Here is a 115,343-nt window from a genome sequence, read left to right on the forward strand (position 1 = left end):
TTATAGATTATTTAACGAAAAAGGATTATGAACATGGGAATGACTATCGGATTCAAGAGACGATTAGTGATTGGATAGCCTATGAGTTGGACAACGGTAATCCGCAGGTCTTGGAGGCGCTAAAAGGTATTGTTTATGGCGATAACCAGACTGCGCTTCTTACGCGTGCCATGATTAAAGGAATGCTCTTGAGCCATCAAGAGGAGAATTACCATATGATCGGCGAGCTTTTGGCAGCTGCCAAGCTTCAGGAGGGATTGCGACAAAGCATCGTGGAGCAAATGGATGAAGGAACCCCGGAGGCTCTTGTATATCTGTTGAAGGTGATTATTGACCAGGGATTCATTCGTTACAGCTCGGTGGTACGGGCGCTTGCGGTATGGACAGGCATGGGCTTGGAGTCTGCTAATCAGCGGGTGGTTCGCCAACTGATTGAGCAGGCGTATGAAGCATTGACGAATAGCGAGCTGCGTCAGGAATGGCTGACTAGCGCGAATGCCAATGAGGTATATATGAGCTTGTGGGCTACCGCAGTACATGAGGAACGTGAACTGTATGGACAAGTTCGGCAAGTCATGGAACAGGGAGCACCTTATCAGAAGATTGTAGCGCTTTATGTACTCTCTAACAGTGAAAACAAGGATGTGCGTCTGGGGATTGCCAGAGAATATCTGAATGAGACGGACCCGGAGCTTCAATACTGGGTACTGACGAACTATACAAATAATTATTTTTACGAATGGGTAGAAGGCGGGACGGTCGCGGATCGGATCGTTAAAGTGGTTCGTACTCCATTACTGGAAAATAAAGAAGAGCGACGCAAGGATTTTGAGCGACTTCATGCTCTGTTTGCACAGATGAAAAAAGGCGAGTCTACCGAGCCCTCCAAGGTGCTGGATTTTGTAAACGTTCATCACCGTTCGGATGCGCCAATTCAAAAAATGCTGTATCTTATCGGTTACGATATGGACGCGACCTGGATTGGAGAAATCATAGCCTTAAAGGATCAGATTAGCTCTAATCTACGCGGTGAGCTGCTGAATCAATTTGTGCGGAATCCGGATGATACGGTGCAACGTGAATTTATTTTCTCAAGCTTGTCCGACAAAAGTATGAGCATTCGCGAGTTCGCTGTTGCCAAGGCGCACAAGCTGACGCTGGCGGAAGAGGAAATGCAGCAAATGGAGGGGCTATTGAAGCTCAAGACGGGTTCCCTGCGGCAAAGTGTCATTGGTGTACTGCTGGCACAACCGGAGAAGTCTTTGAATAGTTCATTGGAGCGGTTGCTTCGGGCAAAGGCGGAGCTGCAACGATTGGGCGGACTTGAAATATTGACGAAGATTTATGCAGACCCCGAGCGTGCCGAGCAGTATGAAACTATCCAGCCTTTAGCAGATATCATTCAGCAGCCGACGGCTAAGGAGGAACAACTGCTGTCCAAGCTGGGGCAGGAGGATGCTTATACGGGGACAAACGGCTTTGGCTTGTACGAGCCTGCTGCCAAGGAGGCTTGGCTGGAAAAGCAGCCGGATCTGGGTGATTTCCGGTTGGGTGATGTTTTTGTGGGTTCACTGGAGAAGATGAAGCAATTCCTGAGCGGACTGAATGAGCTTGTCCACCAGCATCGTGATGTAGAATATACTGCTGAGTATTATTCGGGCTACAAAGAAACGCTGCTAATCGGCGCTAATTTTCGTACCGTACGCTTGGCTCAGCCTAATGAGGAAGCAGTCTCCATGCTGTCTTTATATCCTCTTCACGAGGAATGGAGTCGTTATTTGCAGGAGAGCGACATGGAAGCAAGTGAACTGCTAGAGCTTGTTTTATATGACCGATTGGATTCTATGGATCAAACACTTGATCGCTACTACCGTTATTTCTCCAATCATAACATGGACTATTCAGAACTGAGAAAGCACAAGCTGCTGGAAGGATGGCGTAAAGATTTCGCTGAACAAATGTATCCTTTAGATCGAATGAAGGAAGTTCAGCAATGGATAGCAGAGCTGACGTATAACGATCAGGTAAGAACGCTGATTAATGCTTATTTTCTGGACACTCCTGGCGAGGAAACCTTTGATACCATTGATCTCTCGTTGAATACATTGATGCAAGCTATGCCCAAGGACAGACCTGCTGAGGACATGGGAATGCTGCACCTGCTGTCTAGCCCGTGGATCGGGCTGGAGAAAGGGCGTGTACATGATGATGAGTCCTTTAAGCGCTTTTTCCATACTTTTGTAAACTATAATGAGCTGGCAGACGTATTAAATCACTTTTATTCACCGCTGGAGCTGGAGGATTATTTCAAGGCATATGAAAAAGGGCTGATCGGTGTAGGAGAAGTGTATCGGGAACTGTTGGCTGGCAGTGATAGCAGAAGACATATGAGTTCCTTAACGAATGCCCGCAATACATGGATTGCCAGCAATCCGGAATTTTTGGAAATACGGCGTACGGTTATTGAACGACTGCTGGAGGTTGAATTGGTTCGAGGCGATTTGCCTACCGAGGCCACCCCAAAAGTGATGGGCTTGAGCCGGATTGAAGGGATGGATTATTTCATTCGTATTCTGGAGGGACTCGACAAGGAAACGTTCGTGCGTGGTTATGTGTATGGCTACGGTGATCGTATCACCAAAAAAGAATCGTTCAGCCACTTGCTCAAGGCATGTTATCCGCATGATGGCGAGGATGCTGCTTTGCTGAAGGAAAAGCTGAGTAACGCTAAAATTACGGATAAACGTCTGCTGGAGGCGGCAATGTATGCTCCACAGTGGATTGAAATTGTAGCAGGTTATCTTGGATGGGAAGGTCTTCGCAGTGCTGCATGGTACTTCCATGCGCATATCAATGAAGGTTTTTCCGCCGAGAAGGAAACGATTGTAGCTCATTATTCGCCGATTGCTCCGCAGGATTTTAATGATGGAGCCTTCGATATTCACTGGTTTCATGAGGCCTATGAGACGTTGGGCGAGGAACGATTTGATCTGCTGTACGACTGTGCCAAATATATTTCGGCCGGAGCCAATCATCGCAGGTCTCAGTTATTTGCGGATGCGACGCTGGGTAAGCTGAAACTGAGTGAAATGAAAAAGTCGGTGGAAGACAAACGAAACAAGGAACATTTGCTGACCTACAGTCTGATTCCTCTTGTCAAACCTCCTGAACCAGCTGTACGGGAACGTTATGACTTCATCCAGAAGTTTCTGGAACAGAGCAAAAAATTTGGGGCACAGCGTAAGGCCAGTGAAGCTCTGGTTTCACGAATTGCGCTTGGGAATTTGGCACGTAACGCAGGCTATGATGATGTAACCCGGCTTGTGTGGGACATGGAAGCCCGTAAGCTGGAGGATCTCCGGTCTTATTTTGAGCCACATGCTTTGGAAGAGGCTACAACGATACAGCTTGTCATTGATGAGGAAGGAACGGCAGATATTGAGATTGTCAGCAAAGGGAAGACGCTGAAATCTATTCCGGCTCGCTTCAAGAAGGATGAGTATGTTGCTGCGTTGAAGGAGCTTAAAGGTGATCTGGTAGATCAGTATCGTAGAGCCCGCAAGGAATTGGAACGCTCTATGGAGTCCGGCACGGCCTTTATGATGAAGGAATTAACGGGATTATTAGGCAACCCTGTGCTTGCTCCGTTGGTGCGAACGCTAGTTTTCAAGGCTGGAGATCGCTTGGGATATTTCAATGAAGATACATCAGGGTTGGCTGATCCTTCGGGTCAACAGTATCCCGTAGGTGAAGAGGACAAGCTGATCATCGCTCATCCGCTCCATTTGTACGAAAGTGGTCGCTGGAGCGACTTCCAGAAGGATTTATTTGACCGCCAGATTCGGCAGCCGTTTAAACAGGTGTTCCGTGAGCTGTATTTGCCGAATGCAGATGAACGTGCAAGTGCCACCGTTTCCCGTCGATATGCAGGACATCAGGTACAGCCGAATAAAACGGTAGCCCTGCTGAAAGGTCGCCAATGGACGGTCAGCTATGAGGAAGGACTACAGAAGGTGTATTATGCCGAAAACCTGATTGCTAACCTGTACGCGATGGCAGATTGGTTCTCACCAGCCGATACCGAGGCTCCTACACTGGAGACGGTGCAATTCTTTGATCGGACAACGTATAAGAGTGTGCCGTTGGAGGAAGTTCCTCCAGTGCTGTTCTCGGAAGTCATGCGGGATGTAGATTTGGTCGTCAGTGTCGCCCATGTGGGCGGTGTTGATCCGGAAGCCAGTCTTACGACCATTGAAATGCGCAACGTTATTGTGCAGGAATCGCTGCGTTTGTTGAAAATCAGTAATGTACGTTTGGATGGGAATTATGCGCGTGTAGACGGCAGTCTTGGTGAATATGCGGTGCATTTGGGAAGCGGCGGTGTCTACAAGCAGGCGAAGGGAGCGCTGCATATCATTCCGGTGCATTCGCAGCATCGTGGGCGCATCTTCCTGCCGTTCCTGGATGAAGATCCAAGAACAGCCGAGATTTTATCCAAAATTGTACTGCTGGCTGAGGATCAGAAAATCAAGGACCCGCAAATTCTTACGCAGCTTCAGGCGTAGGATAGAAGCTGTAATATAGAGATTCATTTTGAAGTAGCGTGAAGCCCTGTCCATGCAGATCCGTGTGGCGGGGCTTCATTATTTGCGTCAGATAATTCTTTTGTTCCTGGCAGGGGTTTGCTAGAATAAAGGGGATTGTGTAAGTCAACGTTGACCATATTGCAGGGAGGGACACAAGTATGAGCAAGAAGATCAAATGGGGAATTGTCGGCACGGGATGGATTGCAGATCAATTCGCCGCGGATTTGGCGCATGTTACGAACGGGGAAGGGTACGCTGTTGGATCACGTACCATTGAAAGCGCTACCGAATTTGCAGCCAAGCATCAAATTGCACGCGCTTATGGATCCTACGAGGAACTGGCTCAAGATCCCGAGGTAGATGCTATATACATAGGCACTCCTCATCCTTTTCATAAAGAAAATGTTCTGACGGCTCTTCGGGCCGGAAAAGCCGTCCTGTGTGAGAAACCTTTCACCGTGAATAGTGGGGAACTGGAGGAACTGATCGGCTTAGCATGTGAGCATAAGCTATTCCTGATGGAAGCGATGTGGACACGCTTTTTGCCTCCGATTCGCCAAGTGCGGGAGTGGATAGACGCGGGACGAATTGGTGAGGTGAAGCTGGTTAAGGCAGAATTTGGTTTTCGTGTAGAATGGAACCCGGAAGGACGCTTATTGAACCCCGATCTGGGCGGAGGTGCTTTATTAGATACGGGAATTTATCCGGTTTCTTTTGCTTCGATGGTGTTCGGTCCTGAACCCAAGCATGTATGGAGTACCGCTCATATCGGGGAAACGGGTGTTGACGAGACGTTTTCCATCCTGCTGGATTACGGAAATGGACGTACGGCTGTGCTCAATGGGGCGGTTCGTCTCGGGTTGACGAATGAGGCATATATCCATGGCACAAAGGGATATATCCACATTCCATCTTTCCTGAATAGCACGTCGGCTACTTTACATGTGGACGGCGAAGAGGTACAAACCTTTCAGGATGACCGAGCTTCCACAGGGTATGCCTTTGAAGCAGAAGAAGTGGGGCGCTGCCTGAATGAAGGCTTATTCGAAAGTTCCACGATATCTTTGGATGAATCACTGGGCATTATGAAGCTGATGGATCAGATTCGTGCACAGTGGGGGCTTCGGTATCCTTTTGAGTAATCTTTTGAGTAATTGAATTATTGAATTGAATAAAGAAACCACTTAAAGTCCAGAGAGCTTTTGAAGCTCTTTGGACTTTTTTGTGTACACCGTTTGGAATTAATGCAATCCTCATAAATCGGCTCAATTCCAACTTTGGTCGCAGATTAAAGATGTTCATATGAGCATTGGAATGAGTGGGCCATATGAATCATTTTTTGTGATTTGAATTAGTTAAAAAATAGTCATATAAAAGTGACAAAAATGTAATGACATCATCAGTTAACTGAATTGGTAACGCTCTCTTTCTTTGAAAATAAATGATGGTCCTAGGAAGTGGTTTCCAGAATTTTTCAATGAAATTTTCAGAAATATACGGTAGGGTGTTGTACATGTCACTTGAGCCAGTGCGGCTTTTGCTGACTTGCTTGCTTATCCCGTGGCTTTTGATTCTTGTCGGAGCTCGCAGGATCAAGAGCCTTTGCAAGCCTGTGAGAGTTGAACTGGCATTCATCTCATGACCTAACATCAAGGAGGAATTACAAACGTGAAAATGAAATCAACATGGTTGTTTCGTATGATGATGATGACTGTCATTGCGGCTGTTGTGATCGGACCGATGAATATTGCAGGAGCGGCAGGAAGCCGGACAGACCGGCCCTGGATGAATACGTCCCTTTCGGCTGAAGAACGAACGACGCTGTTGTTGAAGGAAATGACGCTGGAAGAAAAAATAGATTTGGTGACTGGTAAGGTCAACAATTATTATGGATTCTACAATGATCCGATTGAGCGTCTGGGCATCCCGGCGTTGACGATGGCAGACGGCCCTGCGGGTGTACGTATCGCCAATCCGGACGTTCAGAACAAGCAATCTACTGCGCTGCCAGCTCCAATTGCGTTAGCTGCAACATGGGATACCCAAGCTGCCAAACAGTATGGTGATCTGATCGGAGACGAGGCTTTTAATACGACCCATAATGTCGTGCTCGGACCGGGGATGGATATTGCCCGCATTCCATGGGGATCGCGGAACTTTGAATCTATGGGTGAGGACCCGTTGCTGCAATCGCAAATGGCGACCGCTTATGTCAAAGGTGTACAAAGCCATCCTGTGTTGGCCACAGCCAAGCATTATCTTATGAATAATCAGGAGACGGAGCGCTTCACGACGAATGTCAAAGTCAGTGACCGTGCGCTGCATGAAATTTACATACGTCCGTTTCAGGAGGTTATTGCCAAGGCTGATTTGGGAGGGGCGATGTGCTCTTTTAACAAGGTTAACGGCGAGCCTGCTTGTGAGAACAAGACCCTCTTGACGGACCTCTTGAAGAAGGAGCTTCAATTCAAAGGTTTCATAATGAGCGATTACGGTGCGAACCTGAGTACGGTAGAGTCCGCTAATGCGGGCTTGGACCTGGAAACACCGGGTACACCTTTTGGTAAATGGGGAGATCAACTGCTGACTGCTGTCAAGAACGGCAAGGTAAGTGAGAAAACAGTTGATGAGAAGGCTGGGCGTATTTTGGTGCAAATGTTCAGCAAAGGGTTGTTTGATCACCCGGTTCAAAATAATCAGATTGATGCCCGTGACCATGGCAAGACGGCCCGCCAATTGGCTGAGGAGAGCATGGTGCTGCTGCAAAATAAAAATAATACTTTGCCACTTTCCAAGGATAAGCTCAAATCCATTGCTGTTATCGGTCCCGATGCAGATAGCGGCACTGTAGCAGGCGGAGGCAGCTCGTTGGTGAACCCGACGTATACTGTAAGTCCGTTAGAGGGAATCCGCAATCGTGTCGGCAAAGGGGTAACCGTCCAATATGCACCAGGTACAGACCCGATTTCTGCGGGAGACATTATGCCGGGTCCATCGGCTGTGCCATCCTCATTGCTGACCACATCCGACAAAAAAGAGGATATCAGCGTTGGATACGCTACTTATGGAGATGACGAACAGGGACTGCGGGGCGAATACTGGAAGAACAACAAAATGGAGGGCAGTCCGGAGCTTGTACGTAATGATGGTCAGGTCAACATGAATCTTGGATTTTATAATTATCAGGGCTTTAATGCGAAGTCCCCTAAAGTTCCCAATACGCCAACGACACTGAACGGCTTGATATCGGCGCGCTGGACGGGAGCAATTGCAGCACCTAAGGATGGCGATTATGCATTATCTTTAACCAGTTTGGGATCAAGCAAGCTATATCTCGATGACAAGCTATTTGTGGATAATCAGGGCACGAAGCTGGGTACCACGAAGAAAAACATCTCGCTCAAAGCAGGTGAAAAGCACAAGGTGCGGATCGAATATCGTGCCGATTATCCGACAAATGGCCGTGATTCCGGCGGAATGGTTCGTTTCGGCTGGGAACCTCCGGCAGATACGTCAGACAAGCTGATTGACAATGCGGTGAAGCTGGCGAAAAAGTCGGATGTAGCGATTGTCGTCACACGTACTTATGAGAGCGAAGGCTATGTTGAGCGTTCCGATATGGAACTGCCAAACAATCAGGATCGGCTGATCCGTGCGGTTGCCGCGGCGAACCCGAAAACCATTGTTGTGCAAATGAGCGGCAGAGCTGTACAGATGGACACTTGGCAGAATAAAGTTCCCGCCATCGTACAAGCATGGTTTGCTGGTCAAGAGCAGGGGAATGCCATAGCACGCGTTCTGTTCGGGGATGTGAATCCTTCTGGCAAGCTGCCCGTAACCTTCCCGGTTAACGAGCAGTCCACGCCGGTATCCTCACCGGAGAAATTCCCGGGTGTGAACGGAATAGGCGACTATTCGGACGGTATTTTTGTAGGCTACCGGGGATATGAGAAATCGGGAATTCAACCCGCATTCTCCTTCGGATACGGCTTATCCTATACGACCTTTGGCTATAGCGATCTGAAAATAAAACAGCACGCGAGCGGAAATAAATCCAATCGTACGAGCACCGTCGAGGTTTCGCTAAAATTGAAAAACACCGGGAAAACTGCCGGAGCAGAGGTTGTGCAGGTGTACAGTGGGAAGCTTCCGACAAACGTGGAAACTCCATCCCGTCAACTGGCAGGCTGGTCTAAGATCGAGCTGAAGCCGGGCCAGGAGAAGAAGGTCCGCATTGAACTGGACCCGAAGGCTTTATCATACTGGGATGAAAAGTCCAAAGCATGGGTTATGCCGTCCGGTGAAGTGCCGATTTATGTAGGCAGTTCCTCTCAGGATACACGACTGACAGTAAGTGTTACGATTCCGGCAGCTTCTACAGGAAAGGCATCGAAGTAATCCTGTTACAATTGTTTTAAAGTGGTTTATTCAAGAGAGCGCGGGCACAAGCACCGGCTCTCTTTTTGCGGTAGGTATGCAAGGGGGAATTCAAGTGAAAGCTGAAACAGAAGGAAGGCTGAGGACGATGAAGAAACCCCAAAAGCAACGACGTTCCAACATTTGGCTGCTCGTAGCTGCAACTGCGATTTTGGTCTGTGCTATTCTGGTCAGTATCGCTATACGGAATAGCCCTGAGCCGAAAGCAGAAAGTAGCGTCAGCATGTGGCTGACGTCACCGGACCCGGCGAATCGCCTGACCGAGCAAGCTCCGATACATTGGAGTAACGATAATGCTAAAGGCGGCGCAGCCAACTCGAACGTACTGACGGTTGAGGTGAAGCCGGATATTCGTTACCAGACGATGGAGGGGTTCGGCGCAGCGGTATCCGGTTCATCCGCTTATCTCATGAATCACGGCATGTCTCCGGATCAGCGTGACCAGTTACTCAACGATTTGTTTACCGCGAGCGGTATTCAATTGAGCTATATTCGCCACACCATCGGGGCATCCGATTATTCGGTGGATGAACAAGGGCAGCCCAGCAGCTATACCTATGACGATGTGGCATCAGGCAAGGACTATGATCTGAACCACTTTTCCATTACCAAGGATCAGGACGTGACGGATGTGCTAAAGCAAATCGTACGCAGAAATTCTGACCTTCGGATTATGGGAACTCCGTGGACTGCGCCGCCCTGGATGAAATATGGGGAGCAGACGTACAATGGCTGGTATTTGGACTATAACGATCCGCGCGTCTATTCCGCATATGCTGACTATTTTGTACGTTATATTCAGGCTTATGCGAACGAAGGCATTCCGATTCAGGCGATTTCCATTCAAAATGAGCCAGAGTTCACCACGTCCAAGTATCCCAGCATGAGTATGGGGGCAGCCGAGCAGGCAAACTTTATTAAGCAATATTTGGGTCCTGCCTTAAGTCGGAACAAATTGTCCACCCAGATTATTGCTTTTGACCATAACTGGGATACCGGGAGTGATTATGCCCATACAGTGTTGGGAGATGAGCAATCTCAAAGCTATACGCACGGCACGGCCTTTCACTGCTACAAAGGAGAGCCCACAGCGATGACAGACGTGCATAATGCCTTTCCGAACAAGGCTGTGTACATGACAGAATGCAGTGGGGGGCAGTGGAGTCCGGATTTTGGGGATAATTTGAGCTGGGATATGTCCAAGCTGATCATCGGCGCACCACGGAACTGGTCGCAAAATGTTTTGTTCTGGAACGTGGCGCTTGATCCATCCGGTGGCCCGACAAATGGTGGCTGTACCAACTGTCGCGGTGTGGTTACCATTGATCCATTGAGCGGTTCCGTTACTAAAAATGTGGAGTACTATGCGATTGGACATGCCAGCAAATTTGTCCGCCCGGGTGCGGTCCGTATTGATTCCACGCATTACAGCGGAAGTATTGAAACGGTCGCCTACCGTAACCCCGACGGTACCCTTGTCCTGATTGCCGCTAATACGGAAGCGGACGAGCGGACTTTCAAGGTTCGGCAGGGAAGCAAAGTCTTTACCTGCAAGCTTCCTGCCAAATCGGCAGCTACCTTTCAATGGAACTCTTCGGCTTCATAAAAACGCCATTCCTATGAATGCTTAACAGTAGATTTAGAGCGCTCAGCCTATCCGGCTGAGTGCTCTTTTTGTGTGTGCTCCAAAGTTCAAACCACGAAAAGATAAAATTTTAGCATTGTTCAGAATTGGTTCGGGGCCGACCATCACTCAATCGTTCAAAAAGTGAGTGCAGTCACCACAAGTATATTGAACTTATCTGAAATTTTTTTATAATACATAATAGTAACGATTCAGATAGGCGGTGTTCCGCATTGCAAAAGCATGGTTAGACCTTTACGCACAGTTTACGGATTTGTCTGAGGAAGACAAAAAGCGACTAAGTTATATGAAGGCATTCGTGAAGCTCGTTTTCGGAACGGATTAGCATGTGTCCATTGCGGAAGTCTTCGTGTGAAGCGAAATGGAACGTATCGCGAACGTCAACGTTACTTATGTAAGGATTGTAGGAAGAGCTTCAACGATATAAGTGGTACTCCCATTTCTGGCACACACCATCCAGAGAAATGGATGCAAGATAGATGGATGATGGTTCAAGATAATGGGAAGTCTCTAACGATTTGATGGTGTAGCGACTCGCTACTTGGATAATTACCTATTTTGGCATCGTGTCAAAAACCAAATTTCACCACAATACGGTTATTTAAAACTGGCTAATGGATGTTTAGAAAAGTTGTTTCAATTGATGTGGGCTTACAATATACCAAAAAAGTGGGTGAAATATTAGATGGAAATTGATGAAATTATAAGTGTGGTTCCTTACGATGAAAAGTGGAATACTTTATTTCAAAGCGAAAAGGCAAATCTTTTGAAGGCTTTCGGAGAAGACGTTATTGATATACAGCATTTCGGAAGCACATCTGTACAAGGAATGATTGCAAAACCGATTATTGATGTCCTGATTGGTGTAAAAACGATTGAATTGAACAGCTCTGTCACTAAAAATTTAATAGAACTGGGTTATGAAGGATTCGGAGAAATTGGGGTGGGGAGATTATATTTTCGGAAGCGGCAAGAATATTCCTTTAATCTTGCTGTCGTTATTTGGAACGGAGAGCAATGGGTAAATAATCTTCTCATAAGAAATTATTTAAGAGATAATCCAGATGTAGCCAAACATTACTCTGAAAAAAAGCTCAAATCCATAGAGAAAGGATATACTACATTACTTTCTTATTCGGATGAAAAAGCCGATTTCGTATACAATTTACTCGAACAAGCAAAGAAAAACTTTGAATAGGACTAACAGAAACGCTTATACTTCGGCGGTTCTGTCTCGGCATATATAGCAACAATATTTAAGTTAAAATACAAAAATTAACTACAATGTATACATATACATTGTTTAAATTTAGCCCTTTTGGAATCGGCAGTTCCAAGCATTCGTGTATAAAGGAGAAGAATATCCTCATGGATATACAATTACAGTTGGACCCATTGACAGTTGAACGATTAGCAAGCGCGCTTTCAGCACGACCGGGAGTATTTAAGTTGTTTTATGACACAGAGGGCTGTGGATGTAACGGCGTAATTGTCATCTTGGTGGTCACTGCACCCGATGCTACCGATATAGTCATTCAGTCCGAGCCCTATTCTTTTTTTGTAGATCGGCAGCAGGAGCAGCAATTCGACAGCAGAATGAGGCTTGAGGCAGACCCTAATTATCCGTCGTTTAAATTGAGCAGCGATGCGGGCCTATTCAGCAGCAACATTAGAATGAAAGATGTGCGTGTCAAATCGTCTACTTGAAGAGTGCTGGGTGGCTAGGGGAAGTATGTAATGTAAACGGTGACGACTATTGCGAGTATGAAATCCCTTTTTAATAAGTTGGGAATAATACCCAAATAGAGAGCGGTTTTTAATGGAAAAGAATAATCTTGCCCAATTTCAAGAATATCAGGAGAACAAATTTACCAAACGCATTATTCATAAAGAAGCACGAACACGAAACCAGTAGCGAATCCAAAAAGACGAACCTCATCCAGCAAACATGGAGCGAAGTTCGTCTTTTTGGACATATTCACTCAGCTCTCCAAAGAATTAAGTTATGTAGTGGCCTCCTTGCAAGTGGTACAATAACCATTATGACCATTCGAGAAGGACGTTGAGATGATGAAAAACTTGCTCGTTTCGGGCTACCGCGCCCATGAATTGAATATTTTCAACCAAAAGCACGAAGGCATTCCATATATCAAAAAGGCGATCACAGGCAGGCTCATTCCCCTGATTGAAGAAGGACTGGAGTGGATTATTACCCCGGGTCAGTACGGGGTGGATCTGTGGGCCTGTGAAGTGGCAATTTCACTGAAGCAGCAATATCCTCACTTAAAATGCTCCATTATGGTGGCTTATCAAAATATGGAGGAAAAGTGGAAAGAGGACAAAAAGGAGTATTTTCAGCAGATCTGTAAGGGAGTTGACTATGTGGGAGTCGTCAGCCGCCAGCCTTATCAGGGAATATGGCAACTCAAGGCACGGGATGAACTGCTTTTCCGCAAAACCGATGGTTTATTGCTCGTTTATGACGAGGATGCCGGGGAGGGCAGCCCACGTTTTATGAAAGAAATGGCATTAAAAAAACAACAGGCAGAAGGCTATCAATATATCAGCATTAGCTCAGAGGATATCCAAAGCATAGCGGATGAAGAACGATTATTCATGGACCTCTGATTTTTAAAGCATTAGCTCGGATTTTTGAACAAAAAGGACGAATGCGTCCCTTTACTTTTATGTAAGCGCTATCATAAAATTTAAATAACAATAATTTATCAGTCAGATAAAATAAATTTATTGAAAAAATAAACCATGAAAGGAGTTAAGGATTCAGATGAAAAAAAGATTTCGGTATACCGCGTTGCTCTGTCTCGGTGTCATTTTGTGTGGAACAGTCACCCCGATGGATAGCCAGGTCTTTGCTGCTTCTGCGAGGCAAATGGAAAAGCTGAACCGTGGAGCCGTTGCGGTCAAGGTGCCGGAGGGCGTGCTGGTGAGCTGGCGTTTGCTGGGCACGGAAGCGGATTTGGTCAGCTTCAATCTGTATAGAGGGACAAGCAAGGTCAATGATGCGCCGATTACGTCGAAAACCAACTTTTTGGACAAGGCAGGTACGGCTTCCTCTTCGTACACGGTTCGTGCCGTAGTGAATGGAGCAGAACAGGCTGCTTCTCAGGCAGTGAAGGTTTGGAGCAACAACTATCTGGATGTTCCCATCCAGCAGCCTGCGGGCGGTACAACCCCGGATAATGTGAGCTACACGTACAATGCCAATGACGCCAGTGTAGGTGATCTGGATGGGGATGGCGAGTATGAGATTGTGTTAAAATGGGACCCTTCCAATGCCAAGGACAATTCGCAATCCGGCTACACGGGAAATGTATTTTTGGACGGCTACAAGCTGGATGGAACACGCAAATGGCGAATCGACTTGGGCCGGAACATTCGGGCTGGAGCGCACTACACGCAATTTCTCGTTTATGATTTTGACGGAGACGGCAAAGCAGAAATCGTATGCAAAACAGCAGACAGCACTAAAGATGGCACAGGGGTGACCATCGGCAACGCCTCGGCGGATTATCGCAATGCCAGTGGTTATATTTTGGATGGGCCTGAATTTCTGACCGTGTTCTCGGGCGATACGGGCAAAGCACTTAGCACGATTGACTATGTGCCGCCACGGGGAACGGTATCTAGCTGGGGAGATAATTATGGCAACCGGGTGGACCGTTTTCTCGCCGGGGTTGCTTATCTGGATGGCGTGCGGCCCAGCATTGTGATGGCACGGGGTTATTACACCCGGACGGTTCTGGTCGCGTACGATTGGCGTAATGGTAGCTTGAATCGACGTTGGACCTTTGATAGCAACGGTTCGACCAATGCTGGAACCGCTGGACAGGGCAACCATAGCTTGAGTGTGGCGGATGTGGATGGAGACGATAAGGATGAAATTGTGTACGGTTCGCTGGTGGTGGACGATAACGGAGCGAAGCTGGCTAACACGGGCATGGGACACGGGGATGCACTTCATGTTGGAGATTTGGACCCGGACCGTTCAGGCTATGAAGTGTTTAAGGTAAACGAGGACAAAAATGCGATTTATGGCGCTGCTATGTATGATCCGCGTAATGGAAACATTTTATGGGGCGTAAATACAGGCAAGGATACCGGAAGAGGCATGTCGGCAGACATTGATCCGCGTACAAAAGGAAACGAGCAATGGGCGCCGGGGATCGGTGTGCGTTCGGCTAAAGGAGAGCTTATTACGAATACGCTACCGTCCTCCATTAACTTTGGAATTTGGTGGGATGGCGACCTGCTGCGTGAACTGCTGGATCATACCTCGTCAAGCGCTGGTAAAATCGACAAGTGGAACTATACCAACTCGACCACTTCCAATTTGCTTACGGCTACAGGCACCAGCTCCAATAACGGAACGAAAGGAACACCGTCCTTGCAGGCCGATCTGTTCGGCGACTGGCGCGAGGAGGTGATTTGGCGCAAAAGCGACAATTCGGCGTTGCGTATCTACACAACACCGTATGAGTCAGAGTATCGTTTTTATACACTTATGCATAATCCGTTGTATCGTCTGAGTATAGCGTGGCAGAACGTGGCCTATAATCAGCCGCCACACACTGGGTTTTATCTGGGAGAAGGGATGTCCAAGCCCGCGCAGCCAAATATATACACCCCTTGATTTACAGGGCGGTTTGGAGGTCGAAATGAAACAGTGAATGAACCAAAAAACGAAAGGGCCCCGGGTTGAGCGGAGCTCTTTTTGTCATGGCATTATTTAGTAGATCGGATAAGGTGTGTTATTCATATTCCCGCAGGAATCTACCGATAAAATACAAAGTAACACACATTTTCTATGAATGACAACAATAGAAGGAGCGCATGACGAATGGGGAAAAAAGTGTTGATTGGTTTTGCTATATTTATGGGCGTCATTATTTTATTTTGCGTGATTACGGTAGGTTCGATCTGGAGTCACCGGAATACGGCTGTGAAGCTGGAAGGAAGAATTGAGGCTCAATATCTATCGAACCAGTCCAACTACGATAATATGTGGAAGAAATTTAAGGAAATGACGCAGGTCACGGATTTACAGGCTGGACAGGTCAAAGAGGTATATACCGGGATGATTACCGGACGATATAATGATACGAATTTGCTGTATCAGGCGGTGCATGAACAAAATCCCCGTTTGGCTACATCTGTTTATACGGATCTACAGCGTGAAATTGCTGCTAGTCGCCAACAGTTTGATAACAACCAGAAGCAAATGATGGATATCGTTCGGGAATATAACACGTATATCAAGGTACATTTTATTATGGCTTCCCTGACTAATATGAAAACATATGATATGTCCCAATATATCGTAACTTCAGACCAAACCGAAGATGCTTTTACCAAGAAGAAAGCGGATGAAATCCGTCTGAAATAGGGGGATCATTTTATGTATTGGTTTATCCCTCTGATCATATTCGTGGGGTTGATTCCAGTGAAGCTACTGACCGGGACCCGCTGGAAAACGATCATTTGGACTGCTATTTTCAGTGCTGTATTGACGGCTGTGACCATCTATATTGATTTCCGAATAGAGACATGGGATACCGAGGTGTGGTCCGGCAAAGTCACGGATTGGCACCATAAGGAGGAATGGGATGAGTGGCATCCACCTAGGAAAAGCTGTAGTAAAGACAGTAATGGTAAAGAGAAGTGTACGAGACATAGCGGCTACTGGGAGCATCATAAAGCGGAAAACTCCATTTATACCACAGATGACGGATGGATTCGCGTGTATCGTGCGCCTGATGGCAGCACGTTTGGGGATAGCTGGCCCAACAATACCGCAACACTGAAATGGTTCTGGCCCTATGGCACACCGAGTGCTTCGACGCATCATTATATGAACAAAGTACAGGCTTCCTATTCCATTTTCAGACATAAAGATATAGATGTGGAGCAATACTCCGACCTGCCGGAATACCCCAAGGTTGTGCTTAATTATATCGATGTTAACCGTATTATCGGTCAAGTTCCTAACAAAGCAAAGGCATTACGTATGTTGGCGAGCATGAACACTGAACTGAACAAGCCTGTACCCAACTCGGAAAAACCGGGAAAAACGAAGTCATGGAAGCAGGTCAATTTGATTTTTGTTAATGTGGGCTTGAATAAAACTCAGGACTATGGCTTCGCGCTTCAGGACAAATGGGAAGGCGGGAACAAAAACGATTTTGTCGTAGCCTTCTCTACCAACGAAAACAATGAACTGCTATGGGTCTACCCGTTTTCGTGGAGTGAAGTGGAACTGCTAAAAATAGAGGTCCGTGATTACATGATGAGTGTACACCAGATCACCGATTTTGTACCCATTGTCAAGAAGGTAGGAAACTTGGTGGCAGCCCGCTTTGTGCGCAAGTCTTTTTCCGATTTTGATTATTTGCAGATTGATATTAGCTTGGGAGGATGGGTTTCCATATGCGCTCTTAATCTGATGCTGGTGGGCTTATACTGCCAGAATGTTATGGAGCAAAAAAGAGAACGACAGCTTCGGGAGCAGGGAGTTACAGGCTAGATGTGGCATCACCTTTGCAGCCTTCTTTTTCAGAAGAGAGCAACGTATGATTTTCATAGAAAAGGGAACATTAGTTCTTATTAGTGAAATATACGTATGAAAAAGGAGGCGGGATATGTGACTTCTCTAACGACCGAAGGTATGATTGCGCTCGTAACCAATGTCGGATTCCCTGCTGCATTAAGTCTGATTCTGTTAAAATACATTCTTGTCACCCTCAGCCGCAGATTGGAGCAGCTTGACCGATCTGTTAAGCAACTGTCACGATCCCTGAAAGAGGTGGAGGCAAAGCAGGTGAAGCAGCCAAATGAACCGTGCCCGACAAATACGGACAAACTTCGTGCAGAATGAACAATAAAGGCAAATAGAAACAATTTAGCAACCCAATTGTGGCAGGGGATTCTTATAATAGAAACGTGTGCAGTTTATGCAGGTATATGATTATGGAGGTGCATAGAATGATGAAAACAGGTATGAAAATAAATACGAAGCTATCCGCGCTGTGCATCGCAGCCGCACTTATGAGCGTCGCGCAGGCCGCCGCCGCCGCGCCCGTCGTGACCGCTCCAGCGGAAGCGACGCAGCCGGGCGTTGCCAGTCCGGCCGCCGCCGCCCCAGGCCAGGTGCCAGCACCAGCAGCATCTGCGTCGGTTACGACGCCGGCCCCGGCAGAAGCGCCGTCGGTTCCAGCTACATCGGCTCCGGCCACAGCCGCCGATTCCGCCAAAGCCGCTACACCAGCAGCTCCGTCTGCGCCAGCACCGCGCCCTGCTTCAGTAACGCCAGCGGCTGCTCCGTCCGTACCGTCGACTGCCAAGCCGTCGAAGCCGCAGCAGCCGTCCACTTCGGCGCCAGCAGCAGCCGCGGCTGCCAGCGTGAAGCCAACGCAGCTGGATAAGCTGAATCATGAGAGCGCCATTCCGCTCGTGCTGGAGGCGCAGTCACGTTATCTGTACGCGATCAGCGGTGGCAGCTCGGTGGGCGAATCGTTCCAGTGGAACGGCAAAAGCTACCGCTACCTGTCCGAGGATATCGGCACAAAGACCAAGCTGACCAGCTATCTGACGCAGGCCTACACCAAGCAGGCCAGTGAGCAATTTGTTGGAAAATTTTTCGTTGAAATTAACGGAAAACTAGCTCAGCTGGACGCAGATGGTGGTAACCTGCTGGAGTTCAACCGGGCTACAGCGAAAATGGTGACGATGACCCCGGTTAAGCGCAGCTATCTGCTGACCGTGCCTTATCCGGCAGGAACCAAGCAGGCGAACGAGAAAATCACCGTGAATTTTGAAAAGGTCGGCAGCTACTGGAAAATCAGCTCCGCGCCGCATATCATTTTCTAAATTAAGATTTTGCAACGTTATTCTCAAATGGGGTAAAGTGAGGTTGAGGCTTGTTTCGTAAGTCCCAATTCAAGGCAGGGGAGTGCTGTGCAATGATGACACCCATCAAGGTAAAAGACGTTAAGGATATTGAAAAAATCAATCAAATCGTTTCGAATTATACCTATGATATTTGGATTCATGGCAAAAGCGGCATGGCAGATGCCAAATCCATTTTGGGCATGTATGTGCTAAAGCTGGATGAACCGCTGACTCTGGTGGTGCCCGACACCGTCAATCCCAAAAAGCTGTTTAAGGAGCTGGAGGAATTTATTCATTTTCCTGCTCAAGAAAGATAACAGACAAGTGAACACCTGTAGACGCTGCATGCTCTAACTAAAAATAATGCAAAGAAGCCGTGGAATGCTTAGATTCCACGGCTTCTTTTTTAATGCTCCTCCTCGTCCAAAAACGGGAGATTCACCGAATAGTACATCACACCCATCAGCAGCACACCGCCAACCAGATTCCCGAGCGTAACCGGAACAAGGTTATGGATCACACCAGCAACAGAGACCGTACCCGGATGGTCCAGCACGAGCGCAATGGCGAAAGTACACATATTAGCCACACTATGCTCATATCCCGAAATGAAAAAGCAGAACACGAACAGCATCATCGCAAACATCTTCGCGCCATTTTCCTTCATAAACATCGGAACAAAAAAGGCAAGGCAGACCAGCCAGTTACACAAAATAGCTCGGAAGAACAGCTGCATTGCGGGCGCTTCCATCTTATGCTCCACCACGTTCAGCAAAAAACTGTTCACATTGGAGGACTCAAACAGCCCAGTTAAGAAAATAAGGAGTGCGAACACCCCGGCACCCAGCAAATTACCGCCATAGCTGGCAGCCCACAGCCGAAGCACCTGTCCCCAGCGGAGCTTTTTACGGAGCGCAGCATAGGTGTAATAAAAGGTGTTGCCTGTAAACAAATCCCCGCCGCCGTAAGCGATCAGAATGATGGCCGCCCCGAACGTGAGCGCTGCCATAGGATAAGTGAATGGAGAATGCTCCATGTAAAAAAAGTTGCCCGTCTTGAAGGCCACAATAACGCCGAACCCGATGAACATACTCGCCAGCATGGAACGAGCCAAATACCGGAGCAGGCTTTGCTTGTAAATTTTGTACTTCTTCATGGCTAGCTGTTCGACATTGCGTAAGCCTTCCGTCTCCATATCCAACGACAACCTCCTATTTTCTCGGATGTAAGTCTTTAAACAGACCTTATTTTTCCCTAAACATTGCCCAGTCAGTCAGCAATCCTGTTAGCTTATAACAAACCAAGCTTTTGCAGCCCGTACAAAATGCCGTCTTCATCTGCGCGTTTCGTGACCATTTTAGCTGCGGCTTTGGCTTCATCACAACCGTTACCCATTGCGACACTATTATGTACAGCCGTCAGCATTTCCACATCGTTCAAACCGTCGCCAAAAGCGTATTGATTTTCATCGGCAATGCCCAGTCTGGACGTAATTTCGCGGATGCCTATTGCTTTGGAGCCAGCGTGAGGAACAACGTCCACAGAACTCGGATGCCAGCGTACAAAGTCAAAAGCTTTGAATACCGCTTCATAGAAGGGTTCTTCTTCTACCGTACACATCAACAGCGTCTGATAAATATCTCTTCCCTGGAAATAAAGCGGATCGTATCCAACCGAAAGCTTGGCCTTGAACGTTTGAAGCGATTTTTCTACAAGCTCATCGTTAGGAATATTAGCCTTCATATTGGCATGATCCATATATACGATCGCATGATTATGTGTGAGGGCCAGATCAGTCATCGCTTGCAAAGCTTCTCTGTTCAACGGATTGGTAGCAACCACTTCTCCCCGAAGCACGACATATTGCCCATTAAAGCTGACGTAAGAATCAATTTCCAGCTGCTCACGGATTTCCTTGAACATAAAAGGCGCGCGTCCTGTGGCAATGGCTACCTCATGCCCTTGCTCTTTCAAAGCAAAGACAGCCTTTTCAGCCGTTAGTGGCATTTTTTTGTCATCGTCCAGTAATGTACCGTCGATATCGAAAAAGATAATTTTTTTGTCTGACATGTTCTTACACCTGACTTTCAATAATGTATTGTCGAAATTAACTCATATGGATTCATTATATCAAAGGAACTGCTTCTGAATACACAAATACGTATAAATCCTCATGAATGTCTGACTTCTATAGCTTACAATATGAAATAAGGATTACTGTAAAATATAATGCCTATCTCCTATTTTCATAGACGGGATGTGATCATCATGACGAAAATCCAAGTCACACCGGAGCAGTTGGATAGCGTGGCCTCCCAATTTGCCAATGCCCACGGAACACTGAATAACCAGTTAAACGGCCTGGATAACACTATGAACAACCTTCACAGCCAGTGGGACGGTATGGAGAGAAATCGTTTTTATAACGACTATCGGACGGCTAAATATACGCTTTCTTCCGTGTTAAACAAGGTTCAATCCATTGAAATTGAGCTGAAAAGCATCGCTTCGAAGTTTAGAAATGCGGATGACAATCCGCGTGGCTTCTGGACCGCGCTGGCGGCGGCTATGAGCGCTAGTGCAGCGCTGGAGAGCGGTGGAGTAGCTGGAAACCATGCTGGGGATGCCTCCAAGTCGCCCAAAAACATAGATGATTGGGATCAGGCTGACGCCGATAAATACCAGCAATATGAGAAACTCCTGAAAGATGCCGAGGCGATTGGAGACAAGCAGGTCATGCAGAAAATCCACGACCAGATGAACGTCCTGCGGCTGCAATATGAGGATTCGGTTACCCGCACAGATTACAATACAGGAGAAACGTCCAAGATCACATCCGATTCTCTCGTCGCCGTCACCGAGCTGACAGGTAAGGATGGCACGAAAACGGATATTTCTATAGATAAAAAAGGAAATATTGTAAGCTACGAGCAAAATAACGACAAATACGATTACTGGGTCCAAGAGCATACCCAATCGGCCGGAGAGCACGCTCTGGGTAAAACGGCCCAGACCGTCACCGGGTATGGAATAGGCCTTATTTTGTCGCGTGGGACTGGCGTTGGTGGCGCAGGTTCGAGCATTAGTTCCGGCGCAGCCTCCGGCTGGGGAGAGCACGTCGTCGGCATCGGTGGCGGCATGATCAGTGACAAGGTGCTATTCTCTGTACCGGAAGAAGGCGAAACCCGCACCATGATCTACCGAACCGACAAGGAAACCGGACATATCGAAAACATGATCATCGTCACCAAAGGTGAGAATGAAATGGAATACCGCTATTGGGAGGACTATAACTAGAAGTGGTCCAGGGTTTGAAACGACATTAGCAACGCGAATAGGAGTATCTATACAATCTACAGTCTTTTTTTCTGGAACGGTGAGCGGCAGTTGGAAACTGTAAAACTCGCTAGCTGGAGAAGTCTGTAGATTTTTTGTTTCTTATATAGAAAAAAGCGCAGTGACTTCCGCTGAATTGGAAGCTGCGCCTTATTGCTACTTAATATTTACTGAGCTTCCCCGTTCAAATAACGATAAAAGGGAGCATCCACCCAGAAGTGGTAGCTTTCCACCTCTACACCTGGCTTGATCTTACGTAAGCCATCGGCAATGGAGGAGGCCTTGTCCGTGAGCGAAAAAGACTGGGCGTAATAGCGTCCCGCGCTGACCCGGTTGTTCGCAATCTCCGTGTAGGCTGAACCGGGGGAGGACAGGGAGTAATAGAGCGGCTGCCACCAGGACTGAGCGATCAGGCCGGCTTGGTCTTTGCTGTTCTTTTTGGCGTATTGGTTGATGATGGTGTCAAAACGATTCTTCTGCCCGATCGTCGCAAATTCGAGAGCCAAGTCATACTCCTTGGAGTAGGCGATGTAGTTACCGTTGTTGATTTGTACGACTTTATAGTCTTCGGTCTGGGCAGGCTGTCCCCATTCTTTCAAGTATACAAAAGCCGAAGTTTTTGGCTCTAGCTGTACATTGGCTTGAATACCCTCGCTGCGAAGCAGCCCGATCAGCTGGATCGCGTGCTTGAGATTGCTGTGTCCATAGGTGAGGGACAGCTTCGGATCAAAATGGGCATCATAGCGGCTGTCCTTGATATTGTAGCCTGTGAACAGATTCTGCTGAAGTCCTGCGTCGAACAGGGCTTGCAGCTCCGGGGATTGGACGAGTATCTGTGTAAAATAGGCCTGATGGATTTTAGCAAAAATATCGTCATCCTGTACTTGACCGATGGTATTTTTGTATTCGCCGTGGAATGCTAGCACACGGCTCAGCACCTCGGTGGTGAATGACGCATCGGCTTGCTCGTCCGGCTGGAAGGAGGACAGCACGCTTTGCGGCAGCAGTCCTGTATCTACAGCGACTGCCAGATCCTTCGAGGCCGCCAGACGGGTCTCAGCAGTTCCAGCCAATGTACGAATCCCCGATTTAGTCAGCACAGCCTGCGCTTTATCCTCAGAATATGTAGCAGCCAATTCAGTCAATCCGGCGGCTTTTACAGCTATACGGATCGCGTCATTTTGTGACAGGGGGACGGACGGTTTTACGTCAGTGTTATCCAGTATACCTTCTGCATACAGTGCTGCCGCTTGGGTATACAACGGGTCATTTGAATTTAAGCCTGTAAAGGCGGTTTTTTTGTCCGCAGAAGCTGTACTTGAGCTGTTCAGGTTCAGCACGGTGGCAAGAGCAGCGATATATTCCCCCTTTGTCGGGGTTGAGGATAGTTGGATGTTAAAACGGTCCTTTAGATAGGTGAGCTGGTTGTCCGGATCAGTAATATTGCTTGAATCGGAGATGCTTACTTGCTGGACGACCGGGGCTGCCGCGGGCGCGGCATAGGAATCAATAGGACTGGAAAAGGCAGCAATGAGTAGGGCGGCGGATAGTGGGATCATTCTCCAAGAGGATAGTCTTAGGTTGGCAAAAGGTGCGGTCATGTGAAATTTCCTCCTAAATAGGCTATACTATTTTATATTATTCCTAGCGAAATACTTGTAATTTGATAGAATAATAGCTTGTTCCTCTCAAACTGTCAATCTATCTTAAATGTATTTAGCCACAATCCATATAATCATACCCGCGAGGTATCTATGGACTTGCAATTAGGGTACCAAATGATAGATGATGGAAGAGGGCCTTTTAGCAGAAAATAGGGCTAAAGATAGAGAGGATACCGACAAAAAATAGACCGGATTTACCGTATTTTTGTATATTATTGTAGAAAAAGATCGTAATTCAGGTTATAGTAAAGGGAGAAATTAACTAGGATGCGTTTCACCCAAATACGATTTTGTGGAGGGAAACATGAGTACATTTAAAAATTGGCTAAACACGACTAAAAAGGATCTTGGAGACCAAGTTAAGAAGTTTAAAAATAAAGATTTCATGGAAGCTGTTGTTGCGGGTTGTGCGCTGGTAGCCTTTGCTGATGGTACCATTAGTCCGGAAGAGAAATCAAAGATGGCCGGATACATAAATCTCAGTGAAGAATTGAAAGTGTTTGATATGGGAGAGGTCATTAGCCGTTTCAATCACTATGTAGCGAACTTTGAATTTTCGCCTGAAATCGGCAAACAGGAAGCACTCAAAGCGATTGGCAAATTGAAAGGCAAGCCTGAAGTGGGCCGACTCGTCGTTGGCGTATGTAGTGCCATTGGTGCTGCTGACGGTGACTTTGATGCAGATGAACAACGAATTGTCGCTGAAATTTGCGGTGCGCTGGGTTTGAATCCGTCTGAATTTAGTCTGTAAATTTTACGGAAGGGAGGTGTGTTAATCAGTGGCTGTAATTAATCTGGTTAAGGGCCAGAAAATTGATTTGACCAAAGGAAACGCAGGTCTAACCAAAGTTATTGCCGGATTGGGATGGGACCCGGTGCAGTCCAAAGGATTTTTTGGCATCAAGAAGCAACCAAATATTGATTGTGACGCTTCTGCCATTTTACTGGACGCAAACGGAAAACTGACTCAATCGGATAACGTAGTATGCTTCCACAATAAAAAAAGCCCATGCGGCTCTATCGTACATTCCGGTGATAATTTGACTGGACAAGGTGACGGTGATGATGAACAAATTGTGATTGACTTGGCACGTATTCCTGCCAGTGTCCACAAAGTGCTTGTTGTTGTAAATATATATGATTGCGTAAACCGGAAACAGGATTTTGGCATGATCGAGAAAGCGTATATCCGCATTCTGGACGGTGCTAATTCCAAGGAACTGGTGACGTTTAATTTATCTGATAATTATGAAGGGCTGACTGCATTGGTTTGTGGAGAACTCTATCGTCATAACGACGAATGGAAGTTTGCTGCCATCGGTGAAGGTACGAATGCCGTACATATTGATGTGCTGGCTCAGCGCTACATGTAATTTTATTTTACGAATACAAAACTTAATTATGGAAAAGGGGTTCTTATCATGGCAATTAACTTATCCAAAGGTCAAAAGATTGATTTGACGAAAACAAATCCGGGCTTGTCCAAAATCACGGTTGGTTTGGGTTGGGACACGAACAAATACGACGGCGGCAAGGATTTTGACTTGGACGTATCCGTATTTTTGGCTAATGCAGAAGGTAAAGTAGAATCGGATAAGAACTTCGTCTTTTTCAATAACCCACAAAATGAGAACGGTTCTGTCGTTCATACTGGGGATAACCGTACGGGTGATGGTGACGGAGATGACGAGCAAATTAAAATTGATTTGGGTAGCGTGCCAGCTAACGTAGAAAAGATCGCTTTTACGATTACAATCTATGAAGCACAAGAACGCAGCCAAAACTTTGGACAAGTGTCCCGTGCTTATGCTCGTATTGTAAATGAAGCGAACAATGAGGAATTGATCCGCTTTGATCTGGGAGAAGATTTCTCGATCGAAACGGGCGTTGTTGTAGGCGAATTGTATCGTCATAGTGGTGAGTGGAAGTTTAATGCCATTGGTAGTGGCTACCAGGATGGTCTTGCAGGGTTGACTCGCGATTATGGTTTGGCGTAACTAAAATCTGTACAAAGAAAGCAGGTATGCGGTATGACCATTAGTCTTTCCAAAGGACAACGCATTGATCTGACCAAAACCAATCCTGGCTTGACCCGTGTTGTCGTAGGTCTTGGATGGGATACGAATAAATACAGCGGTGGCGCTGACTTTGACCTGGATGCTTCGGCTTTCCTGCTTTATGAAGACGGCAAAGCAAAAGCTGCTGATGATTTTGTATTTTACAACAATCCAACTGGCGGAGCAGGATCAGTGACCCATACAGGCGATAACCGCACAGGTGAAGGGGATGGGGATGACGAGCAAATCATCGTTGATTTTTCGAAGATTCCTGCGAACATCCACCGTATCGGGATCACGGTTACCATTTATGATTACGAGGCACGTGCGCAAAACTTTGGTCAAGTGTCCAATGCTTTCGTACGTGTGGTAGACGCAGCGACGGATCGTGAAGTGCTGCGCTACGATTTGGGAGAGGATTTCTCAACCGAAACGGCCGTGGTATTCTGTGAATTTTACCGTCAGAATGCGGACTGGAAATTCCAGGCGATCGGCAGTGGCTTTGCTGGTGGATTGGGTGCGCTTGCTAAAAACTATGGCTTGGACGCTCAATAATATCCACTTGGGGTGGTGTCCATAGGGCGCTACCCTTTTTTTAAGCCATTGAATTGGCGTGCGCTGACACATGACAAACGGACAGAAAGGTGACACAATCATGGCTGTTATCGTAGTAAAGGGACAGAAGGCGGATTTGACGAAAACGAATCCGGGTCTGACCCAGGTCAACGTAGGGATCGGCTGGGAGTCCCCAGCGGCTCTGGAACTGGATACTTCGGCATTTTTGTTAGGCTCTGGAGGAAAAGTGTCAAGCGATGAGGATTTAATTTTTTATAACAATCCGACCACGCCCTTTATCACATATTCAGACGGACAACAGTCCGGTGACAAAAAGCAATTTGCCCTTGATCTGACGCGAATTCCTGCAAACATCGAGAAGATTGCGTTCACGCTGACGATTTATGATGCGGATCAGAAACGGCAAAATTTTGGACAGGTTCAAGGCGGGTTCATTCGTTTTGCTCATCCGGTTAGCGGAGAGGTTTTGCGGTTTAATTTGGACAGCGGATTTACAGTGGAAACGGCCATTGTCATTGGTGAACTGTATCGTCATAACGGGGAATGGAAATTCAACGCGATTGGCGCAGGTTTTTCCGGTGGATTGGATGCGTTGTGCGTTAATTTTGGGATTGAAGTGGAAAATAATCCGGCTCCGCCGCCAGTGCCTACACCACCTCCAACTCCTCAGCCAGTACCAACACCGCCGCCAGCACCTCCTGCTCCGAAGCCAGAGCCATCTGCAACACCGGTGAATCTGAATCTGCGCAAAATTGAGCTGAAGAAGAAGGGCGACACCATCAACCTGAAAAAAGGCTCAGGTGGATTGGGAGAAATCCTGATCAATCTGAACTGGAATCAGGTGCAGCAGAGCAAGGGCTTTTTCAGTCGTGGCTCCAAGGGTGTCGATCTGGATCTGGGCTGCTTGTATGAGATGAAGGACGGGGACAAAGGTGTTGTTCAGGCGCTGGGTGAAGCTTTCGGCTCGCTGAATCGCTTTCCATACATTGCTTTGGACGGCGACGACCGTACTGGTTCTGTGAAAACAGGGGAAAATCTCCGCATCAACGGTGCTAAAATTTCTGAAATCAAGCGAATTTTGGTGTTTACCTTCATCTATGAAGGGGTCACGAACTGGTCACAGGCGGACGGGGTAGTCACGTTGTACCAGAAGGACGGACCGGACATTGTCGTTCACCTGAATGAACATGACAACCGCAAGGGGATGTGTGCGATTGCCATGCTCCAAAACGTGAACGATGAGACGTTCAGCATTGAAAGACTCGTGCAGTTCTATGGCGGTCATCGTGAGTTGGATCGTGCACATAACTGGGGCATGCGCTGGTCGCAGGGTAGCAAATAAACTGAATTATCGGAGGCACTCTTTTCATGTTGAATGATTTATTTAAAAATATCAGCGAGAACTACGGCCATTTCTTTTCATGGAGTGATGTTGTAGCTACGCTTTCTGACCCGGTGAGTTGGGGGATTATTGGAACTCTCATTTTGCTGGAAGGTCTTTTGTCGGCGGATAACGCCTTGGTTCTCGCAGTTATGGTTAAGCATTTACCGAAGGAGCAACAGAAGAGAGCCTTATTTTACGGGATTTTGGGTGCGTATATATTCAGGTTCCTCGCGATCGGCTTGGGTACATTCCTGATTAAGTTCACGCTGATTAAGGTGCTGGGTGCGGCTTATCTGCTCTATATCGCTTATAAGGGCTTATTCAAGTCCGAAAGTGACGGAGAAGTGAAAAACAAACCTACTTCTTTCTGGAAAACCGTATTAATGGTCGAGCTGATGGATATTGCCTTCAGTATTGACAGTGTCATTGCCGCTTTTGGTGTAAGCGAACAGGTATGGGTTCTGTTCCTGGGTGGTATTATCGGCGTTCTGATGATGCGCGGTGTTGCACAAGTGTTCCTCAAGCTCATTGATAAATTTCCGGAACTGGAACAGACAGCCTTTATTTTGATCGCCATTATCGGGGGTAAAATGCTGGCTGCTGCTTTTGGCTTTCATATGTCGCAGGTTTTATTCTTTGGCATTTTGATTGCCGTCTTTGTAGGCACCATGTTTATTAGCTCGGCGAAAAGAAAGAAAAAGGCCGACGAAGAGGCTTAATGTACAAAGTATAGCGAAATCCCTCCTGAACTTAAGGGGGGATTTCTTTTATACCCGAGGCACAGGGCTTCAGTCAGGCAAGAAAGAGCAAGAGGAGGAGAAGGCCCTGAAATATTTTAATGATTTGACCTCTGAGGAAGTAGAAGCGATCTTTTGTACGCCGCCGTCAGAATTTAATAACCGATCCCCCAAAAGTATATTGGCTTACGCGATAGGGGCGGCTTTGTACATGCCTGCGACCCGTTCGGAAGTAGCGGAAGAGATCAAGAATGGAAAACATGAAGGATTGACGACGGTCATGCTGGATTTGGAGGATGCCATTGGGGATCAGCAGGTCGGGCAGGCGGAACAGTCGCTGGCACAGCAGTTACTTCAACTATTTTCGTATGTACGGACAGGCGTGATGAGTGAACAGAGTTTACCGCTGCTGTTTGTACGTGTGCGATCTGTGGAACAGCTCGAACGGCTACTGAACGGGTTGGGAGAATCTCTGTCGCTACTGACGGGCTTTGTTTTGCCCAAGTTTTCTTCTGACAATGGACGAGCATATTTTGAACTCATTGCCGGATATAACCGGGGTAAGGCTGAACAGAGCATCCCCGTGTTGTACGGATTACCGATCCTCGAAAGCTCCAACATCATTTACCGGGAAACCCGCTGGAATGAGCTGCTGTCGATCAAAGATATTTTGGACGAGTATCAGGAATATGTGCTGAATGTACGAATTGGGGCAACTGATTTTTCCAGCCTGTTTGGCTTGAGACGTAGCCCGGATATTACAATCTATGAAATTGCCGTCATTCGGGATTGCATCGCTGATATTATTAACTTGTTTGGACGCGTAGATTCGGATTATGTCATTTCCGGTCCTGTGTGGGAATATTTCTCTCATCGGGAACGTGTATTTAAGCCTCAATTAAGAGTGTCGCCCTTTGAGGATGCATTTGGTAAGCAGGGACGCAATCTGCGGATGGACTTCATTTCAGATGCGGTGGACGGACTAATACGAGAGGTCATGATGGACAAGGAAAATGGCATCATCGGCAAAACGATCATCCATCCTTCCCATATTAAGCCGGTACAGGCCATGTACGCAGTGACACATGAAGAGTACATGGATGCCCTCGCGATTGTGGAGCGTAATGACGGTAGTCTGGGTGTATTCAAAAGCACCTATGCCAACAAAATGAATGAAATTAAGCCGCATTTAAATTGGGCTCATCGTATTATAAACAGATCAAAAGTATACGGGGTGTTACATGAACAACAACATTTTGTCAGTCTCTTACCCAACCACGAAAACACATCTGCTGCCTATCCTGGAGCAGTTCAGCGTTAAAATTATGGAAACACATAATCCATTCCGCCTTCCTGTAGACAAGCTGTTTGCGATGGCGGCGCGGGTGAACAAGAAGCGTTCGTTTTTGTTTGTCAGCAAGGTGCTGGGCAAGCATATTCCGGTGAGCCCTTACACCTCTCTGCTGAGTGGTGCGGCGCTGGCTATACTGCTGTACAAGGAGCTTGTCCCACAGGCGGGACAACAGATGGATGAGCTGATTGGAGAGGCTGTGAAGGGACTTCTGGATTCGGACTATGCCCAAGAAGCCTATCGTAAGCTGATGGACGAACGTTTGGCTTTTGCGGAGCCGATCAAGTTTGTTGGCTTTGCCGAGACGGCTACGGCGCTGGGACACGCCATGTATCAGGTGTTTGCGGACGGTGCTTCGTATATTCATACGACGCGCGAGGATATTCCGGGTCTTCAGCCGATCATTCGATTTGAAGAAGAACATTCGCATGCTGTTGATCATCGCTGCTATGCGCTGGATGAGCATGCATTTGCGGGAGACGGCCCCATTGTGCTGGTAGATGATGAAATTACGACGGGCAAAACGACCCTTAATATTATTCGGGATATTCAGGCACATTTTCCAAGAAAGCAATATGTGATTGCTTCGTTATTGGATTGGCGGACAGACAGCGATGAGCAGGCTTTCACCGATCTGGAGGCAGAGCTGGGCATTACGATTACGCCTTTAAGCTTGCTCAAAGGAAAGATTGAGGTACAGGGAGTGCCGATGCTGGATCACGCAGAATACGCTGGGCGAGCCGGGCATGCAGAACATGCTGCTACTAGCATAGCAGAGGATACGACAGACGCTTCTGGAATAATTGACCACTGTTTTGCAGAGGATGCGTCTGGTTTTGAACGGGTAGTACACAGCTCGATTTCAACGGACGGATATGCCAATCAGGCTCCTTATTTGAAATATACAGGTCGTTTCGGCCTGCAATCCGTCGATAATGTTGCGTTGGATGCGGAAATTACGTGTACTGCGGAACGATTGAAGAAGCTTCGCTCAGGGCAGCGCACGCTGGTGATGGGTACGGGGGAATTTATGTACATTCCGATGCGGATTGCTGCGGAGCTAGGCCCGAATGTGCATTATCAGTCGACAACGCGCAGCCCGGTTTACCCCCATCGTGAGGAAGGGTATGGCGTAGTTTGTGGTGTACCTTATCCCTCACCTGATGATGGGACGGTGCGCAATTTTATTTATAATGTAGATCCTGGTCAGTATGACGAGATCTTTGTATTGATCGAAAGGGAGTCGGACGCGCAGCGAATGCAGCCCATGCTGGATGCTTTGACCCGTCTTGGCTGCGACCAAGTGCATGTCGTTTATTTTAACCGATTAACTGGGCCGGAGAGTAAAGGAGAGCGGATATGAAGCAGACACTCATTAAGCAAATACAACAGAAGAACATTCATCCGCCCGAACCGTTGGGGAGCTATCCTGCATCGGATGTGACATTTTTATTGAAGGATTTGAGCCGTGTTACGTTGGAAAAAGGGACCGAGGATCGTGAAGAGGCGATTCAGTCGGGAGTCCATTATTCAGAAATGCTTCCGGTGGAATATGAGCCTACAGCGGAGTATATTGCACTGTTTCACGAAACGCTTGACCAATCGGCCGAAAAAGTCGCGTTAGCCGCAGCTTCTGTGGCTGAAATGATTGTGAGAAAAAGGGGCCTGAACACGGCGATTGTTTCGCTTGCCAGAGCAGGAACTCCCATCGGTATCTTGATCAAGCGGTATATTGACTGGAAGTATGGCGTTTCCCTGCCGCATTACAGCATTTCCATTATTCGCGGCAAAGGCATTGACCGGAATGCTATTTTGTATATTTTACAGCAGCATGGGCTGGATATTGAGCTCCAGTTTGTCGATGGCTGGACGGGAAAAGGTGCGATTCGGCAGGTGCTGATTGAGGCTTGCCGTGAGATGAACGCAGATTACGGATTGCGCCTGAATGATGATCTGGCGGTGCTGGCCGATCCGGGTAGCTGCTCGGATACCTTCGGTACACGGGAAGATTATTTGATCCCGAGCGCTTGTCTGAATTCGACCGTATCGGGTTTGATGAGCCGGACGGTATTGCGCGACGATCTGATAGGACCGGACGATTTCCATGGGGCCAAATTTTATGAATCCTGGCGGTCGGTCGACCAGTCCAATACGTTTGTGGATACGGTTTCCGGTTACTTTCAAGACGTGGCTGAAACTGCCGTTGCGTATGCTGAACAGATGACATTGAATCCACCTGTGGTGACGTGGCAGGGCTTACGGGATATCGAGGCGATTCAAGAGGCTTTTGGTATTCGGGATATCAATCTGGTCAAGCCCGGTGTGGGGGAGACGACCCGTGTGCTGCTGCGCAGGGTGCCATGGAAAATCCTGATTGACCGTGAAGATAATCCGAATCTTCGGCATATTATACTGCTGGCAAAGGACCGGGGAGTGCCTGTCGAGGTGTTTGAAGGTCTGACCTATTCCTGCTGCGGGATCATCAAGCCGCTCAAGGGAGGACAAGAATGATCTACGCAAGCGATCTGGATCAGACGCTAATTTACTCCAAACGCTCGCTTGGCGTGCCGTTGGAGTCGCCTGGGCTGCTGCCTGCGGAACACATTGAAGGGGAAACAGCGGCGTTTATTTCAGCACAGGCCCTCCAACTGCTGAAGACGCTGCCGCCAGACGTGATGTTTATACCTGTGACGACTCGCACGATGGCACAGTATGGACGGATCATGGTGTTTCAAACGGAGCTGGTTCCGGCGTATGCCGTGACCAGTAATGGCGGTAACATCATCGTCGGAGGCGAGGTGGATCGGGAGTGGAATCGTCGCATTCACGAGCAGGTACGTCGAGATGGTGCTAATGCGGAAGAAGCACGTCATGTATTCGGACAGGTGCTGCATGAGGATTGGGTTAGGAGTGAGCGTTTCTGCGACGAGTTATTTTACGCATTCGTTATAGAACGAGATCGGATGCCGCTGGAACAGGTGCTGGAGAAGGCGCGAACCATGCGTGAAATGGGCTGGGAGGTATCCATTCAAGGGCGTAAGGTGTATCTGGTGCCTGCGGCCGTGAATAAACAGGCAGCCGTGGAGCATATCCGTAACCTCACGGATGGGGGGCCTATCATTGCGTCCGGCGATTCTTTGCTGGACCGTTGTCTGCTGGACTATGCCGACTATGCAATTGCTCCACGTCATGGCGAACTGTACCGGGAACAGCTGCGGGATGAGCTGGAGGTCAATTACCGTTTTACGGATGTGTCGGGTGTATATGCTGCGGACGAGATTATGGCCTATGTCCATGAAATACAGTTCATTTCAAGACAGAAAGGGGGCAAGGCTCTGTGAAGAAGCTCAAGGTGTATTTTAACCGCTGGTTTTCGGTGGCGTATCATTATATGAATGCGATTCGTAACAATGAGGACGGTATTCCGTTCGAAATCTATGCGACGCACTCGGACCCGCAGCATATGGCATTACAGGCCAGTGATGTGGCTGAGGTGGAGCCGCGCACAAGTGGCGTGGAGTATGCACGTTATTGTGCGGATTTTTGCCAGCGTCACGGAATTGATGTATTTATTCCACGGTGGAATATGCTCGATATTAGCAAGAATCTTCATCTGTTCGACGAAATTGGAACGAAGGTCATCGTATGCCGGGATACCGAACTGCTGGAACAGTTGATGGAAAAGGATTTATTTTACGAATCCATTCGCCAAAAGGATATTGTCACGATTCCCGATTATGCCATTGCCAGCAATGCAGAGCAGTTTAAACAGGCTTATGAGACGTTAACGGCACGCGAGCATAAGGTATGCTTCAAGCCATGTAATGCAGAGGGCGGAATGGGTTTTCGCATCATTGACAACGAGCGTAATCCACTGGAGGAGCTGTTCGGACATGCGCTGAACCATATCTCGTTCGAAGAGGCATATCGTGTATTGTCATCGACAGAGTCGTTCCCCAACCTGATGGTGATGGAGCTGCTGGAGGGCTATGAATACAGTATTGATTGCCTGGCTGACCGAAACGGAAAGCTGCTGGCAGCAGTTCCGCGCAGGAAGGCGGGAGGGCGATTACGGTTGCTGGAGCACCATACCGAGCTGCTGGATGTGGCGCATAAGGTCGCTGATGCATATCACATTCCGTACAATTATAACATTCAGGTAAAATATAACGGCGAGCGTCCCAAACTGCTGGAAATCAATCCGCGGATGTCTGGTGGACTACATGTGTCATGCTTGTCCGGCATCAATTTTCCTTATCTGGCGGTGAAATCGGCTTTGGGTAACGAGGTCGGTCCGCTTCATCCGCAATACGACATTTTAGCCAGTCACATCGAGCAGCCGATCACCATACGTAAATCCTTACATTGACATATGTAGAGTGTGTTTTCTACAATATGGTAAGGGTTTACGTCAGGAGGTACAAGCTATGACGTCAAAAATGTGGGGAACCACGATTGCCGTGGCCAGCTATCTGATTGCGCTTTTGCTAAGTTTTTGGTTACCGTTGTTTGTGTGTTTGGCGATTCCGGTCATTTGCTTAGGGGGATACAACGCCATTATGGCTATCCGCCATCCCCGTCCCAATCTGACGGGTTCCGTTATTCCGGTAGTACAGGAACAAGCTGTTGAGACACAGCAAATTGAAAGGGAAGCCTCGGAACCAACGGAGCCAGTGACTGAGAAACCACGCTTATCAGAACAGGTGAGCAGCGAATTTGCTCAGGTCATGGAGTATCTGGAGGTATTGGAGGATATGGTAATCTCCGAGGGGCAAAAGGATGCGCTCGATAACGAGATCGTCGAGAAGGCATTGGCTCTGTTCGCACGTTTACAGCGGGTGATTCCGCTTTTGCATGAATTAAATAACAGCGAAGTAAACCACACCGTTCGGAGGCTGATTTTGAAGGACCTGAATGGACTGATTAATCCGTTTCTCCGGCTCAGCGGTGATGCCAAGCGAACCAACCGGAGAACGTTATTAAACGGCTTGCGGGATGTGGATAGCAAAATATCGGTGATTGTATCCACGGTGGAGCACAAGGATCTGCTTGAATTACAAACCAAAGCCGAGCTGATTCACCAGCGTTATAGCAGTTTCGAATTGTAGGCTATTTAAGAAACAGCAGCATAGCTGCTCTGAACAATAACTATTAGCCGTTGGTTAACAGTTATTGTGTAGAATAGGAGGTAGCGTTATGGCGACCCCATGGGCTGAATTGAAAAAGAAGACGAACAAAAGGTGACCGAGGAGGCTTCACTGCTCATTCAGAAGGTGTCACAGAGCGATGTCATGAGTCTGGATACCTTAATGGACGACATCGGGAAGCTGGGGGGTTAAAACGCAGGAGCGTGCGGGACAGACTCTTAAAATGCTGGATCGCCCGGTGAACGACCTCATGTCCGGCGACCGGGCCGAAGTATCGAACATGATCTTAAAGCTGCGGGATGAATGCGAAACGCTCCAGCAGAGCAAAAATGTGAGCTTTTTCGGCAAGCTTCTACGGAAAAGCCCGCTGAAGAACTACATTTACAAATATCAGTCCGTCAAAACAAACATCGAGCAAATCATTACAGCCTTGAGAGACGGTAAGGACAATCTGGAAGAAAATATCGTCAGCATGAGGCAGTTGAAAAAGGCTTCCATTGAGGAAATCTACAATTTGCAGACGAAGATCGCCTTTGGCAATCGGTTGAAGGAGCTGTTCGAGACTGAGATTGCCAAGCCGGAGAATGAAACGCGGAAGCCTCATCTGGAACGGGGATTGCGCAAGGTGGTTACTCGCACGCAGTCGATGACCGAAATGATTTTGCTCTACAATCAAGCGATTGCGGCAACGGATATTATTAATGATAATAATGATAAACTGATTGATTCTGTGAATAATGCCATTGATAAAACGTCGAATTTGATCACTGTATCGGCTATGATTGCGATGGCGCTGGCGGATCAGGACAAAATCATTTCAGCCGTGGATGCCACGAATCGTACGATTGAGAATCAATTCAAGGAAAATGCCAAGCTTCTCAAAACGACGACCGAGAGAACGACCGATCTGCTTAGCAAGCCTTCGATGTCACTGGAGTCTGTGAATCAGGCGATTGGGGATTTGGTATCTGCTTTGGATCTGTCCGAAAAATCCAACCGTCAAATTATTGAAAGCTGCCATGATTATACGAGCAAAATGACGGCAATCAACGCCAACCTCAGCCAACGTCTAGGTATAGAAGGGAAGGAACAGCCCAAGAGTTTGAAGGATAAAGATTCTTCCGAAGGACTAAGCTCGTTTCTGAACTGATTTTACAAATGTAAAATAATAGACCTAACCTATTGAAAAGACGCCAGGGCGATCCTGAAAGGCGTCTTTTTTGGTTTGGGGGCAGCTAATAAAGGACATGATAATCATACATAGCAATCTCGTGCATAAACTCTTAAAAAGTGAAATGACAAAGGAGAGAACGAGCGTATGATGTCCTTTATTTTGGGGTGTGTGATTGTCTATCTGCTTGTAGCTGCCAGTAGTGAAAAAGCTGATTCTATCGTGGAATTAAATGATGCTGTGAAATAAATTTTTTTATTGAAAATCATGCATTTTCTGATAGGATAGAGTTAAATATTGGAATCCCAAAGGAGAATGCATGCTGGAATTTTCATTTGAAATCATCGACGAATCGAAAATCAACATTGTGTATCAGTATGGGAGCAGCAGCTTTAATTTCAATTTGTTTTTTAATTACGGTGTATGGACGCTGCATCCTTTTGACGGAATTCTGTTGCAAAACAAGGAAATGTGCCGTCTGATCGTGGCGGACCTGTTTAAGAACAAGGATTTTCATGTCATGCTGGTACGGGAAAATATTTTGTTGTCAGCCTTGCGTACCTCTATTGACCTCAATCTAGAAACCCGGGGAGAGCGATACCAAGAGCAGGAGCCAGATGAGCTGTCTGAATTCGCCGAGGCACACAGCTTTGAAGAGGTGCTGCATATGGAGCAGGATTCCATCCACAAGCGTATCGAATTTTTCCAGAACATCATTCAAAAAATGTATATGGAAGGATTCGGCCCGGAAGACAGCGATTTTAACAAGGTACAAGCTATGATCCGAATTTACAAAGATGCGCATGACCAGCTTGGAGATTTGAGCGACTTTCCCCTGAGAGGCGACGAACGCCGCAGATGGTAGATTAGACGGACTAAGGCAAACATCATAGAGGAGCGTGGGGAATATGAGCGGTATTTCTTTGCTTAAAAAGAATGCGCAACTGGTACTGACTAAAAAGAATCTAACGAATGTGACTGCGAGAGTTGGATTGGTGCTCGATATTTCAGGATCTATGAGAAGTTTGTACAAAAATGGAACCGTTCAAAAGGTGTTGGAGCGAATTGTCGCGGTAGCGAGTTCTTTGGATGATGATGGTGTGCTGGACGTATGGGTGTATGATCACCGTTTTTCGCGTTTGCCGTCCGTTACCGAAAATGACGTTGATAACTATGTTGAAAGACACATTTTGTCCAATGATTATTTGCCCAAGTTCGGTCGTAATGATGAGCCGCCTGTAATGCGGGATGTCATCGCCAAATACACCAAGGAAGAGCCTTTTGCTGATCCGGCTTTTGTTATTTTTATTAATGATGGCGGTGTGAAACGTGGAAAAGGAGACAACATCGACAACGCGGTAATTGATTCGTCAGGAGAACCGATTTTCTGGCAATTTATCGGTGTGGGTGAGTCCGATTTTGGCGTATTAAAAAAGCTCGACAACATAGAAGGTCGTGTGGTAGATAACGCTAACTTCTTTCAAATCCAAGATGTCGAATCCATGGAAGACAATGAATTGTACGAACTACTACTAAACGAGTTCCCGTTATGGCTGGAAGAAGCGAAAGACAAGCATATTTATTAAGCTTAGTAGGCCTTGTAATGTGAGATTTCTACAAAGCTTGAGTTGAAAAATAGATATTAAAAAAAGAGAGTCCCACGATTAAAATGAACTGTGACCCGAAAGATGGACACTTTGAAAAAAAGTGACCTCTCTCGGGTCTCTTTGCGTTTATAATCGGTATACACGAAAGGTTGGGGATACAAAATGGGGAACCGTTGGTCTACCGGTGAGCAAAGGTTTAGTGAAAGTCAGATCCGCCAGATGGAGGATAATACTAACGTATTGCATATTACAGAGCGTTCTATTGCTTACCAACCCACATTCAAGTTGGCAGCTCTAAAGGCCTATCAGGAGGGGAAAACTCCTGCGGAAATCTTCAGGGAGGCAGGATTCAACTTAGATATGATCGGACGGGAGAATCCGAATAGATGCTTAAAACGTTGGAGAAGAACCTTTGCTTCTCAAGGTGAAGCAGGTCTTCTGGAAGAGCAACGAGGAAAAGGCAGCACGGGAAGGCCCGCAGCAGAACAGTCGATGGAGAAGAAGCTTGCACAAGCTGAGGCACGGATAAAGCTCCTGGAAGCGGAGAACGACTTCCTAAAAAAGCTCGAGGCGCTCGAGAGACAAGCCCAGCAGAACCAACGCTGACACCCTCTGAGCGCTTCGAACTCATCCATCGTACCATCCGTAAGCATCAACTTGAGAAGATGACTCATCATCTTTGTAAAATGGCGAATGTCAGTAAAAGCGGGTACTACCGGTGGTTAGCCGCTGAACAAGCACGACAGCTGAGAGAAGAAGCAGACGAACAGGATCTGTTACTCATCAGGGAACATTTTGAAAAACGTAATGGGAAAGTGGGAGCACTTGTTTTAAAAATGTGCTTGGAGCATAAGAGTGGCGTCATCATGAACCATAAGAAAATTCGCCGTATCATGCGTAAATACGGGTTGGTGGCCAAGATACGCCAGGCCAATCCGTACCGTAAGCTTGTAAAGGCCACACAAGAGCACCAGACACTCCCTAATCACCTTAAGCGTCAGTTTGACCAGGGCGAGCCGGAGAAAGTCTTTCTCACAGACATCACATACCTGCACTATGGTCAGGGGCAATGTGCGTATTTGTCCTGTGTAAAGGACGGTGCAAGCAAACAGATTCTTGCTCATTATGTATCCTCGTCCTTAGAAATGACGATCGTAGATCGAACCTTGGACAGGTTGATTCAACGACTGGATGGCAACATTCACCCCGAAGCCACCATCCATTCTGACCAAGGTTTTCACTACACGAATCCGAGGTTCCAAGCTCGAGTTAAAGAGATAGGCTTCCAGCAGTCCATGTCGCGAAAGAGTAACTGCTGGGACAATGCCTCCATGGAGTCTTTCTTCGGTCATATGAAGGATGAACTCGAGTATAGGGACAGCGTTACTCTCCAGGAATTACGGGCACGCATTAATGAATACATGGATTACTACAACACCGATCGGTATCAATGGACATTAAAAAAGATGACTCCTGATGAATACAGGAACCATCTATTAACAGCATAATCTAACTCTTTTCTTTTATGTGTCCACAAATAGGGTCACAGTTCAAAACTCCGCGGAACTCTCTTTTTTTGTATTGTCTAGGGGCAGGCCAAGTTTAACCACTTGGCTTACCCCTCTTTCCACCCCTACACCCTTCTAAAACGTATAGAAGCTCTACGGCGGTTGCCAGCGGAGCGGGCAGAATTGTTCTGAAGAAGCGAAGCGTTCGTCTTTATTCCCGGATTTCACCCTTTACAGGCTCTTATTCAAAAGAAATCCGGGAATAACAGCGATCGGAAGAACAATCTGCACGCGCAGCGCCTACCAACCGTAAGAAAGCTTCTCACACGCTTTAACCTATTCCCATTAAAACCAGCGAGCAAAGCACAAGCCCCGTACCGCATCCCGAGGTGTACACCTTGAGATGTCGGAACACAGACGTTTTCCAGGCAGTTAGAGACTCATCCGAACGCAAGCGTTCGTTTTCCTCCTGTAGTGCCTTGGATTGTCGGATGAACAGATGTCTGATGTCGGCGAATCCCCGCAGGAAGAGGGTGAGAAACCCGCTTTGCAGGACGTGGAAGATTGCGCCGATCACCAAGCCCAGCAAGCCCAACAGGAATAGCAGATTCGCGGTAGCCATATTTTCACGGCCATCCAGAAGATGGGGTGAGGCGTACAGATAGCCAAAGGTACCGATGATCAGGGCCGTTATCCCGAAACGAAAAAACATTATTTTTCGACCCGTTTGGCAAAACGAAGGTCCGGGTTCGAACGAGCGTCAAATACGATGCCTTGAACTTTAGGACTGATCAATGCCGTGTCCGCAGAGAACTGGATCGGGATAATTGGCAGATCCTCCATCAATACGTCCTCAGCCTGATGAAGCTGCTCGAAGCGTTTTGCCGGATCAAGCTCGAAGGTAGAAGATTCGATCAGCTTGTCATACTCCGGATTGCTCCAGTTGGTAAAGTTGTTCGAGTTTTTGGAAGTGTAGTGTCCCAATACGCCGAGCGGATCAAGGAAGTTTCCTTCCCAGCCCATGCGGGCGATCTGGAAGTTCTTTTGTTTAAAGGTATCAATGTACGTTTTCCATTCCTGATTTTCCAGCGTCACTTCAACACCCAGGTTCGTTTTCAGCATTTCCTGAATCGCTTCAGCTACTTTTTTATGCTTGTCCGAAGTGTTGTACTTGAAGGTGATCGGTGGCAGTTGGGCCAAACCTTCTTCTTTCAGACCTTCGGCCAGCAATTGTTTTGCTTTTGCAGCATCAAACTCATAGTATTTCTTCGGCGCTTCATCACGGAAGTCCTTACCGGATGGAGTTGTTGTTCCGTATGGTACGTATCCGTAAGCCGGAGTTTCGCCACCTTTGGTTACGTTGGTCGCCAGGATTTCACGGTCAATCGCGTAAGCAATGGCCTGTCTGATTTTTTTATTGTCAAAAGGCTTTTGTTTTACGTTAAAAGAATACGTGTACACACTGAAAGATGGATGCGACAAAAATTCCTTGTTGCTCTTCTCCTGATCCAGCGTGTCAACGGGAAGACCCAAAATCAGGTCCAGATCGCCTGTTTTGTACATTTGATAATAGGTTGTGGAGTCTTGAACCATTTTAAAGTTAATCGTTGCCATCGTAATGGCATCTTTGTTCCAGTATTGATCGTTTTTCGCCAATGTAATTTGCTCATTATGCTTCCATTCCTTGGCTACATACGCGCCGTTGCCGACAATGGTGTTGGCTTCTGCCGCCCATTTGTCGCTTTTCTCAACCACGGATTGGTTTACGGGCAGATACGCATGACCCACTGCGATCGTTGGGAAGAAGCTTAGCGGTGATTTCAGCTCGACCACAAGGGTTTTGTCGTCCTTGGCTGTAACGCCCACATCTTCGACTTTACCTTTGCCTGTGTTGTAGGCTTCGGCTCCCTTGATGTAGTACAGAGCGGAAGGATCGTAGGCAGCCGTTTTCGGATTCAGGACCCGTTTCCAGGAGTATTCAAAATCCTTTGCAGTAAGCGGATCGCCATTCGACCATTTCGCGCCGTCGCGGATGGTGAAGGTGTATGTTTTGCCGTCAGGAGTTACGTCTACTTTGCTGGCAGCGCCCTCTACGATTTTACCGGCTTTGTCATATGTATACAGACCTTCGTACAGGTTATCAATAACAAAGTAGGACGTTGTATCCGATGCAAAAGCAGGGTCCAGTGTATAAGGCTCGCCACCTGCCAGGTTGGCTGTAATTTCCTGTGGAACATCTGCTTGCGGCGCAGCGGCTGGATCATTGCTTGCTGCTTTGTCTGTATTGCCAGAGCATCCGGCCAAAGCCGTTACTGCCAACAGTAAAATGACAGTCATCCAATGCATTTTTTTCATCGTATAATTCCTCCAATAATTTTGTTAGTTATGCAAAATGTAATTTCAAAAGATAAGGTGCACTGTACCGGGATTTATTCATCCTCCTTTCCGACAGGTATGCCGCGTGTGCGCAGTTCCATAAAGGTACTGCCGTTGGTTCTGCTGTTGGGCGAGAAATTGCGGATCATGGTAGACATCCCTCCTTGTTCCATTTGTACACCTCTGTTATTAATGCTGTGAACGCGGGTCAAGCGCATCCTGGAGCCCGTCTCCGAGCGTGTTGAACGCCAGCATGGTGAGCGAGATCATCAGTCCGGGGAAGAACAGGCGCCACCATTGTCCGCTTAAAATGACCCCGAGTGAATCGTTAGCCATTGTCCCCCAACTGGCGGAAGGAGATTGAATCCCCAGACCGAGAAAGCTCAGGAACGATTCAGCAAAAATAGCCGAGGGGATGGTGAACGTCAGATTCACGATAATGATAGCCGCTGCATTCGGCAGCAAATGCCTGAAAATAATGCGCGAATGGGAGGTCCCCAGGCTGCGGGCGGCTAATACATATTCCTGCTGCTTGAGCTGTAAAATTTGCCCCCGAACGACACGAGCCATACCCACCCATCCAGTGATGGATAGGGCAATAATCATCGTGAGCAGTCCCGGTTTCATAATGACAAGCAACAAAATGATGACCAGCAAATAAGGAATGCTGTACAAAATCTCAATAATACGCATCAGGCTGCTGTCAATCCGGTCGCCCGTTTTGCCACGTCCCGCACAATATCCGGCTATACAGCCGACGAGAATGCCAAGCACCAAATCAATGGCGGCAGCGGCAAAGCCGATCATCAGCGAGATTCTCGCCCCGGCCCAGGTCCGTGCCCATACGTCTCTTCCCAGATCATCCGTACCAAACCAATGCTCTCCCGAAGGAGGAAGGTTCGTCTTTAATAGGGATTGGTCACTGGGTGCATAAGGAACCATGGAAGGCCCGGCAATTGCCAGCGCGATAATAATGATAAGTAAGGAAAGCCCCAGTAGAGAGAGCTTGTTGTTAAAAAGTCTGCGAAGCCGATCCCGCCATAGTGATTCTTTGGGTCTGGACAATATGGGGGCGGGTAGCTGGCTGCGGTCAACGGGACTGAACAGGCTGTCCCTTTCGACAGTGGGTGCTGCTTTCATGTTAATCTCCTTTGCTGACTAATTTGATTCGCGGATCGACAAGACGATAGGAAATATCAATTAAAAATAAGGTGACGACCAGAATGGCACTGTAAAAAATGGTTGTGCCCATAATGACCGGATAGTCCCGGTTAAATATACTGTCTACAAAGTATTTACCGATGCCGGGAATGGCGAATATTTTTTCCACAACAAAGGTACCTGTAATGACGGAAGCGAACAGGGGTCCGATGAAGGACAGCACGGGAATTAACGCGTTGCGTAATCCGTGACGGATGACTACGGCCCAAGAGGACAGCCCTTTCGCCTTGGCGGTGCGTATGTATTCCTGATGCATCACTTCAAGCATGCTTGTCCGCATGAAGCGGGCGATGACGGCGAGAGGTGAAACGGCCAGAGCCAGCGATGGAAGCACCGTGTGCTGCCAGGTTCCCCATGAGGCGACCGGGAGCAGATGCCATTTGACGGCGACATATTTGATTAAAAGCGGTGCCCAAATGAAGCTGGGCACGGAAATACCGACAATGGCAATAAACATCGAAATATAATCCAATGGTCGATTATGATGTAAAGCAGCCAGCGTTCCAAGCGCAATACCCGCAATAATCGCAACTACGATGGATTGAATGCCGAGCAATGCGGAAGGTGGGAAACCTCTGGCAATGAGCATGTTTACGTCCGTCGTTTTCGATTGAATAGATGGGCCCATATCCAGCACCAGCAAATTTTTCAGATACAACACATACTGTACGGCAAGCGGCTTGTCCAGATTGTATCTGGCACGCATGTTTTGCAGCACTGCTTCCGGAATCGTTTTAGAATCGTTCGAGAATGGGTCCCCCGGAATGATGTGCATGATGATAAACGTTAAAGTGACGATAATCCACAATGTAACGAGCATCGTAAAAAGACGTTTTAAAATGTACATGGGGCTTTATTTCTCCTGTCTATCAAGCTGATTTACATACTATTGCTGCTAAATTTATGAAATAAATAAAAGTATATAAGAATACTAGGAAATGATAAAACGGTTTTGGCAACGTGTCAAGGTAAGGTTTTACATTATAGAACATTGGTCAAATTTTCGTCACAGGTTTTCCATTTTTATAAGGCCAAGATTCCGCTCCTTCCTCTCGACGAGTATCCTGTGGTATGTTATGATGATACTCTGATAACGTGTTAACGAACTAAAGCGTTTGCCGCCTGTCCTTTGGATAGGGAGGTTACCATTGCTGGAGGGAATAAAATGAAAAAAACAGCCATGTTCACAATGATGATTGGATTGATTATGATCGTTTTGGCCGGATGTTCCGGTGGTAAGGATAACAGCAAGCTGATTATCGGAATTGATGATAAATTTGCACCGATGGGTTTTAGAGATGAAAATAACGAGCTAACCGGCTTTGATATTGATTATGCCAAAGCGGCTGCGGAGCAAATGGGCAAGCAAGTGGAATTCCAGCCCATTGACTGGTCTGCCAAAGAATCCGAGCTGAACAGCGGCCGTATTGATCTGATTTGGAATGGTTATACGATTACGGATGAGCGTAAGGAAAAGGTGCTGTTTACGAAGCCGTATCTGAAAAATAGTCAGGTGATCGCGCTCCCGGCCAAATCCAACCTCTCGAAGCTGGACGATCTGGCGGGCAAAAACGTAGGTCTTCAAACGTTGTCCTCGGCAGCCGATGCACTGGATGCGAACCCGATCAAGAGTAAGCTGAAACAGGTGTCTGAGTATCCCGATAATGTGCTTGCGTTGACCGATCTGAAAACCGGACGTCTGGATGCGGTTGTCATTGACGAAGTGGTAGCCAAATACTATATGTCCAAAGAGCCAGGAACGTATAAACTGCTTGGCGAATCGCTTGCCCCTGAGGAATACGGCATCGGCGTGAAAAAAGGAAACGACGAGTTGCTGACGCAGTTACAATCCGCTCTGGATGAGCTGCACAAGAACGGCAAAGCCGCTGAAATTTCGAAAAAGTGGTTTGGTGAAGATAAGGTACTGAATTAATACGTAGCGTATTGAACTAAGGGTTTAGGAGTCGAAGGTTATGAGTATGGATTATATTTTACGAATTATGAAGCCTATGCTCGAAGGGGCGCAGATGACCGTTATTTTATTTTTCATCACGCTCATCTTGTCCATTCCGCTGGGATTTATCGTTACGTTGCTGGCGAAAAGCCGGATTAAGCCGATTGCCTGGCTGATGCATACGTACATTTATGTCATACGGGGCACACCGCTTCTGCTGCAATTGCTGTTCTTCTGCTTTGGTCTGCCGATGCTGCCTGTGATCGGGGAGTATCTGGTGCTGGACCGGACAACGGCTGCGTTGCTGGCATTTGTGCTGAATTATGCGGCTTATTTTGCTGAAATTTTTAGAGGCGGGATGTTGTCGATTGATAAAGGGCAATTTGAAGCTTCACAAGTGCTGGGCCTGAGCAAGTCGCAGACGCTGATTAGAGTCATTGTGCCGCAAATGGTACGGATTGCTTTGCCTGCGGTCACGAATGAGGCGACAACACTGGTGAAAGATACGGCGCTGCTATATGCGGTAGCTGTACCGGAACTGCTGCATTTTGCGAATACGGCTGTGAACCGTGATTTTACGATTGTGCCTTATTTTGTAGCGGCTATGATCTATTTGTTGTTGGCTTTGGTGCTGACGCTATTCTTTAGGGCGCTGGAAAAACGTTTTAAATTCGAGTAAAAGGAATGTCGGGATATGAACACTAACGCAATAGAAGTAACCGATTTGAAAAAATCCTTCGGTAAGCTCGACGTTCTGAAAAGAGTGAGCTTTAACGTCAAGGCGGGTGAGGTCGTTGCGGTCATCGGTCCTTCTGGCTCGGGGAAAAGCACCATGCTTCGCAGTCTGGTTCATCTGGAAGATGTGACGGGCGGGACGATCCGCATTCATGATAAAGCATTGGTGGAAAATGGTCAGTACGCCCCGGCAGGCGACATTAAGGGCATTACCACCGGGATGGGCATGGTGTTCCAGCATTTTAATCTGTTCCCTCACTTGACGGTACAGGATAATCTGGAGCTGGCACCAAAGCTGGTGAAAAAAACGAGCAAGGCCGAGCTGCGCCGTCAAAGCGCTGAATTGCTGGCTAAAGTCGGCTTGGCGGATAAAGCGGATGCGTATCCGTCCCGACTGTCGGGCGGACAGAAGCAGCGTGTGGCGATTGCCCGGGCAATGATGATGAACCCCGATATTTTACTGTTCGACGAGCCGACTTCGGCCCTAGATCCCGAGCTGACGGGCGAGGTGCTGCGAGTCATTAAAAAGCTGGCTGAGGAGCATATGACGATGGTCATCGTGACCCATGAGATGAACTTTGCGAGAGATGTGGCGGATCGTGTCATTTTTATGGATAATGGCGAAATTGCGGAATCCGGTACACCAGAGCAGATTTTTGGTAATCCGCAGCTAGAGCGGACCAAGGTGTTTTTGAATCGGGTGGGGGATTAAAAATATAGTTGTTCTCAGGAGAGGCGCTGCGCTGACCGACCACCTGTGCAGGCAACCTATTTTTAAGCAGGTGGTATAGGCACGTATCAGGTCGTTAAGTCGACCCCGCCATGGTCAAGGAACGACTGGCCCAATATCGAGCGGCAGAAGCGAAGTAAAGGGATTTGCATACAAAGCAAAGCACTTCAAGGCAAAAGATTACTTTTGCCGTTTGAAGTGCTTTTTTCTGAACTCATATACCGGGAGCAATTAGAAAACTGGATTTAATTATTTTGGTTTTTTACTCCCCACTCACATAACCCTTCCAAAGTAGGTAATAGTGTTTCCGCTTTATCTGTGAGACGGTACTCGACTTTAGGGGGAACTTGGGGATACTCTTTCCGATTCACCATACCATCCGCTTCCAATTCTTTAAGCTGTGAACTCAATGTTTTATAAGTAATAGCTCCTATCTGTCTTTTCAGATCATTAAAGCGAACCGGTTGGTTTTCTGCTAGGAGGTAAATAATAACCATCTTCCATTTCCCACCAATAACTGACAATGTATAACCAAAAGGGGTATCTTTAATATTTTTAACTTTACCTTTATATTCAGCCATACTCATATTTACACTATCCTTTCCGGTAGTATCTATCCAAATAGTGCGTACTACTTTTTTATTTGCGTTCATTTTATACTAACATTACTTTGAAATAAAGGAGAGAAAAAAATGACTAATGCCATAACCTACAATCACGGTGTTGCATGGGAAGAAGCTTTTGGCGTCACCCAAGGCTACAGCGTCAACGGCACCATCTACATTTCGGGACAATTTTCCCACGATATGCAGGGCGCGTTCGTTGGCGAGGGCGATATCAAGGCACAGACCCGGCAGACACTAGAGAATCTCGATCACGTGCTGGCGGGATTTGGTGTCACGAGATCGAACATCGCTGAGGTCGAGGTCTATCTGACAAACCCGCAAGAGCATTTCGAGCAGTGCGTCGTTCTGTTGAAGGAGTATGTGGGAGACCATCGACCAGCCGCCACCCTCATCGGTGTGTCGGGTTTGGCGTTCCCTCACCAACTGGTTGAAATCCGCGCCGTCGCACACACTGACTAATTCGGCCACCGCGGTCGGCGCAGCACCGGGCGGTGGGCTTCGAGAAGGCGCGACCGCTATTGGTTAGAAGCGGAAGGGTCGTCGGATACTGAAATCCAGCACCATACGCTGGCGCAAAACTGCACTGCTCGCGGGGGAGTTTTACGCCAGAAAAACATTTAATTTAAAGAATCTGTCTGGAGAGATATCTATTTTAAATAAATAAACTCATAAACAGAATTACAATGGAATAAAGATCGGCTTAATCACAAAAATACACTCACGCACTTTATGTTTGCGAGGGTGTATTTTTATGTGGCAGCAAGTGCAACTATTCTGTTATACGCTTCCTCGTTGTACGTTTTCCTCTTTATGTGTTTTTAATGAAACCATCCATTAAATGCTACGTTTATAACTGAGGACATTGTCAATCTTCATGGTTTATTACCATCAACAAATTACTTCTCCTCGCTAAATACTTCAATCATCGTTAAGGCTCCCGTTCGATACCCGTGGATGAATGCTGCTGCGGAGTGCAGGGAGGTTGACTCGTTTAATAAATCAAATATGACTTCCATTTGCTCAAAATCGACTTCTGATAATTTATTTTTCAGCATCTCCATATGTTCACTAATTTTTTGATTCACTTTTTGAGACTCAGGATTGGTAGACTTTATTTGTTCACTGGGATGCCAATTCCCATCTTAACTGTGTTGTGGTACTTACCGTCGACAGAATTTTGTTCTTTTTTTAATATGCCTTCGATCTCAAACCCCAGTTACCAATGGCAACTTCTTTAGTTTTACGATTAAATGAATATCTAAGAAATCCGACATAAAGATAGATTCGCATATTGCTCGAATTAATTAAAAGCAGCGAAGACCTTCTTCCAACGTTACGAACCCGATTACTCTTCAACGGGTTCTATAAAATTCAAAGAAAGCTAAACATAATAGAGTTAAAGCTTTAATTTGCTAGGTTTTTATGTAAGCGCTATCATTCTATAATTTACTCAGAAAGGAGGTAAAAGTAAAAAAAACGGGATATGGCACGGATAAGTGATGTGCTGCAAAGAGAATCAACCAACAAGCAGGTGTATGGGACAAACACAAAAATTTTAGGAGGTAAAGTATGTTTAAGTTTAGTAAGAAAATGATGACAGTAGTTCTTGCAGCTTCTATGAGTTTTGGATTTTTTGCAGCAACCTCAAATGCAGCGACAGATTATTGGCAAAATTGGACCGATGGCGGCGGGACGGTCAATGCTGTTAATGGATCAGGCGGTAATTACAGCGTGACATGGCAAAATACCGGGAATTTTGTTGTCGGCAAAGGCTGGACTACCGGATCACCAAACAGGACGATTAACTACAATGCTGGCGTCTGGGCGCCGTCTGGCAATGGGTATTTGACTCTCTACGGGTGGACGAGAAACGCACTCATCGAATATTACGTCGTTGATAGCTGGGGGACTTATCGACCTACCGGAACGTATAAAGGTACGGTGACCAGTGATGGGGGCACATATGACATCTACACAACAATGCGATACAACGCACCTTCCATTGACGGCACACAAACGTTTGCTCAGTACTGGAGTGTTCGACAGTCGAAGAGAGCGACCGGGGGCAACTCCGCGATCACTTTCAGTAACCACGTGAACGCATGGGCGAGCAAAGGAATGAATCTGGGAAGTAGCTGGTCTTACCAGGTGTTGGCGACAGAGGGGTATCAGAGTAGCGGGAGCTCTAACGTAACGGTGTGGTAACCAATCAACTGCAAGCTGTTCAACGAACAGGCGCGGTTGGGACTGTCTCACGGGATAAGCGGGTTTTGAGAGCTGTCTGATAGATAGGGTTTAAATGAATCGATCATGGAGGACTCCCCGAGCCCTAAGCATTGTAGACAGGCCGATGGCCGTTCCCCTCCAGTCTATCCGTCAGTTCGGATGCGTTGTGGGCTGTTTTCCTGCCAGGCGAACGGCCTTCGACGCTGCTGGAGGCGAGTTGCAGGCCGTTATGGCCTATCATTTTTCCAATCAGCTTAAAGGAGATATATCAATGAGAAAGCTATTAATGTTCCTTTTAATAGCAACAATGGTTGTGATCAGCGCTTGTTCACCAGATAAGCCTGAAAAAAAGGATAACCTTGTGTACGTGGAAGGTGGGGCTTTTCAGAACAACAAGTCCAACCACTCTGGAAAAAACGTGACTCTATCGAACTTTTATATCGGTAAATACGAGGTAACTCAAAAAGAGTGGGTTGAAGTCATGGGAAGTAATCCCTCACAATTCATAGGCGACAAGATGCCAGTAGAAATGGTGAGTTGGTATGACGTTGCGGAGTACTGTAATCAAAGAAGTATACGAGAGGGTTTAAAACCGTATTACAACATAGACAAGGATAAAAAAGACCCGAATAATAAGAATGATAACGATAATATAAAATGGACAGTAACGATTAATGAGGGAGCTAACGGTTACCGATTGCCTACAGAAGTGGAGTGGGAATATGCTGCAGCCGGAGGTCAGGCGAGCAAGGGCTACACATACAGTGGAAGCAATAATGCCGACGAGGTCGCATGGTATTGGAAAAACGCCGGAGACAAATACTTATCTGGAGACTGGAACTGGCCTATCATAGAGAGCAACCATAATAAAACAAAATCGATCGGTACCCGGAAACCCAACGAGTTAGGAATTTACGATATGTCTGGCAACGTAAGGGAATGGTGCTGGGACTGGTACGGAGATTTGGATAGTCAAAGCGGTTCCTTCCGGGTAGTGAAGGGCGGCGGTTGGATTGGCAACGTCAGCAACAACGAGATATCCTTCCGAGGCAAGTTCGATGCGAATGGCTTTGGTCCCGATCAAGGGTTTCGTGTAGCTCGTAAAGAATAATTGGAACAAGTCACACCAAAATATTGTTAAACGAATTTAAAACAATAGCTTAATTAACATGAAGAGACGGCAATCGTTAAAGTGGCTGCCGTTTTCTCAACTAACGGGTAGTTTACCGTAATAACCCCCCCAGTAAAATTAGCTGACTCTGAGGGGCTCTTCATCTTTTTTCGATTGGTTATTTGAAGAAGCCTTTTTATTGAATGCCATTAACAAAATCAGTCCGATGATACATATTACACCAATCCATTGGAAAAATCCAAAAGGCTCTTTTAACCAAAATGCAGTTGTTAAAACAGCAGCTACTGGTTCCAAACTACCTAGAAGGCTCGTTTCTTTTGGTGAAAGACTTTGTAAACTTTCTATATAGAACCAAAATGCTATCATTGTGCCGAATATGATAACGAATACTAAATATAAAGAGGTTTCTAGTGTCAAGTTTTTAAAGTCTATATGCCAAGGTGGATGGATAAAACTTAATCCGAAACCGCCGATGATCATAGCCCAACCAACAATGACGAGGGAATCGTATTGCTTCAAAAGAGGAATTGCGTACAAGGTATAAAAAGCCATCGCTATTCCCGATAAAAGCCCCCAAATTATTGCGATTTTCGGCACGGATAGTTGTGAAATGGAGCCGTTTGTTAATAAGAAAAAAACAACCAGCTAAAGCAAGGATAATAGCTGACAAATCCTTTCGTGTTAAGACCATGTGTTTCCGCAGAATTAAATAGATGATAATCATTATGGGGGCTAAATACTGTAATAGCGTTGCAACAGCAGCATTTCCAGTTTTGATCGATGCCATATACGTATATTGAACCGAAAGCATACCGACCAAACCGAAGACAATGAGTTGAAAAGCTCTCCTTCTATTTTTCCATACACCCCATATTTGCGAATGGTCTTTTACAAAAAAATGAACGGTCAAAAGTAAAACACCAGCTATGAGCAAACGTGTTGTTACAAGCCAATTTATATCGATTGTGAATTGTTGAAAGAGTTTTTTTGAAACGGTGCCACTAATCCCCCAAAATATAGCTCCTGTTATAACAAGAAATAATCCTGTTCTTCTAGCTGAATTACCCATGAATATTCTCCACCTTGAAATATAATAATAGTGTTATGATAGGTGAAAAATCTTTTTAATTATACCTATATTTGCTGTTAAAATATAAATATATTGAGGTTGTGATGATTTGCAAATAAAAAATTTCATGATTGACCAAAACTTAAAAGAACTAACTGAGCATCGAACGGTCGTACTACCGATTGCGTGTTACGAAACAACGATTAACCAAAATATACATAAATATATACCACTTCATTGGCATGATGAAATTCAATTTGTTCTGATTGTAAAAGGGGAAGCAATTTTTCAAATAAATGAAGATAAACTAATAGTACGACAAGGTGATGGGATATTTATAAATAGTGGCTGCCTACACATGGCGGAAGAAAAGAATGAATCGGGTTGCGTCTATATCTGTTTAAATGTTTCTCCTCATTTCGTTTTATCACAAGAGCTTTACACAACCTATGTAACCCCTTATATCCAAGCGACTAATTTACCTTATTTATACATAGACCCTAATGAGCCTTGGGGGAAAAACATTTTAGATGCCATTTTGAAAATTAATCAATGTATTCAACAAAAATCACCATACTTTGAAATCGATATCACCATGCATTTAACATTAATTTGGAAAAACTTAATCATTAATGGCTTTCAATTAGAATACGACCAGATGGAAATGGTAAAGAGTCATCGGATCAAGCAAATGTTGAATTGGATCTATTTACATTACGCTGAAAAAATCACATTAGATGATATTGCAAGAGCTGGTCAATTGAGCCGTTCTGAATGCTGCCGATATTTCAAACGAATTTTAAAGATAACCCCGTTAAATTATGTAATGGATTATCGCATTCAAAAAAGTTTAGTCTTACTACAACAATCAGAAACTAACGTTACAGAAGTTGCCTATAAGGTTGGATTTAACAGTACAAGCTATTTTATAGAAAGATTCAGAAAGGCGATGAATATGACACCATTAGCCTACAAAAAATTAAAAATGGATGATTGCTAATGTTGTCCCAAATTTTCATTGTCTACAAAATGGAGCTTGACCAATACAGAGCAATGTGGGGCTTCACTTGCAGAAGCAAGAGCGCCGTATGGTAGTAATAGAGCGGTCATTGCTGCCAAGATTGCGGTTTTAGTCATTATTTTGATTGGTTTCATAATTATTGAAATTCTCCTTTTTCAAAAAAATTTTAGGGTGGGTTATCGTTATGAGCAAATTTGAAATAAACCTAATTAAGTATTTGTCTTATGGATTTATGGTAGGCATATATTATTCCTTCATCAAAGGCCCAACACAGTCGTCTACAGTTAACGGTGTGACTAAATTCTTCACTTTGCCTGCGTCTGATTTTATTTTTAGTGCATTATCAACCTCATTTCTAGTAAGTCTTATTTTTGGAATATTGTATTTTTTAGTGTTTTTAGACAAGAAAAGGAATAAATAGATTTCACCTTTATATTCCTTTATTGAAAATTTTTATTTTAGCTATAGTCGAAAACAAAAAGAACCATCGATGCCGGGAATTTCCGAAACACCGATGGTTCTCCCGACGTTCCGTATTTGGGTTTTAAACTTGAATTTACGGCGAATCAAATTTTTGAGGTTTTACGTGATTCTGAAATCCGAGTAGGAACTAAAGAAAATGCAAAGCGAGGTATGTTTGTTAGCCGGATGGAGCTGCCTTTGTTGGATTCGGTCATCAGGTTAGCTCGTTTGTTGGACAACCCGAAGGATATCCCAATACTTGCGCCGCTGTTTATTAAGGAAATTCTGTATAGGGTTATGCAAGGTCAGCATGGGGTTAGACTCGAACAAATTGCAATAGAGGGCAGCTCTGCCCATCAAATAAAAGACGTTATCGAACATATCACTAATAACTATGAAAAATCATTTCGGATTGAGGAGCTTGCGGAAAAAGTGAATATGAGTGTCTCGTCGCTACATAGGCACTTCAAAGAGATAACCGCTATGAGCCCTATTCAGTTCCAAAAAGAATTGAGGCTTCAGGAAGCCCGTCGCCTATTATTAATCGAATCAGCAGATGCCACTGATGTGGCATTTCGAGTAGGCTATGAAAGTCCTTCGCAATTCAGTCGTGAGTATTCCCGAATGTTTGGCTTTCCGCCTAGACAAGATATAAAGCGTCTAAAAGCATAAAAAGGTTCAAAATATAACGAAACCAGTTAAGGGAAGGGAAATACTTTTACGGAATGTAAGCAAAATTTAATTTAATTCGGGGTTCAACTAACGGGAAACGATAGTTGAATATAGAACAGGGAGCCCACCGCCGCGGAAAATGCTCCCTCTTTCATTGAAGTAACGGGCAGATTAGTGCAATATCCGTCAAATTAAATAGACAAAAAAATTGACTTCGAGTGTACTCGAAGCGGTAGACTATCTTCTAAGGTCATGCATGAACTTTTGACGCTGATTTGATATGTTCTGGTATATCGTATTTTTCTCCACATTCTGGGTTATTGTTAACTGGATTCCAGGTATCGTCCAATTGACCAGCCAAGACACTTTCGTAGTAAGCCTTCTTCTCTTTTATGTGCATTAATTGAAGGTTGTATTCATGAATCTTCGCTTCTAGTTCTTTTTCTTGTTTTACAACAAGCTCAGCCCTTTCAGGAATCGTCTCATCACCTTGCAAACACATAGCAATGTAATGTTTGACTTCTGAAATCGGCAATCCTGAAATACGAAAGCAATGCACCATTCGCAACCAATCCAGATCATGGTCAGAGAATAAGCGATTGTTTCTGCCGTCTCTCGAAACGAATGGTATTAATTGTTGGTCATCATAGTAACGAATCGTATGTTTTGTAAGGCCAGTTATTTCAGATACATCTTTTACCGTATATTTAGGTTCATGTAATGTCTGATTCAAAATTTTGTGCCTCCTTGCTATTGACTTCGAGTTGCTCGAATACTTTATGATGTCATTGTACCAATGTTGTGAGCGCTCATCAACTGGTAATCTCCTTTATCATTCCCCGACAAGGAATAGAGGATTGTTTGTTTGACTACTTTGGGAATGCGAATAAACGCTTTAACTTAAGACAACAATTACTACAGTTTATAAATGAATAATTAGAAAGAGGTTGGAAAATGAACACAAAATATAACAACTTGCTTGAATCCTTCTCATTCAAAAATGGAATAACCCTTAGAAATCGTGTCGTTATGTCACCTATGACCACTTGGTCCAGTAATGACGATTACACGATTTCAGATGAAGAAGTGAAATATTACAAAAAAAGAGTGAATGGCGTTGGTCTAGTTATAACAGGATGTACGCATGTACAACCAAACGGTATAGGTTTTACGAATGAATTCGCCGCTTATGACGATAAATTTATTCCAAGTTTACGGAAATTGGCGGATGGGGCGAAAAGCGGCGGAGCTCCTGCGGTACTTCAAATTTTTCACGCAGGCAACAAAGCACTGCCGGATCTTACGCCAAATGGAGATGTGGTTAGTTCCAGCGCTGTAGAGACGGAAGCAACTGAATTTGCTCCTTCCGTTTTGCCGAGAGAACTTTCGCACGCTGAAATATTGGAAGTGATTCATGCGTTTGGAGAAACAACAAGACGAGCCATTGAAGCAGGGTTTGATGGCGTTGAAATTCATGGTGCGCACGGATTTTTGCTTCAAAACTTTTTTTCTCCTTTCTTCAACAGACGTGAGGATCAATGGGGAGGATCACTTGAAAACCGCCTGCGTTTCCCACTGGAAGTAATTAGGGAAATGAAAAACGTCATTAAAAAACATGCTACAAAACCGTTTATTTTCGGCTACCGAATTTCTCCTGACGAACATCAAGAAGGCGGTCTAAGAATGAAGGATACCTATGTATTGATTGACCGACTGATTGAAGCTGGTGTTGATTATGTGCATGCTTCACTAGCTGATGCTCTTTCTTCAAAGCCAGTCGATAGCCAAGATGAAAAAACGTATCTTGAGTTGATCGTTGAACATGTAAATAGCCGGGTTCCCGTACTGGCTGCTGGTTCTATGGTAACCCCGGATAATGTTGCAACAGCATTAGATAAGGGTCTTACCCTAGCTGCGATTGGGCACGCCTTAATCATGAATCCAGACTGGGTAGAAAAGGTTCAAAATGGACAAGAGTCGGAAATCCAAACAGCGATAAAGGCTTCAAAAGTTAGTGAGCTTGAGCTTCCGGAAAAACTTTGGGGTGTCATCCAAGCTTCAGGTCCATGGTTTAATATCGAAGAATAACATTTTTAGCGTTATCACGTTTTCATTAAGAAAGGATGTCAATTATATGTCGAATATTGAAGGTAAGGTTGTAATTATTACAGGTGCCTCTAGTGGGATTGGAGAAGCTACTGCCAAAGAACTCGCATCCAAAGGTGCGAAATTGGTACTAGCCGCACGTCGTGAAGATCGTTTGAAAATTCTACAGAATGAGATTCAAAAAAATGGTGGAAAAGCGATCTATAAAGTTACAGATGTCGCTTCCCAAGAACATATGGAAGAGCTGGCTAAATATACGCTCCAAGAATTTGGGAAAATTGATGTGATGATCAACAATGCAGGAGTAATGCCCTTATCCGCAATCTCTGAGATCAAGATCAGTGAATGGGACAAAATGGTTGATGTTAACATCAAAGGTGTTCTTTATGGTATTGCTGCTGTTCTTCCGTCCATGAGAGAAAGAAAAGAAGGGCATATCATTAACGTTTCCTCCATAGCTGGTCATTTAGTATTCCCTGCTAGTTCAGTTTATAGTGGTACAAAGTTTGCTGTGCGTTCCATTACAGAAGGCCTTCGTAGAGAAGAGTGTATCAACAATATTCGAACGACTATTGTCTCGCCAGGATCGATTGATACAGAATTAACAGCAGCAATTTCAAACTCAGAGTTAAAAACTGCAATTAATGAGAATATGAAAATTGCTATCGAGCCTTCTAACATTGCTCGTGCCATAGCATTTGCAATTGAGCAGCCAGCCGATGTAGCAATTAATGAGATGATTATTCGTCCAACAATTCAAGAACTATAAAAATAGAAAAATCATGTGATGTGTTGATACTGCCCTAAAAAATAGATTTTGGGGCAGTATTTATATTTGTACGGTTTACATGCCTCTTGCTATTGCTATGGGATAGACATGATTTTGTTAGCCTTCGGAAATAGACATCATTACTGAGGGAAGAAACAGGGCTGGAACCCAAAACAAAAAAGTACACCAAATAAGCCTTCACCTTTTTCTAAAAACAAACTCATCTCCCATTCAACTAACGGGACACGATAGTTCAATGATAAAGTGGTGGTCTGGAAATTTTCGAAGTTCAGTTACAGTTAATAGGGCTTTTTTCATTGTCTACAAAATGGGGCTTGACCATACAAAGCATGCCATTGGAATAAGCCCAGCTGATAGATTCTTTCAGCAGATTTTTCCCCATACTCTAATCCAAAAATTCTTTACATGCGCAGACTCCAAATTCTACTTTATGAGCGAATCTATCTTAATAAATACCTTCGCCTCTTGAAAACCCCATGATTCGATCACCCACTACAGCAACTAAAAAAAATTTCTCGGTTTCACGGTGTCCGTTTGTATAATCTGTTCAAACCCTGGCATATCTAAAAATGCCTCCCCTTGCTCTCTATCTAAATTCCTGTCTCTCCATCATCTGTAATCTTAATTCAGATCAATCTGTCGTAGCTTTGTTGATTGCCGACCTAACGGTATAATGCAGACCATTCACATAAAATTCTCACTTGTTTATGACCATGATTTACTCCATTCCTTTTGAGTTGATGTGTCCAACTTGTTCTATTCTTTAGTATACTTTTATAATGAAAAAAGGAGCAGGAGGGGCAACCTTTTTGCTCCTTTTTCTTTACAAATCTAGAAGGCTGCAAGCCTTCTTGCCGCTCGGCACTTGTAGTCCCCCTGCCGCCCCAATTCCCTAAAAAGGGCGATGACTTTACGGTGGTCGGTCAGCGGAGCGGGCAGAATTGTTCTGAAGAAGCGAAGCGTTCGCCTTTGTAACGGGATTTTAACCTTAACAGGTGTTATATAAATAAAAAAATCCCGTTACAACAGCGATCGGAAGAACAATCTGCACGCGCAGCGCTCGCAACTCACCGTCGTAACTCATCCCACTATAGGTTGAAATTATATATAAATCGGTTGAAAATGTTGATTTTACCAATGGACAAGTATTTGTACAATGGAGTTGTAACGCTTACATTTCCAAGGAGGTTGCGGCGAAATGAAGAGAGTTCAGGCGATTGGCAAGCAAATCAGGACCCCAAGATCCAAAAGGAGGCCGTATTGATGAAATTTAAAGGAATATTGGCAGCATTTTTGTTTTTAACCGCGGCGTCTGTACTATTTGGGACGCATACGGCGGAGGCCTATGAACTATCCAATGACAAGCTGACGATTCAGACAGGCGAGCATGGCGAAATTTCATCCATCCGTATCAAGGGAGATGCTTTCCCGACAGAGTACGTGATGAACGCAACGGTAACACCCGAACAGAATACCGCGGATCATCAGTGGCTGGGTGAGCTGATGTTCACGTACCGACTGGACGAAGGCAGCTGGACGAAGGCTTGGACGAACAAGTCGGCAGATGCACGCAAAATCACGACCAGTGGCAACCGCGTCACCGTCACGTATGAAAACTCAAGCAACGCAGAAGGCATTCGCAATTTTAAAGTCATCGAAACGTATTCAGCGGAGTCGAACGGTTCGGTGTTGTGGAATATACAGGTACAGAACACAAGTGGCAAAAAGTTGGAGATTGGCGATTTTGGCCTGCCTTTGCCATTCAATGAGCAGTGGACGAACGGTGATGCGATTTACGAGACCAGAGTCGTAACGCATTCCTTTGTCGGCAACAACAGCTCCTATATTACGGCTGGACGTCCCAGCGGCATTGGTTCTTCGCTGCTGCTGATTCCTGATTCCTCAACGGGTGCGGGCTTTGAGTATCAGGATCACTGGCGGGATGAGGAGCATCCGGGCAGCAAATGGGCCTGGAATCCGGCGAATGAAGGCAAATGGCTGGAGGGACTGAATGTATTTTATATTCACTCCAATGTGATTAAGTCCACCAACCGTGGATATTTGCCCAACACAAGTCTGATCCTGAACCCCGGCCAAAGCCGCAACTATGGCTTCAAGTTTCTGGCAGTGAAGGATGAGCATGATGTGAAAGATACGTTGTATCAAGAAAACCTGGTGGATACAACGGTTGTACCGGGGATGATCGTGCCTACGAATCAGAAGGCGAAAGTGGATCTGCGTACCAAGCAGGCGATCAGCAAGGTAACCTATCCAGATGGAACCGTCATTCCGCAGACGGACAGCAAGACTGGAGGGCACCACATCTATGAACTGAAATTCACCAAGCTGGGTCCAAACTTCATCACAGTGGAGTATGGAAACGGCAACAAGACTGTTTTACAGTTTTATGCCATCGAGCCGATTGATTTGGCGCTGCAACGGCACGCTACGTTTATGGTAGATAAAACCCAGTGGAATGTACCGGGTGATCTGCGCGATAAAGTCTTTGACGATTGGATGATGCATACCAAATCCAAGCGTAACATTTTCAACGGATACTGGGGCTGGGGGGATGATTGGGGTCTGACCCACGGACAGTTCCTGGCTGAGAAAAACACACTGTCTCCGGTTGCCAAAGAGGTACGGGCGGTAGACGATTATTTGGAGACGGCCATCTGGACGAATCTGATGAACGGGCATCATGAGGATTATTTGATTCATGATTTCCTGATGCCAGAGCCGAACGATACACCAACCTATCGGGGGTACGCTTACCCGCACGTATACAACACGTATTTCAGCATGTACAAGATTGCGAAGGAATACCCGGATCTTGTCACTTACAAGCAGCCGAAGGAAACGTATTTGCTGCGGGCGTATAACATTTTCAAAGCATTGTACGAAGGGCCGGTTGCTTACAACTGGGAAACGGGCTTGATGGGCGAACTGACTACACCGGATATTATTCAGGCACTTCATGATGAAGGCTATGATGATGAAGCGAATGATCTCAAGGAAAAAATGGATCGCAAATATAACAATTTTAAAAATACAAAATATCCTTACGGCTCCGAATACAGCTACGATAACACTGGGGAAGAGGCCGTATATACGTTAGCCAAGCAGAATATAGATACAGAGGGCGAGCAAAATAAAGCCCTGGAAATGATGAGTAAAATCAATGCCAAAACCCGTGCAGCACGCGGACATATGCCAGTATGGTACTACTATACCGATCCGGTGACGATTACCGGGGAGAACTGGTTTAATTTCCAGTACACGACTTCGCTTGCGGGATATGCGATGGACGACTGGATCCGGCACCATGAGGACAATCACCGCGAGGAACAACAGCGTCTGTCCTATGCAGCTAAAATCGCCAATGTCGGAGCGATTAATTCCGGGCAAATCAGCTCGGACCCTGACAACATCGGGGCAGTCGCATGGACATATCAGGCAGAAAAAGGCAACCAGGGAACGAACGGCACCGGCGGCGGTAAAAATGTTCCGCTCTTTAACGGCTGGCGCGGCATGAGCGGCGAGGCCGATCTTGGACTGTTCGGTGCACTCAAAACGCTAAGTGCCGACATTGCAGTAGATCCGATCTTCGGATTGACGGGCTATGGTGCAGAGGTAAGCAAAAGCGGTAACGTGTATACGATCAAGCCGCTGGACGGCCTGTTCAAGCGGGTCAATCTGATCACGGAAAAGCTGTATATCGAGCTGGACAGGGACCAATATACAGAAGCCAAGCTGGCAACATCCAAGGATTATGTATGGCTCCAGCTGAAAAATCAGACACCTGGTCAAGCACATTCCACATACGTTACGTTCGATGGCTTGAAGAAGGGAACGTATTTGGTTAAAGTAGGTGGTCAATCGCAAGGTAAATTTAATGCGTATGCACCTACCAACAAGCTGAAATTGGACATGGGCACAGCATCCTCCTATACCGTGGAGCTGACACCTACGACGCCTGATCCGAACAAGGCGCCTGTCGTAGATGCGGGTAAAGCGTCCAAGGTGAAGCTGCCGGATCCAATCATTTTGAAAGGTACGGCTGAGGATGATGGACTTCCGCAAGGAAAGGTTACAAGCGAGTGGAGTCTGGTTGAAGGGCCACAGAATGCCAAGGTCACATTCAGCAGTAAAACATCGCTGCGTACGAAGGTGGACGTTTCCGAGCCGGGAACGTATATATTCAAGCTGACATCCAGCGACTCGCTGTTATCGGCTGAGGCCAGAGTAAGCGTGATCGTAGAACCGGCGGCTCCGTTACTTGAACAGCTTGCGTTGTATAAGTTTGATGAAACCAGCGGTTCTGTTGCTGTGGATTCATCGGGCAGTCACAATGATGCTGCCGTGAAGGGCACGGCTGCATGGGCTGCTGGGAAAACAGGCAATGCTGTCAGCCTGAATGGCAAGGACAGCTATGTGCAGCTTCCAGCGGGCATCGTAAGCCGGGCACAGCAATTAACCGTATCCGGTTGGGTCAAGGCGAACAGCCTGAGTGATTATGTACGGATTTTTGACTTCGGCTCCGGGACGAATGAATATATGTTCCTGACCCCTAAAGCCGGAAATACGATGCTGTTTGCGATTACCAACCAAGGCAACGGGCAGGGACAGGAACAGACGATTGAGGCTCCTGTGCTGCCGACAGGGGTGTGGAAACACGTTGCGGTCACTCTCTCAGGCTCCACAGGTATTTTATACGTGGATGGAAAAGAAGTGGGACGCAATACCAGCCTGACGTTGAATCCTACCAGTCTGGGTCAAACCAAAAACAATTTTATCGGTAAGTCTCAGTACCCTGACCCATACTTCGACGGTCTGGTGGATGAATTCCGCATCTACAGCCGGGCTCTGAATGCTTCCGAGGTGGCAGGTCTGGCCTCCGGTACAGCACAGAGCCTGACGGGAGCCGAGAAAATCACGGCTATAAAAGAAGTAAACGTGACGACACGTGCGGGTGAAAAACCCGAATTGCCGAGCGTGGTGGAAGCTACGTATGGAGAAGGCTCCACCAAATGGGTGGCTGTGGAATGGGAGGATATAGCCCCTGCACAATATGCTTCTCTGGGTTCATTTGAATTGAAGGGCAATGTAGAAGGAACAGAATTGAAGGCGATTGCCAAGGTGACCGTGATCGAGGCGGGGGCCCCTGTCAACTCCGGTACTCCGGAAACGCCGACAAATCCGGTTAACTCAGTAACACCTGAAACACCTGCTCCTGTCAGCTCTGCTAAATCAGCAGGGGGATTACGATCTGGAGGAAACATTGAATAGCTCTTGTTAAATAACCTTTCCCACTGTCACTTTCTTCCTGCAAAGGGGAGAGTGGCGGTGGGTATCCTTGCATTTGGAGTACAAAGCTGCGAATAAGAATGTGAATGGGGGAAAGGCATGAGCAAGATTACATTTCTGGGTGCAGGCAGTACGGTATTTGCTAAAAATGTGCTTGGCGATTGTATGCTGACACCTGCTTTGCAGGGCTTTGAGCTGGCGTTGTTCGATATTAACCCCGGAAGGCTGAAGGATTCGGAACATATTTTATCCAATTTGAAAAAAACAACGGGGAGTACCTGTGTGATCCGCTCCTACACAGACCGCAAGGAAGCGCTGCGTGGAGCTGCCTATGTGGTAAATGCTATTCAGGTTGGCGGCTATGATCCGTGTACGATTACGGATTTTGAAATTCCCAAAACCTACGGTCTGCGCCAAACGATTGCCGATACGGTCGGGATAGGTGGTATTTTCCGCAACTTACGGACGATTCCGGTGATGCTCGATTTTGCTGCAGATGTGCGTGAGGTATGCCCGGATGCATGGTTTCTCAACTACACCAACCCGATGGCTGTACTGACGAATGTGATGAACGTACACGGCGGCGTCCGTACGGTGGGGCTGTGTCATAGCGTGCAGGCGTGTATACCGGAGCTGTTCAAAAGCCTCGGGCTGGAGCAGGAAGGCGTGAAGGCGAAAATCGCAGGCATCAATCATATGGCGTGGCTGCTCGAAGTGAGCAAGGACGGTGAGGATTTATATCCCGAGATTAAAAAACGGGCTGCCGCCAAGCAGCAGGAAAAGCATAACGACATGGTACGCTTTGAGATGATGCTGAAATTCGGATATTACATTACGGAATCGTCCGAGCATAATGCGGAATATCATCCATATTTTATCAAGCGGGCATACCCTGAACTGATCGAACGGCTCAATATTCCCTTGGATGAGTATCCGCGTCGCTGCGTGAGCCAGATTGAACGATGGGAAACGATGCGCGGGGAACTTTTGGGCAATCAGGATCTTCGCCATGAAAGGTCGAATGAATATGCTTCGTATATTTTGGAGGCGATCGAAACGGATCGGCCTTTTACCATTGGCGGCAACGTGATGAATACAGGTTTAATTACCAATCTGCCAAAAGAAGCCTGTGTAGAGGTGCCTTGTCTGGTGAATCGCAACGGAGTTACGCCGACCTATGTCGGAGATTTGCCGCCCCAATGCGCTGCGCTGAACCGGACGAATATCAATACACAATTGCTGACGATTGAAGCTGCTGTCACCGGGAAAAAAGAGCATATTTATCATGCCGCACTGCTGGACCCGCACACGTCAGCCGAGCTGTCCATGGATGAGATTGTTTCTCTGTGCGATGACCTGATTGCGGCGCACGGAGAGTGGCTTCCAGCCTATGTGTAAGGGAGGCAGATGAATGGGAGGCCGTGGTCGTCAAAAGTTTACCGGGATTCCTACAATTCGTGGGAAATTTATCGTACTGACACTGGTGCTCACGGTCATTCCGATGGTGGTGCTGACCTTTACCTTTTACCGGATCGCGGCCCATTCACTTGGTGAGAAGTCGGAAGCGTTGGCTATGCAGTCCCGGCAAATGAGTGAAAATTACGTCAATGCGACGCTTTCCGATTTGAACGATCTGACCAATGCCATTCTCGGCAATCCCGACGTGCAGGCCACGCTGGAGAACAAGCCGGAAGACGATTATGAATACTTACGGAACGATGAAACACTCAGCATGGTCGTTCGGGCGCAAACCCAGACCAAGCCGTATATCACGTCCTCTCTTATATATGCCGCCAATGGCGGGCCCAAGCATTCGCTGTATCAAGGGAATGTTTCGGTCCGCTTTGGCGGCCTTCCTACATTAGAGGAAGCACGTGTTTACTATCGTCGCTTGCTCGCGGATCAGCCCATGATGTGGATGGCCCATTCATCGTTCGAATCGGGACGAGGGATGGCGGATGATCGTTTATACGTCGGGAAGCTGCTTCGAAAAACGACCGGCGACTATGCACCGCTTGGATTTTTACTGCTGGAAATTGACAAGGCCAGCCTGTTCCGGGGGCTTGCCTTTCATGAAACAGACGGCAATACCCAGATGTGGGTGCTGGATCAGAAGGGCGTGCCTGTATACCGTTTGCCGGAGCAGGCCGTTGCGGACAAGTCGCTGCTGCGGCAGATTGCCAAATCCGCTGTGGACAAACCCATGCTTACGAAGGACTGGAGAATATGGAACGGTCGTCAGACCATGATTTCCTACGGCCCGTTGAATGAAGGACAATGGACACTGCTGCAAAAAGTCGATCAGTCCGTGCTGTTCGAGGATGCGCGGCAGATTGGGGCCTGGACCATCTGGACTTTTTTAATTGCACTGGTGTCGGGCTGGATGCTGTCTTATCGGCTGAGTGATACGATTCGTCGTCCGTTGCTTCAGTTGAGCCGATTAATGGCGGTGGACGGCAGTACGAGCGCCACAAGCTCAGCCAAAGTTTCCGACGATCCTGCACCTGTTATTTTTAATCCCAAGGATGAGGTGGGGCAGATCGGGGAGCGTTTTCTTCATATGATGCAAAAAAATCATGAGCTATACGGGCAGGTCTATGAAGCATTGCTGTCGCGCAAGCAGGCGGAGTTTCGTGCGCTTCAGGCGCAGATTAATCCTCATTTTCTGTACAACACGCTGGAGTCGCTCAAGGGAATGGCGCTGGCCAACGGGCAACGGGATATGGCGGAGGTGATCGGTGCTTTTGGTAAATGCTTTCGCATCTCGCTAAGCTATGGCCGGGAGCAGATTAGCTTGGGACAGGAAGTCGAGCATGTGGGCGCCTATGTGAAGGTGCAGCAGTTCAGATTTCGGAATTCGTTCGAGTGGATTTGCGAGGTGGAGGAAGATATTTGCGGGTTTTACGTACCCAAGCTTATACTCCAGCCGCTCGTTGAAAATGCCATTTACCATGGCTTAAAAGGGCGTACCGACCGTGGCTACATCATGTTGTCTGGTACAAGGGAAGGCGATGCGCTGCGATTAACGGTCAGTGACGATGGAGGCGGTATCGGAGCCGAGCGGCTGGACGATATTCGGAAGTCCCTGAACGCCGAGCGGGGAAGTGCCATTGGCTTTGGACTGCGTAATGTACATGAGCGACTTCGCCATTATGGCCCGCAATATGGACTGTCCGTGACAAGCGAGCCGGGAACATACACCTCGGTTACCTTGCGGGCACCGATTCGAACCGAATAAGGAAGGGAGAGGATGGCATGTACCGGCTGCTGATTGTGGACGACGAATATCATATTCGGGAAGGACTGAAGCTGATGGTGGCGGAAAGCGGCCTGCCTGTGCAAGTCAGTGATGTGGCGGGTGACGGCGAAACGGCATTGCGTTTATATGTGGAGCAGCGACCGGACATGATTTTACTGGATATTAATTTACCGGATATGAGCGGACTGGATATTGCAAAAATCATTCGGGAAAAGGATCAGCAGACACCTTTGCTATTCCTGACAGGGTACGAATCTATGACGTACATTCGTCAGGCGGTTTCACTTCAAGCGGTCGATTATCTGCTCAAGCCTGTGACCAGCGGGGATTTTGAAGCGGCCCTGCGACGGGCCGAAGACCGGATTGTGCAGCTGAGAAGAAGCGAGGAAGAGGCCATTCACCGTCATCGTTCGTCGGAGCCGCTGTACAGGGAGCATTTACTGCTGGATCTGTTACAGCAGCGGCGTCCCGCAGCCGAGGTTATTCGGGAGATGGACGGGCTGGAGCTTTCCGGCGAGACTTCCGGGCCGCCCTACACCGTACTCTGCTGCGAGCTGGAAGAGACGCCGCAGCAGGAAGCAGCCGCCACGGGCGAGCTGCACGGCAGTAAGGAGGGAAGCAGCAGCGAATTCGCCGGGCTGGCTTGGGAAGCCGCCGCCGCCGCCGGGGCGAAGGCACACGGAGCGGCGGTTTCCCGGGATCGGCGTGTCGTGCTGCTGGCAGCAGCATCTAGCAGGGCGGCGGAGCGGACGGCACAGCATATCCGGCAGGCGGTACAGGAGCGGCTGAACCGTGCGGTGTCCATCGGGATTAGCCGGCCTGTAGGGCGGATGGAGCAGCTCCCCGAAGCATATGAGGAAGCTGTCCGGGCAGCGGAGCATCGGGGCTGGGTCGGCTACAGCCAGATCATCCCCTATGAGAGCATTCAGGCGGCTGAGCCGAATAGCAGTCATTTGATGGAGAAGGAGCTGCTGATGATTACGGAAATTCGGGCCGGAAATGATGCCGCCGTACATGCGATTTTACAGGAATGGTCGGGACAATTGGCGGGTTTGCCCGTCAAGCAGGTAAAAATGATCGTCACCCAGCTCGTGCTGTTCGTCATGCGGATCGTTCAGAGTGATGCATCTGTAGGACAAACGTCCATGCAGGAGCAGGACCCGTTGTTGGAGCTGTCCCGATTACGGCATGGGCCCGAGATGATTGATTATGTATCGCGCTATTTTGTCCGGGTGGGTCGCCATGTCCGAGAATCACGCGAGAAGGGCATTCCCCGCAAATTCCAACGGGCCAAGGAATGGATTCGGGAGCATCTTCAGGAGGATGGCGGGCTGAACAGCCTTGCGGCTTACATGAATATGAGTCCCAAATATTTGAGCGCCCGTTTCAAACAGGTTACGGGAGAAAGCTTTGCCGACTACCAGACGCGTGTCCGCTTCGAACGTGCCCGCGAGCTGCTGCTGGACCCGAATCGGAAGGTTGCTGATGTGGCGGAGCTTGTGGGCTTTGCGGATACGAACTATTTCAGCATTGCCTTCAAAAAGCATACCGGACTGACCCCGACGGAGTTTCGTAAAACATTTTTGTAAACGCGCTGTTAAAAAAATCATACCAAAACAAAGAGAGTCTGGAGTCGTTGGGTAGTCGGCTCCGGGCTCTCGGCGCATAATAGGCTTGTAAGGAGAATCCAGTTCAGGAAGGGGCCGATTGATTTGCTGAAACGAAGGTTACGGACATGGATGGCTCTCGTGATGACGGCGATGTTGACAGGGTTGACGGCTTGCAGCGGTAACGCTGGTGAACCGAACCCCAATGCGGTCGAACTCAAGTTCATGTACTGGGGGAGCAATGACGAGAAACAGGCAATGGAAAAAATGATCCAAAGCTTTAATGCATCCCACCCGGATATTCGAGTGAAGGGCGAGCATGTCCCGGGTGATTACACGACAAAGATTAACACGTTAATGGCCGCCAATCAGCTTCCTGATATCGCCTACCTGGGCGATTCGCTCACGATGAAGTGGGCAAGTGAAGGCAGACTTCTGGATTTATCCTCCTATTATGATGAATATCCCGAATTAAAAAACAAGCTTAAATCCTCCTATCTCTACAGCGAGCCCGGCAAGTCTATCGGCAACTACACCGCCATGGAAGTGATGCAGTTATTTTACAACAAAGAGCTGTTTGCAGAAGCAGGCGTACCCGTTCCCCCGGCTGATCCTAAAAAGGCCTGGACATGGGATGAATTTCTGGCAATTGCCAAAAAGCTGACCAAGGATCAGAACGGCAGGCATCCCGGTGACAGTAGCTTTGATCCAAAAAATATTGTGCAATACGGCTTTGCCTTCGGCAATGACCGCAGCTCCTGGGGACCGCTTCTGGCGAGCAACGGCGGAGCTTTGACCGACCAAACGGGCAAGAAGTACACACTGAATAGCCCCGAGTCGGTGGAGGTATTTCAGAAGCTACAGGATCTGGTTTTCAAAGAGCATGTATCTCCCGATTTGATCCAGCAGCAGGACATGCCATCCAATACGATCCGGCTTCAGACGAGAAAGGTCGCCATGGTGGTGGACGGAACCTGGTCGCTGCTCGATTTTTCGAACAACAAGCAGCTGCAATGGAGTATCGGCGTTCTGCCGAAGCTCAAAGAGCCCAAAACGATGATCGTTGCGGGGGCCACTGTCATTTTCCAGAGCACCAAGCATCCGAAGGAAGCACTCGAATTTTATTTGTATCATAATAATCCGGAAAAGGTGGACTTGTTCAAATCCGGTCTGTGGATGCCTATCGAGGAAAAATATTATACCGATAAGCAAGCCATCCAATCATGGACAAATAATGCTGCACATCCGCCGGAATTTCAACAGGCAGGCATCGAGTATGCCAGAGATTATGCAATCAAGCCGTCCACCTCGACTCTTCGCAACTGGCCTGATATCGGTTCCAAGTTGACCCCGGGGCTGGACCTGATCTGGACGAACAAGAAGACGCCGCAGCGGGCGCTGGATGAGCTGGAGCCCATCATTCAGCCATTGCTTCAAGGAGTATACCCGGATGAATAATCTGGCAGGACAGCAGCGAAAGGAGATCGGTCCATGAAGCGACAAAAATCAGGGATGATGCGCATGGAACGCAACTGGGGTCTGCTATTCGCGCTTCCTTCCATCCTGGGCTTAATGATATTTACGATTGGACCAATTACGGCCTCGTTCGTATTCAGTCTGACCGACTGGACCATTGGCGGACAGATGAACTTTATTGGACTGGACAATTACCGGACGATTCTGACCGAGGACTCCACCTTTTCCCAATCCATGTTCGTGACCACGTATTACGCGCTGGGCAGCGTGCCTCTCGGGTTGGTGGCGGCGTTTATCATTGCGCTCTTATTAAATCAAAAGGTGAAGGGCCTGTCCGTGTTCCGCACGATTTATTATCTGCCTACGATTGTGCCAAGTATCGCCAATACGATGCTGTGGCTGTGGATGTTTAATCCCGATTTTGGCTTGCTGAATTCCTTGCTGGAACACGCCGGATTGCCGGGAAGCAAATGGATTTACGACGAAAGCACGGCGATCCCCTCCCCTGATCATGATGAGCACCTGGGGAATCGGGAACACGGTCATTATCTTTTTGGCAGGGCTTCAGTCGGTTCCCACCCATTTGTATGAAGCGGCTGAGGTGGATGGGGGCCATATGTGGCACAAATTTATTCATATTACGATTCCTTCGATGACACCGACGATTTTCTTCAATCTGGTCATGTCCTTAATCAGTACCTTTCAGGCATTCAATCAGGCGTATGTCATGACGAACGGGGGCCCTAACAATTCGACCCTGTTTTATGTATTCTACTTGTGGCGCACGGCCTTTACGGAGACAAAAATCGGCTATGCGTCGGCGCTGGCCTGGATCTTATTTTTCGTCATTATGGTGCTGACCGTCCTGATTTTCTCCACGTCCAAAAAGTGGGTTCACTATGAAGGGAGGGGACGTTCATGAATCAAGTCGCTTCTTCTGTCAACGATTCACCAACACCAAAGCATCCGCCTCCACAGCCTGAACGCTCCCGCAGTCCTGCTAACACTACCCGTGCCAAGCCTCTTAAAATCAGTCGTGTTCTGCTGTACGTTGTTTTAATGATGGGCAGTATTTTAATGCTGTTGCCATTTGTATGGCTCATTCGCAGCTCTCTAATGGGCACATCGCAAATTTTCGTGTTCCCGCCAGAGTGGATACCGTCTCCTTTTCAATGGAGCAATTACCCGGAAGCGCTGACCTCTGTGCCGTTCGGCAGGTATTTTATGAATACGTTCATCATTGAGGTATGTGTGCTGGCAGGAGTGATGATGACTTCAATTGTATCGGCGTTTACCTTTGCCCGCCTGCGCTGGCCCGGACGTAATCTGATTTTTTCGCTGCTGATCGGGTCGATGATGCTGCCTTACGCGGTGACACTCATTCCGACCTTCGTTATGTGGCGTGAGTTGGGTGGGCTGAATACGTTCCTGCCGCTGATTGTTCCCGCATGGTTTGGCGGCGGAGCGTTTAACATCTTTTTAATGAGACAATTCATGTTGACCATTCCACGCGATCTGGACGAAGCGGCTTATATGGACGGGGGCACACCTCTGACCGTACTATGGCGCGTCATTATTCCATTGTCTTCACCCGCGCTGATCGTGATCGGGATATTTACTTTTATTGATGTGTGGAATGATTTCCTAGGCCCGATTATTTATTTGAGTGATGAAAAGCATTTTACATTGGCGCTGGGCTTGGCGACTTTCCGAGGGCTGAACAATACAAATTGGCCTTATCTGATGGCGGCTTCCAGTACGATTTTGGCTCCCATTGTCCTGATTTTCTTTATCGGACAACGCTATTTTATTGAAGGCATCACGTTGACAGGCATCAAAGGCTAGTAGGAATTGAAACTACAATTCGGGAGGTGGCAGTGGCTTTGGAAAAGCAAATTCGTTCGACAAAGCTGGTACAGGGTGTTCCGGGCAGATTAGCCCGATTACGGTCGGAGTTTTCGGCGCTGGGTATAGATGCGCTGCTCATTACACATGGACCCAATCGGCGTTATATGACGGGGTTTACAGGATCGGCTGGGATTGTGCTCATTACAGAGGAAAATGCTTTTCTGGTGACGGATTTCCGCTATATGATGCAGGCAACCGATCAGGCACTGGAATATTCGGTCATTCGGCATGAGGCACAAATTTTCCAGACGGTGGCTGATCTGACAGACAAACTGGGCGTTCACAGACTGGGATTGGAGAGCCGCCATGTCTCACTCCAGCAATCGAGTCAGCTTCAAGCCGTGCTGGGTTCGCTGGAATATGTGCAAACGGAGGATGTGATTGAACAGCTGCGTGATGTGAAGGACGATGAGGAAATTCGCACGATCAGCGAAGCGGCGCGTATCACTGATACCGCCTTTACGGAGGTGTTGAACTACATTCAGCCTGGGGTTACAGAGCGGCGGATTGCGGCGGAGCTGGAATATCGGCTGCGGCTGGCGGGCGCGGAATCGGGCGGTTTTGCGTTCATTGTTGCTTCGGGGGAGCGTTCGGCACTGCCGCACGGACTGGCCAGTGACAAGGAAATTGGTCTGAACGAGTTCGTCACGATGGATTTTGGTGCAAATGTGCGCGGCTATCTGTCCGATATCACGCGCACGGTATTCGTCGGTAAACCGTCAGAACGCCATGAGGAACTATATGCCATTGTGCTGGAAGCGAATATGAAGACGATTGCAGGACTTCGCCCTGGATTAAGCGGGCGGGAGGGAGACAGTCTGGGACGGGATGTAATTGCCTCGTACGGCTATGGGGAACATTTTGGTCACGGATTGGGCCACGGCTTTGGTCTGGAAATTCATGAGCAGGTACGCCTGTCCCGCGAAAGTAAGTCGGTGCTCGTACCGGGCCATGTCATTACCGTGGAACCAGGCATTTATATCCCCGGCTTCGGCGGGGTTCGTATTGAGGATGATGTACTGATCACAGAAGACGGTGTAAAGGTACTGACCTCTTCGCCAAAAGAGCTGCTTTTATTGTGAGCATTTTGCATACATCCCAAGAGCGCTGGGAATCGAATGATGCAAAATGCTGTAAGAACATGTCTGGTCTTCCAGTCATCCAAAAACGATATGGAGGGATCGTATGAACATGCAAAGAAGACGCACGAAAATATGGCTGACCGCACTGGCGGCTTTTCTCATCATTGCTTTGACCCCAGCCATTCCGGGTCAACAGGCATATGCCGAGGCGGAATCGGATGCAAAAGTAATCGACATCTTTAGCCGGACGGTGAACGATATCGGTATAGATCTGGTCGATTGGCAAGGCTATCTTGCGAACCCGTATGTGAAACTAAAAGTAAAGCCACCTGCGGACGCCGCTTTTCCAGTGACGGTTACGCTGAATGCGCAGGGCACATCCCGGCTGATGATGGATTTGCCAAGTACGTTGTCGGCGCAAGGCGCGAGCAAAACCTTGACCTTTGACAACGCGCAGGAGGAAAAAGAATTCCGACTAGCCATTCATCCCGACCGGATCGGAGGAAACGGCGAAATAGAACATTACACGTTGTCTATGTCCGTTGCCGGGAATGATGGGCAGACGACCATGCAATCTATTCCGATTCGGGTGTTGGATCAGGACGATAATGAAGATCCGAAAGTACCCATTCATTTTGACTACCGCTTCGATACGATTATGCCCTATTTCAATGACGCTTCTACCAGAAAGGCCGCAGAGCTGGCGGTGAAGGACTGGTTCTATTTCTTTGATCTGGATTCCTTCGACGAGGTTCCTGCCAATGCAGAGGTAAACCATCTGCCGGGAGACGATTGGCAAAATGAGATACAGGTGACGAATGATAAGCCCTATAAGGGCATGTGGGTGTTTATGAGAGGTTTGAATGGACCTTATTCTACAGGCTTTCCGGCCGATAACGGCAATTATCATACACGCAACGGGGTGACCGTGCCGGGGAACTTAAACCGTTCCTACAGTTTGATTTTGGATTTCTATGATGATGCAATTCCATTCACATCGGTGGACGATGAGGAATGGTATCAATCCGATCTGTCCAAGGTGACAGATGTACACGGACTGATCATGCATGAATTCGGTCATGCGATTGTGTTCAGCGACACGTTCCCGGGCGTCAAGGCGCTGAAGGAGGCCGCAGGCAACGACCCGGATATTATGGCCTATCAACATAGAGCGGCCGCGTTGGACGATAGCTATCATCTCTCCGGGGATATTGCAGAGGTCGATAGACTGAGCGGACAAAATGGTGGCTGGCGTCATATGTTCCCGACCCGACGCTGGATGAACACGAAGCTTTCGTTGCTGGTAGCGGAAAAAGCAGGCTGGCCGCTGCGTAAGGATCTGACTCCTTTCCTTGCGCCGGAAATCATTACGAAGGAACTGCCTGAACCCGCCAAAGGAAAGGCGTACACGGCCAAGCTGGAGGCCAAGGGGGGCGTACCGTTTTACGATTGGACGGTGACAGGCGGCGAACTGCCCGCAGGCTTTAAGCTGGATCGCTTCACAGGAACGATCAGCGGGACAACAGACAGCGGAGCAGAGAACAAGACGTATACGTTCACCGTACAGTTACGGGATTATGACGAGCTGAGCAAGCCTGTGACCCAAAGCTTTACGCTCAAGCTGTAACTGAAAATAATCCATTCGGGGGCAAAGTCGGCTTGATTAGATGCGTATGATTATGATGTACTCGGGCTTGAGTGGTCGGAGGGAGGGGAAATGAATGAAACACGATGCGGCAGATCTGGTCGTTGTAGGTGGCGGGATCATCGGGGTAGCTATCGCTTATTATGCGGCAAAATCCGGTTTGAAGGTTGTGCTGGCTGAGCGAGGGGAGATTGCTGGAGGCACTTCGTCCCGTTGTGATGGAAATATTTTAGCCATCGACAAGGAGCCGGGATTTGACAGCCGAATGTCGCTGGTATCACAGGAGCTGGTGGCAGAGCTGGCTAGAGAACTGGAGGATGAATTTGAGTATCGTGCGCCGGGCAGTATTTTGGTCTGTGAAAATGATCAGGAGATGCAGGCGGCAGAGCAGTGGGTGGCCCGCCAGCAGCAAGAGGGCCTTCCGTTTCGCATGCTGGATCAGCGTGATCTGCAGGAGGAATGGCCGCATTTGGCTAAAGACTTGCCGGGCGGACTGGAATGTGCGACAGATTCAACCGTGAATCCGGTACTAATGACGTATGCACTGGCCGGGGCCGCACGCCGAATGGGAGCCAGACTACTGCCGCGTACGCCGATACAGTCCGTCCTCAAGGACGAAGGGGGAAACGTTCGGGGTGTGGAGACACCCCATGGCGTTATCCATGCTGGAGCGGTGGTGCTGGCGGCAGGCGTGTGGACACGCAGCATCGGTCAATCACTCGGTCTTCATCTTCCGATTAAGCCGCGCAAAGGACATATTCTGGTGTCTGCCCGGATGCCCTCGATCGGGAACCGCAAGGTGATGGAGTTCGGGTATCTGATGAGCAAGTTTGGCGGGCAGCGGAGTGTGGATGAGGTGTATGAAAAATACGGTGTAGCACTGGTATTCGAGCCGACAGCATCACAAAATATCCTGATCGGCAGTAGCCGCCAGTTTGTCGGTATGGATACAGGTGTGGATCAGCAGGTGATCCGGTTAATCGCCCGCAGAGCAATTCGCTTTTTTCCAGACTTGGCAAACGTGCCGCTGATGAGGGCGTATACCGGATTGCGTCCATGGACGCCTGATCACTTGCCGATTGTATCGGCGGTGGACGAAATACCGGGGCTGTTTATCGCCTCGGGCCACGAAGGAGACGGTATTAGCCTCGCAGCGGTTACGGGGAAGCTGGTGACCGAAATGGTGCGCGGCGAATCGACTTGCATTCCGGTGGAACCACTGCGGTATGACCGATTTGGGGAGGCTTTTATCAGCAGTCAGGTTCACGGGGAGGTAACCGGATGAGCATACCAGGCAAAATCACTACGATTGATACCCACACGGGAGGCAATCCGACGCGAACGGTCATTCACGGCGCGCCCAAGCTGGTGGGACATACGATGCTGGAAAAGATGACGTATATGGCAGAGCATCATGATGATTTTCGTCGTCTGCTGATGTTCGAGCCGCGTGGACATGAGGTCATGTCGGGCTGCATTTTAACAGAACCCTGTCATCCGGATGCCGATATCGGTGTGGTCTTCGTGGAGACAGGCGGCTACTTGCCGATGTGCGGCCACGATACGATTGGCGTATGCACGGCGCTGATGGAAGGCGGATTGATTGCTGCGGACAAAAAATCGATTTTGCTGGATACCCCGGCAGGCCCGGTTCAAGTGCTGTTGGATGTAGATGAGGGAAAAGTACAACAGGTGACATTCACGAACATTCCTTCTTTTGTTTACCGTCGGGAGGTAGAGGTGGATGTAGACGGCATCGGTCAAGTAACGTTGGATATTGCGTATGGAGGTAACTTTTATGGCATTATCGAGGCGGCTTCCATCGGTCTTGCGCTGGAGCAGAGCAATGGGGCAGAGATTGTACGGACGGCGGTGCGGATTCGGGAGGCAGTGAATGCTGTGATTGAGGTGGTGCATCCTGAAAATCCAGTCATCCAGGGACTGACGCATATTGAATTTTACGGGGAACCAGTGGCTTCGCAGGCCGATTGCCGTAATGTGGTCGTCATTCCACCTGGGGGCATCGACCGTTCGCCTTGTGGCACAGGAACCTCGGCCAAGGTAGCGGTGCTGCATGCCAAGGGAAAGCTGGGTTTGCATGAGGCGTTTGTGCATGAAAGCATCACTGGCTCCATGTTCCGGGCTGAAATTGTGTGTGAGACACAGGTAGGCCCTTATCCGGCAGTGGTTCCGCAAATTACCGGATCGGCTTGGGTGACGGGACATCATCAATTTGTGCTGGATCCCGAGGACCCGCTTAGAGAAGGATTTTTGCTTATGTGAGTATTTTGCATCAATCCAAAGAGCGGCTTTTCATCAGCAGTACATAGATCGGAATGATTCTATCCGTCTATATATTGTACCCGCGAGCGACTGGAATCGAATGATACAAAATGCTGAATATCAAAATAAAGATGGGAAAGGGTTGGTGAGCATATGGCACGTTTTGAAGGTGTATATGTGGCGTTGGTTACACCGTTCACGGCAGAGCTGGAGGTCGATTACAAACGTCTGACCGAGCTGTGCGAGCATCTGATTGCGAACGGCATTAGTGGACTGGTTCCTACGGGATCACTGGGAGAATATGCAGCTTTGTCCGCGGAGGAACGGTCACAGGTTGTGCATACGGTAATTGACGCTGCGGCGGGGCGAGTCCCGGTCGTTGTCGGCTCGGCGGCTCCATCCACCAGGCAGGCGGTGCATTGGGTACAGCATGCAAAGGATGCCGGAGCAGCTGGTGTCATGGCGCTGCCGCCCATTAATTACAATCCGCTGCCTCATGAGGTAACGGCCCACTATGAAGCATTGTCGGAGGTAGGCTTGCCCATCATCGCATACAATAATCCCCATGATTACAAGGTCGATATGACCCCGGATATCCTTGCGGACTTGTCACGCATTGAAAATATCGTAGCGGTTAAGGAATTCTCAGGTGATGTACGACGTATTCACGCTATTTTGGACCAGACCGAGCTGGAGGTCATGGTCGGAGTGGATAATCTGGCTATGGAGGGGGCGTTATTCGGCGCGACAGGCTGGATTTCGGGGGTACCTAATGCGTTGCCCAAGGAAGGGGTAGAGTTGTTCCAGCTTGCACAGGCAGGAAATATGGCGGAAGCTTCCGCTTTGTATCGCAGGCTGCTACCGTTGTTCCGCTATGATGCCAGCCCGCAACTCGTACAGTCCATTAAATACATGATGGAGCTGGCTGGTTTTCCGGTCGGCCCAACACGTCCACCCAGACTTGCGCTGCCGCAGGCGGATTATGACCGCATTCGCGAAGCTTTTGAGGTGGCGGTTCGTCCGAGCGGGGTTTCATCCTGAATGGAGGTGAAGACGATGGAGAGCCGAAATTGGATCGGCGGTGAGTGGCTGAGTCCTTCAGGCGAAGAAATGGTCGTTCGCAATCCTTCCGTGCTGAAAGAGGAGGTGGGTGTCGTCCATTTTTCAGATACAGGCGATATTACACAGGCTGGGGAGGCTGCACGGCTTGCACAGACGGGATGGTCGGCATTAAGTCCGGCAGCGCGGGGAGCTTATTTATTCAAAGCAGCCGGGTTGCTGGAAGCGAGTCTGCCCGAATTGGCTGAGCTGGCCAGCCGTGAAATGGGAAAGCCGATTACCGAGATGCGCGGAGAGGTCATGCGAGGCGTCCATCTGCTCCGATACTATGCGGCAGAGGGCGTACGTTCCATCGGTACGGTTATTCCTTCGAATGAGCCGGGAGTGCTCCAGTACACGAAGCGCATTCCGCTGGGCGTAACGGCTGTCATTACGCCGTGGAATTTTCCGGTTGCCATTCCGCTCTGGAAAATCGCTCCTGCACTCTTGTGTGGAAACACGGTCATCTGGAAGCCTGCCGAACATGCGTCATTAACTGCAGTACGGGTCACGGAGCTGTTCGAAGCTGTACAGCTTCCACCTGGTGTACTGAACCTTGTCGTCGGGCAGGGCAGCCGCATAGGTGATGTCCTGCTGGAGCATCCGGCATTGGATGCAGTCAGCTTCACGGGTTCTACTGCTACAGGTTTGGGTATTGCCGAGCGATGCGCGCGTCGTAACATCAAGTACCAGACCGAGATGGGCGGTAAAAATGCCGCTATTGTGCTAAAGGATGCAGATATAGCGAAGGCGGTGGCGATGATTGCCAGCGGAGCTTTCCGATCAGCCGGGCAAAAATGTACGGCAACCAGCCGGGTGATCGTGGAACGGTCTGTCTATGAAACGTTTACGGAAGCATTGCGCCAAGCGGTGGAAAAAATTCAGATAGCCCCGGCGTTGGACCCCGGCGCGTATCTCGGACCTGTGGCATCCGCAGGTCAGTACGAGAAGGTCATGTCCTATGTCGCGCTGGCCCATCGGGAAGCAGATATTTTAGCTGAGGGCGGAGCCGCTGCCGGGACAGATAACGGGTATTATGTGCGTCCGCTGGTGGCGACCGGGATGAATTCATCACATCCGCTGATTCAGGAGGAGATTTTCGGACCCGTGATCGGTGTCGTGCAGGCGGACGACTTCGATGATGCGATTCGGCTGTGCAATGATTCCATTTACGGGTTGAGCGCCTCGCTATTCACCCACGATTTGCGGCTCGCCCATCGGTTTCTGGATGAAGCGGACGCCGGAATGGTACGGGTTAATCAGGAAACGGCTGGTGTCGAATATCAGGCCCCGTTCGGCGGTTTGAAGCGATCCAGCTCACATACCCGGGAACAGGGGCAGGCGGCGCTGGATTTTTATTCAGCCATTAAAACCTGCGCGATCAGCTATGAATAAGCGGGCGGCGGGGCAGAGCGAGACGGTTGGGGCGTCAGGTCATTTGCTCGTATGTCGCTGCGAAGAAGTGAGTATGGCGCAGTTGGAGCAGGCCTGCCGCATGGGAGTGGATACGGTGCGCCAGCTTAAAATGGCTACGCGAGTCACGATGGGGGCGTGTCAGGGCAGGGTATGCCGACAATTGGTGGAGTCGTGGTTTTCCAGTCAGTATCCCGCTGCCCGCCGGGAGGCGGAGCTGTTATCACAAAGGCCCCCGGTGCGTCCCGTAACGTTCGGTCAGTTGGCAGAGGGAGGTTCCCTATGAATCGTGCGCGTATTGTGAATCATCCTATTCTGGGGACGAAGCCGGAGCGGCGACAGGTGCCTTTCGTTTTCGACGGCCGCCCCATGCAGGGCTTGGCCGGAGAGCCACTCGCGGCTGCGCTGCTGGCAAGCGGTGTACGTTTGCTGAGAAGGCATGAGGAATCCGGCACAGCCAGAGGTATATATTGCGCCATTGGGCACTGTAACGAATGCCGCCTGACGGTTCATCCGCTCGGTACCGTCCGTTCCTGTCTGACCAAGCTGGAGGAAGGTATGGTGGTGGAAACCGGGCGTCAGCTTTCCAATGAAATCACAGGGAGAATTGTGACATGAATAAAATGGCGCATCTCATCGTCATTGGCGCGGGACCCGCCGGATTGTCCGCAGCGGCATCGGCCGCTGAGCAAGGGTTGCCCGTCACTGTGCTGGATGAATTTACGGAGCCGGGTGGACGTATGCCCGGACAGTATCATGAGGAAGGCAGCAAAGGCTGGTGGGTCGGAAAACACGTATCGGATGAGCTGATTACCCGTTGCGTGGAGCTTGGGGTGGACATCCGCTGCGGCGTATCTGTGCATGGCATGGAGTATACCAAAACGTGGGAAATTTCCACCTCCCGTGGATTGTTCACTGCCGATTATGTATTGCTGGCGACCGGGGCTGCCGAAATTCCCGTTCCGCTAGACGGCTGGACGCTGCCGGGCGTAATGTCCATCGGGGCCGCGCAGGTGATGACCAACGTTCATTACGTCAAGCCGGGAGAACGTGGCATCATTGTAGGCATGAACGTACTGTCCATGGCAATTGCCCGAGAGCTGTCCGTCGCCGGGGTGAAGGTGGCGGCGATTACACTGCCGTGCGCCAATCCGCTGGCTGGTACGGCGGCAGATCCGACAGCCTCCGCCAAGCTGCTGCTACAGCTGTCGGGGTTGGCTCCCGCCGCCTGGATGCGTGCAGGCGGCAGGCTGGCAGCAGCGATGCGGATGGAGGGTCTCATCGCGCGCTGCTATCCCCACAGAGGTTTCCGTCTGTGGGATATCCCGATCCGTTTGCGGACGGCAGTGCTGTCCGTCAACGGGCAGGACCGGGTCGAATCTGTGACCCTGGTCCACGTTAAACCGGACGGCTCGCCTATTCCCGGCAGCGAGCGCGTCGAACCCGCCGACTTCGTGGCACTGAGCGGCGGATTGTATCCGCTCGCCGAGCTGGCGGCAGTAGCCGGGTGCAAATTCGTGTACAGCCCCGAGCTGGGCGGGCATGTTCCACTGCATGGTGAGCGAATGGAAACCTCGCTCAAGGGGCTGTATGTTGCCGGAAATATTACCGGCATCGAAAGCGGGCTGGTCGCCATGGCCCAAGGGCGATTAGCCGCCGCCTCCATGATTCAAGCCGCTGGCCTCAGCGGAGCCGACGGGGAACAGCGGGTACAGGAGGCGATCCGTGAGGTTCATTTTACAAGGAAAAACGCGCTGATCCAGTTTCATCCCGGCATTACAGAGGCGAGAACGCAGCTGTACCAGCAGTGGGGGCAAACCACTGGCAGCGGCGTGTAATGGCTGGTTGTACTGGATATGCGCTTTCTTTTTACATCCTAAATTCGCCTTAAAGGAGGAACGGAAGATGACACTCCAAGCAAAAGCCCATATGAAAGCAAGACCGTTCGCACTGAACGAGGTGGTGTTGGCTGAAGGTCCCTTCAAGCAGGCGATGGAGCTGAACCGATCCTATCTGTTGGAGCTTCAACCCGACCGTCTGCTGGCGCGTTTTCGGGAATATGCCGGACTTGCGCCCAAAGCGCCTCAATATGAAGGCTGGGAAGCCATGTCTATTTCCGGTCATACACTGGGACACTATTTGTCCGCTTGCTCCATGATGTATGCTTCGACGGGCGACGACCGTTTTAAAGAAATTGTACATTACATTACGGATGAGCTGGACGTTTGTCAAGAAGCGCATGGTGACGGGTATGTTTCCGGCATTCCGGGGGGAAAAGAACTTTTTGAAGAGGTGTCTGCCGGAAATATTCGTTCGAAGGGCTTTGACCTGAATGGTGCCTGGGCTCCCCTGTATACATTGCACAAGTTGTTCGCCGGTCTGCGTGATGCGTACCATTTAACAGGCTGTGACAAGGCATTGGCAGTAGAGTGCAAGCTGGCGGACTGGCTCGGGGGTATTTTGAAGCCGATGAGTGATGAACAGATGCAGCAGATGATGTTTTGTGAATATGGAGGCATGAATGAAGTATTAGCAGATTTGTACGCGGATACTGGAGAAGAGAGCTACTTGCGGCTGGCTGAGTGCTTCTGGCACAAGCTGGTGCTGGACCCGCTTAGCTCACAGGAGGATTGTTTACAGGGGATTCACGCCAACACGCAAATTCCGAAGCTGATCGGGCTTGCCAAGGAATATGAGCTGACGAATGATACGAAGCGCCGGGCGACGGTGGAGTTTTTTTGGGATCGGGTGGTGGATCATCATTCGTATGTCATTGGCGGCAATAGCTTTGGAGAATATTTTGGAGCGCCGGGTGGTTTAAATGATCGCATCGGGCCGCATACGACGGAGACGTGCAACACCTATAATATGCTCAAGCTGACCAACCATCTGTTTCAGTGGAATGTATCCGCTAAGGAGGCAGATTTTTATGAGCGGGGTTTGTTTAATCATATTTTGGCCTCTCAGGACCCGGTTCAGGGGGGTGTAACGTATTTTCTGTCGCTGGCGATGGGTGGACACAAGCATTTTGAAAGCAAGTTTGATGATTTTACATGCTGCGTTGGGACAGGGATGGAAAACCATGCGAGCTACGGCAGCGGCATTTATTTTCACGATCACGATAAGCTGTATGTCAATCAGTTCATTGCTTCCACGCTGGAATGGAAGGATACAGGCGTTACGCTAAAACAAAGCACGTCCTATCCAGATACCGATCATACGACGCTGGAAATTCAATGTGATCAACCTGCCAAATTTATGCTGCTCGTCCGCTATCCTTATTGGGCTGAAAAAGGGATCACCATCCGCGTAAATGGCAAGGAACAAGCGGTCGTATCGGAACCGGGCAGCTTCGTCACTATCGCCAGAACGTGGATTGACGGCGATGTTGTAGAGGTGACGATTCCGATGTCGCTGAGACTGGAGCAGATGCCGGATAACCCTGACCGGGCGGCTGTCATGTATGGACCGCTGGTACTGGCAGGGGACCTCGGTCCCATAGCTGATCCCAAGGCCAGGGATTTCCTGTACACACCCGTATTCATTCCCGAAACGGATAAGCTGGATGCCTGGATCCAACCCGTGGAGGGCAAAACGAACACATTTCGCACTTTGGATGCAGGCCACCCCCGGGATGTGGAATTGTCTCCTTTGTATAAAATACATGACCGCACCTATTCCGTATATTGGGACATCTTTACACCGGAAGCGTGGCAGGAGGCAGAAAAGGAATACACAGCGGCACGTGAAAAGCTGGCTGTTCTAGAGCAGTGCACGATTGACTTCGCCCAACCCGGAGAAATGCAGCCGGAGCGGGATCATAACTTTCAGGGAGATGCTTCGACTCGCACCGGATATGTAAACAACCGACCTTACCGAAATGCGGGCATTGACGGCTGGTTTTCTTTTGATCTGAATACAGATCCGGCTGCTCTGATGCTGTTGGTCATCACCTATACAGCTACGCTGGAAATGCCAAACTGCGGTTTTGATATTTTGATTAACAGTCATCCGCTTGAGCATTTTAGTGAAGGCTTTGATGAGGCCGACAAGTTTTACAACGTAAATGCCGCCATTCCGGCAGCATATCTGGAGGGCAAGGATAAAGCGACAGTAACCTTCAAAGCCAAGCCGGGACAGCGTATTCGCAGATTGTTTGGCCTGAGAATGGTTAATAAAGATGTGTATGAGCAGCTATATCAAGCAGGTAGTTCAGGTGTGCATGAATGATATTTGAGATGTTTTGTGAGAAAAAGTAACGTTTGATTTTTAGTCGATTATGATTTATGATGAAAGAAATATTGGATGATGCTGGAACAATCATTATGATTTGAACTGATATATTCATCGTTTTTTGCGCGTGAAGCACACGGGCTGTTTCTTCCTTACAGGGGAGAGGCAGCCCTTTTTTGTTGAGATTTTTGGGAAATGTAACTACTTGAAGGAGTTAGTCTTCTGATATTAGGGGAATAAAACTTTGGTCAATGTAGTCTGGCTTTTTTAGAAGGCTTTATATTAGAAGTTTTTCTTATAGATTTTGTGATAGGGAAACCATATAATATATAAGTTGTATCCAGTATTTTCCGAAAGTGGGGATGCGATAAATTCGTGGTCTTTGGGCTGATATACATAGTTCATAGTTTAAGCAGACAAAGGGGATAGAGAGATGAGTATGAAAAAATGGGTGTTGAGTTTGACCACAGTCACGTTGCTTTGGGGAGCAACAAGTACAATTCCAACGACGGAAGCAGCAAGCAGTTCCAAACCGATTGAAGTCTTATTGAATGCGAAAAAAATACAGTTCCCGGATGCTAAGCCTTTTCAGGATGAGAACGATTATGTGATGGTTCCGATTCGTTTTGTATCCGAAGCGCTGGGGGCTAAGGTAGGCTGGGAGAAAAATGGTGGCCAATTAGCCGTGTCGATTAATAATGATGCGCATGCGGTCAACATGACGGTTGGACAGAATACGGCTACTGTGGACGGACAGACGAAAACATTTGAGACGAAGATTATTTTGAAGCAGAACCGTACTTTTGTACCGCTGCGGCTAGTAAGTGAAGGCTTGGGTCAGACGGTAGAGTGGGATAAGGTCAGCCGCTGGGTGTGGATTGGGAAGAAGGAAATTGCTGCGCTGGAGGATACGGGGCATCAGGCGATGAGCATTGAACCGTATAAGAAGGCGATTGGCACCATACCCGCTCTTTTGAACGATGATCTTGGTAAGCCATATGACAAAGTATTGATTTTTAAGCAATCTGACTTGCCTATCAAGCTGCTTCGGGATATTTATTCTGTTGAGCCATACACAACTTCTGATGGTGTGCCTTACTTGAGAATGAGAGTAAAAACCAAGTCCACAGCAGGTGGAGTTTTCTACATGACTAAGAATAAGGATACACGTCTTCGTTCTCCGTTGCGAGAAATGACTCAAGACAATGGAGACGGAACAAAGATGATCTATTACCCAATTTATTCATCTGCTGACGAGCTTTATTTGGGCACTAAAAATTATAAATCTTTTAAGCTACAAGACATTGAGTACATTGGATTCCGCCTGCAAGGTGATGGCTACATTCCCTTGATGGTTAACCCGTGGAAGAGCAATTAAGCACATGAAGAACACAAAACGCATTCTGGCCGTATTGCTGGTGGGGGTACTTCTATTCTTGCAGCTCCCACCTTTTTCATTTCCCACAAACAAGGCGGCAGCCGATACAGAAATCACACCGCTTTCCTACTATGCTGATAAGAACGATCGTTACTTTGTCGGCATGATGTACTTCGACATGTGGAAGAACACCGCCGGGGTTTGGGTCACAGATGGCGGAAAACAACCTGAAAAGAACATGCAAGGTGAAGCGACATTCATCTACAAATTTAATTTCCCAGGCCGCAAGATCAAGAATGTAACGGCTCGCCTGTACACGGCTAGTGACAATAGGGAGTATTTCACAAAATCACGGTCTGACCTTTATCAAGACTATTCTGATCACATAAGTAAAGGCACAAAAGATGATCCGGATATCCGTCCCTTCCAGAAGCAAGGGATTGGTACGGATACCACCATTATTCCGATTACGGTAAGTATAAGGCTGAATGCGCAAGTTCAAGCTGAAAACATCAAGGCTCAGAGCTGCCCCACCTGTGCCAAAGAGGTCGAAGCCTGGCGAATCTACCAGCCGATCTTGTTCAAAATCGAACTGGACAGCGGTCTAATCGTCAAGCATTTTACTACTGATGAAAAATCTCTTAACAACGTATTTACACCAATAGAAGATGAGCTGAAACCTGATCAATCGTATGATTTCACCCCACCAACCGATCCCAGATATGAGTATGTTGGCTACAAAAAAAGCACTACGGGTAAACCGCCCATCGGAGACATTTTGCCGGGAAATGTACCCGGATTTACCTATAACGGCTCTTTCAAGCAGTTTACAGCTTACTTATATTATAAGGAGATAGAGACGATAGAGCAGCCCCCAACAGGAGTCACCTGCACTCGACCTACGCCTAGCGGTAGCCAGTCGGATAAATACCTCGACCCAATGGCTTCAGGTGTTATTAAAGCCGATCAGCGAGGCGCGTCACGGTTTGATGTAGCCAAGGGTATTCCAACCTCCGAAAGCCTGTACGGAAACGTGCTGGCCCGTAATTATCTGTTCCAGAATACCTTTCAGCAGCTCAAGGGCGAATGTACCTACAACGTCAAGCTGAAGCGCACTTATGATCTGGAATGGGAAGATATCAACGACACCAGGCATATGAAGGTCGTGGAGTATTACAAATACGAAATTGTAAAACCGTACTCTTACTGGACGATCGGCAACCTCGAAGTGTACGGCATCAAGAACGCGCAGCTCCGCAACTATGCTCTGCCGGGAGGAAGCATTACGATTCCACCGCGTAACTATACGCCGCCAGCGCTGGAATCTGCGACCAATGGGAACTACTATCCGGCCCCTTCGCCGGGGATTATCGACGGCGGTTCACTTTATATTTATGGCGGCAAGAGTATGCCGAAGGTGCCCAATGAACAAAGGTCACTGGAGCCTGTGGCCCAGAAGGCTACACCAGACGTAGAGGTGGAGAACGATACCGTGAAATTCAACGGTCAAACGATCATGGACCACCAGCGTGTCAAGGAAAAGGGCCCTACTCCTGGCAAAATCCCTGAACCCGTAAAAATCGGGCCGGATACCCTGTACAGCCCGGGCCATGTGATTGAAAAGCACAAGACAAATAAGCCCAATACGCCTAGTAGCGGTGATATCACCTATACCATTCTCAAAGGAAATATCAATGGCGGTGCAGATAAGATTTTGCCGATCCAAGGGATCAATACCGTGACCGTCCATACGCCCGTGGTGAATCTTTCAAGTGTGTCAGACGATACGGCCCACAACCAGAAAACCCAACCGACGAAAGGTCGATCGGCGCTCATTCTGGAACGTCCTTTCCGCGTGACGATTTCAACGGCGGGCCCGCATCTGAATATTCCCGGCTATGGTGATCGGGAGTATGCCAAATATGTGCGAACCAAGCAGGTGCGATTTCCGTTCGATGTGTACGACAAGGGGAAAACTCAGTTCTATCCGCGTGGAACCTGGATCGACATTCCGGTAAGGCAACTGGACACAGACTTCTATTTGCCCGTATGGGTGGATGAAGGGAATTATGCCGTCGAGTTTCGAACTATTGCGGAAAACGCACCGGACGGGTTCACCGAACAGCGCCATGCGAATACGGACCTTGCCCATCATGTTGCGAATGATGGGGTAGAGATCGAGGTCATCGGACGGATGTATGATTTTCATATCACGGATATTGCCGACTACCATTGGGAGCGGGTTTTCCGACAGCACAAAGGAAGCCCGGTGCATAGTGGTCTGTCCTATTGGACGGGACTAGGGAACATCGACGGACTGCCAAGGGGGAATCAGGAGCCGTTTACCTTGCCTGTCCGCCCTGGCAGTCATCCGCATGAAGGCTACCAAAATGTGGCGATCAAGACAGGCTACCACTTCAAGTTTGACCTCAAAACGAAAGGGAATATGTTCAGCGCCAAGGATGGTATCCGCATCACGCCATCATTCTATTGGGTGAGCAAAGATGGTCGTCAGCGAGAAGAGGTGGAGCTGTATACACATGCGGGAAGCCGCAAGTTCATCCGCTTGGGATCGGCGGAGGATCGGGAGAAGCGATATGTCATTTTGAATGAGCGGCTGCGCAATGTACCGACGGAGGAAATGCAGGATACAGCAGCCTACCAATACAAGCATGAGCTGAGTGAAGCACAGCGGAGCCAGTCGACGCTGGAACGCTATGTTTCCCTCTATGCCCAGCGTATCACGCGCAGCAAGACATGGATCGGCCGCTATGATTGGCTGGTGCTGCCTGCGGCGGTCCGTACCTTGATCGGTCCGAAGATGGACCTGCCGGATGGGGTCGATGTTGACCGTGCCAATGCGTCGATTCAGCGCTGGTACGGCGAATACAGCCTGCCTGCTGATGTGTACGCAGTCCCTAAAGGGGCGGATTTACGTGAAGAAGGCCGTCACAGAGAGCTAAACGAACATGCGAGCATATTCAAGAAAACGGGCTATATCGTGGTTCGATTCAACTTGGAGTCGCTCCGTCAGGGGGATACCGAGCATCCACATTTGCAGTATATTAACGGCCCGTTGCTGAACCAGTGGCAAATGGAAGGCTACCGAAGAGAAGTAAAAGACCCGTACGGGCAACCCTTTCATTTGCAGGATGGGGATGTGGTGTTTTATCATGCGGATCAATCGAGCCGGGATGATTTCAGCTCCTTCGTTCCACATTAGAACTGGGGAATACAGTTGATTGGTTCTTTGCGAAAAACGGACAATGGAAATCATTCCACTGTCCGTTTTTTACATCCTTTTTTGAGCTTGCACGATGATTTTCGCGCTTGCTTCATCTGTAATGAGCATATTGATGAATCGACCTCTTAAAGCAGCCAGGATGCAATCAATTTTGTGCAGGCCAAAGGCCATACCCACGACGGTTTTTGTCTTTTTCAATTGATCCAGTCCCAACCCGATGACTTTATTATTAATTGGATGCTCATTGACCTTACCATCCCGGTTAATGAACCGGGAATTGATATCGGCGACAATGTGCATCGCTTTCAATTCGGTGAGTACCTGCTCATTTAAATAACCGGATCTTTCCATGGTGGACATGGAGAACGGATTGCCGATGCCAACCAGCGCCAGATCAATTTGTTCTCCTTCCTTCAAAACCTCAGCAATATTGGGAAGTTGAATGATTTGGTTCTTTAATTCTTCCGTTTCTACGACGGCGGGTGCATACAGTGTGTCGCATGTGACCCCGAGCTTTTTAGATAGCTCATAAGCGATCTGATTGGAATGCATCTCATTCCGATGATTGCCTGTTCCGCCAACCAGAGGAATGATTTTGACGTTCTCTTTTTTCTCTATTGGAAACTCTCTGACCATATGATATAACGTATTTCCCCAAGAAACCCCGATGCGATCGCCATTCTTGATCAACTTGAGAACAAATTGGGCTGCGGCCTTCCCGACAGCACTTGAAAGCATCTCTTTATTCAAATCTTTAGTAGGTACGACCAACACTTGCTTTAGCTTAAATAGCTGCTCGATTTCCTTCTCCAATGTGGAGATTTCATGATCGTCATCATGAATGACGATTTCAATAATTCCCTCTTCGCGTGCCCGATGCAGCATCTTGGAAATCATGGGTCTTGATACGCCGATCTTCTCTGCAATTTTTTCCTGCGTCCATGATTCGTAATAGTACATTTTGCAAACCTTCACCAACATTTTGCGTTCTTCTATGTTCACATATAGTCCGCCTTTATCGTAATAATGCCGCACACACCCACTATAAATTGGAATCTGGCAGAGAGTCAAGCGACGTGAAAATACCTTATTTTTGCTTTACTTAGATTTGACATTTGCTTAACACTGCCCAAATAGAGGCTGATTACAATTGTAACTGTTCGTAACATTTGTAACCAAGGATCGGCAACCCCCTAAATAAACATTGCGGAAAGCTGAAACAAGAACTGGGTCGAGGTGCACACATGAATGTGAAAATACTAGGCTACTGGGGGGGATATCCCACGGCTGGTGGGGCAACGGCAGGTTATCTGGTAACCACGGCAGAAGGGCAAATTTTGCTCGATTGCGGTAGCGGAGTGATGAGCCGTTTTTCTTTTGAGACGAGAGTGGAGGAATTATCGGGGGTTATTTTGTCTCATTTGCACCATGATCACATGGCGGATATGGGGATTCTCCAATATGCAGCGGCAGGGGCAATCCGAAATGGACGTATGCCTCACCGGTTGGCTTTGTATGCCCCGGCTGAACCTGCTGACAAGCTGAGCTCCTTGTATGAAACGCATACGGATATCCATGTTATTGATCCGAAAAAGAAGTTGTATATGGCTGGGGCGGAAATAGAGTTTGTACCTGTAGAGCATACGATACCTTGCTATGCGGTCAAGATCACATACCGTGGCAAAGTACTCGTATATTCCGGTGACACATCTTATTGTGATGCTTTAATCCAGCTGGCGAAGGATGCTGACATCTTTTTATGTGAGGCCACCATCTGTAAAGGCAGTGTACACACTACGGGGGCGGGCCACATGGATGCGATTCAGGCTGGAATGATTGCCGGGCAGGCCAATGTCAAAAAACTCGTCCTGGTGCATCTGCCGGGTGACGGTAACCTGGAGCTGATGCGACAGGAAGCGAGCCAAGCCTTTGGTGGCCCTGTCGATTTACCTGAACCCTCCCGTCTGTATTGGGTCTAATTGTGAAAATGGAGGAACGGCTACATGTATAAACTTCTCGCCCTTGACATGGACGGAACCTTGCTCAATCCAGACAAGATGATTACGACGGAAACAAGGCATTCCATACAAGCACTCATGCAGGCTGGTGTAAAAGTAACTATCGCATCCGGACGATTTCCGGCATCCGTATGGCTGCATGCAAGAGCAGCAGGGATGAATTTCCCGCTGATTGCCCTGAACGGCGCGGTTACGCTGGACGCTGAAACCGGAAATATTTTTGCTGGAAGTCCTTTGCATAGAGCAGATGCATTCCAACTGGTGCAGGCTGTACATGGGGCCGGGGCGTACGTACATTTTTACGGCTACAATAAACTTTTTGTTCAGGAGCTTAACGATATGAATACCCGCTGGCCTCTCGCCAACGTGGTAGTTCAGCCGGATAAAGCTTTAACTAAGGAAAATTACAAGGATCAAACTGCACTAATTCGGGTAGAGCCGATTGAAAAGAGCATGCAATATTTCATTGAATCCACAGACGAGCCTTTGTACAAGGCTGCTGTCATATGTGATGACAGGGATGTGCTGAAACGGCTATATGTTGAATTGCATAGTTGGGGTGTATTCCAGCTGACACGAACCGGCAGTCGTCGATTTGATGTGAATGCAGCGGGAATCAGCAAGCGAGTTGCACTGGAACAGCTGTGCAGGGAGCAGGACATTGTTCCTTCCGAGGTGGCAGCAGCAGGTGATTATGATAATGATATCGAGATGCTGCGTTGGGCAGGACTTGGTATCGCTATGGGCAACGCTAACGAGCAGGTGAAGGCGATTGCCAGGGTTGTGACAGGCAGCAACAGCGAAGATGGAGTGGCTGAGGCGATTCACCGTTACTTGCTCAACAGATCATAATTATAAGTTCATCACGACATTAACGATCAGATTTTATACACAAAGGGAGCGATCATCTGTGATTAATATTAAAAAAAGCTTGGTATGGCCCGCTTTGGCGGCACTGCTCGTATTTAGTGGATGCTCGGCACAGGGACAACAGACGTCTACAGAGGGCAGCGGTGAGAGCACAGCAACGTCGACGGGGATTTCAGGCAGTCTTTCCTTCTACACCTCACAGCCGGAAGAGGATGCAACCAAGCTGACAGCAGCATTCAATCAGAAGTATCCAGATGTTAAAGTGAACATTTTCCGTTCTGGAACAGAGGAGGTCACTAGCAAAATTCAGGCTGAACGCCAAGCGGGTCAGACTCAGGCAGATATATTGCTGCTCGCTGATGCTGTAACCTTTGAAAGTCTCAAAAAGGAGAACCTTTTGCAAGCCTACAAATCACCTGAACTGGCGAACATTCCTACAGAGCTTGCAGACCCTGATGGTATGTATACCGGGACCAAAGTCTTGGCAACTGTGCTGGCAAGCAATACCCAAAAGGTAACCGCAGCTCCAACCTCTTGGAAGATACTTACATCTGCGGATAGCAAGAATGCAAGCATTATGCCAAGTCCGCTCTATTCAGGTGCGGCAGCGTATAATGTGGGCGTATTTAGCCGTACGGAAGGCTTTGGCTGGGATTTTCTCCAGAGTATGAAGGATAACGGTATGTCTGTAATCAAAGGAAACGGGGCTGTCATGAAGGCGGTAGCCAGCGGCGAGAAATCCTACGGAATGGTCGTGGATTATCTGGTTGCACGGGAAAAGGCCAAGGGGTCACCTGTGGAGCTGAGCTATCCGGAAGAGGGTGTGCCAATCATCACAGAGCCGATTGCAATTATGAAAGATGCGCACAATACGGCGGCAGCTCAGGCTTTTGTGGACTTTGTGTTGTCGGAGGATGGGCAGAAGCTGGCTGCGGAAATTGGCTATGCGCCTATTCGTAAAGGTGTTGCGGCTCCAGCAGGCTTGAAGGGGATATCGGACTTGAAGGTGCTCTCGTCTGATCTTGTGAAGCTGACGGACGAGCGTGAAGCAGACAAGCAGCAATTTATTAAAGTGTTTGGCCAATAACGCATGGGACGAGTCAAGATAGAAAAAGCAAAACCGTACGAGCAGTCTCAACTGAAATACGGACAAGGGCGACAACCTTTGTCCGTGCTCTCCCGGTTAGTTTGGAAAAAAGGAATGATCACAGGGCTTGGTGCTATAGCGGTATTCCTATTTTTTGTACTTCCGATTCTGAAGCTGATCTTGCTCAGTTTTCAGGGAGAACAGGGTTTGTCGCTTGCGAACTATTCAGGATTGCTGAAACAGGAACGCTTCTGGAACACAGTACGTAGCACAGTAATGATCGTGGCGGGTTCTACTGTATTGTCGCTCGCGCTCGGGGCCATGTCCGCCTGGCTGATCGCTTATACGGATATTCCTCGCAAGAGGCTACTCCATTTGGCAATTTTAATGTGCTTTATTTTACCATCCTACGTACTCACCTTATCATGGTCTTCCTTTATGGGTACGCAAGGCTGGGTAGCCAAGCTATTACAGTGGTTTGATCCTGGATTAACGCCCTGGAGCATGTACAGTATGGGCGGTATTATCTTTGTCATGGGGATTCATCATTTTCCATTAGTGTATATGTTCACGCTGGATGTATTCAGAAAAATTCCCCGCGATCTGGAATGGGCAGCAAGAACGGGGGGAGCTAGTAAAATAGAAACGTTTCGCCGAATTACACTCCCATTGTCTCTGCCTGGATTGACGGCTGGGGGGTTACTGGTATTTCTGGCTTCTATGGACAATTTCGGCATCCCGGCTTTCTTGGGAACACCCGTAAACATATCGGTACTTAGTACATTGATCTACGAGGAGATTATCGGGTTCGGTCCATCGGCCTTTGCGCGTGGAGCTTCACTGTCTGTGTTACTGGGACTCGCGGCGGTGCTGGGGAGCCTGTTGCAATGGCTGCTGCTCCGTAAAAGCCACGCTTCGGACACCATCCAGCCGGATCATACACCTCGATATACGCTGGGTAAATCCAGCAAGGGGGTATCTGTATTAGTATGGGCTTTTCTGCTGCTGGTTACGGTAGTGCCTCTGTCTTCCATGCTGTCGATGTCTTTGAAAAAAGCCTACGGACTCGGTCTGACAGCGTCCAATATGACGTTAGGCAATTATCGCTACATTTTGTTTGAAAATCCGAGAGTTTGGCAAGCGATTCAGAATAGCCTGACGCTATCACTGATTACGATGCTGGTCTGTCTGCTGATCGGTTCCTGCTTCGCTTATATGCGTGTGCGCAAGCCTTCACGCCTGAATAAGATAGCTGAGCTTGCCACTGCCGTTCCATATACGTTGCCAGGCATTGTTTTTGCTTTATCCATGATACTGGTCTGGATGGAACCCGTTCCTGGTTGGAATCCAGGAATTTATGGAACCATGGGTATTCTGTTCATAGCCTATATATGCCGCTTTATGATTTTACAGATTCGCTCCGGTATTACAGCTTTTATGCAGGTGGATGCTTCTATGGAGGAGGCAGCACGCATATCGGGAGCTGGCTTCTGGCGCAAGTGGACGGCGGTTCTTCTTCCGCTGGTGCTGCCGGGGATTTTGACCGGAGGGCTACTGGTATTTCTGACGGCATTGACGGAGCTGACTGTGTCAGCATTACTTTATTCATCCGGTTCACAGACGATAGGAGTCACCATATTCAGTTTTGAGCAGGCCGGGGAGACCCTTTATTCTACTGCATTGTCTAGTCTGATCGTCGTTCTCATCGCGGCCGGGGGAGCCATTGTGCTGCTTGTTCAGAAATGGGCGACACGTAAGGGAGTGCGATCATGAGTATTGAAATAAAACAAATCAGCAAATCCTTTGCCAGCGCTCAGGCGCTTCATGTGATTGATTTAACCATTGAGGATGGCGAGTTTGTGGCGATTTTGGGACCATCCGGGTGCGGGAAAACAACACTTCTGCGTATCCTTGCCGGATTCGAGCAGCCTAGCTCCGGGCACATCAGCATGAATGGTAATATCGTAGCCGGAAATGGTATTCAGTTACCGCCGGAAAAAAGGCGTATCGGCATGGTTTTCCAGTCCTTCGCCTTGTGGCCACATATGAATGTGGCAGAGCATGTTCGTTTTCCAATCCGTACGCACAAAGAAACGCCTGCGCATATTAAGCAACATGAGCAGGAGCGGGTAGAGCAGGTGCTGGAGCTTGCGGGTCTTTCGCATTTGGCCTCCCGTATGCCGCATGAGCTGTCGGGCGGTCAGAAACAGCGGGTGGCGATTGCGCGTGCGATTGCCTCCGAGCCATCGCTGTTGCTGATGGATGAGCCGTTGAGCAGCCTGGATGCTATGCTTCGTATGGATATGCGACGTGAAATACAGGATGTTCACCGCAGAACTGGCTCTGCAATTGTTTATGTAACACATGATCAGGGAGAGGCATTGGCTATGGCGGACCGCATTGTTGTGATGAAGGAAGGACGTATTGAACAAGTAGGTACTCCACAGGATATTTATTTGCGCCCGCAGACCGAATTTGTCGCCAAGTTTGTGTCCAAAGCCAACCTTGTCGAAGGCCAGTGGATCAATAACCGTTTTATACCGGAAGGCAGCGTGAATACAGCATGGTCGGGATTGCCGATTAGCACGTATTTTAAAACACATGGACTGTATCCTGTGCGGCCTGATCAGTTCTCTCTTGCAAGAGAGGGTGAACAGGGAATCCCGGCGGAAATTGCCAATGTACAGTTTCAGGGTAAAGAATTTCATTATAATATTCGTAGCGGTACGCGACATTGGGAGGTCATATCGCCCTTGTCCTTTCAGTTAAATGAGAAGGTATCCTTGAGTCTTGCCTCTGGTGCAGAGCTGGAGGAATGATTTTTTCAAACCTGAGCATTTTGCATGAAGCATTGGGAATCGAATTATGCAAAATGCTAGCCTAAAAAAGCTTACTCGATGAGAGATTCCTTCTATCCATCAGTGAGCTTTTTTTAATATATTTATCTGTAAAATACGATACATTCATAGCGAGCACATACGTCATATTGGTAAACTACGAGCGTGAATAGGCAAACTTTTTGCGGAACAGGGAAGGGGAAATGCCCTCTCTTCTGGAAAAACAGGACGAAAATGCGATGCATGATGAAAACCGATTTCTTCTGAAATGCGGGCAATGGACCATGGGGTTTGCAGCAAAAATTCCATCGGGGTCATACCATATACCTTGAGCATGCTTTTAGTATGTTTTTGAAGTAGATGTGTCTCACTGTCCAGACATTCGTCCATATTCGCACATTCTCTCCAACTGTCGTAGGTCTGAAAATGAATCCAAAAAATTTCCGTATGTACCGGGCAAGAGGCTGCACCATAATGATCGGCATCCGGCCTGAGAGTGAGAGCATCGCCTGCGGTCAGTGTCCATTCCCTGTCGTTTTCACCGATAGACAGATTTCCCTCAACGACGACGATCAGATCAAACGCCCCGATATTACTTCGACTAATATGAGATTCACCAACAGGATAAGTGGCACGACCGCAGTCAACAAAATAAGGGATCGGCGGAGTCACAAAGTGTAATACATGTGAGATCACGCACAGCACCTCCAATTTGGATTGGAAATCCTGTCTTTCATATATAACAAATCTCCTTATTAATAAATTTTTTTACACAAATTGTTTTAATGATGTTAGTTCTATCGTTTAACCGGGTCTTTGCCCAAGCCCTTCGTGCGGTATAATAGACCGATACGTCTGTGGGCTTTTTTCCTGCGGAGAATTTGGGAACGGATGAACAAGGGAACAATATAACGAAAGGAGTGACGATGATGGATGAAAAGGATTGCCTGATGTTGTGCTACATTGCAGAAGAACATAGTCTGAAACGTGCCGCCGAGCGTTTGTATATTACACAACCCGCCTTGACCTACCGTCTGAACCAATTGGAAAAGGAGTTCGGGGTGCCGATTATCGTACGCGGGAACAGAGGAACGAAGCTGACCATGGAAGGGGAAAGATTGGCTGAGTATGCCAAACGAAATTTGAGAGAATTGACCGAATTAAAAGAAGCCGTTATTCACCTGAGAGGCGAGGTAAAAGGGACACTCCGGTTAGGGATTTCAAGCTACTACGGGCATTATCGGCTTCCGCCGATCTTAAAGAGCTTCAAGGATATTTATCCTGATGTGCAATTTTCCGTTACCTGCGGACTCAGCGCAGAAATTTATGAAATGCTTCGCGGAGATGAAATTCATCTGGGTGTCATTCGCAATGATTACCCTTGGTCTGAGGGAAAGCATCTTCTTCATGAGGAGCATATTTGCGTGATCTCCAAAGAAGCTGTAGAGCTTGAGCAATTGCCGGAGCTTCCGCTGATTCGTTATAAGGACCCGGGCAAACCGCAGCTTTCCGGCCACATGTATTCCTCGTTTAACGAATCGGTGCAGGCGTGGTGGAGTGAAATGTTGGGCAGGCCGCCACGGGTTTCCATGGAGGTGGACAGCTACGAAACCTGCAAGGAAATGGTCCGACACGGACTGGGATATTCCATCGTACCCGAAATATTTGTCTCTCCAAAGGATGAATTATATGCATTTAACTTAGTTCGTAAGAACGGGGAGCCTGTCCTGCGTCGAACATGGATGTTGTATAAAAATAAATCTAGCCACCTTATGGCAGTGGAGAGATTTATAGAATGGATGCTCCAGTCTTGACGTGATGAAGGCAGCTAATATACGTAATTTTTGGTTAAAAATGGCGTATTTCAAGAGATGTCATGTCATATATAAAATAATTTTAAGGATAAACCCAAAAAATATTAAATTTACTTCACTGGCATTCGCTTATACAATGTTGAATATTGATTGTATATTTATTCGTTATGACGAATGAAAGGCGGCATTCCATTGATGAACTCAACAACGAACGGACATAATGGCAAAACGCCATTCCATGAAGAGATTATGAAGGCTGTAGATGCGAAGGATCACGAATTACGGGAGCTTGCCCGAACGATACATAAACATCCTGAGCTAAGCTTTCATGAATATCAGGCACAGGGCTGGCTCACCAATACACTGGAACAGGCTGGTTTTGCTGTGGAAAAAGGCATTGCCGGACTGGAAACCTCCTTCCGTGCGGTATGGGAAGGGAAATCCGGCGGACCCACAATCGCTCTGCTGGCTGAATATGATGCACTTCCAGCCATCGGACATGCCTGCGGACACAACCTGATTTGTACCGCATCAGTGGGGGCCGCTATAGCTCTGAAGGAAGCGATGCCGGATCTTCCCGGACGCATCGTGGTGTTAGGCACACCAGCCGAGGAGGAAGGCGGCGGCAAAATCATCATGTGCGAGCATGGCGTGTTCGACGGCATTGACGCCGTAATGATGGTGCATCCGCAGAGCAAAACGATGGTTTTGCGCGGTGGATTGGCTTGCGTGGATGCCACGTTTACGTTTCATGGCAAGCAGGCCCATGCCGCTTCCTCCCCAGAGAAGGGCATCAGCGCACTGGATGCCATGATTAATGCCTTTGTGGCGATTAATTCAGTTCGCCAGTTCGTCACCAGCGACGTGCGTATCCACGGCATTATTACAAAGGGCGGAGATGCCCCGAATGTTGTGCCGGAGCTGTGCGAGGCCGTATTTATTTTGCGGGCGCAAACCGTTGTCGGCCTGGCAGAAGTGCGGAGCAAGGTGTATCGCGCTGTTCGTGCGGCGGCAGAAGGCATGGGCGCCACCGTGGACATTGCCGAGGGACTTATTTATGCGGAGCGCAATACGAACAAGAAGCTGGCCGCTTTGTTCCAGAACAATCTGGAGCAGCTCGGTCTGGAGGTACACGAGCCGCCTGCGCAAGGGGGGATCGGTTCGTCGGATATCGGCAATGTCAGTCAGATTACCGCAGCGATTCATCCTTACATCCGATTGGGTGACGCATCCACGCATACGCCGGAATTTGCCCAGCTTGCGGGAGCGGAGGAAGGCATGATTGAAATGAATTATGCCGCCAAAGCGCTGGCATTAACGGCTTATGATCTCGTGACCGATCCGGTGGCTTTGAGAGAGGTACGGACTGAATTTGAACAGTGGCAAGCGCAGAGAAACGGGGGAGCATCCGAATGAGTAGCAACACGGCCGTACCGAGCGGCCCGAAAAAATGGCTGAAAATGCCGCATACCTTTGTCATTCTTATTTTTCTGACCTTAGTGGCCGGGATATTGACCTATGTCGTCCCCGCCGGAGAGTTTGAACGGGTTAAAAATGAAACAACCGGCAAAACGCTTCTCGTTCCCGGTTCGTACGCTCATGTCGATCCGAATCCGGTTACGCTGTGGGATATTCCAAAATCCATCGTATCCGGTCTGGTCGATTCTGCCGATGTGGTCTTTTTCATTCTGATCATCGGCGGTGTTTTTCAGATTATTACGTCCTCGGGAACGATTGAGGCGGTCACGGGAAGAGTCGCAAGATCTTTTTCCAACAAAGGTATATGGGTGATTCCGGTATTTATTACCCTGTTTTCCGTGGGCGGTTTTACGATGGGCATGTCCACCGAGGTTATGGTATTCGTGCCGATTGGTATTGCTATCGCCCGGGCGTTGAAATTTGATGCGATGACGGGTACGGCCATGATTTCACTGGGGGCTTCCTGTGGATTTACTGCCGGGCTGCTGAATCCGTTTAATGTCGGCTTGGCACAGGCGATTGCGCAAATTCCTATTTTTTCAGGGCTGTGGCTTCGTGCCATCCTGTTGGTCATCCTGATCGTCATTACGAGCTTATATATTATGCGTTATGCCAGTAAAGTGAAGAAAAGCCCGGAAATCAGCCTTGTTTACGAATTGGAAAAGAGCGCTGAAGACAAGCCAGTGGATCTATCCAATCTGCCTTCCATACAGCTTAAGCATATCCTGATCATTTTGACCGTTGTAGTAAGCTTCGCGATGTTGATCTGGGGAGTGTCCAAAAAGGATTGGTGGATGGAAGAACTGGCTGCCCTGTTTCTTTCGATGGGAGTCATTTCCGGCTTTTGCGCAGGCTACGGGCCAAGTCGCATTGCGACAGAGTTTGCCAAAGGGGCCAAGGATATCACCTATGGTGCGCTGATTATCGGTTTTGCACGTTCCATCGTGGTTGTACTGGATCACGGCAATGTGATTGATTCCATCGTTAACAGCCTTGCTATCATGGTGGGACATTTGCCTGAATCGGTACAAGTGCTGGGTATGTATGTGTTCCAAAACATTATGAACGTATTCATCACCTCCGGTTCGGGAATGGCCGCAACGACGATGCCGATTATGGTGCCGCTGTCCGATCTGCTCGGCATTACACGGCAGACGACGGTGCTTGCCTTCCAATTGGGAGACGGATTTTCGAACATGATTTTGCCTACTTCCTCAGCCTTAATGGGAAGCTTGGCTGTATCGGGCATTCCGTATCAGAAATGGGTTCGCTTCTTTTGGCCGCTACTGGCTGTCTGGTTCGTACTGGGTGCAGTATTCGTAGTTGTCGCCCAAATTATCGGATATCACTAAACTATAACTCTGTAAATACTTTTCAGCCCTCATCTTGCCGTGTTCGTATAGGCTTGGTGGGGGCTGTTTTATGTGAAACGGCAAACAACACGGATTTGTGAAGAGAAATCCCCGGATATTTAAACGCTTTTGGAAGAACGGCAAAACTATAATAATAAGGAATTTAAATTATGTAAGCGCAATCATTTTGGGTATTTGCTTGTCATCACAACACAATTGAGGAGGACGACTTGGATGGCTCAAAGGAAAGGCGCATGGCGAAAGGGAACCTTGACCGCCGCGTTGGCAACGATGCTGGCGATGACGGGTACAACTGTGGGGATGGCGGCAGAAGCTCCATCTGAACCGGAGCTTCAGGCAGCATCGGCTGTTGCCGTCGAACAGAACCGAAGTGGCAGCATCCAACTGGAAAAGCTGGATCGGGGACTGGTGGCTGCGGTGACGCCGGAGGGTGTATTTCTAAGCTGGCGGCTGCTGGCGCAGGAAGTGAATGGTTACGGCCCAACGGGGCTGACAGGCGCGAATTTTAATGTATACCGTGACGGTAAAAAAGATCGCGACGGTGACCGACAGCACCAACTATGTGGATAAAGAAGGAAGCGGAAATGCAGTCTACAGGGTGGCTTCAGTCGTTAATGGACGGGAAAAGGATCGCAGCGCCAAAGTGACGCCGTGGCAGCAGGGTTACTACGAGCTGCCTCTTCAAAAGCCCGCCGATGGAGCAACACCCGCAGGTGAGTCCTATACCTACTCTGCAAATGATATGAGTGTGGGGGATGTGGACGGAGACGGACAATATGAATTTTTTGTAAAATGGGACCCGTCGAACTCCAAGGACGTTTCTCAGAAGGGCTATACCGGAAATACGTATGTCGATGCATATACAGTTGAGGGCAAGCTGTTATATCGGATCGACCTAGGTGTGAATATTCGGTCAGGTGCACATTATACACAGATGATAGTGTACGATTTTGATGGCGACGGCAAAGCCGAGCTGATGTTCAAAACGGCTCCGGGTACCAAAACGATTACTTTTGACAAGAAGGGCAAGCCAAAAAAAGAAACATATATTACCCTGCCCCGTGAGGATCGCAAAGCAGGGATTACGCATAAGGACGATTACCGTTTAAGCCGCACGGATTATTACGAGCATGTGGTGAACATGTTCATGAACTGGACGAAGCATGAAGAAGTGGTCAAAGGGAAATGGCCTGCTACGCTGGAGGAATGCTTTGGTATCGCTCCAAAGTATAGCTATCCGTTATCCCGTAAAGATGCGGAAAGTTTGACCGACTATTTTATGGATGTATACGCGCCTGCGCGGAGCGACAAAAACAAGCTGAGAGAGTTCGAAGGCTTCATTGTGGATGGACCGGAATATTTAACCATTTTCAAAGGAAAAACGGGAGCAGAGCTGGACACTGTCCGCTATGAGCCGGAGCGTCATGACGATGGCCTCATGTGGGGCGATTACGCCATGGCCCGGATTGAACCCGCCAACCGGGTGGATCGTTTTCTGGCAGGCGTGGCTTACTTGGACGGACGCAAACCGTACGCTGTATTTGCACGCGGGTACTATACTCGTTCCACGCTGGTCACCTACACATGGGACGGTCGCCATCTCCAAAAGAACTGGATGGTGGACAGCGGCTGGGCGCCAATGACGAATCCATTTAACGATAGCCCGCACGGGCGTGATGGAACGGACCCGAAATTCGGAACCTTGACCACACAGGGAGCCCATTCGCTGAGCGTGGCGGATGTGGATGGTGACGGCAAGGACGAAATCGTATACGGCTCTGCCACCATCGACCATGACGGTAGCCTGCTGTACAGCTCGTTCGATGTCATGCCATCGGAAAGTGCGATTCCCGGCGAAACAGCCCGTTTGGGTCACGGCGATGCGCTGCATGTGACGGATATTGACCCTGATCGGCCAGGGAAAGAAATCTTTATGGTGCATGAGGGCGGCACCTATGCTCCTTATGGCTATTCGCTGCGGGATGCCAAAACGGGTAAAGTCATCTACGGTGGATATTCCGGCAAGGATACAGGCCGGGGAATGATCGGGGACATAGACCCTGAACAGCGAGGGCTGGAAACCTGGGCTATAGGCTTATGGACCGCTGCCGGCAAGCAGCTTGATACCAAGATGCCTGGCACTAATATGAGTATCAAATGGGCGGCGGACATGACCACTCAAATCGTAAACGGGGCAATTGACGTAACTCCAACCATTGAGGACTGGAAACGGGGTACATTGCTGACCGCAACAGGAACGAAGACGAACAACTATACAAAAGGAACGCCATCACTGGTAGCCGATATTTTCGGAGATTGGCGGGAAGAAATGCTCGTCCGCACAGCGGATAGCTCGGCGATCCGTATCTATTTGAGCACTGAGCCTACGACGCATAAATTGTACACACTGATGCATGATCCGCAATATCGGGCGGATGTGGCCCGCCAAAATACGGGCTATAACCAGCCATCCTATACAAGCTTTTACTTCGCATCCGATATGGATTGGGCGAATGTGCCGATTCCCAAGCTCTACACCCCAAGAGCCGTAATTCAGGAAGAGAGTAGCGATGAGGTGGATGAGGCAGAGACCTCGGAGACAAATGCGAAGGAAATAGAGGCAGAGTCGGCGGAATCAACAAAGGATTTATAAAAGAATAGACTAGGCTTTCCCTGTATTAATATATAAGTTGAACTGGAAATGTACATGAGGCGCCACTACGCAGGCGGATGGTGCTTCCCATCGCTGTTGCCCCCGGATTTCCTGAATGAACGCACAATGTTTGAAATCCGGGGGCAAAGGCGACCGCTCCGCTTGTACAGCACCATTCCGCCTACTCCGTTTTCCATGTTAATTTTCTAAAATAATAAGGAACTTCTAACGGAGTTCCTTATTATATTTAGAAGTATCTATTATTATAATAAAAAAAATTGACAAACCGACTTTATAGTTTCTAACAAAGCCTTCTAATTACATATTTCACCTCTTTAAATAATAAAAAGTTGAAAGGTAAGCCAACGAAGTAATAAAATTACTGCCAAATAAAATTCGCTTTTCCCCACAGGCTTCTGGAATTTTGAAGCTTGATTCGACCATGCTGGCAACCATAATGCTTCTTCTAGATTATGTAGTGTAATAGCAAATAAAAATAAAATAACTAATTATTCCAATAGAAAACCTTCTCTATACATTCTGTTTTTTTACTTTAAACCTTCTGTGTTACAACGTTAATTCCTTGTTCAACAAAACTCCCTTTAGTTGATTAGGGCTTAACTGATCATTCTGAATTTTGATACTTGTATCCATATCCGATTAGGTGATTGTCTAATATTAATTAACTGTCATTTTCATGAAATTAAAAATAGGCATACTCACACTTCAATAAAGTTGAAGAGTACAGACAGGCACATACCAAAAGAGTCATAACTTGATTAGCCTTACAACCTTGATTTAATATTAAAAAATGCAAATTAACGATGAGGTGAAAATAATGAAATTCAATGAATTTTACGTTGGCTAAATTTTTAAAACGAAGTCCATAAAAATAACTAAAGAAAATATCACTAAATTTGCGGCAGAGTTTGACCCACAATATATGCACTTGGATGAGGAGAAAGCAAAACAAGGTAGATTCAATGGAATAATTGCTTCAGGAATACAAACAATTGCTGTTTCATTCAAATTGTGGGTTGAAACTGGGAGTTATGGTGATGATGTAATCGCTGGAACAGCTATGAATAATCTTAAATTCTTAAAGCCAGTTTATCCAGGTGACGAATTGTATACAGTAGTCGAGGTTATTGCAGTAAATGAGAAGAATAATGGAACAGGAATAGTTACAGTTTTGTTGTCAACATATAACAATAAAGATGTGAAAGTTTTCGAAGGGGAGTTATCTGTTCTCATTAATAAATAAAATATTATCAGTTATATTGTCCCGAACTGAGGACAATAACTGATATCGTTGGACTCATTCGTTATTGAGGAAGAGAAAGTCTCAAGCACTTAGAACGAACATGTTGACCTTTTACAAACAGCAAAACTGATCCCGGAAATGCAAGAATGCAAGAATTTTTGTTTAACTAACAGTTGATCGATTTCCCACTTCGTGCTCTTTAAGACGTTTCAGTATTTCCTGTAATTATACGACAGACACCATTAAATTGAGTTTTCTTACTCTTTTAGAAACGAAAAAAATGCCTCAAATAACGGTAACTGAAATATGTAAACAAGCAGATATTAACCGTGGCACCTTTTATCTTCACTATAAAGACCCTTATGAATTATTTGAGGTAATGCAGAATGGATTTAATCAAGAAATAATGGAAACGTTACAAAAAGGAGAAAGTCCCTGCACAACCGAAGAATCCTTGATCAACCTATTGAGCATAATTCAAGATAAGAAAACGATTTATAAAATCTTAATTTCGGAGAGAGGAAAAAAATAACTTTCTATCACAAGTCTTGCTTGAAGATTATCTGCAAAGAAATGGAGACAAACAAAACAGGAAGGAGCCATTTTCAATGGACTATTCTTTCACTTACATGGTTCACGGTTCCATTGGAGTCATTAATCAATGGCTTGAGTCAAATAGTGGGGAAAGCCCGCAAACTATTGCACATATCATTTCTTCCTTGGCTCATCAATAATGACATCATCCAATGAAATGGCCAAGGTGTTTGGCATAAAGTAAAGGACAAGGACTTGTGTTCATAGCCGCTTAGATAGATATCTAATGAAATTAAACAATTAGTGAGGCAAAGGAGAGACTTTACAGAAGCTTTATTATAATCCATGCAATAATATACTACATACCATTTAATCTTAAGATGTAATATTCATAAGAATACCTTGAAGGGAGCTTTTCTCATGAATATTGCATCTTTTTTATTATACTGTTGTATTGTTACTTTTACACCAGGACCTACTAATATCGTAATATTATCCACAGTGCATAATTTTGGGACAAAAAAGGCAATGAAATATACGTATGGAGCAACAATTGCTTTTGGTTTATTACTTGTTTTTTCTGCTGTGTTGAGCACTACGCTTATAACGATTATACCAAGAATTTTAGTTGTTATGCAGATAATCGGAAGCTTTTATATGTTCTATCTCGCTTATCAAATTTACAAAATGGATACATCAAAACCAGCTGTAAACCAAACCGCTACCTTTATGACAGGCTTCCTTATGCAGTTTTTAAATCCAAAGGTGATAATATTTACATTGACTATAATTCCTAACTTTATTATGCCCTACTATAATACAATACCTGCAGTAACCATAAGTGTTATGGTTATAACTCTTGTTGGATTTTTAGCATTTGCTACGTGGGTTCTTTTCGGTACAATCTTCAAGGAGTTTTTACAAAGGCATCAAAAGACTGTTAATGTAATTATGGCATTATTTTTAGTTTATGCCGCAGTAATGATATGGATGTAGGTAAGCTAATAAAGAGGAGAATTAAATGGACAAATTTATCTATAAAAAATCGGCAGGTATTACTGCGTTGTCAGCATGTATTACTGATTTTACGTATAAAAAGCACTCTCACCAGGAGTATGCAATAGGTGTAACTTTGCGTGGTATTCAACAGTATAACTTGGATGGCAGTTTACAATTATCATATCAAAATGGTGTTATGCTTTTTAATCCAGGACAGATACATGACGGGAGGGCACATGATAAGGCAGGGCTTGATTATATTATGCTATATATTGAGCCACAATTGCTTTTAGATGTTATTGAGAAAAAGGATATCGTACGTTTTTCAACCCCTATCGTGTATGATTATAGACTTAAACAAAGAATATTAAGTCTTTTTAATGCAATATTAAACGAAAAAGATGAGGCTTTGTGCTGTGATTTATTCTTATCCCTAACGGAAAGCCTTATGCAAACTAATCTTTCTTCAGACTATAAGAGAGATAACGCTCTAATCAGGAAAGCAAAAGATATAATTCATCATACTAACTTAGAAAATGTACTTAAACTTGACGATATATGTAAGAACTTGATTTAACTCATTTAAATAAACAATTTAAAAACGTATATGGAACAACAGCATTTGAATATATGTCACATTTAAATTAAGGATAGTTTTTAAAACTATGTTTGTAGTTTTACTCAGAGAGGACCTTTTCAATTGGCAAAAACTAAATGTTACAGCATTAAGTATGGAATCTTATATTCTACAGGAGCGTGTTAGTATGTCAAAATACGTCGAAATTGGTTACCCAATTTATGAAGGAATGCCTGTTTATCCAGGATTGCCGGAAGTGAAATTAGAGCCTAAAGAGCGTTTGGACAAAGGGGATGACTGGAACGGAAGCGTGCTAAGCATGTATCTTCATGCCGGTACCCATGTCGATGCCCCGTGGCATCATAAGAATAACGGTAAGGGAATAGATGCTATTCCGATTGAAGACTTCATCTACAGAAAGCCGCTATTAATCGATTGCCCGCTTGGCCCGAACGGCTTTATCACTATCGAAAAGCTCAAAGAATATGAAGAACTGAATGAGGCAGATATTCTAATTTTCAACACGAGCCATTGGAAACACCGGGATACGGATTTCGAGAAATACGCCAATAATTTCCCGGCTGTCTCTCCGGAAGCCGCCGAATACATCCGAACGAAGTTGCCAAACTGCAAAGCGGTGGCCATAGATACCTTGAGCATTGAAAATTTGACAGAAGCAAAAGGAAACGGCTATTTTGTCCACCATGCCTTTTTAGACCATGAAAAGTATGAAGAGCCGACAATGCTCATTTATGAAGACATTAATCCAGCGCCATTGGTTGGCAAAAAGCTCATTTCTGCCTTCACAGCACCACTTCGAATTAAAGACCACGATGCATCTGTCGTTAACGTCATCGTTGAAATTGAAGAATAAGAGCTATTCTGTGTTAGCCTCGAAAAAAAGGAATTTCAGGATAGGACAAGAAGTGCAGCGACGCTATTAATATCTCAAATGTATTACAAAGCCGCATAGGGAGGCATCTGTATGGAAATGGAAGTGCTGGTTCCATGCTCTTTCGCGCCAATGCTGACCGATCGAATGGCTATTACCTGAATTTACAGGTGATCGACCTGGAGGACGGTACGTTTGCAGAAGGGCATTTTGGCGTGAATGTATTTGGAGGGCAGGCTTTTTACCAAAATGTAAGGGTCGAGTAAATTTGAATTTTTTTCAGAAGGAGAGCCGTATTTACGTGCTCTCTTTTTAATGCATATTTTTAAATGTGTCAGCAGAAATCTTTAATTTATTAGTTAGAAGGAGGGCGTTCAGAAGGGTATAATAAAATATAGTGCTGTATAAAGTGTGTATATATTGTAATATGGCAGGTTCGATTCATATGACGATCACACGCTGATCTGGAAGGACGGCTGTCGAGCAATTGGAGGAATGCTTGTGGGGATGATGTTCTCTTTTCTGAAAAAATACCGGGTTCCGGCCATCGCGGCCCTCGTGATGATGCTGCTGGAGCTGACGGTGGAATTGTCGCAACCGTATCTGATCTCCAAAATTATTGATGAGGGCATCCGGCAGCAGGATTTGTCCGTCGTCTGGTTATGGGGCGGTGTGCTGGTAGGAAGCGCCGTTATTGCTTTTATAGCGGGAATTTCCAGTTCCTTTTTTGCCTCTCATGCCAGTCAGGGCTTTGGGTATGATTTGCGGGAAAGGCTGTATCATAAGGTGCAATCCTTTTCCTATCCGGTGTTTAAACGTCTTGCTACCTCATCGCTGATTACGCGTTTGACGGGGGACGTGACACAGGTGCAGGATACGGTGTTTATGAGCTTGCGGTTTATGACACGGGTGCCGCTGGTGGTGATTGGCAGCATCGTGATGGCGCTGGTTGTGCATTTCAGACTTGGACTGTTGCTGGCGGTTATGGCCCCGGTGCTGTTCGTGTTTGTTTTGGTGATGATGCGGCGAACCGTCACTTTGTTTAAAGGCGTCCAGCGTCGTTTGGATGACGTTAACGGGGTGATTCAGGAGAATCTGACAGGTATGCGGCTCATTCGGGTTTTTGTGCGGATGCGGCATGAAATCGAGCGTTTTGCCCATTATGGGGGCGAATTGATGAAAGGGACGGTTTCCGCTTTGCGCTGGACAGAAACGACGATGCCGTTCATTTTGTTTACGATGAATGCGGGAATTATCGCCGTGCTTTGGTTCGGACGGGGGCAAATTGCAACAGGAGATGCCAGTGTGGGACAGGTGGTCGCTGTCGTCAATTATTCACTGCGGACGATTGGAGCCTTGTCTGCCTTGTCGGGGATTGTTGTCGTGTTTTCCCGGGCGACCGCTTCCACGGCGAGGATTCGTGAGGTACTGGAGACACATCATGAAGACTATGGGGAACGGGAGCCTATTCCAACACATAACACGCGAATAGAGGGACAGGTGGAACTGGATCGGGTGAGCTTTCATTATCCGGGCAGCGATCTCGCGGTGCTAAAGGATATTTCCTTTATGGCTCGACCGGGTGAGCGCATCGCTATTATGGGGGCCACTGGGTCGGGTAAATCCTCACTTGTGCAGCTCATTACGCGTTTGTATGAAGAAGATGAGGGCCGTGTGCGCTTTGACGGCAAGGACGCGCGGGAACTGGACGCTTCCATACTGCGTGAGGCCATTGGCTACGTGCCACAGGAGGTGCTTCTTTTCACTGGCTCAATTCGGGAAAATATCGCTTGGGGGCTGGAGGATGCCAGTCTGGAGCAGATTCAGGAAGCAGCTCGTATGGCGCAAATTCACGATATGATTGAGCGCTTGCCGCAAGGCTATGACACCATGCTGGGACAGCGCGGTGTGAATCTGTCCGGTGGACAGAAGCAACGGCTATCTATTGCCCGCGCGCTGGTGCGCCATCCGGCGGTGCTTATTTTGGACGACAGCACCAGTGCGCTGGATGTGCGGACAGAGGCGGCTTTGTTGGAGGCGCTGGAAGGCTTGTCCTGCACGACATTTCTCATTACGCAGAAGATCAGCTCGACCGCATCGGCAAATCAGATTTTACTGCTGGATGAAGGCCGTCTGATCGCGAGTGGAAGTCATGAGCATTTAATGGACAGTTCGGAGCTGTATCGACGCATCTATGAATCACAACACGGTGAGGAGGAGTCGCATGTTCAAGGAACTCATTGATCCGTTCCGTCAGCCTACACCGCCGTCCGGTGTGCTGAGGAACCCGGCAGGAGCAGAGGGACGCCGCAAGGCCAAGGCCAAGAACTGGTCCGGCACGCTGGGTAGGATATGGGAGTATTTGGCCCGCCGCAAGGCCAAGCTGATGCTGGTGCTGTTCATGGTACTGCTCAGTTCAGGACTGGCTCTGCTGGGTCCGTATTTGGTCGGCGTTGCAGTGGACGATTTTCTGGAAGGTCCGGGCGGACGCACGTGGATTTATTTTCTCATTGGGCTGGGGGCTGTGTACTTGCTTAATTCGCTGACCTCCTGGCTGCAAAATATCTGGATGATCGAAATCGCCCAAGAGACCGTGTACCGGATGCGTTTCGACCTGTTTTCACATTTGCATCGGCTACCAATTCCTTTCTACGGCAAACGTCAGCAGGGAGAGATCATGAGTCGACTGACGAATGATATCGAAAATGTCAGCTCTACACTGAATAGCTCGGCCATTCAGATTTTTTCGAGCATATTGACGCTGGTGGGTACACTCGCAGTCATGCTGTGGTTAAGCCCGCTGATGACACTGCTGACCTTTATCGTGGTGCCGCTGATGGCAGTCGGGATGCGCTGGATTACGCGCCGCACGGGTCCATTATACAAGGAACGGCAGAAGAACTTGGGCGAACTGAACGGATACATCGAGGAAACGTTATCCGGGCAGCAGATTATCAAAGCATTTTCGCAGGAAAAGAGGGTTATTCGAGGCTTTGGCGAACGTAATGACCGTATCCGTCTGTCGGGCTTCTGGGCACAAACGATTTCCGGTTTTATTCCAAAGCTGATGAACGGGCTGAATAATCTCAGCTTTGCCATGGTAGCGGGGATCGGCGGAATTTTGGCGATTCACGGCTCGATTACCATAGGTACGATTATCGTATTCGTAGAGTATGCCCGCCAGTTCACCAGACCGCTGAACGATCTGGCTAACCAGTGGAATACCCTGCTGTCCGCTATTGCCGGAGCTGAACGCGTATTTGAAATATTGGATGAGGATGAGGAGTCCAAGGACGAGCACGGCGCCGTAGAGCTGGAGCATGCCGAGGGCGCAGTTCGATTTACTGATGTTTCCTTCGGCTATGATGAGGGGGGCGATACGTTAGAAGGCATTTCCTTTGAAGCCAAGCCCGGCGAAATGATCGCATTGGTCGGTCCGACCGGGGCCGGAAAAACAACGCTGATCCAGTTGATATCCCGTTTTTACAGTCCCGACGAGGGAATGATCACGTTAGATGGACGAGACATTACCACCATACAGCGTGAAAGCTTGCGCTCCCGCATGGCGTTTGTGCTACAGGATTCCTTTCTGTTCCAAGGAACAATCCGCGAAAATATCCGCTTCGGCAGACTGGATGCCACCGATGAAGAGATAGAGGAAGCATCGAAGCTGGCGAACGCCCACTCCTTTATCATGCGGATGAAGGACGGATACGATAAGGTGCTGGAGGCTAATGGCAGCGGCATCAGTCAAGGGCAAAAGCAGCTGCTGGCTATCGCTCGCGCTATTTTGGCCAACCCTTCGATTCTCGTACTCGACGAGGCAACCAGCAGCATCGACACGATTACCGAGATGAAAATACAAGAAGGACTGGAACGGCTTATGCAGGGGCGAACAAGCTTTGTCATCGCGCATCGGCTGAATACCATTCGTCAGGCTGATCGGATTCTGGTCTTGAAGGATGGCCATCTGGAGGAGCAGGGTTCTCATGATGAGCTGCTGACCCATAAAGGATTTTACAGTGATTTATTTTATGGGCAGTTGAGAAAGCTGGATAAACAGATTTGCAGGCGTGATGTTGAAGCTTTATGATGATAAAAAGGGCTACTCTGGGGGGTAGCCCTTTTTAAGTAAGCCTCTTTTACAGGTACGTACTATTAAAGGTTTGCATGGGCATTTGTCAATCCATATTTGTGACAAGAGGTGTTTGAAATTAAGGTACCTCGGTCGAGGGCAGAGGGTTATACACTGATAAGGCGTATTATTACTTCAAAAGGTCATTGTTCTGGTTGTGGGCGATATCGTCCATGAAGAAAGCCGAGCAGTGTTTTCACAACATTTTATATACCCATACCCCGTATGGGTATGTTAGTATTGGTGTGTAAGAATAGAATCCCACTTCAAAGGAGAGATCATCATGAAAATCGCAATCATGCTTTTCGATGGAATCACTGCATTAGATGCAATTGGTCCATACGATGTATTTGCTGCTACACTGAAATGTGAAGTGAAGTTTGTCGCTAAGAAAAATGGGTTAATCAAACTGGACTCAAATATGGGTTATTTGCATGCCGATTACAGTTTTTCTGAAGTTACTTCAGCTGATATTCTTGTTGTTCCAGGTTGCAGCCCGCCAAATTATAAAACTCCAATGAATGACAAAGAAACGTTAAATTGGATTCGCCAAATACATGAAACTACGAAATGGACCACGTCGGTTTGTAACGGCTCTCTGATTTTGAGCGCTGCAGGCTTGTTAAATGGAACCGTAGCCACCAGTCATTGGGGATCCTTAGACCTGCTCCAATCTCTTGGAACCATTCCAACAGATGAGAGAGTAGTTCGTCAGGGCAAAATCGTTACAGCAGCCGGTGTCTCCTCTGGTATTGATATGGCCCTCCAACTAATAGCATGGGAATTGGGAGAAGATATGAGTAAAGGAGTCCAATTGATTTTGGAATACGATCCTCAGCCTCCGTTTGACACGGGCTCACCAAAGAAAGCGCCTGCTTTATTAGTAGAACAAATAAGAGGTATGTTACAAGAGTTTGCAAAACGGGAGCCCAATGTGTAAATCACCATATATATTCTTTTTGTATACATTCATTTTTCTTAGGGGGAACTATTAATTTCGAAATTATTAGTTGGTTTATAAGCACAGGATTATTAGCAATAGGATATCTGACTGTACATTTAATAAAGAAAATGCGTAAATGGAACCTTGTCCATTGAAACGCAAAAAAGAGCCGTAAACCGGCTCTACATAAAGCATGCATTATTATACGGATTTAGTAATCGGGCTGTGTAAAGGGCTAGTTTCAAGCTCAGCCGATGCTGAAGCCATCTCCGCCTGTCTGTCGGGATGAAATTCCTTTTCCGATTTGGCGACGATGACAGTAGCGACCCCGTTACCGATCAGATTGGTGATGGCGCGTGCTTCTGACATAAAGCGGTCAACGCCAAGCAGCAGCGCCATCCCGGCCAGCGGGATCGAAGGGAATGCCGCCAACGTGGCTGCCAGTGTAATAAAACCGGAACCAGTGACGCCCGCGGCTCCCTTCGAGGTCAGCATGAGAATACCGAGCAGTGTCAACTGCTGCCATATGGTCATGTCGACGCCGGAGGCCTGAGCCACAAATATGGCGGCCATGGACAGATAAATCGCCGTACCATCCAGGTTAAACGAGTAGCCCGTTGGAATGACCAGGCCAACCACCGATTTGGAACAGCCGTATTTCTCCATTTTGTCCATCATACGTGGCAGGGCAGACTCGGAGGATGAAGTACCGAGTACAAGTAAAATTTCTTCTTTGATATAAGCGATAAACTTGAAAATGCTGAACCCGTACATGCGAGCAATCAGACCGAGCACAATGATAACGAATAAGGCCATAGTCAGGTAAACGGAACCCATCAGCTTACCCAGAGAGGTTAACGACCCAATGCCGAATTTACCAATGGTGTATGACATGGCACCAAATGCGGCGATTGGGGACAATTTCATGACCATATTGACGATGCCAAAGAAGGCGTGCGACAGTTTGTCGAACAGGACAATGACGGGTTTGGCTTGCTCCCCCATGGCCGTCAGTGACAGTCCGAAGAGGATGGCAAAAAACAGGATAGGCAGCAATTCTCCACCTGCCATAGCGCTTACTACATTTTCAGGAATAATACCCACGATGAAATCAACTACCCCGTGACTTGTTTCCGCTGCTTTTTGAGCATATTGAGATACGTCCCCGGTTGCTTTGCTCACATCAATGCCAGCCCCCGGTCTTACCAGATTGACCACGATCAGACCAATCGCCAGCGCAATCGTGGTAACGATTTCAAAATAGAGAAGAGCCTTTCCACCGATACGACCGACCTTTTTCATGTCCCCCATGCCGGCAATCCCGTGTACAACCGTAAAAAATACAATGGGGGCGATGACCATCTTAATGAGCTTGATAAAGGCGTCTCCAAGCACTTTGAGTTTTTCGCCTGTTGCAGGAAAAAAGTGACCTAAAAGAATACCCAGCACAATAGCGATAACGACCTGAACCGTCAAGTTTTTAAAATTAATTCTCAGTTTCATAGGGATACGCTCTCGCTTTCTTTTAATTTTTGAAAACGCTTTATTTTTGTATCCCCAGTGTAAAAGCTACGTTCTTGGCAAACAAGAATACGGTCATAACGTTCTTTTTGGTCTTTAAGGTCCTTGAATCATATCCATTAGCTCCGTACCGATGATAGGAGTGAACTCCGGATAGAGCACGCGCAGACGTTCTCTCCAAAGCTTACGCTCCCCCTCGGACAGATGGATAATTTTAATGTCTCCGGTCTGTTGCAGCTGGCTAAGCCGATTGGCATTTTCAGCTGTTTCCCGTTTGTTCCAACGCGTCGTTTCCTCAAGTGCCTCCTGCAGCACCCGCTTGGCGTCACTTGGGAGGCTATCCCAATAGGATTTGTTAAATACGACGGCATAACCCAGGTAGCTGTGGTTGCTGATGGTCATATAACGTTGCACTTGGTAAAACCGTTTGGTAAGAATATTGGATATCGTGTTCTCCTGTCCGTCTGCCGTGCCCGTCTCCAGGCTGTGATATATTTCATTAAAAGGAGTGCTGATGGTCAATGCTCCCAGCGCTTCAAACTGACGGTCCAACACCTGGCTTGGCTGGATACGGAATTTCAAGCCTGTAAAGTCTGCGGGTTGTCTAATGGGATGGGCGTTGTTAGTGATCTGTCGAAAGCCGTTCGACCAGAAGGCGACGCCTTTCATGCCATAGGGCTCAAGTGTTTGCGATAACCGCTTGCCCAATTCTCCGTTCAGTGCCTGATCGACCTGAGCCTGATTCTCGAAGGCAAACGGAAGATCCATCACCAGCCAGGCTGGATCAATCGCATTCAAATTGGAAAACGAAGGAGCTATCATCTGGATTTCTCCCCGTTGAAGTGCAGCCACTTCCGTGGTTTCTGAATAGCGCATTCCATTGGGGAACACTTGAATCTCAATCCGATCGTTGGATTTTTCTTTAACCCGTTGTGCAAAATGAGCGGCTGCCAGTCCTTTGGGAGAGTTTTCGGCAACGACATGGCTAAATTTGATCACAATCCGATCTTTAAGGCCCGAAAATTCATTATCATAAGGGAGTTTTTCACCAAAATTCCTTTGAAAACCGATCACATAAGCCGTTAGGATACCCAGTACGAGCAAAACACCAAATCCAGCAGCTCTTTTCACAAAGTAACCTCCCATCTGTTGCTATTTTAGACCCATTATTCCACAATGATATTCAAAGGTAAACGCTTTAAAGGGAAGGAGAAGAGGATGAACAGACTTCGCATATATTGGAAAATCATGATACTTTCATTTGGAGTCGTTCTTTTTTCTCTTTTGATCGGCGGCCTTTTTCTGTTTGGTAGCGCCACCCGGCTCAAGGAAGAAGAACTCAAGCAGCGGCTTACGATTACAGCCCAGACGGTTGCGAACCTGCCGGATGTAGTGGAAAGAATTGATGACCCGAATGCTTCTGCCGTGATTGCACCAATGGCGGACAAAATTCGGATATTAAACGATGCGGCTTATATCGTCGTGCTCGATATGAACCGCAAACGGTTGTCTCATCCGCTTTCGGAGCGAATCGGCGGAACGTTTCAGGCTCTGGATGATGATGCCGCATTTGCTGAACATACGTATGTCTCCAAAGTACGCAGCGAAGCGGGCATCGGCTTGCGTTCCTTTGTGCCGATTATGAATGCTTCCTCGGAGCAGGTGGGCGTCGTTGTGGCGGGCGGCCTGCTGCCAAGCGTGACGGAGATTATCCGTCAGGAGAAGCAATCCATCATCATCACTTCGTTGCTGTCGCTGATGTTTGGTGTGATTGGCTCCGCATTGCTGGCCCGTCATATTAAGCTCCAGATGTTCAACCTGGAGCCGCAGGAGATTGCGAGAATGTTTCGTGAGCGAAGCGCAGCCTTTCAAGCGATGCATGAGGGGGTTATTGCGATTGACCGCAATTGCATCATTACGATTTTTAACGAACGAGCCAAGCAAATCTTCGATGTGCACCGTGATGTAGCGGGCTTGCCGATCCGCGAGGTCCTCCCGGATACCCGGTTGCCGGAAGTGCTGGATTCGGGAGTCGCAATTTTGAGCCAGGAGCTAAAAATTGGCGGAACCATTATTTGGAGTAACCGAATTCCCATTCGCGAACAGGGAGTTACGATGGGGGCAATCTCCATATTTCAGGACAAGACCGAGGTGACGAGAATGGCCGAGGAGCTCACAGGTGTCAAAGAGTTTGTTCATGCGCTTCGTGCACAAAATCATGAGCATATGAACAAAATGCATACCGTCGCCGGCTTGCTCCAGCTTGGGCAGCAGAACGAGGCGTTGAGCTATCTGTTTGAGGTGACCGAGCAACAGGAGGAGATCACGCGCTTCCTTCAACGGCATTTCGATGATGACGGAGTTGCAGGACTGCTATTGGGTAAAATTAGCCGTGGTAAAGAGCTCGGCATTGATATTAGGATTGATCCTGACAGCAGAATGAATCAGTTTCCCCGGCTGATTGACCGCCATGATTTCGTTCTGTTACTCGGAAATTTAATTGAGAATGCCTTTGATGCACTGGCGGATACAGAAGTCGGCTCCAAGGAGATTTATGTCAGCATCCAGCAGGATGACGAATATATGTCCATATTGGTCGAGGATAATGGCTGTGGAATGTCGGAGACAACGAAGCAACGAATGCTCGAACGCGGATTTACGACCAAGAAGGGAGAAAGCCGCGGCATGGGGCTGCATTTACTAAGCGGGATTGTCACCAAGGGGAACGGCCGCCTGACATGCGAGTCTTCACTTGGCTTGGGAACTTCGATAGAGATTCTATTTCCGTTGAGGGAGAGAGGGAGCGACGATGAGTAAACCTATTAAATCACTGTTTCATGTGCTGCTGGTCGAGGATGATCCGATGGTACAAGAGGTGAATCGACTGTTTATCGAACAGGTTGACGGGTTTCAGGTCGTAGGTCTGGCCTCCAACGGGCTTCGGGGATTGGAGCTGATTGAGGAGCTAAAGCCTGATCTGATTTTTCTTGACGTGTTCATGCCGTCGCTGGACGGGATAGCGACCTTGCAGCGCATCCGTTCTATGGCATTGCCTGTAGATGTAGTTGTCGTAACCGCCGCGAAGGATACGGAGACGATTCGTGAAATGATGCGAAACGGAGCGTTCGATTATATTATTAAACCTTTTAAGGTAGAGCGTATCCACCATACGCTGGAGCGTTACCGGGTGCAGCAGGCTGGATTATGGGCGGAAGAAGTAGGAACCCAGGAAGAGCTGGACCTCATTATTATGCAAAATGGAGAAGCGGCTAAGAAAGCGGTAGTCTCTGCTTCAGTATACGAGGAATGGGCGATGTCCTACGATGAGCTGCCAAAGGGCTTGAATGCTGCCACCCTGAAGCAGGTGCTTGCGGTCATGGAGCAGCATGGCGGCAAGCTGTCTGCTGAAGAAACCGCTGAGGGAGTAGGGATTGCCCGTGTAACGGCAAGAAGATACCTGGATTATCTGGAGAAAAGGGGGATTGTGCGCCTGGTTGTGCATTATGGCGGGGTCGGTCGTCCCGTTAATCGGTATGAGCTGCTGCGTGACCAAAATGACCATAAGTAACAATATGGACAAAAACTTCCCAACGCTTTTATGAAAGCGGTAACATGTAAAGGCAGGGGAACCTGGACACAAACAATACACGTGTCTGCCTTTTGTGTCTCACACATGCTATGAATAGAATAGGAGCGGATGTACCGTGGCCTTTAATAGTCTGATTCTTCGATTGGAGCTCATTCATTCCAAAATAAACTTCGGTGAGGTCGCATCAACGATCAGCCGTGCTGGAGGAGACATTACTTCCATTGATGTTATTCGCCCCGGACAGGATTCTTCTGTTCGCGACATCACTGTCCACGTTGCTGAAATAGCGGAGACTGCGCTCATCGAATCACTCAAGTCGTTAGCAGGCATTCAACTCATTAACGTTTCTGACCGCACGTTTCTCGCGCACCTGGGGGGTAAAATATCAGTCCAACCCAATTTGCCGATCAAAAATCGGGATGATCTGTCACGGGTATATACGCCGGGAGTGGCCCGGGTCTGTACGTCCATTCATGAAAATCCGAAAAAAGCGTACTCCCTGACCATCAAACGAAACACCGTCGCGGTTGTAACCGATGGTACTGCAGTTCTGGGGCTTGGTGACATCGGCCCACATGCGGCTGCACCTGTGAT

General features: G+C 47.7%; 91 protein-coding genes and 7 pseudogenes (2 of these 98 cut by a window edge). 82 read left to right on the plus strand and 16 right to left on the minus strand.

What is annotated here, in order from left to right:
* From QMK20_RS04465 to QMK20_RS04530, 14 genes and pseudogenes are all read left to right on the plus strand, one after another.
* Nucleotides 1-4,565 carry the 3' portion of a DUF4132 domain-containing protein gene (locus QMK20_RS04465; protein WP_283654759.1) on the plus strand. The gene continues 406 nt to the left of window position 1, outside the view, so 4,565 of the gene's 4,971 nt are visible here — the last part of the coding sequence; the start codon falls outside the window, past its left edge; the stop codon is at nt 4,563-4,565.
* A gap of 179 nt (nt 4,566-4,744) precedes the next feature.
* Nucleotides 4,745-5,728: a Gfo/Idh/MocA family protein gene (locus QMK20_RS04470; protein ID WP_283654760.1), complete on the plus strand. Its 984-nt coding sequence runs from the start codon at nt 4,745-4,747 to the stop codon at nt 5,726-5,728.
* A gap of 526 nt (nt 5,729-6,254) precedes the next feature.
* Complete coding sequence (locus QMK20_RS04475; RefSeq protein WP_349361916.1) at nt 6,255-8,984, plus strand: glycoside hydrolase family 3 C-terminal domain-containing protein; 2,730 nt, start codon at nt 6,255-6,257, stop codon at nt 8,982-8,984.
* A gap of 127 nt (nt 8,985-9,111) precedes the next feature.
* Nucleotides 9,112-10,629, plus strand: coding sequence for a glycoside hydrolase family 30 protein (locus tag QMK20_RS04480; protein ID WP_283654761.1), 1,518 nt, complete (start codon nt 9,112-9,114; stop codon nt 10,627-10,629).
* A gap of 324 nt (nt 10,630-10,953) precedes the next feature.
* Nucleotides 10,954-11,163, plus strand: a pseudogene (locus QMK20_RS04485) (transposase); the annotation flags it as partial.
* 190 nt (nt 11,164-11,353) lie between these two features.
* Complete coding sequence (locus QMK20_RS04490) at nt 11,354-11,866, plus strand: GrpB family protein (RefSeq protein WP_283654762.1); 513 nt, start codon at nt 11,354-11,356, stop codon at nt 11,864-11,866.
* 170 nt (nt 11,867-12,036) lie between these two features.
* Nucleotides 12,037-12,375 carry an iron-sulfur cluster biosynthesis family protein gene (locus tag QMK20_RS04495; RefSeq protein ID WP_283654763.1) on the plus strand — a complete coding sequence of 113 codons (339 nt, stop codon included), beginning with the start codon at nt 12,037-12,039 and terminating at the stop codon, nt 12,373-12,375.
* A 363-nt stretch (nt 12,376-12,738) separates the two neighbouring features.
* Nucleotides 12,739-13,296, plus strand: coding sequence for an SLOG family protein (locus QMK20_RS04500; protein WP_283656200.1), 558 nt, complete (start codon nt 12,739-12,741; stop codon nt 13,294-13,296).
* A 157-nt stretch (nt 13,297-13,453) separates the two neighbouring features.
* Complete coding sequence (locus tag QMK20_RS04505) at nt 13,454-15,319, plus strand: rhamnogalacturonan lyase (protein ID WP_404580113.1); 1,866 nt, start codon at nt 13,454-13,456, stop codon at nt 15,317-15,319.
* 207 nt (nt 15,320-15,526) lie between these two features.
* Nucleotides 15,527-16,072 (plus strand): LemA family protein, encoded by a 546-nt coding sequence (locus tag QMK20_RS04510; protein ID WP_014279991.1) that lies wholly within the window; start codon nt 15,527-15,529, stop codon nt 16,070-16,072.
* Nucleotides 16,073-16,084: 12 nt separating this feature from the next.
* The gene (locus tag QMK20_RS04515) at nt 16,085-17,209 is read left to right on the plus strand and encodes a hypothetical protein (RefSeq protein WP_283654764.1); all 1,125 of its coding nucleotides are present in this window, start codon (nt 16,085-16,087) and stop codon (nt 17,207-17,209) included.
* A 117-nt stretch (nt 17,210-17,326) separates the two neighbouring features.
* Nucleotides 17,327-17,560 (plus strand): hypothetical protein, encoded by a 234-nt coding sequence (locus QMK20_RS04520; protein ID WP_283654765.1) that lies wholly within the window; start codon nt 17,327-17,329, stop codon nt 17,558-17,560.
* 122 nt (nt 17,561-17,682) lie between these two features.
* Nucleotides 17,683-18,552, plus strand: coding sequence for a DL-endopeptidase inhibitor IseA family protein (locus tag QMK20_RS04525; RefSeq protein WP_349361950.1), 870 nt, complete (start codon nt 17,683-17,685; stop codon nt 18,550-18,552).
* A 92-nt stretch (nt 18,553-18,644) separates the two neighbouring features.
* The gene (locus tag QMK20_RS04530; protein WP_283654767.1) at nt 18,645-18,890 is read left to right on the plus strand and encodes an HPr family phosphocarrier protein; all 246 of its coding nucleotides are present in this window, start codon (nt 18,645-18,647) and stop codon (nt 18,888-18,890) included.
* 89 nt (nt 18,891-18,979) lie between these two features.
* Here the strand turns inward: QMK20_RS04530 and QMK20_RS04535 are convergent, their stop codons facing one another.
* Both QMK20_RS04535 and QMK20_RS04540 read right to left on the minus strand, forming a co-directional pair.
* Nucleotides 18,980-19,768 carry a formate/nitrite transporter family protein gene (locus QMK20_RS04535; RefSeq protein ID WP_283656202.1) on the minus strand — a complete coding sequence of 263 codons (789 nt, stop codon included), beginning with the start codon at nt 19,766-19,768 and terminating at the stop codon, nt 18,980-18,982.
* A 95-nt stretch (nt 19,769-19,863) separates the two neighbouring features.
* Nucleotides 19,864-20,643 (minus strand): Cof-type HAD-IIB family hydrolase, encoded by a 780-nt coding sequence (locus tag QMK20_RS04540; protein WP_283654768.1) that lies wholly within the window; start codon nt 20,641-20,643, stop codon nt 19,864-19,866.
* A gap of 198 nt (nt 20,644-20,841) precedes the next feature.
* Between QMK20_RS04540 and QMK20_RS04545 the strand changes: the two genes are divergently transcribed.
* Nucleotides 20,842-21,870, plus strand: a complete 1,029-nt coding sequence (locus QMK20_RS04545; RefSeq protein WP_283654769.1) for a WXG100 family type VII secretion target — start codon at nt 20,842-20,844, stop codon at nt 21,868-21,870.
* Between the two features lie 206 nt (nt 21,871-22,076).
* Here the strand turns inward: QMK20_RS04545 and QMK20_RS04550 are convergent, their stop codons facing one another.
* Nucleotides 22,077-23,510 (minus strand): hypothetical protein, encoded by a 1,434-nt coding sequence (locus QMK20_RS04550; protein WP_283654770.1) that lies wholly within the window; start codon nt 23,508-23,510, stop codon nt 22,077-22,079.
* Between the two features lie 367 nt (nt 23,511-23,877).
* Here QMK20_RS04550 and QMK20_RS04555 point away from each other — a divergent pair, with 367 nt between their 5' ends.
* The 16 genes and pseudogenes from QMK20_RS04555 (at nt 23,878) to QMK20_RS04630 (ending at nt 39,111) form a co-directional block, all read left to right on the plus strand.
* On the plus strand, nt 23,878-24,324 hold the full coding sequence (locus tag QMK20_RS04555) for a tellurite resistance TerB family protein (RefSeq protein WP_283654771.1): 447 nt from the start codon (nt 23,878-23,880) through the stop codon (nt 24,322-24,324).
* Between the two features lie 28 nt (nt 24,325-24,352).
* The gene (locus QMK20_RS04560) at nt 24,353-24,946 is read left to right on the plus strand and encodes a TerD family protein (protein ID WP_283654772.1); all 594 of its coding nucleotides are present in this window, start codon (nt 24,353-24,355) and stop codon (nt 24,944-24,946) included.
* 48 nt (nt 24,947-24,994) lie between these two features.
* Nucleotides 24,995-25,570, plus strand: coding sequence for a TerD family protein (locus tag QMK20_RS04565; protein ID WP_044646587.1), 576 nt, complete (start codon nt 24,995-24,997; stop codon nt 25,568-25,570).
* 33 nt (nt 25,571-25,603) lie between these two features.
* The gene (locus QMK20_RS04570) at nt 25,604-26,185 is read left to right on the plus strand and encodes a TerD family protein (RefSeq protein ID WP_023987194.1); all 582 of its coding nucleotides are present in this window, start codon (nt 25,604-25,606) and stop codon (nt 26,183-26,185) included.
* A 100-nt stretch (nt 26,186-26,285) separates the two neighbouring features.
* Nucleotides 26,286-27,548, plus strand: a complete 1,263-nt coding sequence (locus QMK20_RS04575) for a TerD family protein (protein ID WP_283654773.1) — start codon at nt 26,286-26,288, stop codon at nt 27,546-27,548.
* Nucleotides 27,549-27,574: 26 nt separating this feature from the next.
* Nucleotides 27,575-28,309 carry a TerC family protein gene (locus QMK20_RS04580; protein WP_283654774.1) on the plus strand — a complete coding sequence of 245 codons (735 nt, stop codon included), beginning with the start codon at nt 27,575-27,577 and terminating at the stop codon, nt 28,307-28,309.
* Between the two features lie 124 nt (nt 28,310-28,433).
* Complete coding sequence (locus QMK20_RS04585; RefSeq protein WP_283654775.1) at nt 28,434-29,648, plus strand: HpcH/HpaI aldolase/citrate lyase family protein; 1,215 nt, start codon at nt 28,434-28,436, stop codon at nt 29,646-29,648.
* Between the two features lie 52 nt (nt 29,649-29,700).
* Nucleotides 29,701-31,041: a phosphoribosyltransferase family protein gene (locus tag QMK20_RS04590; RefSeq protein WP_283656203.1), complete on the plus strand. Its 1,341-nt coding sequence runs from the start codon at nt 29,701-29,703 to the stop codon at nt 31,039-31,041.
* The gene (locus QMK20_RS04595; RefSeq protein WP_283654776.1) at nt 31,038-32,189 is read left to right on the plus strand and encodes a cysteine protease StiP family protein; all 1,152 of its coding nucleotides are present in this window, start codon (nt 31,038-31,040) and stop codon (nt 32,187-32,189) included. The genes QMK20_RS04590 and QMK20_RS04595 overlap by 4 nt, the downstream gene beginning before the upstream one ends.
* Nucleotides 32,186-33,019: an HAD family hydrolase gene (locus tag QMK20_RS04600; protein ID WP_283654777.1), complete on the plus strand. Its 834-nt coding sequence runs from the start codon at nt 32,186-32,188 to the stop codon at nt 33,017-33,019. The genes QMK20_RS04595 and QMK20_RS04600 overlap by 4 nt, the downstream gene beginning before the upstream one ends.
* The gene (locus tag QMK20_RS04605) at nt 33,016-34,047 is read left to right on the plus strand and encodes an ATP-grasp domain-containing protein (protein ID WP_283654778.1); all 1,032 of its coding nucleotides are present in this window, start codon (nt 33,016-33,018) and stop codon (nt 34,045-34,047) included. Before QMK20_RS04600 ends, QMK20_RS04605 begins: the two co-directional genes overlap by 4 nt.
* 58 nt (nt 34,048-34,105) lie before the next feature.
* A complete protein-coding gene (locus tag QMK20_RS04610) occupies nt 34,106-34,786 on the plus strand; it encodes a hypothetical protein (RefSeq protein WP_283654779.1) in 681 nt (226 codons plus the stop codon).
* A gap of 88 nt (nt 34,787-34,874) precedes the next feature.
* Nucleotides 34,875-35,975 (plus strand): annotated as a pseudogene (locus QMK20_RS04615) (toxic anion resistance protein).
* Between the two features lie 340 nt (nt 35,976-36,315).
* A complete protein-coding gene (locus QMK20_RS04620) occupies nt 36,316-36,861 on the plus strand; it encodes a hypothetical protein (protein ID WP_283654781.1) in 546 nt (181 codons plus the stop codon).
* Between the two features lie 43 nt (nt 36,862-36,904).
* Complete coding sequence (locus QMK20_RS04625) at nt 36,905-37,582, plus strand: vWA domain-containing protein (protein ID WP_283654782.1); 678 nt, start codon at nt 36,905-36,907, stop codon at nt 37,580-37,582.
* A 183-nt stretch (nt 37,583-37,765) separates the two neighbouring features.
* Nucleotides 37,766-39,111 (plus strand): IS3 family transposase gene (locus QMK20_RS04630; RefSeq protein WP_283654001.1). Its coding sequence is split into 2 segments (ribosomal slippage): nt 37,766-38,150 and nt 38,150-39,111, totalling 1,347 coding nucleotides; the frame shifts between segments, so codons are not numbered across the junction.
* Nucleotides 39,112-39,442: 331 nt separating this feature from the next.
* Here the strand turns inward: QMK20_RS04630 and QMK20_RS04635 are convergent.
* From QMK20_RS04635 to QMK20_RS04650, 4 genes are all read right to left on the minus strand, one after another.
* Complete coding sequence (locus tag QMK20_RS04635; RefSeq protein ID WP_283654783.1) at nt 39,443-39,823, minus strand: DUF3899 domain-containing protein; 381 nt, start codon at nt 39,821-39,823, stop codon at nt 39,443-39,445.
* Entirely contained in the window at nt 39,823-41,466 is a 1,644-nt protein-coding gene (locus QMK20_RS04640; RefSeq protein WP_283654784.1) for a peptide ABC transporter substrate-binding protein, read from the minus strand. Before QMK20_RS04640 ends, QMK20_RS04635 begins: the two co-directional genes overlap by 1 nt.
* A gap of 210 nt (nt 41,467-41,676) precedes the next feature.
* Complete coding sequence (locus QMK20_RS04645) at nt 41,677-42,627, minus strand: ABC transporter permease (RefSeq protein ID WP_283654785.1); 951 nt, start codon at nt 42,625-42,627, stop codon at nt 41,677-41,679.
* Between the two features lies 1 nt (nt 42,628).
* A complete protein-coding gene (locus QMK20_RS04650) occupies nt 42,629-43,555 on the minus strand; it encodes an ABC transporter permease (RefSeq protein ID WP_283654786.1) in 927 nt (308 codons plus the stop codon).
* A 318-nt stretch (nt 43,556-43,873) separates the two neighbouring features.
* On the opposite strand from QMK20_RS04650, the gene QMK20_RS04655 reads away from it, so the two are divergent.
* The 3 genes from QMK20_RS04655 to QMK20_RS04665 are packed head-to-tail and all read left to right on the plus strand — an operon-like array spanning nt 43,874 to nt 46,109.
* Nucleotides 43,874-44,641 (plus strand): amino acid ABC transporter substrate-binding protein, encoded by a 768-nt coding sequence (locus QMK20_RS04655; protein ID WP_283654787.1) that lies wholly within the window; start codon nt 43,874-43,876, stop codon nt 44,639-44,641.
* A gap of 40 nt (nt 44,642-44,681) precedes the next feature.
* Entirely contained in the window at nt 44,682-45,341 is a 660-nt protein-coding gene (locus QMK20_RS04660; protein WP_283654788.1) for an amino acid ABC transporter permease, read from the plus strand.
* 15 nt (nt 45,342-45,356) lie between these two features.
* Entirely contained in the window at nt 45,357-46,109 is a 753-nt protein-coding gene (locus tag QMK20_RS04665; protein WP_014280026.1) for an amino acid ABC transporter ATP-binding protein, read from the plus strand.
* 263 nt (nt 46,110-46,372) lie between these two features.
* On the opposite strand, the gene QMK20_RS04670 is transcribed toward QMK20_RS04665, so the two are convergent.
* Entirely contained in the window at nt 46,373-46,714 is a 342-nt protein-coding gene (locus QMK20_RS04670; RefSeq protein WP_283654789.1) for a winged helix-turn-helix transcriptional regulator, read from the minus strand.
* 105 nt (nt 46,715-46,819) lie between these two features.
* Here QMK20_RS04670 and QMK20_RS04675 point away from each other — a divergent pair, with 105 nt between their 5' ends.
* Entirely contained in the window at nt 46,820-47,212 is a 393-nt protein-coding gene (locus QMK20_RS04675) for a RidA family protein (protein WP_283654790.1), read from the plus strand.
* Between the two features lie 437 nt (nt 47,213-47,649).
* On the opposite strand, the gene QMK20_RS04680 is transcribed toward QMK20_RS04675, so the two are convergent.
* Nucleotides 47,650-47,838: a DUF6809 family protein gene (locus tag QMK20_RS04680; protein ID WP_283654791.1), complete on the minus strand. Its 189-nt coding sequence runs from the start codon at nt 47,836-47,838 to the stop codon at nt 47,650-47,652.
* Between the two features lie 484 nt (nt 47,839-48,322).
* Between QMK20_RS04680 and QMK20_RS04685 the strand changes: the two genes are divergently transcribed.
* Both QMK20_RS04685 and QMK20_RS04690 read left to right on the plus strand, forming a co-directional pair.
* On the plus strand, nt 48,323-48,958 hold the full coding sequence (locus tag QMK20_RS04685) for a glycoside hydrolase family 11 protein (RefSeq protein ID WP_283654792.1): 636 nt from the start codon (nt 48,323-48,325) through the stop codon (nt 48,956-48,958).
* 292 nt (nt 48,959-49,250) lie between these two features.
* Entirely contained in the window at nt 49,251-50,090 is an 840-nt protein-coding gene (locus tag QMK20_RS04690) for a formylglycine-generating enzyme family protein (RefSeq protein WP_283654793.1), read from the plus strand.
* 138 nt (nt 50,091-50,228) lie between these two features.
* On the opposite strand, the pseudogene QMK20_RS04695 reads toward QMK20_RS04690, so the two are convergent.
* Nucleotides 50,229-51,180: pseudogene (locus QMK20_RS04695) on the minus strand (DMT family transporter).
* Between the two features lie 109 nt (nt 51,181-51,289).
* Here QMK20_RS04695 and QMK20_RS04700 point away from each other — a divergent pair.
* From QMK20_RS04700 to QMK20_RS04710, 3 genes and pseudogenes are all read left to right on the plus strand, one after another.
* Entirely contained in the window at nt 51,290-52,180 is an 891-nt protein-coding gene (locus QMK20_RS04700) for an AraC family transcriptional regulator (protein ID WP_283654794.1), read from the plus strand.
* A gap of 36 nt (nt 52,181-52,216) precedes the next feature.
* Nucleotides 52,217-52,399, plus strand: a complete 183-nt coding sequence (locus tag QMK20_RS04705) for a hypothetical protein (RefSeq protein WP_283654795.1) — start codon at nt 52,217-52,219, stop codon at nt 52,397-52,399.
* Between the two features lie 315 nt (nt 52,400-52,714).
* A pseudogene (locus QMK20_RS04710) lies at nt 52,715-53,335 on the plus strand (AraC family transcriptional regulator); the annotation flags it as partial.
* 250 nt (nt 53,336-53,585) lie between these two features.
* Here the strand turns inward: QMK20_RS04710 and QMK20_RS04715 are convergent.
* On the minus strand, nt 53,586-54,068 hold the full coding sequence (locus QMK20_RS04715; protein ID WP_283654796.1) for a MerR family transcriptional regulator: 483 nt from the start codon (nt 54,066-54,068) through the stop codon (nt 53,586-53,588).
* A gap of 221 nt (nt 54,069-54,289) precedes the next feature.
* Here QMK20_RS04715 and QMK20_RS04720 point away from each other — a divergent pair, with 221 nt between their 5' ends.
* From QMK20_RS04720 to QMK20_RS04825, 21 genes and pseudogenes are all read left to right on the plus strand, one after another.
* Entirely contained in the window at nt 54,290-55,423 is a 1,134-nt protein-coding gene (locus tag QMK20_RS04720; RefSeq protein ID WP_283654797.1) for an NADH-dependent flavin oxidoreductase, read from the plus strand.
* 46 nt (nt 55,424-55,469) lie between these two features.
* Complete coding sequence (locus tag QMK20_RS04725; protein WP_283654798.1) at nt 55,470-56,210, plus strand: SDR family oxidoreductase; 741 nt, start codon at nt 55,470-55,472, stop codon at nt 56,208-56,210.
* Nucleotides 56,211-57,494: 1,284 nt separating this feature from the next.
* Nucleotides 57,495-61,520 carry a DUF5695 domain-containing protein gene (locus QMK20_RS04730; RefSeq protein WP_283654799.1) on the plus strand — a complete coding sequence of 1,342 codons (4,026 nt, stop codon included), beginning with the start codon at nt 57,495-57,497 and terminating at the stop codon, nt 61,518-61,520.
* A 117-nt stretch (nt 61,521-61,637) separates the two neighbouring features.
* Entirely contained in the window at nt 61,638-62,936 is a 1,299-nt protein-coding gene (melA, locus tag QMK20_RS04735) for an alpha-glucosidase/alpha-galactosidase (RefSeq protein ID WP_283654800.1), read from the plus strand.
* Nucleotides 62,937-62,949: 13 nt separating this feature from the next.
* On the plus strand, nt 62,950-64,776 hold the full coding sequence (locus tag QMK20_RS04740) for a sensor histidine kinase (protein WP_283654801.1): 1,827 nt from the start codon (nt 62,950-62,952) through the stop codon (nt 64,774-64,776).
* Between the two features lie 17 nt (nt 64,777-64,793).
* Entirely contained in the window at nt 64,794-66,386 is a 1,593-nt protein-coding gene (locus QMK20_RS04745) for a response regulator (protein WP_283654802.1), read from the plus strand.
* A gap of 123 nt (nt 66,387-66,509) precedes the next feature.
* The gene (locus QMK20_RS04750) at nt 66,510-67,862 is read left to right on the plus strand and encodes an ABC transporter substrate-binding protein (protein ID WP_283654803.1); all 1,353 of its coding nucleotides are present in this window, start codon (nt 66,510-66,512) and stop codon (nt 67,860-67,862) included.
* A gap of 33 nt (nt 67,863-67,895) precedes the next feature.
* Nucleotides 67,896-68,802: pseudogene (locus QMK20_RS27315) on the plus strand (carbohydrate ABC transporter permease).
* Complete coding sequence (locus QMK20_RS04765) at nt 68,799-69,725, plus strand: carbohydrate ABC transporter permease (protein ID WP_283654805.1); 927 nt, start codon at nt 68,799-68,801, stop codon at nt 69,723-69,725. The pseudogene QMK20_RS27315 and the gene QMK20_RS04765 overlap by 4 nt, the downstream one beginning before the upstream one ends.
* A 38-nt stretch (nt 69,726-69,763) precedes the next feature.
* Complete coding sequence (locus QMK20_RS04770; protein WP_283654806.1) at nt 69,764-70,870, plus strand: M24 family metallopeptidase; 1,107 nt, start codon at nt 69,764-69,766, stop codon at nt 70,868-70,870.
* A 103-nt stretch (nt 70,871-70,973) separates the two neighbouring features.
* Nucleotides 70,974-72,497: an Ig domain-containing protein gene (locus tag QMK20_RS04775; protein WP_283654807.1), complete on the plus strand. Its 1,524-nt coding sequence runs from the start codon at nt 70,974-70,976 to the stop codon at nt 72,495-72,497.
* 94 nt (nt 72,498-72,591) lie between these two features.
* Nucleotides 72,592-73,800, plus strand: a complete 1,209-nt coding sequence (locus QMK20_RS04780; RefSeq protein ID WP_283654808.1) for an NAD(P)/FAD-dependent oxidoreductase — start codon at nt 72,592-72,594, stop codon at nt 73,798-73,800.
* Entirely contained in the window at nt 73,797-74,798 is a 1,002-nt protein-coding gene (locus QMK20_RS04785; RefSeq protein WP_283654809.1) for a proline racemase family protein, read from the plus strand. Before QMK20_RS04780 ends, QMK20_RS04785 begins: the two co-directional genes overlap by 4 nt.
* 153 nt (nt 74,799-74,951) lie before the next feature.
* Nucleotides 74,952-75,839, plus strand: a complete 888-nt coding sequence (locus tag QMK20_RS04790; RefSeq protein WP_283654810.1) for a dihydrodipicolinate synthase family protein — start codon at nt 74,952-74,954, stop codon at nt 75,837-75,839.
* A 15-nt stretch (nt 75,840-75,854) separates the two neighbouring features.
* Nucleotides 75,855-77,291: an aldehyde dehydrogenase family protein gene (locus tag QMK20_RS04795; RefSeq protein WP_283654811.1), complete on the plus strand. Its 1,437-nt coding sequence runs from the start codon at nt 75,855-75,857 to the stop codon at nt 77,289-77,291.
* Nucleotides 77,284-77,595: a (2Fe-2S)-binding protein gene (locus QMK20_RS04800; protein ID WP_283654812.1), complete on the plus strand. Its 312-nt coding sequence runs from the start codon at nt 77,284-77,286 to the stop codon at nt 77,593-77,595. Before QMK20_RS04795 ends, QMK20_RS04800 begins: the two co-directional genes overlap by 8 nt.
* The gene (locus QMK20_RS04805) at nt 77,592-77,927 is read left to right on the plus strand and encodes a (2Fe-2S)-binding protein (protein ID WP_283654813.1); all 336 of its coding nucleotides are present in this window, start codon (nt 77,592-77,594) and stop codon (nt 77,925-77,927) included. Before QMK20_RS04800 ends, QMK20_RS04805 begins: the two co-directional genes overlap by 4 nt.
* Nucleotides 77,924-79,147, plus strand: a complete 1,224-nt coding sequence (locus tag QMK20_RS04810) for an NAD(P)/FAD-dependent oxidoreductase (RefSeq protein ID WP_283654814.1) — start codon at nt 77,924-77,926, stop codon at nt 79,145-79,147. The genes QMK20_RS04805 and QMK20_RS04810 overlap by 4 nt, the downstream gene beginning before the upstream one ends.
* Nucleotides 79,148-79,214: 67 nt before the next feature.
* The gene (locus QMK20_RS04815; protein WP_283654815.1) at nt 79,215-81,539 is read left to right on the plus strand and encodes a glycoside hydrolase family 127 protein; all 2,325 of its coding nucleotides are present in this window, start codon (nt 79,215-79,217) and stop codon (nt 81,537-81,539) included.
* Nucleotides 81,540-81,975: 436 nt separating this feature from the next.
* Complete coding sequence (locus tag QMK20_RS04820) at nt 81,976-82,920, plus strand: copper amine oxidase N-terminal domain-containing protein (protein WP_283654816.1); 945 nt, start codon at nt 81,976-81,978, stop codon at nt 82,918-82,920.
* A 4-nt stretch (nt 82,921-82,924) separates the two neighbouring features.
* Nucleotides 82,925-86,143, plus strand: coding sequence for a DUF5704 domain-containing protein (locus tag QMK20_RS04825; protein WP_283654817.1), 3,219 nt, complete (start codon nt 82,925-82,927; stop codon nt 86,141-86,143).
* A gap of 69 nt (nt 86,144-86,212) precedes the next feature.
* On the opposite strand, the gene QMK20_RS04830 is transcribed toward QMK20_RS04825, so the two are convergent.
* A complete protein-coding gene (locus QMK20_RS04830) occupies nt 86,213-87,166 on the minus strand; it encodes a sugar-binding transcriptional regulator (RefSeq protein ID WP_283654818.1) in 954 nt (317 codons plus the stop codon).
* Nucleotides 87,167-87,408: 242 nt separating this feature from the next.
* Between QMK20_RS04830 and QMK20_RS04835 the strand changes: the two genes are divergently transcribed.
* From QMK20_RS04835 to QMK20_RS04855, 5 genes are all read left to right on the plus strand, one after another.
* A complete protein-coding gene (locus QMK20_RS04835; RefSeq protein ID WP_283654819.1) occupies nt 87,409-88,143 on the plus strand; it encodes an MBL fold metallo-hydrolase in 735 nt (244 codons plus the stop codon).
* A gap of 24 nt (nt 88,144-88,167) precedes the next feature.
* A complete protein-coding gene (locus tag QMK20_RS04840) occupies nt 88,168-89,034 on the plus strand; it encodes a Cof-type HAD-IIB family hydrolase (RefSeq protein WP_283654820.1) in 867 nt (288 codons plus the stop codon).
* A gap of 58 nt (nt 89,035-89,092) precedes the next feature.
* Nucleotides 89,093-90,139 carry an ABC transporter substrate-binding protein gene (locus QMK20_RS04845; RefSeq protein WP_283654821.1) on the plus strand — a complete coding sequence of 349 codons (1,047 nt, stop codon included), beginning with the start codon at nt 89,093-89,095 and terminating at the stop codon, nt 90,137-90,139.
* A gap of 114 nt (nt 90,140-90,253) precedes the next feature.
* Nucleotides 90,254-91,912 carry an ABC transporter permease gene (locus QMK20_RS04850; RefSeq protein WP_283654822.1) on the plus strand — a complete coding sequence of 553 codons (1,659 nt, stop codon included), beginning with the start codon at nt 90,254-90,256 and terminating at the stop codon, nt 91,910-91,912.
* Complete coding sequence (locus tag QMK20_RS04855) at nt 91,909-92,958, plus strand: ABC transporter ATP-binding protein (protein ID WP_283654823.1); 1,050 nt, start codon at nt 91,909-91,911, stop codon at nt 92,956-92,958. Before QMK20_RS04850 ends, QMK20_RS04855 begins: the two co-directional genes overlap by 4 nt.
* 162 nt (nt 92,959-93,120) lie before the next feature.
* Here the strand turns inward: QMK20_RS04855 and QMK20_RS04860 are convergent, their stop codons facing one another.
* A complete protein-coding gene (locus QMK20_RS04860; RefSeq protein WP_283654824.1) occupies nt 93,121-93,672 on the minus strand; it encodes an AraC family ligand binding domain-containing protein in 552 nt (183 codons plus the stop codon).
* 230 nt (nt 93,673-93,902) lie between these two features.
* Between QMK20_RS04860 and QMK20_RS04865 the strand changes: the two genes are divergently transcribed.
* The 4 genes and pseudogenes from QMK20_RS04865 (at nt 93,903) to QMK20_RS04880 (ending at nt 100,295) form a co-directional block, all read left to right on the plus strand.
* The gene (locus tag QMK20_RS04865) at nt 93,903-94,790 is read left to right on the plus strand and encodes a LysR family transcriptional regulator (RefSeq protein WP_283654825.1); all 888 of its coding nucleotides are present in this window, start codon (nt 93,903-93,905) and stop codon (nt 94,788-94,790) included.
* Nucleotides 94,791-94,985: 195 nt separating this feature from the next.
* Nucleotides 94,986-96,206: a M20 family metallopeptidase gene (locus QMK20_RS04870; RefSeq protein ID WP_283654826.1), complete on the plus strand. Its 1,221-nt coding sequence runs from the start codon at nt 94,986-94,988 to the stop codon at nt 96,204-96,206.
* The gene (locus tag QMK20_RS04875; protein ID WP_283654827.1) at nt 96,203-97,621 is read left to right on the plus strand and encodes a YfcC family protein; all 1,419 of its coding nucleotides are present in this window, start codon (nt 96,203-96,205) and stop codon (nt 97,619-97,621) included. Before QMK20_RS04870 ends, QMK20_RS04875 begins: the two co-directional genes overlap by 4 nt.
* Nucleotides 97,622-97,855: 234 nt before the next feature.
* Nucleotides 97,856-100,295: pseudogene (locus QMK20_RS04880) on the plus strand (rhamnogalacturonan lyase).
* Between the two features lie 335 nt (nt 100,296-100,630).
* Here QMK20_RS04880 and QMK20_RS27320 read toward each other — a convergent pair.
* On the minus strand, nt 100,631-100,747 hold the full coding sequence (locus tag QMK20_RS27320; RefSeq protein WP_404520424.1) for a hypothetical protein: 117 nt from the start codon (nt 100,745-100,747) through the stop codon (nt 100,631-100,633).
* Nucleotides 100,748-101,163: 416 nt separating this feature from the next.
* On the opposite strand from QMK20_RS27320, the gene QMK20_RS04885 reads away from it, so the two are divergent.
* The 9 genes and pseudogenes from QMK20_RS04885 to QMK20_RS04925 all read left to right on the plus strand — a co-directional run bounded on the left by QMK20_RS04885 (nt 101,164) and on the right by QMK20_RS04925 (nt 109,636).
* Nucleotides 101,164-101,559 (plus strand): MaoC/PaaZ C-terminal domain-containing protein, encoded by a 396-nt coding sequence (locus tag QMK20_RS04885; RefSeq protein WP_283656205.1) that lies wholly within the window; start codon nt 101,164-101,166, stop codon nt 101,557-101,559.
* A 548-nt stretch (nt 101,560-102,107) separates the two neighbouring features.
* The gene (locus QMK20_RS04890) at nt 102,108-102,293 is read left to right on the plus strand and encodes a TetR-like C-terminal domain-containing protein (RefSeq protein WP_283654828.1); all 186 of its coding nucleotides are present in this window, start codon (nt 102,108-102,110) and stop codon (nt 102,291-102,293) included.
* Between the two features lie 220 nt (nt 102,294-102,513).
* Nucleotides 102,514-103,089, plus strand: a complete 576-nt coding sequence (locus QMK20_RS04895; protein ID WP_283654829.1) for a LysE family translocator — start codon at nt 102,514-102,516, stop codon at nt 103,087-103,089.
* 25 nt (nt 103,090-103,114) lie between these two features.
* Nucleotides 103,115-103,740 (plus strand): annotated as a pseudogene (locus tag QMK20_RS04900) (AraC family ligand binding domain-containing protein).
* 116 nt (nt 103,741-103,856) lie between these two features.
* A complete protein-coding gene (locus tag QMK20_RS04905; RefSeq protein ID WP_283654830.1) occupies nt 103,857-104,543 on the plus strand; it encodes a cyclase family protein in 687 nt (228 codons plus the stop codon).
* Nucleotides 104,544-104,677: 134 nt separating this feature from the next.
* Nucleotides 104,678-104,827, plus strand: a complete 150-nt coding sequence (locus QMK20_RS04910) for a hypothetical protein (protein ID WP_283654831.1) — start codon at nt 104,678-104,680, stop codon at nt 104,825-104,827.
* Between the two features lie 241 nt (nt 104,828-105,068).
* On the plus strand, nt 105,069-106,805 hold the full coding sequence (locus QMK20_RS04915) for an ABC transporter ATP-binding protein (RefSeq protein ID WP_283656206.1): 1,737 nt from the start codon (nt 105,069-105,071) through the stop codon (nt 106,803-106,805).
* Nucleotides 106,786-108,654: an ABC transporter ATP-binding protein gene (locus QMK20_RS04920; protein WP_283654832.1), complete on the plus strand. Its 1,869-nt coding sequence runs from the start codon at nt 106,786-106,788 to the stop codon at nt 108,652-108,654. Before QMK20_RS04915 ends, QMK20_RS04920 begins: the two co-directional genes overlap by 20 nt.
* Nucleotides 108,655-108,979: 325 nt before the next feature.
* Nucleotides 108,980-109,636: a DJ-1/PfpI family protein gene (locus QMK20_RS04925; RefSeq protein ID WP_283654833.1), complete on the plus strand. Its 657-nt coding sequence runs from the start codon at nt 108,980-108,982 to the stop codon at nt 109,634-109,636.
* A 204-nt stretch (nt 109,637-109,840) separates the two neighbouring features.
* Here the strand turns inward: QMK20_RS04925 and QMK20_RS04930 are convergent, their stop codons facing one another.
* Entirely contained in the window at nt 109,841-111,142 is a 1,302-nt protein-coding gene (locus QMK20_RS04930) for a dicarboxylate/amino acid:cation symporter (RefSeq protein WP_283654834.1), read from the minus strand.
* Nucleotides 111,143-111,256: 114 nt separating this feature from the next.
* Nucleotides 111,257-112,291, minus strand: a complete 1,035-nt coding sequence (locus tag QMK20_RS04935) for a DctP family TRAP transporter solute-binding subunit (RefSeq protein ID WP_283654835.1) — start codon at nt 112,289-112,291, stop codon at nt 111,257-111,259.
* 87 nt (nt 112,292-112,378) lie between these two features.
* Here QMK20_RS04935 and QMK20_RS04940 point away from each other — a divergent pair, with 87 nt between their 5' ends.
* From QMK20_RS04940 to QMK20_RS04950, 3 genes are all read left to right on the plus strand, one after another.
* Nucleotides 112,379-113,977 (plus strand): ATP-binding protein, encoded by a 1,599-nt coding sequence (locus QMK20_RS04940; RefSeq protein WP_283654836.1) that lies wholly within the window; start codon nt 112,379-112,381, stop codon nt 113,975-113,977.
* Nucleotides 113,970-114,728, plus strand: a complete 759-nt coding sequence (locus QMK20_RS04945; RefSeq protein WP_283654837.1) for a response regulator — start codon at nt 113,970-113,972, stop codon at nt 114,726-114,728. The genes QMK20_RS04940 and QMK20_RS04945 overlap by 8 nt, the downstream gene beginning before the upstream one ends.
* A 136-nt stretch (nt 114,729-114,864) precedes the next feature.
* Nucleotides 114,865-115,343, plus strand: the 5' end (the start) of a protein-coding gene (locus tag QMK20_RS04950) for an NAD-dependent malic enzyme (RefSeq protein ID WP_283654838.1). It continues 925 nt past the right edge of the window; the window shows 479 of its 1,404 coding nt (coding positions 1-479); the start codon lies at nt 114,865-114,867; the stop codon falls past the right edge of the window.

The organism is Paenibacillus sp. RC334 (assembly GCF_030034735.1).
Taxonomy (GTDB): Bacteria; Bacillota; Bacilli; order Paenibacillales; family Paenibacillaceae; genus Paenibacillus; species Paenibacillus terrae_A.

Excerpts from the sequence above, each read along its gene's own strand:
- QMK20_RS04535 (WP_283656202.1), bottom strand. The coding sequence starts at position 19,768 with ATGGAGACGGAAGGCTTACGCAATGTCGAACAGCTAGCCATGAAGAAG.
- QMK20_RS04495 (WP_283654763.1), top strand. The coding sequence starts at position 12,037 with ATGGATATACAATTACAGTTGGACCCATTGACAGTTGAACGATTAGCA.
- QMK20_RS04640 (WP_283654784.1), bottom strand. The coding sequence starts at position 41,466 with ATGAAAAAAATGCATTGGATGACTGTCATTTTACTGTTGGCAGTAACG.
- QMK20_RS04875 (WP_283654827.1), top strand. The coding sequence starts at position 96,203 with ATGAGTAGCAACACGGCCGTACCGAGCGGCCCGAAAAAATGGCTGAAA.
- QMK20_RS04670 (WP_283654789.1), bottom strand. The coding sequence starts at position 46,714 with ATGAGTATGGCTGAATATAAAGGTAAAGTTAAAAATATTAAAGATACC.
- QMK20_RS04920 (WP_283654832.1), top strand. The coding sequence starts at position 106,786 with ATGTTCAAGGAACTCATTGATCCGTTCCGTCAGCCTACACCGCCGTCC.
- QMK20_RS04470 (WP_283654760.1), top strand. The coding sequence starts at position 4,745 with ATGAGCAAGAAGATCAAATGGGGAATTGTCGGCACGGGATGGATTGCA.
- QMK20_RS04855 (WP_283654823.1), top strand. The coding sequence starts at position 91,909 with ATGAGTATTGAAATAAAACAAATCAGCAAATCCTTTGCCAGCGCTCAG.
- QMK20_RS04795 (WP_283654811.1), top strand. The coding sequence starts at position 75,855 with ATGGAGAGCCGAAATTGGATCGGCGGTGAGTGGCTGAGTCCTTCAGGC.
- QMK20_RS04595 (WP_283654776.1), top strand. The coding sequence starts at position 31,038 with ATGAAGCAGACACTCATTAAGCAAATACAACAGAAGAACATTCATCCG.
- QMK20_RS04660 (WP_283654788.1), top strand. The coding sequence starts at position 44,682 with ATGAGTATGGATTATATTTTACGAATTATGAAGCCTATGCTCGAAGGG.
- QMK20_RS04500 (WP_283656200.1), top strand. The coding sequence starts at position 12,739 with ATGAAAAACTTGCTCGTTTCGGGCTACCGCGCCCATGAATTGAATATT.
- QMK20_RS04865 (WP_283654825.1), top strand. The coding sequence starts at position 93,903 with ATGATGGATGAAAAGGATTGCCTGATGTTGTGCTACATTGCAGAAGAA.
- QMK20_RS04840 (WP_283654820.1), top strand. The coding sequence starts at position 88,168 with ATGTATAAACTTCTCGCCCTTGACATGGACGGAACCTTGCTCAATCCA.
- QMK20_RS04820 (WP_283654816.1), top strand. The coding sequence starts at position 81,976 with ATGAGTATGAAAAAATGGGTGTTGAGTTTGACCACAGTCACGTTGCTT.
- QMK20_RS04785 (WP_283654809.1), top strand. The coding sequence starts at position 73,797 with ATGAGCATACCAGGCAAAATCACTACGATTGATACCCACACGGGAGGC.
- QMK20_RS04765 (WP_283654805.1), top strand. The coding sequence starts at position 68,799 with ATGAATCAAGTCGCTTCTTCTGTCAACGATTCACCAACACCAAAGCAT.
- QMK20_RS04940 (WP_283654836.1), top strand. The coding sequence starts at position 112,379 with ATGAACAGACTTCGCATATATTGGAAAATCATGATACTTTCATTTGGA.
- QMK20_RS04665 (WP_014280026.1), top strand. The coding sequence starts at position 45,357 with ATGAACACTAACGCAATAGAAGTAACCGATTTGAAAAAATCCTTCGGT.
- QMK20_RS04490 (WP_283654762.1), top strand. The coding sequence starts at position 11,354 with ATGGAAATTGATGAAATTATAAGTGTGGTTCCTTACGATGAAAAGTGG.
- QMK20_RS04580 (WP_283654774.1), top strand. The coding sequence starts at position 27,575 with ATGTTGAATGATTTATTTAAAAATATCAGCGAGAACTACGGCCATTTC.
- QMK20_RS04945 (WP_283654837.1), top strand. The coding sequence starts at position 113,970 with ATGAGTAAACCTATTAAATCACTGTTTCATGTGCTGCTGGTCGAGGAT.
- QMK20_RS04895 (WP_283654829.1), top strand. The coding sequence starts at position 102,514 with ATGAATATTGCATCTTTTTTATTATACTGTTGTATTGTTACTTTTACA.
- QMK20_RS04565 (WP_044646587.1), top strand. The coding sequence starts at position 24,995 with ATGGCAATTAACTTATCCAAAGGTCAAAAGATTGATTTGACGAAAACA.
- QMK20_RS04725 (WP_283654798.1), top strand. The coding sequence starts at position 55,470 with ATGTCGAATATTGAAGGTAAGGTTGTAATTATTACAGGTGCCTCTAGT.
- QMK20_RS04815 (WP_283654815.1), top strand. The coding sequence starts at position 79,215 with ATGACACTCCAAGCAAAAGCCCATATGAAAGCAAGACCGTTCGCACTG.
- QMK20_RS04925 (WP_283654833.1), top strand. The coding sequence starts at position 108,980 with ATGAAAATCGCAATCATGCTTTTCGATGGAATCACTGCATTAGATGCA.
- QMK20_RS04610 (WP_283654779.1), top strand. The coding sequence starts at position 34,106 with ATGACGTCAAAAATGTGGGGAACCACGATTGCCGTGGCCAGCTATCTG.
- QMK20_RS04480 (WP_283654761.1), top strand. The coding sequence starts at position 9,112 with ATGAAGAAACCCCAAAAGCAACGACGTTCCAACATTTGGCTGCTCGTA.
- QMK20_RS04805 (WP_283654813.1), top strand. The coding sequence starts at position 77,592 with ATGAATCGTGCGCGTATTGTGAATCATCCTATTCTGGGGACGAAGCCG.
- QMK20_RS04575 (WP_283654773.1), top strand. The coding sequence starts at position 26,286 with ATGGCTGTTATCGTAGTAAAGGGACAGAAGGCGGATTTGACGAAAACG.
- QMK20_RS04825 (WP_283654817.1), top strand. The coding sequence starts at position 82,925 with ATGAAGAACACAAAACGCATTCTGGCCGTATTGCTGGTGGGGGTACTT.
- QMK20_RS04620 (WP_283654781.1), top strand. The coding sequence starts at position 36,316 with ATGCTGGAATTTTCATTTGAAATCATCGACGAATCGAAAATCAACATT.
- QMK20_RS04810 (WP_283654814.1), top strand. The coding sequence starts at position 77,924 with ATGAATAAAATGGCGCATCTCATCGTCATTGGCGCGGGACCCGCCGGA.
- QMK20_RS04570 (WP_023987194.1), top strand. The coding sequence starts at position 25,604 with ATGACCATTAGTCTTTCCAAAGGACAACGCATTGATCTGACCAAAACC.
- QMK20_RS04525 (WP_349361950.1), top strand. The coding sequence starts at position 17,683 with ATGAAAATAAATACGAAGCTATCCGCGCTGTGCATCGCAGCCGCACTT.
- melA (WP_283654800.1), top strand. The coding sequence starts at position 61,638 with ATGAGCAAGATTACATTTCTGGGTGCAGGCAGTACGGTATTTGCTAAA.
- QMK20_RS04510 (WP_014279991.1), top strand. The coding sequence starts at position 15,527 with ATGGGGAAAAAAGTGTTGATTGGTTTTGCTATATTTATGGGCGTCATT.
- QMK20_RS04675 (WP_283654790.1), top strand. The coding sequence starts at position 46,820 with ATGACTAATGCCATAACCTACAATCACGGTGTTGCATGGGAAGAAGCT.
- QMK20_RS04835 (WP_283654819.1), top strand. The coding sequence starts at position 87,409 with ATGAATGTGAAAATACTAGGCTACTGGGGGGGATATCCCACGGCTGGT.
- QMK20_RS04645 (WP_283654785.1), bottom strand. The coding sequence starts at position 42,627 with ATGAAAGCAGCACCCACTGTCGAAAGGGACAGCCTGTTCAGTCCCGTT.
- QMK20_RS04850 (WP_283654822.1), top strand. The coding sequence starts at position 90,254 with ATGATCACAGGGCTTGGTGCTATAGCGGTATTCCTATTTTTTGTACTT.
- QMK20_RS04775 (WP_283654807.1), top strand. The coding sequence starts at position 70,974 with ATGAACATGCAAAGAAGACGCACGAAAATATGGCTGACCGCACTGGCG.
- QMK20_RS04800 (WP_283654812.1), top strand. The coding sequence starts at position 77,284 with ATGAATAAGCGGGCGGCGGGGCAGAGCGAGACGGTTGGGGCGTCAGGT.
- QMK20_RS04930 (WP_283654834.1), bottom strand. The coding sequence starts at position 111,142 with ATGAAACTGAGAATTAATTTTAAAAACTTGACGGTTCAGGTCGTTATC.
- QMK20_RS04530 (WP_283654767.1), top strand. The coding sequence starts at position 18,645 with ATGATGACACCCATCAAGGTAAAAGACGTTAAGGATATTGAAAAAATC.
- QMK20_RS04915 (WP_283656206.1), top strand. The coding sequence starts at position 105,069 with ATGATGTTCTCTTTTCTGAAAAAATACCGGGTTCCGGCCATCGCGGCC.
- QMK20_RS04905 (WP_283654830.1), top strand. The coding sequence starts at position 103,857 with ATGTCAAAATACGTCGAAATTGGTTACCCAATTTATGAAGGAATGCCT.
- QMK20_RS04590 (WP_283656203.1), top strand. The coding sequence starts at position 29,701 with ATGGCGGCGCGGGTGAACAAGAAGCGTTCGTTTTTGTTTGTCAGCAAG.
- QMK20_RS04730 (WP_283654799.1), top strand. The coding sequence starts at position 57,495 with ATGAAATTTAAAGGAATATTGGCAGCATTTTTGTTTTTAACCGCGGCG.
- QMK20_RS04505 (WP_404580113.1), top strand. The coding sequence starts at position 13,454 with ATGAAAAAAAGATTTCGGTATACCGCGTTGCTCTGTCTCGGTGTCATT.
- QMK20_RS04600 (WP_283654777.1), top strand. The coding sequence starts at position 32,186 with ATGATCTACGCAAGCGATCTGGATCAGACGCTAATTTACTCCAAACGC.
- QMK20_RS04780 (WP_283654808.1), top strand. The coding sequence starts at position 72,592 with ATGAAACACGATGCGGCAGATCTGGTCGTTGTAGGTGGCGGGATCATC.
- QMK20_RS04745 (WP_283654802.1), top strand. The coding sequence starts at position 64,794 with ATGTACCGGCTGCTGATTGTGGACGACGAATATCATATTCGGGAAGGA.
- QMK20_RS04545 (WP_283654769.1), top strand. The coding sequence starts at position 20,842 with ATGACGAAAATCCAAGTCACACCGGAGCAGTTGGATAGCGTGGCCTCC.
- QMK20_RS04625 (WP_283654782.1), top strand. The coding sequence starts at position 36,905 with ATGAGCGGTATTTCTTTGCTTAAAAAGAATGCGCAACTGGTACTGACT.
- QMK20_RS04910 (WP_283654831.1), top strand. The coding sequence starts at position 104,678 with ATGCTCTTTCGCGCCAATGCTGACCGATCGAATGGCTATTACCTGAAT.
- QMK20_RS04555 (WP_283654771.1), top strand. The coding sequence starts at position 23,878 with ATGAGTACATTTAAAAATTGGCTAAACACGACTAAAAAGGATCTTGGA.
- QMK20_RS04790 (WP_283654810.1), top strand. The coding sequence starts at position 74,952 with ATGGCACGTTTTGAAGGTGTATATGTGGCGTTGGTTACACCGTTCACG.
- QMK20_RS04720 (WP_283654797.1), top strand. The coding sequence starts at position 54,290 with ATGAACACAAAATATAACAACTTGCTTGAATCCTTCTCATTCAAAAAT.
- QMK20_RS04655 (WP_283654787.1), top strand. The coding sequence starts at position 43,874 with ATGAAAAAAACAGCCATGTTCACAATGATGATTGGATTGATTATGATC.
- QMK20_RS04515 (WP_283654764.1), top strand. The coding sequence starts at position 16,085 with ATGTATTGGTTTATCCCTCTGATCATATTCGTGGGGTTGATTCCAGTG.
- QMK20_RS04740 (WP_283654801.1), top strand. The coding sequence starts at position 62,950 with ATGGGAGGCCGTGGTCGTCAAAAGTTTACCGGGATTCCTACAATTCGT.
- QMK20_RS04650 (WP_283654786.1), bottom strand. The coding sequence starts at position 43,555 with ATGTACATTTTAAAACGTCTTTTTACGATGCTCGTTACATTGTGGATT.
- QMK20_RS04685 (WP_283654792.1), top strand. The coding sequence starts at position 48,323 with ATGTTTAAGTTTAGTAAGAAAATGATGACAGTAGTTCTTGCAGCTTCT.
- QMK20_RS04540 (WP_283654768.1), bottom strand. The coding sequence starts at position 20,643 with ATGTCAGACAAAAAAATTATCTTTTTCGATATCGACGGTACATTACTG.
- QMK20_RS04870 (WP_283654826.1), top strand. The coding sequence starts at position 94,986 with ATGAACTCAACAACGAACGGACATAATGGCAAAACGCCATTCCATGAA.
- QMK20_RS04690 (WP_283654793.1), top strand. The coding sequence starts at position 49,251 with ATGAGAAAGCTATTAATGTTCCTTTTAATAGCAACAATGGTTGTGATC.
- QMK20_RS04550 (WP_283654770.1), bottom strand. The coding sequence starts at position 23,510 with ATGACCGCACCTTTTGCCAACCTAAGACTATCCTCTTGGAGAATGATC.
- QMK20_RS04635 (WP_283654783.1), bottom strand. The coding sequence starts at position 39,823 with ATGTTTTTTCGTTTCGGGATAACGGCCCTGATCATCGGTACCTTTGGC.